Below are 114205 nucleotides of genomic sequence, written 5' to 3' on the forward strand. Positions count from 1 at the left end.
CAGGCTTTTAGGAACGGATCGCCAAACATTAAAATCCGCATCTATTGAAATTTACCTAAATGGGTGGAGCAAAAAATGTCTATGCATCTGTAAAATCATATAGTAAACGAGGTAAATTATTAAAAAAATCTGATTTTCAAACGTTAGCAGAATCAAGGGATCTTGATGAATTAATGACTAGAATCAAAAATACAATTTATGGAGATTCTATTTCAGAGGTACAAAAACCATATACATCACAAGGTATTGAATCTGCACTAAGAAGTCATTTAGCAGATACACATTATTCAATTGCAAAAACATCAGGAAATTCAGGTGTTTTAGATGCATATTATATGAAATTCATTGTTTCAAATTTAAAATCAATTTTAAAAGGAAAAGCTTTAGGGAAACCTCAAGAAGAAATTGAAACTCACGTAAATCTTCATGCTGAAGAATTAATCAAACAAAGAGATGTTGTCATTAAAGCATTAGTTTCAAAAGATTTGGAAGAGGCAGTTGCAAGCTTGAATTCAGTACAATTTGGGGAAGAAATTGCAAAGGCTGCAGCTTTATACAGTGAAAGAAAAAATGTCCAGATTTTTGATACGTATTTTGATAAAATTTTAATTCAGCATTTAGCTGGTGCTATGAAAAATTATGCAGACAAAGATGCTACAAAATTGGTTGGAATGGATGTAGATTTTTACAATATTCTAAGTGTAATTAGAGGAAAATTCTGGGGATTAAAAGAAGAACAAATTCAAGATCTTATTGTTGCTCAAACTCCTACTGCAAAAGAACTACTTGGAAGAATGATTGCAGCTGCAACAATTAAAGATGCATTTAATGAATTATCCAACACAAAATACAAAACTCTGATCCCTCAAACTGAAAAAGAACTTGATGCTATTGCTGAATTTGAAAGGGCGTTTGAAATGGCAATTTACCAAACAGCCATAAGATCTTTCACAAAAATGTTTAGTTTTGCAACAATCGTGGGAATTACTAAACTAACGGCATTTGAAGTTAGAAATTTAGCAGCTATTGCATTTGCAGTTGAACAAAAAATACCAACTGAAATTACCATGTCAAAGTTAATTTTGGAAGTAGAATAGAATTTTTAAAATGATCAGATTTCCAAAGAAAAAAACTGAAATTACTACAGAGATTGTGACTAATACTATTTGGGTCAGCACATTTTTAGCCATGATTTTATCATTGCCTCCTTTAGGACTATTTCTTGGCATTTATTTTCTAACAGGAAATATCATAGTAGGTGCAATTCTAGGCTTTGGAACCCATTTTATCATATTAGCATTCTCTACTAAAATTTCAAAGTTATTGACCAAAGTGATGAGCTAATCTATAAAGATGAATTTGTTAAGTGATTTATCATGATGGGAGATAGAGACTATAGAAGTATTATAAAAAATGCTGTCGATTCTATTGGAAGAGAATTAGAGACTGAAATAGACGCTAAAGACATTAAAACCATTCATCTAAAAGAAGTGGTCCAATGTTTAAGACGCTCATATTATGATAGAATTGAACCTAAAGAGGTAGAAAGACGGGGTTTTAATGATCTCCTTTCTGGTCTACTTCGAAAATTACAATATGGCAGTGATCCAAAAGAATTCTCTATTGAAGATATTAAGCTAAGAGGTCATGCAGATATGATTGCAGATAATTCAATTATTTTATTTCGACCGACAAATGTTAGTTTAGAATCACCTCTGGCAAATGACTTACTTTATCTCAATGCTTGCATGTGGATTTATGATAAAACAGATGGAGTGATTATTTACATTACTGGAGATAGAGAAGAGATTATGTTTTCGTTAACTCGTGATAAAAAAATGTTTGAAGAAATTATTAGAAGAGTAAGAGTTCTAAATGATCTTCTTAAAGAACAAAAGACTCCAATTTTAGAACCATCTTCAGACTGTATGGAATGCCAATACTATCAAAGATGTTTTATCACAAAGAAAAACACCAAACAGATATCATTAGCAGAAATGCTAGGTTTGGGTAAAGATTAGTTAGATAAATGAAAAATATTGTAAAGGAATAATTTCCTTTGATTAGTCCAGTGGTTCAGGATGTCCTTTACCACGAAGTGCAAAACACACTACTGCGAGTGCAATTGCTACTCCTACTGCTGAGCCAAATGCGGCCATTCCTGCTTCTGCCATTTAATGAAAAACTACTTCAGGGGCTTTTATAATTTTGCCAATATTTTTTATCTAAAAACAAATTATCATAATTTTTAGTTTTTATGATACTATATAGTGATTTTGGTTTTATTTATTTTTCAAATTCAAAATGAAGTGTATTTTCTTGTCCGCTAGTCATTGAACTAAGATTATAGAAGACAGTTCCAGTAACTCGCCATTTTGCAGTATCACTTTCTAGATCAGACCATAACTTGGGAGTGTTACCTGTATTTTTCAATTGTATTTTATCTTTTAAAATTATCGAGTTTTCAGCTAGAAGTACATAGTAATCAGATCCAAATTCCACCATTCCTTCTGGTCTACTTCCAATTTGACCCCCTGAGATTTGTTCTACGTTAGAATATCCAGTTTCAAATAACTGATAATCCATAACTTGTACAATTACAGAATTGGAATTTGGGTTGTTAATCTTAAATGATATTTCAATTGTAGCCCCCCTAGGAGTAACTTCTTTTATTGAGATATCATTTAGTTCAACATTTAGTGATTGTATTTGAGATGAGATTGGTTCTTGTGATACATCAGATTTTATTTCTTGATTGGTATTTTCTGGTGAATTTATAACAGATGATGAACCTGATAGAAGAATCATGCCCAAAGCTGCTGCTAAAGCAATAACGGCTACAAAAACAAAGATTTTAGAATTCAGTAAATTTACTTAATTTTTACATATCTTAAATGTTGAGATAGTTATTATAATATTAAAGAGTAAAATGAATCATGCAATATTTCCAAGCAGTCCAACAGGGAAAACAAAGAGCAAGTAAATCTCAAATGAAAATGTTTGATGTTGCAGGATTTGGAATGTTAACGCTGACTACAAAAAAAATTAATGGTGAGTTTTTTCCTGTCGGAGAGGAAGATTTTGTAGCAGTAATTAATTCACCTGAGGGATATGTTACAATAATTGCAGATAAGGATGGATTTACTAAGGCTCAATCAAAAGCAGTAGATAAAAATGAAGCACTGATAATTTACAATAAATTAAGAGAGTCTGGAATTCCAGAATATCCTGAAAATAAGATTCAGATTTGGTCAGAAAGTCGTCCAACCATACAAAACGAGATTTTAGAATAACTATTTTGATTGGAGGATTATTTCTGTTCCTACCTCTCCACCTTTGATTGCTTTTTCAAGTGTTTTGAGATCGGCTTTAATAATTCGTGTTTTAATTTTAGAGCGTTCGATTATTTTTAGAGCTACTATATCCATCAAATCATAGCCTCCTGCAACTGAATCTTCATGAACTAACATATTTTTTAAATTCTTAAGTTCGATTCGTTTGAATTTTTTTGCATTTTTGAATTTGTTAGGGTCCATATCATAAACACCGTCAACATCAGTAGCATTAAGAAATTGTTCTGCGTTGATTTTTTCTGCAATAAGAGCTGCGGTACCATTGGTACTTTGTCCAGGATGTAAACCGCCTGTAACTACAATTAATCCATCATCAACTGCATGTCTAACTTCTTGTAATGTTGTTGGTGGGTGCGAATATGCTTTATTTTTTAAGGCATAAATCAATAGTTTTGCATTTAATCTAGAAATTTCAATTCCAAGTTCATCTAAAGTAGATTCATCAGCTCCAGAAGATCTTGCATGAGTAATGTAATGTCTTGCAATATTTCCTCCACCTGCAACAATTATCGGTTGACATATCTTACTAATTTTGACTAGAAATGAAGCATAATCCTTGAGTACTTTTGCATTATCCATACCAAAAATTCGTCCTGAAAGTTTTATGACAATTCTTTTTTTCATTACTTTAAACCACCGAGGATTGATTTTGCGGCAATTTCAACTTTTTTTCTATTCTTTTGATGGGTGTATATTCTAAGAATATTCATGAAACCAGATATTGCCGAAACTACAGGAATTTCAGATATAGGCATCTCTTGGGCAGTAGATTTTCCATTCTCATTTGAAATCAAAATAATATGTTTTGATTCATTTTTGGACGGAGCTAATGGAATTGATGGAGTAACTGAGCTATCAACAAAAATTTCACTCTCATCAACTTTGGATTTTTTGGAAATTGATGTTCTTAATTCATCGGTTCTAGATTTTCCTAAATTAGTTCTGCTAGTTAGAATTCGTTCAAATACACATTTTAACAATTTACGATTTTGATAATTTTCAGCAAATTGTCTAGCACGTTTTAGCTTAGATGATTTTGATGAGATTAGTGTAGACAAAACATATTCATCTGTAAGTTTGACAAATTCTTTAATGTCAAATGATGTAAAACCAAATTCATCATCAGATAATCGTAATGCCTCCAAAAGCATTACTTCAGCAGATCTTACTGTTTTATGAAAATATACAGCTTTGAACATTTGATAACGAGAGTGCATCATAGATTCAAAAGAGTAGAGTGCTGATCTTTCTAGAGCAAGTTTTTTCTTGTGTACATCAAGAGATTGTGTTATTCTTTTATGATCAATTTGTGCATGTTCTGCTCCTGTAAAATATCCATCTCTTAGTAAGTAATCCATCATATCAGCACTTAAGGCTCCAGAAATTATTTCATTCATGTATTGTAATTTTGAATCTCCAAATGCAATTTTTGTAACAAGTTTTTTGTCATATCCATTTTTTGATAGTATGTCACCAATTTCAGATTTTAAAATAATTTCTTTACCAAAGTCTTCATGTGAAAATTTTTTTTGTTGAATAATCTCCTCAAAAAGATGAGAGAAAGGGCCATGACCAATGTCATGTAAAAGTCCTGCAAGTCTCAATAAATCAATATCATCAGATTTTAAAATTCCTTTTTCGTTTAATGCCTTACCAGCTTGACTTGCAATATGCATTACACCTAAAGAATGTTCAAATCTAGTATGTTGTGCTGCAGGATATGTCAAATGAGCCCCAGAAAGTTGACGTATTCGTCTTAATCTTTGAAAGATTGGATTATCAATTATTTTTAATTCATGATCATATACACGAATAAAATCATGTATTGGATCAACTATGTCTGAATAATTTTTTTTCATAAGCCTATTTTCTGAGAAATTGCTTTTAAAATATTTTCATGAACTTCTTGTTTTGATTTAGATGCATCAATAATTTTCCAATGTTCCTTCTTTGCAATAGTTTGATAAATTTTTGATATCTTTCTTAGAAATTCTTCATTTTTTTCAAATTTGTCTCTGTTAGTTTTTTTTCTACGAAATGATTCTCTTTGAGTTACATCAAGTAAAATTACAAGATCAGCCTTCGGTAGACCATTATCTAGATTTTTTAACCATTTGCTTTTCATTCCATTTGCTAAACCATAGATTAGATTTGAGTGATAATATCGATTCATTATTACAATAGAATTTTTTGATTGTGCTGCTAAAATTTCATTTAATTTTTCCCATCTGTTTGCAGCTAAAAGACAATGAATTACCTGTGGTGGAAATTTTCTTTTACCGTTAAGATATTTTGCAATTTCTTTTCCTACTGGAGTCTTATAATCAGGAAAACTAAATGTAGCTGTTTTGATTTTTCTTTGCTTTAATGCTTTTGCCAATAATGCAGTTTGAGTTTTCTTTCCTGCCTGATCTCCACCTTCAATAACAATTATCATAAGTTACAAAATCAGAGAAATTAATTGATTAAAAATCTATCAAGGTTTATAACTAAAAATTAAGCACATATCTCAAAATGGGACTAGTTGAATCAATGGCAAAAGAAATGATCAAAGAAATAGGGAATAAATCTAGAGAATTTTACGAATTTGTTCTACCTCCTGTAGATATGTATCTGGATAATGACAAATTGACATTAATAGTTGACATGCCAGGATTTACAAAAAAAGACATAAAATTATCATTAGATGGAAACATTCTCTCCATAAACGCATCAAAAGAAATTTCTGAAGAAAAAAATCACAATGTTATCTGCAATCAGAGACCAAATATCATAGATAAAAAAATCAGATTGCCGATTGAACTTAGAGAAGGAGAAAATGGGGTAAGTTCTGCAAAATATGATAATGGTGTATTAACAATAATAATTTTAGTTAAAAAACACGGTAAAGATATTCCTATAGAATAATTATCGTTTTCTAAATATTGTAAAAATACTCATTATTATCAAAGAACCAATTATTCCAGTAATTCCTAGAGATTCATTTGTAGTATACAAAACCGTAGAACCAACAAATATTGCAGATGAAAGTATACTTCCAGAAAGTAAAACATTGGATTTAGGTTTTGTATTTAGTTGGATTGATCTATTTTCATCAATGAATTTCTTAAGTTCTGGAGCAATTGAGATAGTGGCATCAATTGATTTTGCAAATCTTTGAAATGAATATTTGAGTTCTTCAATGTATGCATCTTTGATTAAATGTTCTTCTTGTAAAATTTCTCTCAATACTTTGACAAATTTAAAATCAACTTTATGTGTTTTGTAAATTCCTTCAATGATAGATGCCATTCTCATGTATAGCGCCAAATTTTTTGGAAGAACAAATGGAAATTTACTCATTGTTTTGTTTGCAAGTTCCATCAAACTTTGTACTTCCATTTCATCAGGCTTTTTTCCATGCATTGCACGAACTGCCAATTCTATTCCTTTTTCTATTACTGAACGGTTAAAATCAGGAGTTAGCATTCCGAGGTCTGCCATTGCATTAACTGTTCGAGGTGGATCTTTTTCAACTAGTGCAAGATAAAGTCGAATCAGTCTTAATCTAGTATCATTATCTAATCTCCCAACCATGCCATAATCATAAAGAATCAGTTTCCCATCGTCAGTTACTGAAATGTTTCCTGGATGAGGATCTGCATGAAATAAAGAATGACGTAAAAGCATGGTGAAAAAGACCTTATGAACATCAATGACTAGTTTGTGCCTGTCAATTCCCTTCTCATCAAGTGCTTCTATATTGGTAATTTTGATACCAGGAAGATATTCCATAGTAAGTACATTTTTTGAGGAATAATCATCATACACTGAGGGAATCGCTATGTTGCTTTTCTTCATGTCTTGCTTGATTTTTTTGAGATTTGTTGATTCTATCGTATAATCCATCTCTTCGTGAATAGTCTCAATAAATTGTGAAAGCATTGCTCTTGCAGAAAAACGTAAGTTTGGATCTACAAATCTCAATGCCATTGGAAGTATTTTTTTTAAGACTTTAAGATCCTCTTCTACAACTTTTTCAATACCAGGTCTTTTTACTTTAATTACAATCTCTTGACCAGATATTCTTCCTCGATAAACTTGACCTAGTGATGCACCAGAGAGAGGATTTTGATCTATGCTTTCAAATTTTTCATTAAGTGGTCCGATGTCATTTTCAATTATTGGTTTTACCAGATCAAATGGAGCTGCTGGAACACTATCTTGTAGCTTGGCAAGTTCTTCCAAGTATGGTTGTGGTAAAATATCCGCTCTTGATGAAAGCCATTGTCCTAATTTTATGTAAACAGGTCCTAACGAAATGAAAGTGTTTAAAACTTTACGTGCGTTCTTACGATATTTTTCTAAATCGGTGTCCTTGCCTTCTGTATTAACCCATTTTCTTCTATCTTTTCGTAATGCCAGAATTGAAGGTAGTAGTTTGTAAAGTACTTGAATTGTTCTTATGTTAGACATAATTATTCTAAATAATTTTTAGCTTTTTTTGTTGCAACATACCCAATGTATCCAGCAATAATAGAAGATGTTATAGTAGCTGCTATAGTTGAGTTTTTGGATTTATTATTCTTAAGAAATAATTTTGCAATTTTTGAACCACCTAAAATTGAACATGCAACTCCAATTAGAATTTCTGGGGCATCATATACTAAATGACCAAATGGATCTTTTCTAGGATCAATTTTATCAGTATGAACTAGAAATTTATCATCATATTCTCTTATGTGCAAATTACCATATCGATATTGTTTATTTGCGCCATTTTTTTGTCCAAGCATAGTTTCATGTGCCCCACCTATCATGAATTCTCTTAACTCCTTTGGCACTTCAATCTCATCTATTGGCATAAACGCAAGATCCATTATTCGTTTATAATCTTAGCCATAATAAAATTAAAAAATTTTCATATTTTTTATGCCTAAAAAATTTATTTTTTAGATTTTGATTCTTTTATTCTCTCTTTTCCAAATAATATAAAACTTGTAATGAATACAATCAACATAGAAATTCCAGTGATGTAAGCAAAATTGAATCCAATTCCTGGAAGATTTATTTCACGAGTAGAAATCAAATAGGTAGCAGCCAATAAGATCATACCAACGATTGTCAATTTTTGATGATTTCGCATTATTGTTGATTTTGTTTCTGTGTATATGAATTTAGAAATAAAAAGGATTCAGAGAAATGGTGTTGTTATGAATCCAACTATACTACCGACTAGAAATAGAAATATACTATTTGCCATGCCTGATTCATACCATCTCAACTTAATCATATAACAATAATGCAAATGTCCCAGAATAGGGAATTAGAATTGATCGAGTTTAAGGTGATGAATTCATAGTAGAGAGTTTTTTTATAACTTGTTCAAGTTCCAATTTATTATCATTAATTACTCGTTTTAGTACTGAAATCTCTTGGTTTAGTTGGTTTAAACTAGAATTATCCGAATGAATCAGTTTGTCTTCTAATTCTAGAAGCAGTTTTTGATTATACTGGTTAATTTTTTCTAGTTCATCTTTGTAGGTTTGTAATTTTTCGTATGGATCTGATTGTTTAATGGTTTCTGGAGAATTTTGATTTGTGATATAACCAAAAATGATCACTGAACTTCCTACAGCTAAAACTGCAATCATGACAATAATAGATAATCTCACTTTAAACAGTTCTTTTTCTATTTCTAATTTAAAATTTAATTTTAACTGGCCTGAATTTTTGATTTTTTACGCCTACGAATCACATAGAGTCCTATTGCAGCTGCTGCTATTAATGGAATAATAATCATAAAACTATTATCAGATTGAATTTTTACTGGTTCTTTTACAAATATTGTAGCATCATGTGTATACAGTGTTTCATCTCTAACACTATCTTTGTATCTTACAGTTAGTTTGATATCATGTTCTCCATATCTTGGCTCACCGTCAAATTCTAATGGAATGTTAAATGGCACAGGCGAATCAATTTCTATTTCGTCAATAAATTGAGTTTTTGTTTTAATATTTGAGTCACCCTTAGGCTCAATTGTAACAAAACCAAATACAGCATTTTCATTTCCTTCATTTATTATTTCTCCAACAACCATTTGTGTGTTAGATAATTCAATTACTCCAACATCATACATGTTAAGTTCAATCAATCCTCTAATGTAGAAATCAACAATTTTAGAAATAGTTTGCAAATCACCATGTGCATTATAGAATTGAATAGACAATGGAATTCGTAGTGTATCTTGTTGAAGATTTCCAGGTACGTATACAGTAGCAGTAAGATATCTAGATGATTTTGGATTTATGTTACCAACATCCCAATTAGATTCTAAGATCACTACATTTTCAACATTGGTAGTTGATGATGAAGTAGATGCAAGTTCTGTTTGAGTATTAGTAGCTACAATATCAACACTAGATAACGGTGCAGTTCCATCATTTGTAATTTCAATTACAACATTGTTTAATTTCAAAGATGTAAGGAATGGATCCAATGCTTTAACATTGATTATACTATCTCCTGTAACTTTAAAGGTAAATTCAGAAAATGAAGTTCTAACTCCTGATTCTCTTATTCTAGAATAATCAACCTTAACAGTACCCGGATATTGTTTAATTTGGATATTTTTATCAATATTAACATTAAATGTCATATAGAAAGTACTGCCAGCCAATGAATTGGAATCACTATTAGCAGTTATGAGTGAACCAGGACCATCTGCTGAAGAAAATCCAACTGGAAGGGATAGTTGGCCTTTGATTCCAGTAATATCTTGTGTTCCTACATTTGCAAATACTACAGTAAATGGGACATTATCATCACCAGGATCAATTTCAATTTTATTGTTAAAGGTTCCAAAGTATCCTTCTAGGAATTTTACATCTCCAAAATCTCTTTCAAATGGTGATTGGCCAAAACCACCAGATTTGATTTGAGCATATGAATCATCAGTAATTAATGGTATAAGCAATAACAAAGTCAATGAAAATAAAATTTTGTAATTTATCATGCTAAAACCTCCAATTCAGATGGTTGATTTCCTTCGGATGCTTTTCCATCTTTAATTGTAATTACTCGATCTGCTTCTCCAAAATGTTGTTGATCATGAGTAACAATGATGAATGTTTGATTCAATTCTTTTGCCATTGATTTCATCAAATCAACAATTATTTTCGAAGTAACAGAATCCAAATTACCAGTTGGTTCATCAGCTAAAACGATTGAAGGGTTATTTATCAAACCTCTAGCAATTGCTGCTCTTTGCGCTTGTCCACCTGAAATTTTATTTGCTCTTTTGTTAATTTGATTCTCTAATCCAACGGCTTTCAATAATTCTCTAGCATTTTTTTCAGCAGATTCTGTAGTTCCAGCAATTTCTCTTGGCAGTAATACATTTTCAAGAACAGTAAGATCAGTTAAAAGATTTGAAAATTGGAAAATAAATCCTAATTTTTTATTTCTAAATGTTGAGATTTGATTGTCAGATAGATTTGATGTGTCTGTTCCATCGATGAAGACTTTACCATTTGTAGGACGATCTAAAAGACCTATCATGTTAAGTAAGGTAGATTTTCCCGAACCAGAGCTGCCAACAATTAATACAAATTCTCCTTTTTCAATTGAAAATGATACATTATCTAAGGCTTTTACCGTGTTTTCGCCGACACCGTAAATTTTACTTAAATTATTAATTTCAAGTACCTTAGACAGTTCTCATCGCCTCCACTGGTAATAGTTTGGTCGCCCTATACGACGGATATAATGAAGCAATTATTGCTAACATAAAAGACAATACCGCAGTTTGAATAATTTTTTCCCAATTGTAACTTACTTCCAATGGGAGGCTATTATTGAATGACATTTTAGTCTCCTTTGCATAAAATGTGTATCCTAAGCCTGCTGCTGTTCCAACTCCAGCGCCTATTGCACCAATTATCATTCCTTGAAAAATAAAAATAACTAAAATATCTTTTCTGGTAGCACCTATTGATCTCATTACTCCTATTTCTCTAGTTTTTCCATTAACTAACATCATTTGAATTGTAACAATAGCAAATGCGGATGACATCATTCCAAAATAACCAATCATGTTTATCATAGCAATACCAGATCTAAAACCAGCTAATTGTTCTTCAGCTGATTCTTCTATTGTTTCTGCAATAAAATCATCATTAGGAAATGCAGCTAAAAAGAAATTTTTAACATCATCTGCTTTAGTTGGATCATTTAGTTTTACCATTATTGAACCTGATTCACCTTTTCTGTTCATCAAATCACGTAAAGTATCAATGTGTACAACTACACTATAATCAAAGCCTTGTCCACCGGGTGAGCTTGCTATACCAGTAACTACAAATCTTCTAATTTGATCTTGGCCAAATCTATCAACAATTTTTAATTTTAAACTATCACCTACTTCAACACCACCAAGATCTCGTGCAACATTAGAACCTAATACAATTGAATTTTTAGCAAAAACATATTGTCCATCTGTTACAGTTTCATGAACTGTAGAAGCTTGAATATCTCTAAATGGATCAACCCCAACAATAGGAATTCTTGTTTTTTCATGTAATGTACCAAATTTTGTCATGTTAATAGATGCACTAGATGACAACCGGGGAGTAGCTGCTTCTACATACGGAATTCTTTCAAACCAACTAACTAATGCTTGATCAGATTTGTCGATGTAGTCTTCTTCATCTGTGATCAGGACATCCCCGTTTCTATAATTTGAGATGTCTCTAACAATTGCATCAAATAATCCCTGAAAAATTACAAAATTTACATGAATTACCAAAATTCCAATAGTAACAGCTAAAACAGCTCCGATTAGACTTCCTTTTTTATTAAACAACATTCTTTTTGCTAATCGTAATCGATATTCCATAAGAAGACTAAAAATAGTCTGATATTTAATGTATATTATCTATAGTGCTAACAGTATAGACATTTTTATATCTTATTAGTTAATTGTAAACAATATGAAATTGATTAAGGTGACATATTGGACAATTTAGATATCAAAATTCTAAGCAGATTACTAAACAATTGTAGAGAATCAGACAGACAGATTGGAAAAGAGTTAGGAATATCAGGTGGAGCAATAAGAGCACGAATTAAAAAAATGCAGGAAGCCAAAATTATTGAAAAGTTTACAATTAAAGTTGAACCGCCAATTTTAGGACTAGGTGTTTTGTATATTGTAGTATCAGGACAAAACATCAAAGATGTTTTAGAACAAATCAGATTAGTTGGAGAGCCGTTTTTTGTTGTACCATGTGTAGGTGGAATCACAGTATGCAGTATAGTAATAAAAGAAAATTTACAACAAAAAATAGAACTTGCAAATAAACTAATGAAAGATGTAAGGGTACTATCAATTTTTGAAGCAGAAAGTCCAGGATATAGTTCTAATCTAACTAAAACAGATCTAGAAATTTTAGAGTATTTAATAAAAGAACCAAGACAAAAAATTGAAAAAATAGCAGAAGAGATGTCAATTTCTACAAAAACTGTTACAAGGTGTATTGATAAATTACAAAAAAATAATGGTATTCAATTTACATTAATTTATAATCCAAGAAAAATTGAAGGTTTTATTTCACATGCCATACTTGCATGGATTGATGGAAATCTTAAAGAAACATTAGATAAAATGAATAATGAACTTTCAGAATCATTTATGCAAATACCATTTATTGCAAAAAATCAGATTGTCTTGTTCATGTATAGTCGCAATATTTTTGAAATGGATGAATTAACTAAAATAGTTAGAAATATGAATGGAGTAAAATCTGCAGATTTGTTCATACCAAAAGAGATATCATTTCCAATGAAATGGTTAGAACAAGCAATCAGTATTGCTAAAAAATCACGAACACTACATATTTCGTATCAAACAAATTAAATATTAATCAAATTATGAATCAAACATGAAGAAGAAAATCTATGAAGGTAAAATATTAGGTCTTAGCATTTATGATTTAGTGATTGAAGGTAGAAAAGTAAAACGTGAGATGATAGAACATAGAGGGGCAGCGGCAATTTTAGCATTTGATGAAAACAATAAACTGATACTTGTAAAACAACATAGATATCCCCATGGTTATGTAATTGAAATTCCAGCAGGTACATTAGAAAAAAAAGAAGACCCAAAGAAATGTGCTTTTAGAGAATTAGAAGAAGAAACAGGATACAGTGCTAAAAAAATGACTCCATTAATCACATATTATCCTTCTATAGGATACAATACTGAGGCTATTCATTGTTTTGTAGCGTCTGGATTGAAAAAAATTACAGATTTGAAGCTGGATGAAGATGAAATATTATCTGTAGTAAAGATGGATTTTAAAAAAGTAATTACGATGATAAAAAATGGAAAAATTCAAGATTCAAAGACAATTTGTGCAGTTTTAACATATGCATTCAAAAAGAAATTAAATTAATTATTTATTGTATATTGGTTTTACAAGATCTACTACATCTGCCCATGATTTAGTAATTCGTTCAAACATATAAACAAGATCAAGAAGATCAATTGGAATTTCTTTTTTATTTCCAATTGTGTTTCTAAGTTTAGAAAGATTTTCTTGATGTTTTTTGTGTAATGCAATAGCTTCAATAGCTAAACGTCGATCAGGTTTTGTAAATGCATCAATAGACTTTTCTGCAAGATCATTAAAATTTTGAACTACATCAAAAATTTTTTTCAAGTGTTGATCAGATAAAGATGAATTATATACGAAATCAGCAAGTTCAACTATTGTATCACCTGCATTTTCTAAGAGATTTGCGGCTACTCTATAATCTAAAATATCAATATTTTCTAAATTAAATACATTAGCTAATCTTTTATCAACAAGAGTACTTCGAATTAAACGTACAAGAAGAAAATATTGTCTATTTACTTCTACATCTCTATTTGATAATGTACGTAAATTTGATTTATCATTCAAAATTAATCCATTTGATACGTCTTCATACATTCCAAGTGCAATGGAACTCATTCTTTTTAGAATTTTTTCTGGATTGAGTGTTGTTGCATCCAAAAGAAATTGCATATTAATATGCGAAGCATCTTCTTCAATAATTTCCATTCCAACTAATCGTCGCATAGAATTTCTAATTTGTTCTCTATCTACACCAGGAATAGTAGATTTAGAATTGATTAGTATAACATCATATCCTAACAGATACGCTCCAGTAATATCGGCTACAATATTTTCATCTTTAGGTAATGGATATGAAATTACAAGTTCTTTGGTTGGACGCATTTCTTTATTTGCAGAAATAGAAATGGTGTCTTGTCCAGTCTCAAGTTCAATTTGGCTGCCTTTATCTAGATTATTAGCAACTATCCATTCTTTTGGCAATGAAACTAGTATACTACTACCTATACGTTGTAGGCGTCGAATGAATTTAGTCAATTTATACTAGTATAATTAATTTAAGCCATATTCTTATATTTTGTGTAAAATTTAAACTATGATCAATGGAGTCCACTGCATTTTGTCCTGCTCATGTAACAGGTTTTTTCAAAGCGTACTTAGAAAAAGACAATCAAACTCCAGAAAAAATAGGTTCCATGGGTGCTGGATTTTCAATAAGAGAAGGAGTTACTACGCATATCAATATTTTACCAAAAATAAATCAAAAGTCTAATTTTAAAATTACAACTATAGGTTATGAATCAGACAAAACAGATGTTTCAGAATATGTTTTAAATGAATTTTTAAAGCTTGGAAATTTTGAAGATATGTTTTTTGATATTAAACATGAGATTACCATTCCTGTTGGATATGGTTTAGGTTCTAGTAGTGCTGTTGCATTATCATTATCATATGCATTAGATCATGTGCTTAAAACAAATTTAGATCATACTATGATTGGTCAGATTGCTCATAATGCAGAGATAAATTGCAATACAGGGTTAGGTGATGTTTTAGCATCATACCACGGAGGTTTCGAAATTAGAATCAAACCAGGAGCACCAGGAATAGGTAAAGTAGAAAAAATTAATCCAGGAGAAATTACAATAATCATGATTTGTTTTTCCCCAATTTCAACAAATAAATTCATCAAAGAGCGTTTATCACAAATTAACGGTCTAGGTGGAAAAATGGTAACTAAACTATTAGAATCAAAAAATTATGAACATTTTGAAGATATGTCATTAGAATTTGCAAAATATATTCAAGTAATGACATTAAGAATGGAAAATTTGATTCAAGAATTAGCTTCAAATGGAATAAAATGTGGTGTTGCATTATTTGGTGAAACTGTATTTACTATGATTCCAAAAGAAAAAGAAGAAAAGGTTTTACAAATCTTAAAAAAATATTCTGATGCAATAATTATAAAATCACAATTGGATAATCAGGGAGCTAGAGTGCTTAATAATTAATTGAACATAGATGTCTTTAATTCCAAAATCTCATCCTAGAGCTAAATCTCTTTTAATTAGAGAAAAACTTGTTTCCGGATTTGAACAGGGATTAGTAGCAAAGGAAGGTCTATTAGCACATGGTAGAGGAGAAGCATTTGATTATTTACTTGGTGAAAAAACAAATAAGAATGCAAAGTTAGCAATAAAAGCTGCTGCAGCACAAATACTTTTGGCAAAATTACCAGTCATTTCTATCAATGGAAATATTGCTGCATTATGCCCAAAAGAAGTAATCAATCTTGCCAAAATCTCAGGTGCAAAAATTGAAGTAAACTTGTTTTATACTAATGAAAAACGAAAAAAGAGTATCATAAAAACTCTAAAAAAGAATGGTGCAAACGAAATTTTAGGTACAAATCCTAACTTTTCAACTACATTATCAGGATTAGATTCTGCTAGAAGAATAGTTGATAAAAATGGAATATTTGTAGCCGATGTTGTAATTGTTCCATTAGAAGATGGAGATAGAACGATGGCACTAAGAAAAGCTGGTAAAACTGTCATAACATTTGATCTTAATCCACTTTCAAGAACTTCACAAACTGCAAATATTACAATAGTAGATAATGTGATTCGTGCCATAGATTTGTTATCTATAACTTATGAAAAATTATCAAAAAATAACAAAAACACACTTGAAAAGATCGTCAAGAATTTTAATAATAAAAAAAATCTTTCAGATAACATAATTGAAATTAAAAATAATTTAACAAGGAGAGCTCATTTTGCATAAATCAGTATATGATATTATTCGAATGAAAAAAGATGGTAAAAAAATTTCAGTCGTTACAAGTTATGATTATACACTTGCTTCACTTTGTGATAAAGCAGGAATAGACGTTCTACTTGTTGGAGATAGTGCGGGCATGGTAATGCTTGGCTATGAAAATACCATACCAGTAACAATGGATCAAATGTGTATGTTTACAGAAGCAGTTAGTAGAGCAAGGAAAAATGCTTTGTTGGTTGCAGATTTACCATTTATGTCATATCAAGTAAGTATTGAAGATGCAATAAAAAATTCTGGCAGATTAATACAAGCAGGAGCTGATGCAGTAAAACTAGAAGGTGGAATTACAATGTCAGAAACGATTAGTGCAATTACAGATATTGGTATTCCAGTAATGGGCCATATTGGATTACAACCACAAACAACAATGTTATCTGAAGGATATAAGGTACAGGGAAAAACAAAAGATACAGCAATAAAATTAATTGAAGATGCAAAGGAGCTTGAAGAAGCTGGTGCGTTCAGTATTGTTTTAGAAATGGTAAGTCATGAGGTTGCACAAATAATTTCAGAGACAGTAAGTATACCAACGATTGGAATTGGTTCAGGAGTTGGTTGCAGCGGACAGGTTCTAGTTGTGCAAGACTTGTTGGGAATGTATGAAAAAATCAAACCGAAATTTGCAAAAAGATATTTGAATCTATCAGAGGAAATTGTAAAATCTCTTGAAAACTATAAAACAGAAGTGGAATCAGGCGTATTTCCTGTCCAAGAAAACTGGTTTTCAATGGATGAAGATGAATTTAAAAAACTACGAGAGCAAATTGGCAGCTAAAAAGAAGATCATTGAGGAAAAGAATCATCCATCATTAGATATTGTGAGCTCATATGGAGTTGAACTTTCTGGGAAAAAAATCGTTCTTTGTGTAGCAGGAAGTGTAGCAGCATACAAAGCAATCGAATTAGCAAGATTGCTAATGAGACATGGTGCAGATGTCAGATGTGTTACAAGTGATGCAGTTACAAAATTAGTACAACCAGATTATTTTAAGTGGGCAACTGGAAATGCAGTAATAACAAAGCTAACAGGTGAATTAGAACACATCAAATTAGCAGACTATAACCAATCAGATCTCATCATAGTTTATCCAGCAACGGCAAACACGCTGGGAAAATTAGCTAATGGTATTGACGATACACCAGTATCTACGGTGCTTACAGTAGGATTTGGTTCAAAGATTCCAATTTTGATGTGTCTTGCCATGCATGCATCGATGTATGAAAATGCAGCAGTAAAAAAGAATGTGGAATTTTTAAAGAATAAAATTGAATTTCTATCTCCTCAACAAACTGAAGGTAAAGCAAAAGCTACTGAACCAGAAGATGTTTTAGATTATGTATTAAAAAAATTTGGATTTTCATCTATTTTAAAAAATAAAAAAGTTTTGATTACAGCTGGACCAACAATTGAATATATTGATCCTGTTAGAATAATTACAAATCAAAGCTCAGGAAAAACCGGTATGTTATTAGCCTCAGAATTAATTTCGTCAGGAGCTAAGGTCACATTAGTTTATGGTCCAGGAAGTGAAAAACCACCAAAAGGAGTAAAATTAATTAAAATTTCTACAAGCAATGAAATATTCAATGTTGTAAAAAAAGAGATGCAAAATAAATTTGATATTGTAATAATGGCAGCTGCTATATCAGACTACATTCCAGAAAATCCTAGCAAAAATAAAATAAAAAGTTCAAAAAATAAAATAAAAATCAGCCTCAAAAAGACTCAAAAAGTAATTAATTTTATTAAAAAATATCAGAAAAATGTATTCTTGGTAGGTTTCAAAGCTGAGGCAAATATTTCAAAAAATGAATTAATTACACTTGCAAAGAAAAAAATGGATGAATCAAATGCAGATATGATCATTGCAAATAATATTGGTTCAAAAAGATATAAGAAAAATCCTGAAAGTAATGAGATATTGATCATAGACTCAAACCGTGTAATTTCATCTGGTTGGATGAAAAAAGAAAAGATTGCTAAATTAATTATAAAAGAGATTGAAAATAAAATAAAAATATAAAATGAAAAAAGCAGAAATGAAAAAACTTTTAGCTGAATATAATAAGATTAGATTAAAGAAAATACAAAACGAAAAAATATTAGATAAGCTAAAAGAGATTGAACATAGATATTTTCACGAGACAGGAAGAACAATTAAATCAGATTTTAAAGAGATTACATAAAATATATCATCAAATATCAAAAACATAATGAAACTAGATCATATAGAATATAAACAAAGAAACATCAAGATATGGAATGAAATAGCACCAAGATATCATAAAAGATGGGCTGGTGTTAATCAAGGACCATTTCAAAGTACATCAAAGTTAGTTGATCTAGTAAACGTAAAGAAATGCGATAGTATTTTAGATCTTGCATGTGGTACAGGTGCAGTTACAAAAAAAATTCTTGATAAAATTGGAAATTCAGGATGTGTTATTGGAGCAGATGCTTCAGTTACTGCAATTAATATTGCAAAAAAATGGAATGGTAAAAAATCCAATTTAGATTTTATAAATATTGATGCTGAAAAATTTAATTTTAATCATAAATTTGACATTATAACATGTCAGTATGCATTATTTTTTTTCCCAAATGCACAAAAAGCATTAAAAAATATTAGAAATAGCCTCAAAAAAACAGGAACATTAGGAATATCAGTTCATGGTCATAAAGACAAAGTTCCATTTTTTAGCAGTATTTTAGATGCTATTACAAAATTTATTCCAGATTATGTACCACCTGGTACACCTAATTTAGATAGATTTGGAACAAAAAAATCATTATATGATGAAATAAAAAATGCAGGATTTTCAAAAATTTCAATAAAAGATTTTACATTTAGCTATAGTCCTGGAAATTTTGAAGAGTACTGGAAAAATTATCTGAAATACATTGCCAAACCAATTAAGGAAAAATTAGATGCATTAGATAAATCTCAGAGAAGTAAGTTGAAACAGGCAGTTAAACAAAACACTATTCCATATACAAAAAGAAATGAGGTGATAGTATTTCCTTGGCAAGTTTTAATTTTAACTGCAAAATACTAGATTGATAGTAGGGAGTAGAATGGGTAAAAATAACAAAAAGAAAGAAGATGAACCAAAAAAGTCAGATTTTAAGTCATTTCTAAAAAAAAGAGCTCCAATTTACCTAGGCATAGTAGCAATTTTTGTTGTATTTGTAATTCCTGAATTAACAAAAGGCGACTTAGAAAGTGGTTTTCCAGACAATTTAACAACTGAGGAAAAACAAATTTTAGAAATTTTAATGGCATATAATGGTCCAAATGAAAAAGGATTAACAGTATTGAATGCAATTAAAGAACAAATTGCTAAAGAATATCCTGATGAAAAAATATACGATAACAAAAAGACAAAAGTGGAACTAAACATTACTAAAGTTGATTCTACTGAAAATTATAAAGTGGTTTTGATGTTTGAATCATATAAAGGAAATATAGAATACGTCTGGAATGTAAATCAAATCACAAAAGAAATCAAGGCTGAAAGCTCAAATGCAAAACACATAATTGATATTGTAAACTATTACGACTAGAATTAGATAGTAATTAGATCTTTTGTAAATTTATGCAAAATTATTGGTTTATCTTTTACAATTAACGAGTCTTCAATTCTTACTCCAAATTTGTTTGGTATATAGATTCCAGGCTCTACAGTAATAGCCATGTTCTTTTTTAATTTTGTATCACTTCGATATGAAATAGTTGGTAATTCATGAACTTCAAGTCCAATACCATGACCTGTTGAATGAATAAAATATTTCCCATATCTTTGTTCTTCAATGTATTTTCTACAAGCAGAGTCTACATCTTTACAAGTAACATTTGGTTTAACAGATTCTAATCCAAGTTTTTGTGATTCTTTTACAATTTCATAGACTTGTTTTTCTTTAGGAGATATTTTTCCAATTGCAAATGTTCTAGTTGCATCTGAAACATATCCTTTGTATCTCAATGTAAGATCAACTACTACAAGATCTCCTTTTTTGAATTTTCTGTCAGTTACTTGTGCATGAGGTAATGCTCCATTGGATCCTCCAGCTATAATCAAAGGGTTAAGTGTTGATTTGTATCCAGTATCAAACATTTTTTGTCCCATTGCGTATGACATCAATATTGTTTGTAATTCAGACTCTTTTTGACCTACTTTCATTTTTTTATTACAAAGTTCATACATTTCATCAATTATTTTTGAAGCTTTTTTCAAAATATTGATCTCCGATTCATCTTTTATAATACGAGAATCATAAAATGGTTCAGTAGAAGATATTATCTTAGGTACAGTTTTTTTGAGAGATGTCATTACTGAATAATTTTGGCAATCAGTACAGACAGATTTTTTTTTGATTTTATTGGTTAATGAAGATATTAATCCCATACCACGTTCTGCAGTAATTACATCACAGTCTTCAGATTCTTCTTTAACACGACCTACCTCAAGTTCAGGAGCGATAATGGTGGTTTTTCCTCCTTTTTCTAACATACCAATAGCCTCACCCCAAAATCCAGTCATGTAGAATAAATTTTCAGGCTCAAATGCAATTAGTGTATCACAGTCAATCTTTTGAGCGAATTTGAGAAGATTTTTTCTTCGTTCCTTCACAAAAATATCACAGCGCTTCTCAATTTATGTATGATGTAAAGTTTGTATACAGCAATTTTGATTTTTTTAATATGACAGATGAAAAAAAGAAAGTAGTTGCTTTGTTATCTGGTGGTTTAGATAGCCAGCTTGCAGTTAGAATGATGCAGGAACAGGGATTTGAAGTTTCAGCTGTTGCAATAAAAACGCCTTTTTGTGATTTTGATTGTGGAAGAGGTTGTGGTTTTGAGATTAGAGAAAGAGCTGATGATCTTAATGTCAATTTAAAAACAGTGTATCTTGGTGATGAATACATTGAGATGTTAAAACATCCAAAACATGGAATTGGTGCTGGGTTTAATCCATGTGTTGATTGTAGGACTATGATGTTTGATGCTGCAAAAAAACACATGGAAGAGATCGGTGCTGAGTTTATTATTTCAGGAGAAGTGTTAGGACAAAGACCAATGAGTCAACATGCTCCTTCATTAAGAATAATTGAAAAAGATTCAGGTCTAGTTGGAAAAATTGTTAGACCATTATCTGCAGGGCTACTTCCAGAAACAGATCCTGAAAAAAATGGATTGATCAAAAGAGAAAATCTTGGGATGATTAAAGGAAGAACTAGAAGAACACAATTAGAGATGGCAAAAAAATATGGAATTGAAAATCCACCAAATGCAGGTGGCGGATGTCTTTTAACTGATCCAACATTTGGTTTACGTGCAAAAGATTTGTTTGCACATACTGAAACTCCTACAATAAATGATATTGATTTACTAAAAGTAGGAAGACATTTCAGATTAGATGAACAAACTAAATTTGTTGTTGGAAGAAATAAAGATGAAAATGAAATGATAAAAGCAATTGCATTGTCTGATGATATTTTATTACAGGCACGTGATCATATGGGACCAGTTGCAATTTTACGGGGAAAGAATGCAGATATGCATGTAAAATTTGCATCTTCTATTACCCTAAGATATTCAGATGCACCAAAGGGAATGCAATCAGCAATTACTATTTCCAAAAACAACATAACAAACGAAATCACAGCAGAGCATGCTGAAGAAGAATCATACATTAAATTTAGAATTTAGGCATGAATTTTTTTTGGAATTAGTTAAAACTAAGGAAGAGTTTTTGAAGGAGTAGATCGCATTTTCTTCAAGGATGCAAAAACAGGAAAATCCCACCTATTTGAAAGCCATTACTATACGAGACATCAGTGATGTACATTCGATTAAAGAAGACATCAAAAAAGAAATGATTTTAATTCTTAGAGTTACGCCGTTGGCTCAAAAAAATGTTGAACAGCTTAGAAAAGTAGTTGAGGAGTTGTATTCTATTGCAAAAACTGAAGGTGCAGATATTGCAAGATTGGGTGAAGAGAGAATTATTGTAGCACCATCAAACATTAAAATCTGGAAACCAGAATACGATCTAAAATAATTTGATCGCTTCTTGAACTTGAGGGTAGTGTGCAGGAACTCTAAACATTCTTCTGATATTCATTGCTAAATTTTCTGATTTTCGTCGTTCACCGTGATTTACAAGGACTCTACGAAGTTTTGGCCTTAATCTTTGAACAAAAGACATTAACTGATTATAATCACTGTGTCCACTAAATCCATCTAATTTTTCAACACTACAATTAATTGTAACAACTTCTACTTTTCCTTCTTTACCTAACATAGTAACTTGTTTTGAACCATCCAATACTCTTCTACCCATAGTTCCATTGACTTGATATGAAACAAACAGGACTTTATTCTTTTTATCAGGAGCAATATTTTTGAAATATTCTAAAACAGGTCCACCTTCCAACATTCCAGATGTTGCTAAAATAATACATGGTGAATTATCTCGCATCGGTTCTTCTCGTGTATCAGCGTGCTCAATGTTTGTAAAGTATTCTGAATCAAATGGGTTATCATCAGTTTCTAAGATTTTCTGTTTTAATTCTCTAGCAAGGTATTCAGGATATGCCTCATGAATTGCAGAAGCTTCTGAAATCATTCCTTCTGTAAAAACAGGAGCTTCGACCATTTCACCGGATTTCATATAGTGATCAATTACCATCATGATTTCTTGTGCACGACCGACCGCAGGAATAGGAATGAGAACTTTTCCTCCATCAGCAAGAGTGTTATTTACTGCATTAATGAAAGCAGATTCTACTTCTTGTCTGGTTGGTTGAATGTCTTCTTTTGCACCGTATGTACTTTCAATTAACAGAGTTTCAACTCTGGGGAAATTCCAACTGGCTGCTTCAAATAGGATACTTTTTCCAAATTTAATATCGCCAGAATAAACAAAATTATGATCACCGTTGCCAATATGAAAATGACATAAAGCTGAACCTAAAATATGACCAGCATTTGCAAGTACCAATTTAATGTCAGGAGAAATATCTGTAACAGTACCATATGGTAAAGTAATTGCTTGTTTCATGATTTGTTTAACATCTCTTTCAGAGTAAATTGGTGTTCTACCTTGTGCAGCAGCAACTTTGATTGCATCTAATTGAATAAGATTCATCATAGGTAGTGTTGGCTCAGTGCAATAAATTGGTCCTTTATAACCAAATTTACACAATGCAGGTAAGAACCCAGTATGATCTAAGTGTGCATGTCCAATCACAATTGCATCAAGTTCGTCTAAAGTAATATCTAGAAAATCTAATCTAGGAAAAGAATCCATTGGGTGTTTAGCACCAGGATTTATACCACAATCAACTAGGATTTTACTTTCAGGAGTAGATAAGAGCATACAAGATCTTCCTACTTGACTAAAACCACCAAGTGTTATGAGAGATACCTCAGATTTTTGTGCTAAACGGGGTCTAAATATCTCATCTCCGATTTGTTTGAATTGTTTGCTTCGTTCAACAGCTGTGAGTTTTAGATTTGCATTTATTGTTTGAATAGTACGAGATGGTATTGTGGTTGCTTTTCTTACACGGAGTTTCCAACCTATTTTTTCAGTTATTTCAGCATGATTGAATTCTTTTGCATCTCTTTGTAGTAACCAAGGTCTTTTAGCTTCAATTGAAACTTCACCTGTAGCAGTATCAAAAAATGCCCCTTGAAAATTTGCTTCTTTTGGAATACATTCAGCTAAAATTTTTCTTGCATCTTCTTCTGATTTTCTAATAGATTCGTCAGTTCGTACAACAATTCTTTTTTTAATTATATTAACAAGATTAGAAATTGTTTCGTTGTTTTCCATCAGATAACGTGGTGAATTTGTATACAACGCAATTCTTGGTCCTTCATATTCAATTTTTGTTACCTTAGCTTCTTTGGGTATACTTTGCAGTATGATCGCCATCATATTTTGGCTAGGAGGTAATTCTTTTTGTTGCTGTTTTCTTTGCATTAAATCACTAAAGTTCGATGACTGCTTTCTTTTGTTCTTCAGTCAAAAGACGGAATCCGTCTTTATCCATAACTGCGATGTTAATTCCATCGCCAGTACCTATGTTTCTAACTATTGCGGCTTTTACTGCTCTTAGAGCAATTTTTTTTGCTTCTTCTACTGTTAGATCTGATCTATATTCTTCTTCTAACAAACCATATGCTACAGGAGAGCCACTACCTGTTGTTACATAAGATTTTTGTTCAACTGAACCAAACATGTCGATATTAAATAATGCAGGACCATTTGCATCATAACCACCAACAAGAATATCTGCCATGAATGGATAACCACGATTCTGATGAAATATGAGAGAACAGAGTCTAGCAAGAGAATGAATTGAAATTGGTCCCTGTTTTTCTACTCTATGAAGATTTGAATGATAACGAAGTATATCCACAATGTTTTGAGCATCTGCTACACCTCCAGCTAAAGTCAAGCCTGCGTGTGCATCAATTTTTTGAATTTTCATAGTATTGTTATTTGCAATAAAATATCCAGCACTGGCTCTCATATCAGCGCATAAGACAACACCGTCTTTAGCCTTGATACCTACAGTGGTAGTCCCGTGCAGAATTTTTTCTTCAACATTATTTGACAAAATACACCTATTAGAGATATTAGGAAATGCATGACACCCTTTTAAATAACTTTTTGTTCCATTGAAATGATAAATAATGACAAAAAGTCATGATCGTATGCAGTCGCATACGATGGAACTGCCCAGGCTCATTGAAATTGGGGAGAGAAACATAGGTGATTTTGGAAAGTTTGTTAATTCTCTCAATAAATCAAAAAGAATTTCATTAATCAGCGGAACAAATGTAACAAAAATTATTCAGAAAAAAATTGAAAGTTCGTTAAAATCCAATAAAATAAAATTCGTTTGGCATATGTCTGGAAACAATACAATTCCAGCCATAAATACGATCCAAAAAGACGTAAAAAAAGATCAAAGTGAGTTGATTGCAGGTATTGGAGGAGGTCGTTCTGTAGATACTGCTAAAATGATTGCATTTAATCTAGATAAACCGTTTGTAAGTGTACCAACAGCTGCTTCGCATGACGGAATGGCAAGTCCATTTGTTTCTATTGTTGGCGATAAACCGCACTCAATTGTTGCATCAGCACCGTTAGGAGTATTTGTAGATATTGATATAATTCGTAAAGCGCCTCCAAAACTTTTAGCTAGTGGTTGTGGTGATCTTATTGCAAATATTATAGCTGTTAAAGATTGGCGGTTAGGACATGAAAAAACAGGTGAGTATTACGGTAGATATTCTGCAGATTTAGCATTGATGAGTGCAAAAATAGTTATGGAAAATTCAAGTCATTATGCTAAAAACGGACTAGATGTAAGAATAATTGTTGAAGCATTGATTAGTGCAGGAGTTGCGTCTTGTATTGCAGGTAGTAGTAGACCATGTTCAGGAGCAGAACATCTTTTTTCACATGCTTTAGATAAGATTGCACCTGGAAGAGGTCTTCATGGAGAGAAATGTGGTATTGGTTCTATTATGATGGCAAAGTTACAAGGACAAGATTGGAAAAAAATTGTAAAAACGTTAAAAGATGTTGGTGCACCAACATCAGCAAAACAAATTGGTTTAAAATCTGAAGAAATTGTAACTGCTCTAATGATTGCACAAGAATTAAGGCCTGAAAGATATACTATTTTAAAAGAAATTGAAATGACAGAGAAAAAGGCGTTGAATCTTGCAAAAGTAACTAATGTAATTTGATTTAAGCTGTTTTTGGTTCTGGTGATTTTTCTTCTTTAGTTTCAGCTTTCTTTGTCTGAGTTTGTTTATTTACATGTGTTTCAATAAAGTTGACTTTCTCTAATGATGGAACAAATTTGAAAATATCTAATTGTATGAAGTGTTTCATTATTTGAAGTCCATCAGCTCGTAGTATTTCTTCAGGAATTGTGATGTTTACTTCTTTATCTTTTAATTCAAATGCAATCTTTGAATCTTCTAAAGGCAGTCTATTTTTTAGAATACCATCGACTTTATCGTTTGGAGTTTCAAGTGATTTTACTACATTAACATCATAAAGAATTGTTTTACCTGCGTATCTGTGATTATAATCAATTTGGACTCTTCCTGAACCAATATATCTTATAATTCCTCTCTTATTATCAACCTCAATTGTATCGCCTACAGAAACTTTTTCAGCGTCTTCACCAAGTTTTCTAATTGGAATCATTCTAACTTTACCAGAATCACGTTCGCCAAAGCCCTTGTCAGGAGTAACTTCAATTGTGAGTTTATCACCTACTGAAGTTTTAGCTAATGCTTCATCTAATCCTTTGAGAACAGGATAGGATACTTCACCAATTGAAACAAGCTTTGGTTGATATTTTACATTTGATTCATGAATAGAATGTTTTTTTGCATCTTCTTCTATAGTAGTATCAAAAACTTCTGCATTATCTTTAACCTTAGCAGTATAATCAATTAGTATCAATGAACCTTTATTGAAAGTCAATGTGATCGGTCTCGAATTTCCTTATATTAAGTTAACATGGATTATAGAGCTTTTAGTTTTTCTTCAGCTGTTTTAAGACCTGCTTGGGCATCTGCATCATAACCCATCATTGCCAATGTTGATGAAATTGCAGATATTGTTCTCATAACATGATATTTGTTAACTTCTCCCATACATCCCACTCTGAAAACTTTACCTTTGAGATTTCCAAATCCACCTGCTACCAACACTCTGAATTTTTCAGCTAATGTATCTCTGAAAATTTTGTCTTCTAGACCATCTAAGTAATTTAATGCAATTATGGATATTGAACGATCTTCTTTTTTGGCAAATGGTGTTAAACCTATTGCACTTAAACCAGAATACAGTGCGTCAGAACAAATCTTATGTCGTTTGAATACATGTTCAAGTCCTTCTTCTAACATAATGGATAATGCTTCTCTATATGCATAAAGTAAAGGCAATGCTGGAGTAAATGGAGTATGTTTTGATTCTTCATAATATTTGAAATATCTTGCTAAATTGAAATACATTGTAGGTGGAGGATTAGCAATCATGTATTTTTTGGCTTTAGCACTAATAGATATTGGAGAAATTCCAGGAGGTGCAGCGATTGCTTTTTGTGCACCAGTCATACATACATCAATATTCCATTTATCAACTGGAAGATTAACACCACCAAGTATAGAAACAGAATCTACAACATACATTGCATCGTTACGTGAGGTTAAATCAGATATTCGATCAAGATAATTTACCATTGTTCCTGTAGATGTTTCATTGTGAACAACATAGAATGCTTTGACATCTTTGTTATTATCAAAAGCTTCTTTTATTTTATCAAAAGTTGCATTTTCTCCAGGAGGAGTTTGAAGTTTAATTACATGAGCTCCTTGAGCTTCAATTAGTTCTGCAAGTCTACCGCTAAATTCCCCATTTACAGGAATTATGATTTTGTCGCCTTTTTTTACAATATTAATTACGCTTGCTTCTACTGCTCCAGTTCCTGATGCAGATAATGCAACTATATCATTTTTAGTTTGAAAAACTTGTTGTGTTTTTTCAACTACATCTGTGTATAATTCAACAAAGTCATCACTTCTATGATTAATTATTGGAGCAAGCATTGCTCTCATAACTCTATCAGGTACATTTGTAGGACCAGGAAGCATTGACAAATATTCCAATTTTATATCTCCATCGTAGCTTTCTAATGAGGTTTATTTATAATTAGAGATTTTTCAATCGTTGTTTACCACTAATTTTATTCAAAAAATGTTTAGTTCCTTCAGGAACAAGATCCTCCCATTTTTGATCGGATATTATCATATTTCGAATATTTGTTCCGGAGAGAATATCTCTTTTGACAAATGGAATTGACAGTACTGTAACATTACGTTTTGAATAAAGATGTTCAGTTAATTCATCATTAGTAAAAATAATATCAAATTTTGGAACTATTGTATTGATAAATTCAATCCATTTAATGTGATTATCCAGATCTGGAATGAAATAGATTTGAATTCTTTGTTTCATAGAATCATCAATTGAAGATAGAATCATTTCTTTTCGTTCTTCAGCAGAAAATGGATTGTTTTTGTCTAAGGATTTATTGGAGCTGCCTAATCCTACCCATAATTTATCAACTTTGGATAATGCAAAACGTAAAGCATCTAAATGACCTAAGTGAAATGGTTGAAATCTCCCTATTAGTAATCCATTCATACAAAATAATTAGATAATTTCTTTTTAAAAAACTATCATAAAGTGCTGTATATCAAGAAAATACATGGAATTTCTAAAAATTAATGGTGAATTTGGAGAAGGCGGAGGACAAATAATTCGCACTGCAATTACATTATCATGTATTACAAAAAGATCTGTAATAATTGAAAATATAAGAAAAAATAGAAATGTTGCAGGATTAAGACCGCAGCATCTTACTGCAATTAAAATTCTACAAAAAATTTGTGATGCAGATGTGGAAGGAGCAAAAGTAGGATCAACAAGTTTGAAATTCATTCCAGGAAATGTCAAAAGTTGTAATCTAATTGAAGATGTTGGAACTGCAGGAAGTATATCTCTCATACTACAAGTATTGATTCCAGTAGCTGCAATATGTCAAAGAAAAATAAATTTAACAATCAAAGGAGGTACAGATACTCTTTGGAGTCCTACAATTGATTATACTCAATATGTTTTGAGGGAAGCATATTCTAGAATGGGAATTAAATTTTCAATGAAAGTAATCAAACGTGGTTATTATCCTAAAGGGGGTGGAGAAATAAATTTGGAAGTTTTACCATCCAAAGTAAAATCAATTACACTAAATCAAAGAAAAACAAAAAATGTAAAATTATTTTGTTCATTTTCTAATTTACCAAATGAATTAATAAAAAGAAATGTAGAAAGTTTTGAAAAAAAATTAATTGAAAAAAAATTCAATGTTCAATCTCAAATTAATGAAGAAATTGCTATTGATTCAGGAGCATCTTTGTTGATTTGTAGTATTGATGATGAATCAATAAATGGGATTGATTCAATTTTTGATAAAAAAACTGAACAATTTAATTTAGATCTAGAAAGTTTTATTAAAAATAATCTTGGCGTTGATGAACGACTAGCAGACATGCTTGTTTTACCAGCATGTCTTACTAATGAAATGACAGTTTTTAGAGTTAAAAATATTTCAAAACATTTGGAGACGAATTTGTTTGTGGCTTCAAAAATAACTGGTTGTAAATATGGAGTAGGTAAACTAAATGACGGTTTTGAGATTAGAATTGAAGGTATTTCACACACCAGCATCTAGTAACGATGCAAAAAATAGAATTGCCACGGATAGGATCACAGTAATTTCGCCAAGTATGATAATTTTTTTTCTTAGTTTTTGAATTTGTTGAGTTGACATTTGTTTTGACATTATTTTTTCTTCTACATCTTTTCTAATTACTCTAACATGGATGATGTATGTAATGATCAATGCTATGACTAAAATTATTTTTATAATAAGAAAATTACCATAGCTTGTTGCCATTAACAGATCAGGTTTGCTCAATAGTACATGTGAATTGTACAAACCAGTTCCCATTAGAATAATTAATGATGGAACAGCAATTTTGTTGAATCTCTTACCAACTTTAATCATAATTTGTAATCTTTCTTCAATAGTCCCATACATTGTTTTTAGAAGAGGTGAAAAAACAATTCCAATAAAAAGAGAACCACCCACCCAGATTGCAGCTGCAAGAAGATGAATCCACATAATTATTGCTTGTTCTAATGGAGTCATACTGTTTCATATTTCAAATCAAATATTATGTATTTGGATCTTGACAACGTTTTTTAGTTGTTCATAATCTGATATCATTGAATTGGGATTACAAAGTAAAATGGTAGTGTATGCATCTATAGCAGGATTATTTGGATTGATGGGTATAATCATCTGGTATGCCAGTCTTGATAATTCACAGTTAGAACAAGTTGAAATTCAATTATCTAGTGTAGAAGTAAAAGATGTTAATTCAATTGAAAATTCTGCAAAATTAGAAATTGTTTTTCTTGTAAAAAATCCAAGTGAAAAAACTTTCACAGTTCCTGTTATTGGATACCAGCTTTATGCAGATGATCAATTATTGGGTTCTGGTCAATATTCCACTGAAGATATTGCAATGCCTGGCAGGGCAGTGTTTTATCCGGATTCAGAAATTCCTTTGAAAAATACTTTCGTTTTAATAAAATCTGAACTTAATTCAGAAATATATCAAGCGGTTTTAGATGGCAGGATCAACAGTTTTAGTGCTGAAGGAATCATAACTACAGAAACATCTTGGAGCTTGATAGAAAAAGAATTCAAATCTTCAACTTAAGTTAAAGAGTGGGCCGAGTGAGATTCGAACTCACGATCACTGCCATGTCGGGGCAGTATCCTAACCGGCTAGACTACCGGCCCATTGAAGTAAAAGATTAGGTGCAGGCATTATTAACGTTTAACAAAAGAAAGGATTGAATAAAAAGAAGGGAGACGGTTAAGAGTTGACAGAAGATTTTACAGAAGAGGAAAAAAAAGGCCTCTATAAGGCAATTTATTCTAGAAGAGATGTCAGATCACACTTTACATCAAGATCTATTGATGATGATGTTTTAGCTAGAATTCTAAATGCGGCACATCATGCACCGTCTGTTGGTTTTTCTCAGCCATGGAATTTTATTTTGATAAAAGAAATGATTACAAAAAAGAAGATCAAAGATTCATTTGAACAAGAAAAAAATCGTTCATCAAAATTAATTGAAGAACCAAAAAGATCAAAATATCTTTCGTTTAAACTTGAAGGAATTTTAGAATCTCCTATTAATCTATGTGTAACATATGATCCAACTAAATTTGGTCCATTTGTGATAGGTAGAACAAGTATTCCTGAAGCAGGATTATACAGTGTATGCTGTGCAGTGCAAAACTTATGGCTTGCTGCAAGAACTGAAGGAATTGGACTTGGATGGGTAAGCATTCTTTCAAATGATACACTTAAGGAAGTTTTAGAATTACCAGAATATGTTGTTCCGATAGCATATCTATGTTTGGGATATGTGGATGAATTTGCACAAAAACCAGATCTTGAAACTGCAGGATGGCTTCCAAGACTTGATCTGAAGGATGTAGTATACTTTGAAAAATGGCAAGATACTGAGAATACAGAATGGAATCGAATTCAAGAGATGATCAAAACTAATCTTGATTACGCTTAAATAATTACAAATGTTTTTTTTGCTGGGCTTGTGGCGCAGAGTCATTTAAGACGCGAAACTTGGATAGCGCAGTAGCCTCCTAAGTTACAGGTCGAGGGATCGAAGCCCTCCAAGCCCGTTTTTTAAAAAATTATTATTGCAACTTAAATACAGTTGTAAATGGTCAGAATTATGAAAGTTGTAGTAATTTCAGGTAGTCCAAGAAAAAATGCAAATACTCAAGTGATAATGAAATATGTTTACGAATATACTAAATCAAAAAATGCAGATACAGAATTTATCAATCTTTCAGATGGACAAATTGAATGTTATAGAGGACCAGAAGAAGAATATAATGAACAAACAAAAAATGCAGCTAAAGACATTATGGATGCAGATGTTTGGTTAATTGGATCTCCAATTTACAATTCATTTTTTAGTTCTGCATTGAAAAATTTGTTTGAATATATCAATTATAAAAAAACTGAAGGTAAAGTTGCAGGCATAGTAATTTTAGCCGCAAGTAATATTGGATTTATTGATGTCCAAACACTCATCACTCAATTATTATCATATTTTAGAGTAATTACCAATCCTAAGGCGGTGTTTCTTACAACAGAAGCAATATCAGAAAACGCTATATCAAAAGAAGAAGATAAGAAAAGATTAAGAGATATGGTAGATGAGACTTTGAAAATAGCCTCTAAATTACATCAAGATTAGATTGTAAGTATACAACTTTGAAAATTTTAACAGTATAATTTCCATCAAAGATTTTAGTTATTTTTCCGTTATTGGAATCTAATACCCTAAATTTGTATTCATATGAGCCATCTTCATTTACTACAGTTTGTGCAAAGTGTACTGCACCAACACTGTTTCCTGGAATAATTTCATCGTTATCAAATATTTGAATAATTACAGGATGACCAGCAACATGGTTTGCAATTTTTCCTTCAACGAATCCCCAAGGGAGTTTATTATTTTCAGAAATTTGCATTTGTAAAGTTGTTTTTTCAAGTCCAATGGAATTATTGATTGGAGTAATTTCTGTTTGTGAATTTGATTCAGCAAACGAAATATTAGTTGATAAAACAGTAGTAAATATTATTGATGCAATAACGCTTGCAAAGATAATATTTTTGGACATATCTGTAATTACATTATTTAGTTTAAAAGATTTATTCCAATTCATCAAAGGTAAAAATTAAAGAGTCAAATATTAACATGACGTAGAAATGATACTATATATGGAAAAAGATCCAACAGAGTTGTGTTCATGTAAATGCCATTATGGTGGTGCTGTTAGTTGCCCAGGTTGTAAGAGTAATCATGGTATAGTATGTAGTCATTGTAACAAGTAGAGCTATTTGCTTTTTGATTTACTTTTAGATGCTAACATCTTAAGATTTGCAAGTTCTGTTTTTAACGATTCAATCTGAACTAAAGTTTGCAAATTTGAAATTTCTTGGTTTAGTCTTTCAATTTCACTGTCTTTTAGCTTTACACTTTCCTTGAGTTTGTTTAATTCACCAGATAATTCATTTTGTGCTACTTTAATTTCAGTAGGACTGACTTGTTTTCCATCTGATGTGTAAATTTGAGCTGTCTGTGAACTACTCAAGCTTTTTTTTTCGCTATGACTTAGGTGAGATTCATGTTTATGTATATAGTCAGCACTCTTTTGAGAAATCCAGCAAGTAAATGTAAGGAACCAAGTAATAGGTACCGCAAAAAGGAAAATTGAGTTTATTATATTTTGACCATAATTTTCTAAGAAATAAGGCCACAATCCAGTAAGTACAGCTGCAAAGACTCCAGTAACCACTGTTGCTAAATGGTTTCCAAGGTATCCCATAATTTATTTGAAAAATTCATTGTTTATAACAGTAATGCTAATGTCAAAATTTGATATTAAGTAAAAAGAAAAAAAGAGTCTAGTTTATTCGTCTTCGTTAGATGTTTTAGGCATATCTGATTGTAAGATCTGGATTTTTTGTAGTAATTCAGTTCTCAAATCTCTTGCGACCCTTCTTACAGTAGGTCTTGGGACACCAAGTTCATCTACAACTTTGGTATAGATATCTTGCTTGTCTGTTACACCTTTGTCAAGATAAGAATTAATTGCTTCTTTAATGATCGTGCTTTGGTTTGTACGATTCAACGAATTCTAAATTTTAGTTGTTCTATATAAGACTATAACTTTTTGACATGATTTAATTTTTAATTCAAGTATTAATAGTTAGAAAAATTTTTCAATTAGGGATTCGTTAATTATTAAATAATTATCGTATTAACGAAAAACGTACAGATTATTATGAATTTTTCAAAAAAAAATAACAGACTATAAAAATATTAATTTACTTTGCACAAAAAGACTCTTATGATAATGCTGTTGATAGTTCTCATTGAGTACAGCAATTATTGAAACAAATTTGGGAACAATTGTATTTAAATTACTTCCTGATTTGGCTCCAGAAACTGTAAGAAATTTTGAGAAATTAGCAAAAGACGGATTCTATGATGGTACACTTTTTCATAGAGTTATTCCCGGATTTATGATTCAGGGCGGAGATCCTAACACAAAAAGTGGAAATAAAAGTACTTGGGGAACAGGTGGACCAGGCTATACAATTAAAGCTGAATTTAGTTCCAGATCACATCATCGTGGAATTGTTTCTATGGCCAGAGCACAAGATCCAAACAGTGCAGGCTCACAATTCTTCATTGTTACTACTGACAGTACTTTCCTCGATAGACAATATACGGTTTTTGGGGAAGTGACAGAAGGGATGGATGTTGCAGATAAAATTGTAAAGTTACAAAGAGATGGAAATGATTGTCCTCTTCAAGAAGCAAAAATGATTCACGTTAAAGTGGAATAAATGAAAATAAAGCAGATTGGTTTTTTCATAATACTGTTATTCATTATAGCAATCCCTACAGTTTATGCCCAAGTATCTATTGGTGAAGAAGCAAAGCAAAAAACAGTTAATGTAATAATTAATGAATTGAATCAAATTCACGTTGTACATGAAGTCATTGCGGCAAATTCGCCTAAACAATTACAATTGATCGATGGATTAGTAAGTAATCTTAGTGTTACTGATGTTGAAGGAGATGAGAAACAGTTTGGCTCTATTGGAGATAACGATGGTATTATTATTTTTCCATCACAAAAAAACATAGTTGTACAATATGATCTTGAAGATGTTTTAGTTCTAAAAAATAATGTATGGACTTTAGATTTTAGATATCTTCAAACAACTAATTTCATATTTCCAAATGAAGTAGATCTAGTTTTTGTAAATGATAAACCGGTGTATTTGGGTGAGAAAAAAGGAATTGCATGTCATGGTTGTCAAATGGTTCTAGAGTATTCTATCAATGAACCAAAAGTATTAAAAAATATAAAATACGATAATAAAGATTTTTTAATTGAAATTAGATCGTTTGCAGAAATAGATGAATTTAATTTTGAACAATTAACCAAAAGAATTAATTTTCATGTTAATGGAGAAAATCAATTTCTAACATTGGTAGTTCCTCTTCAACTATTACCAGAATCATATGATGTATTAGTAGATAATGAAAGAATATACTTTCATGGATACATCAATAATGGAACACATGTATGGATTAACGTAAGATCCGATACTACAGGCATGGTATCAATCGTAGATTCAAAAAATACTGATCAAGTAAATCCCAATATGCGAGATTTACCACTAGTATCAGACATTAATCAGAACATTATAGTTTTACTTGGCGTAATAATCATAGTTGGAGTTATTATTACCATATTTATCATGAAGAAAAAATCATCAGTAACTTCAAAAGATATTAAAAATGAGCACACTCAAAATGCAGATGAAATTTAATATCTCAATAGACTATGAATATATTTTTTAAATAATGTAAAACTATTCTCCACCTGAACCACAAGAACAAAAACCATATTCATCAATCCGAACATTACAGATTACACATTTTTCGCCATAATCTACTTCCCAGGGTTCTTTTCCATATAACTTAAAATGATCATCAATCTCAAGTGGGATTTCCCGTTTCTTTCCCAATGATTTGTATATGTAAAACAACTATACATAGATTATCGGAGAATAAATAAATGAAAATTGAATGTGGATGTCACTGTATCAAATGTAAAAGTACTAATCTCGAATCAAACAGAATCGGACAAATTGAGAAAGACGGATATTTCGATATGCATCATACATGTAATCAGTGTAACACACATTTTGATCATTTAGATGGAGAGATTTTTGAGAGTTGTGAAAAGTGTGAGTATAAAATTAGTTAGATACTAATGCGTTTTCAACAAAATAATGGGCTCTATTCTCTTTTGAATTTTTTAGAATTTCTCTATTAGATGCCATTTTTGCTAAAGCTTTTGATACATCTAAGGGACTAGCACTCCAACCATATTCTCGAAGTTGTTGGACGGTTTCTGTTACGGTTCTAGGAGAATCAAAGAATTTACTAGTTTCTAATATTCTTAATTTTGCTTTGATTTCATGAGGTGTAATTGGTTTTGGTTCATTAAACTCTGGCTCAAATGCTTCTGCATCATCTAAATATTCAAGACCAAATCGGTTAGACTGTATTGATTCATTTGGTTTTGTAGAAACTTCATTTGAATTTTCATAGATGATTTTTGCCTGATTTGCATGTATGTGACTTGATATGTTTTCAATAATTTCACCTAAAGTTTGATTATCAACATAGAAATCTCTAGATTCAACCTCAATTTCACTCTCACCAAGTTTGAGTTTTATTCTAGCCATCACCCATAAATCGTAAGGTTTTGATTTATTCTGCTAGCTCTAATCAGCTTCAAGATTAGATCAAAACTTTTACACATAGAAATGGGATTTTTTTCCTATTGAGTTAAAAAGCGATCTTGAGATAATGTGATGTATGGTTTCCAAAGCCAAAAAAGTAATCATAATTATTGTTATAGCGTTAGGTCTATTTGCATATTCACAATATGTATTAGCCTCACAAATAGGCGTGAAAATTACTCAAAGTGATCTTCTTGCAGAGAATGAAAGTGGAGTGATTCATGACGTTGTACTAGAGTTTAGTAATCCATCATTATTGTATTTGACTGCTGGTAAAACAGAGTTTTTTGTAGTAGCAAATGAGGAAATGATAGGAAGAGGAGATTTGGAATCATTTGTACTGCCAGCATTAGGAAGTAGTTCTGTAAGCGGTACGTATATGAGAGATTCTAATGTAAATACACAAGAAGATTCAACAGTAAAAATAAGTGGTGTCATAAAATATGATGTGATTTTTACTTCGATTGATGTACCTTTTGTATATTACCCTACACCTGACCAAGCAAGAGAATTTATACGTGAAAATTAGTTTTTTAAAGAATGTTAACTGTTTTTGGTTCTACTGCCTTAGATACAATTAGAACACCAAAAAAAATTTTAAAAGATGTTTTAGGTGGTGCTGCTACATTTGCAGCAATATCAGCAAGTAATTTTGTCGATACCGGACTAATAGCAGTAGTTGGAAAAGATTTTCCTGAAAGATATCATCAAATTTTAGCAAAATATCTTGATTTACGAGGCTTGACCATAAAAGATGGTAAGACATTTCGTTATGATGGAAGTTATGATAAAACACTTAGTACAAGAGAAACTTTAAAGACTGAGTTAAATGTATTAGCAGATTTTAAACCAACTGTTCCACAAGAATATAAAAAATCTCAATTTGTGTATCTAGCCAATAATGATCCTGATCAAAATTTAATGTTAATTAAAGAATTTGATAAAGTAAAGTTTTCAATGTGTGATACTATAGAATTTTGGATTTCTACAAAACGTGAATCTGTAATTAAGATGATTAAAGCTGTAGATGCAGTGGTCATAAATGACGAAGAAGCTAAATTGCTAACAAAAGAATTCAACCTAATAAAATGTGCAAAAAAAATGATGGAATGGGGTGCAAAATATGTAATTATTAAAAAAGGAGAGCATGGCTCAATGATGTTTTTTGATGATGTGGTATTTCCATCAGCAGGATTTTCATTAGAAGATGTAGTGGATCCAACAGGTGCAGGAGATTCGTTTGCTGGAGCCATGATAGGGTATTTAGCTAGTAAAAATTCAGTCAAGTTATCAGAGATCAAAAAAGCTGTTGTTTATGGAAATGTTTTGGGTTCATTTGCTGTTGAAAGATATGGATTAGATGGATTACTTCAAATTAAAAAAACAGATATCATGAAACGAGTCAAATTATATGAAAAAATGATTCGTTTCTAAAGATTTAAGTTTGATTATTTCCGCAATTGGGTTGTATATTCTAAGATATGTCTGAAAAAAATGAAGATCGTTTAGATACTATATTCAAATTACAAAAGGGGTTATCAGAAATGATGAAGTTAGATCGATATCCAAAAGATTCTGAAGGAAGAATTTCTGCATTATCTACAGCAATAATACATGAAGCAGTAGAACTACAAAGAACTACAAATTGGAAATGGTGGAAAACTCCAGTTCCATTTAATGTATTAGAAGCAAGAGAAGAATTAATCGATATTTGGCATTTTGTGGTACAAGCATCCTTAGAACTAAATTTAACTCCAGATGATATTCTTGAAGAATATAAAAAGAAAAATGAAATTAATCGAGAAAGACAAAGAAACGGATACTAGTTTATATATTTTTTAATTGTTTCAAGATTAGTTTCATTGATTATATTTACTAGATTGATTTCATTCTGAAAATAATTTATCTCAGATTTTGTTGAAGTAAGAAAAGGATCAGGACTTGAAGAGTTAATTATTCTCCCATGTTCATTGATTCCATTTTCATGTAATTTGATCAATGAATGACCAGCTTTATGACCCCAAACTTCTTTGCCACAAACTATAAGCGTCTTTACTTTTTTATTTTGGTTAAGATATTTAATTATAGAATCAATTCCTTTGTTTTCAGAAAGTAATCTTCCAGCAATAGAAATATGATTCAAAAGTTCAGAATTTGAGATTTTTTTAAGTAAATTCATGCTTGAAAGTGTACAAATTGCTATAGAAGAATGAGGATTTCCTAGGTATGATTCTTCTGGGATTGGTAGTATAATCTTGCATAATTCTCCAATTGCATTTTCAATACTATTCATTGACTATATCACGAAGAGATTGTGCGATAAATTCAATATTTTTACTAGTAACTTTAGGATGTATTGGAAGAGATAAAGTATGAGATGAGGCCCATTCAGTTATAGGAAGTTTGATTTTTTGTTGGTAAAATGGTGTTTTGTGAACTGGAATAGGATAGTAAGAAGCTGCGCCTATTCCTTTTTCATTAAGTTTTTTCAAAATTTTATCTCGTTTTGAAGTTGCTATTGTGTAAAGATACCAGTTCACATTTTCATTTTTTCTTTGATGTGGTAAAATAATATTCAAATTAGAAATAAGTTTTGATAATAGATTTGCGTTTTTTTGTCTGGTTTTTAGAAATCCAGGAAGTTTTTTCATTTGTATTGTTGCAATGGCAGCACTTATTTCTGGTAATCTAAGATTTAATCCAAATATTCTGGTATCATATCCATGAACCATTCCATGGTTTCTGATCATCAATAATTTATCATGTAATTTTTTATTGTTAGTTCCAATAAATCCTCCTTCACCAGATGTCATTACTTTAGCAGGATACATACTCCAACAACCTAAATCAGAAAAAGTTCCAGCATGTTTTCCTTTGTAAGTAGAACCTAAAGATTGAGCAGAGTCCTCTATTACAGGCAAATTATGTTTTTTTGCGATTTCTAAGATCCTATCAATATATGCTACATTGCCATAAAGATGTACAGGTATAATTGCTCTAGTCTTTTTTGTAATCTTTTTTTGTAGATCATCAGGATCCATAGTATAATTTTCTTTCAATATATCAACAAAGACTGGTTTTGCTCCAGTAGAGACAACAGAATTGGCAGTTGCAACAAATGTAAATGAAGGAACAAGTACTTCATCACCTTTTTTGATATCTAAAGCATAAAGTGCAGCCTGTAAAGCAGCAGTACCAGAATTTACAGCAACTACATATTTTGATTTTATGAATAAAGATGCTGATTTTTCAAATGCTTGTACATGCTTTCCTCCATGACTTGCTGCTGATGTAAGTGAACCATTTTTAAGAATTGAAGTAACTGCAGAAATTTCATCTTTACCTACAAATGGAACATTAATTGCAATTTTCAACAAAGAATCTCATTAAAACTAGTCTATAAATCTCATGAAATAGGCATGAATTTTTATATTTCAAAATTAGGAAATTCGCATAATGAGTCAACATCATCTTGAAAAATCAGATGCAGGGTACAAAGTTTTTCTATACATTTTCTATGTTTGCGGTTTTATCATGGTCTCAAGTCTTGTTTTTGGAATATACATCACTATGATAGAATGGATGGAAAACGGAAAATATGTTATGGGAGAAGCAATTCAGAATACTTTCATACCATTTGAAAATTTTGCCAGGGTTTCTACTTGGATATTCTTTTCTACAATTATTGGATGGTATTGCGTTTCAAGAATAGGATGGAGAAGAACTGCTGGAAATAAAATTATTGGATGGAGAATGGCATTACTTCAGCTTATGTTGTTAGGATTTGCAATTATTACATTGTATGAAGTATTATACAATTTTACAGTTTTAAATGCAGAGATCACAGCAGGTATGATTAAAGGTAATGCTCCCAATATTGATATGTTATCAATTGCATATCCAGATCAAAATAGACCATGGAATTTGGTTTTTGCAACAAAGGTTTTCCTTGCTGCATTCATAATTAGTGCTCATGCATTTTATCTTAGTACTAAACCAAGAAAAGTCTTAGAATAATGAATTATAATTTTTATTTAGATGTAAATAGTTTTCCTAGTTTTTCTTGATCAGCTTTAACTTTACCAAATGCTTTTCTGTGGGTTTGATTACAAAATTTTACAGTTTCTGAACGTGGATCATTTTTTCTTGTTTCCTCAATAATTCTACCACACCAAAAACAATATTCTTTCTTAATGACTCCCAATTCCCATCCTAAAAATTTGGAATCATAGTATCCTTTTTCTTTTGGACGTATAGAATTTAGAAAATCACCCTTCTCAGATTTAATCCAAATATTTTTAATTTTAGGATGAAATGGTTTATTCCATCGTCTCTTTTTTTCATCCCATTTGATATTGTTCTCAGTACAAAATTGATAAAATTGTTCTTCAAAGTGTTTAGATACCACAATTCTATTCACAATTTCGCCTATGAAAGCATTCCCAAAAGATAATCTTGTAAATTGACAATTGTTACCTTTGTAAGAATTTTTAAGAATTAAATGGCTTGGGAAGAGGAAATTAGTTTTTCTACTAGATGATACTACACTAAACATGGGATTGTTTGGTAGTTCTAATGAAACAAAATGTAAAAAATGTGGAACAGTACTAACAGATCCTGAAAGGCTAAAAAAACATCAAGAAGTTGCACACAACAAAAAAAAGGAAAAATGCAGAGCATGTGATTCAGAATTTGATTCTTCAGAAGATCTAAGAAAACATAAAAAAAATTGTAAGTGAAATGTTATTTTTAAAAATTTAATTAATGATTAAAATTTGTGGTAAAGATTATCAGTTCCTAATTTGTATAGTTTAGAAAGTTTTTCATTTGCTTCTTCTTTAGTTAGTAGATCTCTTTGAGTAAAATCTCGAAATTGTTCATTATATTCTATATCATCACTATGTCCAGAAATACAAAATAATCTTGATTTATTTTTCCCCCTATATTCTGTTATTGTACCTCTTTTAATTAACAAATCAATGTGATTCGTTAACGTTTGATGATCAATTTTTGCTTCTATCGATAAATGCATAAAAGAAATCCAATTTTTATAAGTTGTAAATTTTTCTATAATTGAAATAATTCTTTGTTCACTTCTACTCCATTTATATTCAGTCATAATTATAATTCAATTCCTATGTTTTTCATACTTCTAAATAATAAAAAACTTAATCATTTAGTCATTCTGATTTAGATGTACGTTTTAATGCTTTTTCTATCGCTTCCAAATTCGCAATTTCATTTTTTGAATTTATTGTTAGTGTTTTAATCATTTCAGAGCCTAACTGAACTGCTTGCTCAGGTAGTACATCTAAAAATTTTTGTAATCCTTTTTTGTAGTTTTCAATTAGTTCTAATCCTTCTTCGAGTGTCATATTATTGATAATTCATTTAATAATTCAAATATTGCAAATATGAACTAAATCATATTTCAAATAACTTTATAGACCTACATCTCAGAAGTTGTTTTGATTTGGATATCACTGAAAAAATTCAATTAATTGAAAGACCCCCAACTGAAGAGATTGTTACGCATGAAGAATTATTAGAATTGTTCAAAACAAATTCATCTCCAAAGCATTACATTGGTTTAGAGATTTCTGGATTTTTACATCTTGGTAGCTTAATTAGTACCGGTTTCAAAATTAATGATTTTATTAAAGCGGGTGTTAAATGTACAGTTTTTCTTGCAGATTGGCACACTATAATTAATGATAAGTTGGGTGGAAATTGGGAAACCATTGAAGAAGTTTCAAAATATTACCAAGATGCTTTCAAATTAGTTTGTCCAAATGTAGAAATTGTTTTAGGATCAAAATTGTATGAAGAAAAAACAGAGTATTGGGCTAATCTTGTTAAATTTACAAAACACATGTCAATAGCTAGAACTATGAGAACCCTTACAATAATGGGACGCTCAGAAGATGATACAAAGATAGATGTAGCTAAGTTACTTTATCCGGCAATGCAAGCTGTTGATATTCATTCTTTAGGTGTAGATATTGCTCATGCTGGAATGGATCAAAGAAAAATACACATGCTTGTAAGAGAGATTTTTCCTAAAATGGGATGGAAAGTTCCAGTAGCTGTTCATCATAAACTATTACCAGGTTTAACAAAACCAGCAAATGCAAATGGGGAATCAACAAAAATGAGTAAGTCAGATCCAAATTCAGGAGTTTTTATTCATAATTCTGATGATGAAATTCGAACAAAGATCAAAAAAGCATGGTGTGAAGAAGCAAATATTCAGAATAATCCATTATTAGAAATTTCAAAAAATGTTATTTTCCATGAATTTAATGAAATTAATGTAGAAAGACCAGAAAAATTTGGTGGAAACATGACATATACCAATTATAATCAATTAGAGTCGGATTTTGCAGAAAAAAAATTACATCCAACTGATCTAAAACAAACAGTAGGAGAATATCTAGTTAAAGTGATTTCGCCAATACGAGAAAAATTAAACCTTAGTGAAGAGTTGTTTAACGCAATTAAGAAAAATTATTGAATTTTAAGATTGGGGTTTGTTTGTTCTTCTAGATTATATTTTGATTTGTATCCTCTTGGATTAATCATTAAATCCTTGTAGGTGTAAGTAGATGAGTTTCCGATGATTACTGTACTTATCATTCCCAATTGATCAGAATGATTTGGAAGATTTTCCAAGTCTGTCATTACAATAGTTTGTGATTCTCTAAATGCACCTTTAATTATTGCGACAGGTGTAGTTGGTTTTCTATATTTTAATAGAATTTTCCTTGTATCTACCAGTTGATGTATTCTTTTTTTACTTGCTGGATTATAAATTACAATTACAAAATCACCTTGTGCAGCAGCTTCAACTCTTTTTGTTATTATTTCCCATGGTACCAATAAATCACTCATACTTACAACTGCAAAATCAGTCATAAGTGGTGAACCAATAATTGATGCACATGAGTTCAACGCAGAAACACCCGGAACTATTTCAACTTGCAGACCATCTTTAGGATTCCAATTTGTTGCTGCAAGTGTTTCATAAATTAATCCAGCCATTCCATAAATTCCTGGGTCACCACTAGAAACAAGTGAAACTATTTTTCCAGATTTTGCCAGATCAATACATTGATGAGCACGTTCAACTTCTTGAGTCATGGCATAACGATGAACTGTTTTTCCTTCAATAAGATCTTGTACTAGGTTAACATATGTTTCATATCCAACAATTGTATCACTTTCTTCAATCACTTCTTTTGCACGAAATGTCATATGATCATGATGTCCAGGACCAACACCGACAATGTAGAGTTTACCAGTCAATTTAACATAAATTTTCTTTCAAGTAATTTATCCGTTTAGTGATTTTATTTTTATTGGAATGGATCTATGAGAGGACCATTTATGATATGATGGCTATTCATAGGACGAGCTAAACTTACTGAAATGAGGTCTTTTGCTTTGAAAGAATCAATATCAGATATGGTTTGGAGTATTTTTGCATCTTCGGGATTGTGCCATTCAACGTTATAGATACGCCATATAGGACTATAATTTTTTTGATCAGAATTTACACTTGATATTCCTGGTTGATATCCTAGAGAACCTGAGCCTTTAATGCCGTTTTGAAATTGGAAAAGATCAGCTGCAGAAGAATTTGCAATTAGATTGTCATATACAGGAGTAAATGGAATTCCCATTATTTCTGATGGACTAGAAGGAGTTGCATCAGTTACAATAGAATAGATTGTTTTACCATCTGGGCCCCACATACGATGAGCAACAAAAGTTACGGTCATCTCATCTTTGTTAATTTTAGTAATTTGACCTCCACTAAATGTTAAATCATCAGTAATTTTGGTATCATTTCTTACTAACATTTGTCCATTAGGCCAAATTATTTGAGGAGAATTAATTACTACTCCAGTTTTAGTAAATTCAATTCTTCCATCTTTTTCAGCATCAATTACATCTTCAAAAGATTCTAGAACTTTTGCATTTTGACCTTTTTTCCATGAAACCTCAATAACGGAATTTAATGCACTATACTTTGATTCCTGAACTGGAGTACTTGAAAAAATTTCTTTTTGATGTCCATAAATTCCGTTTCCTCTAACACCGTTATTAAAAATGAATATTTTTTGTAGAACTTCTTCAGGCATTTTTTCAATTAAGTGAGAAGTTTGTACTATCCATTCTTGTTTTTCACTAATTTTTTTAGAATAATCTTCTCTACTAGTATCTGTTATAATATAAAAAATAGAATTTCCTTTGTAAAGTCCTTCATGCATTGGGATAATTGCTTCTACATTTGATCTGGATAACATTAATGATGGATCTTTGTCAACTTGTATTTTTTGCATAATTACTTCGGTTGGTTGACCTCTAATCCAACCATCAACACTTACAGTTGCAGTAAATTCTTTTGAATTAGAAGAGTGTAATGCCAAAGCAGCTCCAGTAAATTCAAATGAATCTGATTTTGATTTAAGATCGATTAATGACATTGCGTAGATAGTTTTTCCATCAATAGTCCAAGTCGGTTGGCCTTTGACATCATTACCAGTAATTTCGTGTAAAACAACAACATCTACAGGCTCATTTGATGTAAATGTCATAGAACCATCATAAAGAGTACCCTCATTTGGTGATAAAATTAATGATAGTTGATGAGTTTCGTGCCCTTGACCTGGATCTTGTGATGAAATAATAGTTTTGGTAAAATGAATTTTTTTTGTAGAATTTGCATCAACATAACTGTTAGAGATAAAGGAAATTGTAAGAATCCCTGAAACAAAAATTCCTACAATTAAGATAATTACAAATCTATTCAATGAAATCATTTGAAGTTGTTCCCCTTAAATGATTTTATCTCTAGTTAATTTTATCCAGTTCAAATGCATCATGTAAAGCCTGAACTGCCACATTAGTATCAGAATTTTTGACAACAAATGCAAGGTTTAGTTCTGACGAACCTTGAGTAATCATTGCTACGTTTACATTATTTTTTTGGATTGCTCCAAAGACTTTAGATGCAACACCTACAGTTCCTCGCATACCTAAACCAATCAGGGCAATAATTGCAACATCGGTAGTTACTTCTAGTTTTTTAATTATTTTTCCTAAAAGTTCCATTTCTAATGCATTAACTGCTTTATCTAAATCAGTATTCTTGACTACTATAGTAATACTAGATTCTGAGGGATTTTGAGATATCATCATTACATTGATACCAGCTTTAGCTAGTGTTACAAAGATTTTTGCAGCAGTTCCAGGATTACCAACCATACTACCTCCACGTATATCGATTAATCCATTATGACGAATACTGCTAACACATTTTACAGTATTTTTTGTGGAAGTTGAAGGTGAATCAGTTACAAGTGTTCCTTCATTTTTTACATTAAAGGAATTTCGAATCTTCATTGGAATTTTTTTGGTCAATAATGGCTCAAATGTGCGTGGATGAATTTGTTTAGCTCCAAACAAAGCCATCTCAATTGCTTCTACATAAGAAACCTCTTTGAGTAATTTTGCATTTTTTACTATTTTTGGATCTGCAGTCATTAATCCATCTATATCACTCATTAACCATATTTCATCAGCTTTGATGCATGTACCTATAATTGTAGCAGTATAATCTGAACCACCTCTACCAAATGTAGTTATGTGTCCATGTTGATCGGCTCCTGTAAAACCTCCTATTACTGGGATTGTTTTCTTGGTAAATTGTTGATCGATTGTTTTAGAAACTCTTAATCTTGTAGTATCCATTAACGGGATAGATTCACCAAAATTAGAATCTGTGACAATTCCAACTTCTTTACCTGTTAAGGATATTGATTTTTTATTCAAATCGTTAATTGCAAAAGAGATTAATTTTATTGAAAGACGTTCTCCAAATGAGATCAAATAATCCATAGATCTAGCAGTTACTTCTCCCAACAATACCATTCCTTCAATTAATGCAACAAGTTCTTTAAAATCTACATCTAATTTTTCTAATAATTTTTTTCTAATTGCAGATTTTTTTATTGTCTGCTTTGCAAGTTGTTTATGTCTATTGATAATTTTTGACGCTAGTTGTATAGCTTTGTTTTTATTCTCATTTTTTATAGATTGAGATATTTCAATTAAATCATCAGTGGTACCACTAGTAGCCGAGCATACTATTACTATTTCATTATGTTTAGATAATGTATTAACATAATTTGCTACAGTTTGAATATCTTTTGCCGATGAAATTGATGTTCCACCATATTTTATTACAAGTCTCAATTCAAAGTACCTGAATCAGTTAATCTTTAAATGCTTTAACTTTCTACTCGTGGAGCCAAATAAAAGTGAATTCTGCCTATGTTTGCTACTTTGAATTCAATTCGTAGAGGTTTTGCACTAGAAAATTCACATGTAATTTGACCTGCGGTAGTACCTACTGCTTTAACTACAGGATTGAGATATTCGAGGCTATAGGTACCAACACTATCCTCTTTTGAAGAGATTTCACCAATTTCATCTGTATCTTTTTCTAGATCAATTACAACTTCACCTGAATCACCTTTTCCAGAAAAATCTGCTTTTGAATCAGATGTATGAATAGTCAAATAATCAGATACAACTTGGACATCCCCTAAAATCTTATCAAATCTAGAAGATGATAAAGTAATTTTAGAATCGTATGGAATTTTTGGTAAAGGAGTATCAGTTGCAGAGCTTTCAATTAAACGCATTTTGTATTTTTTATTTTTACCAACTGTTACAAGTAACATGTTTTGTTCAGAAATACTAATTTCAATACTATCTTTTTTATCAGCTCTTTTAATTAATTTAGAAAATTCATCTATTCTAACTCCAAATTTTATATCACTATCACATTCATATTTTTCAAATGCAGAATTAGGCCAAGAAATATCTATTAAAGCTACATGAGATGGATCCATTCCCCTAAAAGTAATTCCTTCAGCTGTTGCAACAAAAGTAGCTTCTTCTACAAGTGTAGATATTGCTGAGATGATTGCTTTAAGATCATCTGAACCACTTGTTTTTGCTTCGAAAGTCAAACTAAATCTTTTGGGTTTAATGTTCCAGTTAAACGTTATGCGTAATTACGCCAAGTGTATCTACATTTAGAACATCTGTAGAATTGAGTTGTAGGTTCATCTGCACTTCTAGTTTGTAACATCCACCAAACTGCTTCATCGTTACCACATTTTTCACATTCAATTTTTATCGTAGGTAATGTTTCAGTTCCTTCATTTTCTGATAATACGTTAAATTGTGATTCCTCTTCTTCAACTACAGTTTTTGTTTGCATAGTTTCATTTCCTTCAACATAATTACATTTTGGACATTGGAGACCAGAATCACCTTTTTTTAATTTGACCTCACATTTGGGGCAAAATTTCATCTAATTTACCTTAATTTTAGAATTAAATAATTGTTTAAATTCATTAGCCATTTTTATTGCTGAATCTGTTGCTTTTTTGATTTCTTGCAAAGGTTTTGTGTTTGAGTTTATTCTCATCCAACACTCATTAGTGAGAGGATGTTTCACAATAACGCCTGCAAAATCAATATTTGATTCCTTTAAAAGCTCATGTTGAATTATGTATAAAATTCCTATATCAGTTTCTGTAATAGAAAGGCTAATTTCCTTAGGTTCTGAACTGATTACTTGAGCATTCATGTATTCGGAAAAAGCACTTATTGTGGATATAAATCATTATGAGCGGACAGAATGACAGAAAGTAAGATTTCAGATATTGGCATAGTGAAAGCCAAGGATGAATACACATTAAACGACAGTATTGAAGTAAATGTCAGTTTTAAAGTAGATGGGGGTATAAGAGATGCCTTCAATGAGGCAAATTGGACTAAAGCGTATAACAACAATGATGTGTCATTTAAGATGAAATATGGCATAAAACTGACTTCTGGAGGATTTAGGAAAAAGGAAGTTGGTAAAACTATTGACACTTATAGAAAGGCAGCAATATTTTGGACACGAAATCCAAAATTGGTTAATCCCCATAAAGATAGAAGAATATGGGTTCAAGTAGCCAAAAATTTTGAGCCGTTTATTCGATTATCGGAAGAGGAGGTTAGACAAGAGTTGTTTGATTTTAATGAAAAAATTGTCATTAAAGCTTCTGAATTAGGAAAAGGCAAGCATAAGATTGGTGCTGAGGTATTTGCCTCATGGCAAAAACATGACTATACAGAACCAGGAAATGTTAAAAGTAATTCTAAGGAAATTGAGATCACAATCAATTAGGGATATAAGGAACTTTTTGAGTTAATTATTATGGCAAAATACGATGGTCTGTTAGGACAACCAATACTTGAAGTCGAAGAACCAGACAAAGAAGGAGGCATCACATTTATCTTTAAAGATAACAGATTTTTGTTCATTAAAGTCGTGGACGGAAAAATAGATGCTGTATCAATTCCAGAATAGGTGAAAATGAATGGATAAATTCGAACAAATTAAAATGATTGAGTTAGTAAAGGTTGAAGATCCTGATTCAGATGGTGGGATTACTCTTGTATTTCAAGAAAATAAAATATTAAAGATAAAGATCGTAGATGGAAAATTAGTATCACAGTTTATGTGATCTATTTACTTCCTACATGTTTTTCATAAAAGGAAATAGCTAATTCCTGTACTTCAGATTGGATAGATCCTGGTCTTTCAGTTCTAATTTTTTTAATTGCATCTTTTGCAGAATAATTTTGATACTTTACCAGATAACAAGCAAGAATTGTTCCAGCTCTTCCCATTCCAGCTGCACAATGAACCATTACAGCTTGATCCTTTGAAATTTTTTTATGGATAAAATCTACTGCTGTATCAATTCTATCCATATCAGGAGCTGTAAGGTCTGGGGTGGGGACATGTAAATAACCAATATTACTTATCCATTCTTCAGGTAAAGCATTTTCAGTCATAGTTACAATTGATGTAACACCTTGTTTTAGAATCCAATCAAACTCATCAAAACTTGTTGGTATTCCTGAACCTGCAAGTTTATTTTCAATTAACCATGAGAAATTGGTTGGTTTTTTAGTAATTTTACCGTGAACTTTTCTCCAAATGTTTCCTGGTTTACTCATAAGTAATGTGTTATTTTCTATATTTTTAGGATTGCGAAAAGTGATGCACCTTATATGGGAAAATTATCTATAATTAACTAAAATGAACAAAGAGGCAATTCTTTATGAAAAATTATCTAACAAGAAAGTTCGATGTACTGCTTGTGCAAGATATTGTGAGATGAGTGAAGGTCAGATAGGATTATGTGGGATTCGTGGTAATGAAAATGGAAAATTAGATTTATTCGTATATGGTAAAGTGATAGCAGGACATGTTGATCCAATAGAAAAAAAACCGGTTATACATTATAATCCTGGATCTAAAGTGTTTTCAATTGCCACCACTGGATGCAATTGGCTTTGTAGATATTGTCAGAATTTTGATATTAGTCAGAGAAGAAAAGTGGAGGGTGTAGATATGACTCCTGAACAAGTAGTACAAACAGCATTAGATAATGGTGCAGATGGAATTGCATATACATACAATGAACCATCTATATTCATTGAATTTGCTAGAGATTGCGGAGTAATAGCGCATCAAAAAAATCTTTACAATGTATTTGTTTCAAATGGATATGATACTCCAGAATCAGTAAATATGATGGGAGAGTTTTTAGATTCTATAACAATTGATTTCAAAGGTAATGCAGAACCTAATTTTACAAAAAAAATTATTGGAGTTCCTGATCCTCAACCTATTTTTGATACATTATTAGAAATACGTGATAAGACAAATATTCATGTAGAGATTACAGATCTTATTATTCCAAAAATAGGAGATAGTTTAGAATACGCAGAAAAATTATGTAAATTTATTTATGATCAATTTGGTCCAGAGATGCCAATTCATTTTTTACGTTTTCATCCAGATTATAAAATGATGGAATTTGATTCTACTCCTGTTAAAACTTTAGAAAAACATTATGAAATTGCAAAAAAAGTTGGATTGGAGTATGTGTATATCGGAAATGTACCAGGTCATCCTTTTGAGCATACTTATTGTTCAAAATGTAACAACATTGTGGTTAAGAGATATGGTTTTGATATTGAAGGTTGGAATCTAGATGAGAAAAATAAATGCCAATTTTGTGGAAATCAAGTTCCAATTATTGGTAATTTGTCTAAAAATTATAAAAAAAATAGATTTCATTTTGTTCATTGAATAGCTATCGCTCTAACTGGAGAACCAGTTGCATCCTTTAGCTTTAATGGTAAAATTACAAAGTCAAATTGTTTTGAAGAAATTTTATTCAAATTGGATAGATTCTCAACAATTAAAATATTATTTTTTGCAAGTATTTTATGAACTTTAAAAATTTTATCTTGACCCAAGTCTATACTAGGTGAGTCAATTCCAACCAAATTGATCTTTTTTGAAACAAGATATGTAGCAGCTGATTCAGATAGACCGGGATTATTAATAAAATAATAATTGCTATTCAAGTTTTTTTGCCAATCAGTATAAAAAAATATGGATGAATTTTTTGGAATATTACCGTGTTTTCTTTCAAATAAAATTAAATCGTTTTTAGTAATGGATTGATTTTTTCCTTTTTGTATTTTAATCAAGATACCATTTCCTACTAATCTATCAAGTGGAATTTGATGTATTTTTATTCCATTTTTTACAAAATGGTATGGTGCATCAAGATGAGTTCCAGTATGAGAACTGAGAAATAATAATTCAAGATTATATTTATCATCCTTTAGTGTCGACCAAAGAATGAATTGTGGTTTTGGCGAATCTGGAAAAGTAGGAATGGATGTAGATATTGTCAATGTAAGATCTAGTGGTTTCACATCAGTAAATTACGATGGGGATTAATCAGTTTTTTAGATCTATGAAAGGTTAAATAGTGTTTTATGAAAAACTGCAATGTGCCTACTGCGTATGTTTTATTGAATTCTGACCTAGGATCTGATGAATCAATTATAGAAGATATCAAACGTATTCTTGCTACTGAAGACATCGAGTATGAAGTTCAAGGAGTTTATGGAGTATATGATATAGTCTTAAAATTATCATCTAAAGATGCCGAAAAATTACGAGGAATTATTACAAATAAAGTTAGAAAAATTGGAAAAATACAATCAACACTAACAATGATGGTAATAGAAGAGCAAGAAAAATCATAGATTTTTTATAGCATCAACAACCTCAAGTATTTCAGATTCAGTATTAAAAAAATGAGGTGATGCTCGTACGATCTTTTGTTCTAAAATTTCTCTAACAGCCAATACAATATTTTGTTTTTCTAGTTTTTCTACAATTGTTTGTGGATTTTGTCCATCAATATTAAAAGAAACAATACTTGTTCTTTCTTCAGGATTTTCTGGCCCATATAGAACAATATTTTTTACTTTAGATAGTTCTTCTCTTAAAAGATTTGAAAGGTAAAGATTCTTTTTACGAATGTTTTCCATTCCAAATTTAAGAAGATAGTTTGCAGATGACTCTAAACCAACAATTCCAACATAATTACGAAATCCTGTTTGAAATTTATCTGGCATGTCTTTGAATGCAAGATTTATTTTATCATAAATCATTGCTGATTCTCCTCCAATAGTCATTGGTTCTAGTAATTCATGTGATTTTTTGTTACAATAAAATAATCCAGTTCCCATAGGCCCACATAACCACTTTGAACCATTAAATGACATAAAATCACATTTAGTTTTTTTTACATCAAAATTACCTATACAACCAATAGTTTGTGCACTATCAATGAAAAACGAGGTATTACTTTGAAGCATATTTCCAATTTTTTCTACAGGCAATATTGATCCTGTATTGTATAATGCATGACTAATAGCTACTAAGGTTGTATCTCTATCAAGAAAGGTTTGAAATTCATCAAAATTAAAAAAACCATTTTTATCTATTGATAAATTTTTAATTTTAGTTTTTTTCTGTAATCTAAGCCAGGGATAGAAATTTGCATGATGTTCATGTGAAAATCCACGAATTATAATATTTGAATTTTTTTCAAATGAGAGTCCATTGGCAACTATGTTTATTCCATCTGTGGTACTTTGAGTCAAGATAACTTCTTCTGGTTGACTATTGATAATTTTGGCAATAATTTTTCTAACATTTTGTAATTTTTCAGCAATAAATGATTGAGAGTCTATTGAATCAGGCCCCATAGAATTGTATGAAATTTGAAAATCTTTCATGGCTTCTATGCTTTGTAAAGGCATTAAAGAAACAGAAGCATTATTTAGATAAATTTTGTCAGAATTATGAAAATCTTCTGATACATCTTTTGAAGCCAAATTCATTATTATATCTGTAATATACTAAATCGGTGTTGGATAAAAATCCTCAAGAGATTTTAGATAATGATTTAACATATGTAAAAAAGGAATTTTCAATTAAAAATCCAAACATGATTTTATGCTCTGAGCCTTTTCTGAAAGCAGAAATTTTAAATGAATTAATAGATTCTATCATTTATCCTGTAATTTTCTTAGATTTTGATTTGCTCTATAGTGGTTATGTAGTTTCAGAATTAATTAAAAAAAATGAGAGAGTAGAAATTTATCGTCCAAATAAGATTGATTTGAAAAAAATCATATCTGAAATAGCGAACAAAATATCAAGTGAAAAATTTTTGGTCATAATTGATTCACTTAATGGATTCTATAACGTATTTGATGAAAAAGAATCTGGGAGATTCATTAATGCATCATTAATGCTACTTTCATCAATTTCAAGGGAAAATGGCTCCTCTGTAATAATTACAGCAATAACACGAAAAAATGATGGTGGAGAGTGGATTCTTTCTCCAGGAGGTAGACATATTATTGATTCAAAAAAATCTGGAATGTTTCATCTCAAAAGAATTGATAAGAGTATGATAATTAGATCGTTAAATCAAATTGGAAATGCTGAAAAAATATTCAGAATTGAATTATCCAATGTTTAATACACATTGAGAGCGATCAGAATTTTAAACGGTGTTATAAAATTTGAAACGCCGTTATAGAACAGATTTTTTGGGCAAATTATATTAAGAGCAAAATCGAAAGAAATTTTGTTATGCCAGTAGGAATTATTCCAGACATCAGCGAACAAATGTGTATCGGATGCGCACTATGTGTAGAAATCTGTACAACATTAGGACCAGATGTACTTAGAGTAAAACCAGTCGAAGGCTGGAAGAGAGGAAAAGCATTTGTCTTTTACCCAGAAAGATGCATCTCCGATGGAGCATGTATCGGTGTTTGCCCAACAAAGGCAATCTTTTGGATGAGACCAATGGACTTTACCGTTGGACAACCAGTTCCACTCTACAAGAACTCAGTCTTCGTTAAAGGTTGGACCGAATTAATCGATTAGATTAGGTCATCATTTTTAATTTCTTTTTATTATTTTAGAGGTTAACAGCACCAGCTTTTTTTGTTGTAGATTCTGGCTTTTTCTTCAGCCAGAATAAAACACCTATGAATAGAATAGCAGGAATTAAAATAATAATTATCATTAATTCATAGTAAGTGTTTAGTCTTTGAGCTGGTTTTAAATGATAAATTTCATGACTAGTTTTTTCTGGATTGTCATAAACTACAGTTGTAAAGTCTACTGCCCTTATTGCTTTATTTTCAATATTTCCAGATACAGTTACACTTTCTTCAGATAATATTGAAGAAGATTGAATTCCTTCAATACGAATTATTATTGAACCTGAATCATTAAAAACAAAATTTCTGTAATCACCACCAATTTGGTTTATACCTTCATCACGAAGAATTTCTTTTCCATTTTGAAATATTATGATTGTGTATTTCATTTTTGCAAGATTAGAATTTGTTTGAGGATCATAGAACTGATATACAAATTGGATTTTTTCATGAGTTTTAATAATCGGTGGATCCCAAGTAAGATTTACTTCTATATTTTTATCTGGAGTGTATTGTAAAAGTGGAAATTTTAATTCTTTTCCAGTTGCATCGTGTGGATAATTTGGAATTGATTTTTCAACAATTACAACTCCTTCCATCCAAGGGTGAATAGTACAATAATATGAAAAAGTCCCTGATTCTTTAAAATTATACGACCATGATTCGCCTGGCATAAATCTATCGCTATTAAAATATCCATTTGGTGTTCCAAAATCATCACTCATCCAACCAAATCTTCCTGATCCTTTACCACTAGTAACTGTATGACCTTCTCGATCGTCATTATACCAGGTAATAGTGTCATCAATTTTTACAAATATTTGAGGAGGATCATATCACACTTCTGCAGGAGTGTTTAATTCTGGATTATACGCACCAAAAGGGATGTTGATTTCATATTCTTCTGCAAAGATCAGAGATGAAGAGCCCAATACCGAAATAATAGCAGCAAGTATTAGAAAATACATAATAAGAATTTAAAATTTAAATTGCATAAAAGATTATCTTGATTTTCAATAATGATATTCAGTTTTGATATTAGTAAAAAATAGTGATAATCTAAAGTGTGTTTTTAAAGTATCATAGAAATTATTCGATAATGAAACGAATAGAAGCAATTGTACAAAGTGATGTTTCTAAACAAGTAATCAAAGAAATAAGAAAAGCTGGTGTTGGTGGCGTTACACTAATTCAATCGTTAGGACAAGGAATGGGAGAGCGACCAGAAATAGGAGGACGTCAAATAGAATTTAACTCAGTAGATGTAATACTTACAATTGTTCATGATTCAGAAGTAAAATCAGTAGTTTCAGCGATTATGGATGTAGCTCACACAGGACAAAAAGGTGATGGAAAAATTTTTGTTTCAAATGTAGAAGAATCATATGATATTAGTACAAAAGAAAAATCAACTAAATTAATTTAATTTAAAAATTTTTATCTATTTTTTAGAAACACGGTATACTGGATAATCAGGTTCAGTAGAGGAAAACGTATTTTCTATTTTTTTAAATATGTAACCATCAAAATTTTTAGCGCTTTTATAGAATTCTTCACCAATTACCAAACCATTTGCGGGAGCAAGCCTATTTATTTTTGCACATCGATTTACAGTATTTCCAAAGATATCATTGATAGAAGATGTAGATGTTTTTGCAATTCTAACAATTCCATAGGTTGAACTAGTTCTATAATCAAAAATAGGTAGTTTTTGATTTTCAAGTTTTTTTACAATATCATCATGTAACTCTCCTAATGCAAGACAACAATCTAGACATTTTTTTAATGTAGATTCTTCTTCTGAATGTATAACCGGAAAATAGAATAATAATGCATCCCCAATATTTTTTATTACAATTCCACCAAAATTTCTTACAGTAGAAGCAATAGAGTTAAGAAAAATTTTATAAAATTCACTAGTTTGTGATTCAGATAAATTAAGAGTGATTTTTGTTGAATTCATAATATCAACCATACATACACAATATTGCTCACTATGATCAGAAAATTGCAATAAGATATCTTCTTGTTGTTTTATAACATCTTCTTTTTCTTTAATTTCAATTAATGATTTCTGAAGCTTTTCAGTCATTAAATCAAATGCCTGAGATAGCTCACCGATTTCATCTTTAGTTGTGATATTTGTTCGAACATTAAAGTCACCACTTGCAACTTTGTTTGCAGCATTTTTTAATTTAATTAGAGGTCGTGACATAGATTTTGAAATTAGAAATGCTACAATTGTCATTATTATAGTGATCACTAAACCAGTTTGAAAAATTCTATTTTGGAGTATTATAACAGGCTGAATTGTTTCTGATTCGTCAATTTCTGCAAGTAAAACAAATCCTAAATCATTAGCACAGTATGATGATCCATAAATATTGATTTTTCTATAATCCAAATAAATTCCTGAAAAATCTTCTGATTCCCTAAAACATTTTTGGACAGGAATAGTATCAACTTTTTGTTTAAAGATAGCGTTTTCTATGAATCTAGATTCAGATAACATCAAGAATCCGTCACTTACGATATAAACTTCGCCTGTTTTTCCTAAACCACTTGAATCAGTCAAAATATTATCTAATGATTCAGTTCTCATTCTAGAGATAACTACTCCAATTGGTTCATCATTTTTTTTATCATCTAGAGCAAAAATTGGAGAAACTATAATCATCTTTTTACCAGTTGCAGTTGGCTCAAAATCCACTATTGGTTTTTTTAATCCTTTTTGAAATAGTGGATCTTGAAGAAAATTATTATCAGTTAGTTTACCTAGTGAAAAGTAAACATTACCATTTGCACCAATAATTTTTACATCCTCAAAACCTATTGAAAACCCAACTAATGTTTGAAATGCTTGGATTTGAGTAAGGAAGTCTCTACGTTTGATTTCTCTTTCTTTCTGCAAATCATCTTCTGAGACTTGGTTTAAATCATTAACAAGAATTTTTATCATTGGGTCATTTGCTAAAATTTGATTTTGGTCAATTCGTGATTCAAAAAGAAGTCTAATAGCATTACCACGTGTAACTGATTCGCCTAATAATAGATCACTAGCTCTTTCTATTAGAATTTGTTCAGCATAGTTAAAGCTCAAATAAGCTGTAACCAAAAGTGTAATTACAGACACTATAATTACTAAAAATATCAATTTTTTATCTATACTAAAGGAAATTTGCAATCAATTTTTGTTATTTTTATACAATATCAATTCTTCGTGTATTTTCTATGATAAGAATAGCTTTACTAGGACATAACTAGTTTTCATAAAGGAATTATTCATGATTTAAGTTGGTTTCTTAATATAGATAATTTAGAAATTTATTTAATTTTTAGAAATTTTAAATTTAGAACCCCATTTACCGTTTTGATTTTTTGTTGGTTTTTTTGATAAATTATCTAACATTTCATATGTAATTGTAAATCCATTACCTACCATCGTGGCATCCTTATCATACTCATTTTTGTTAGGCACAAATTCATTCGGTAAATCCTTAATTTTTTTAGTTTTAATATCAAATAACCTAATTTCCTTACCATTTTCAAGTTTGATAAGTGCATCATTACTAAGACTTTGAATTGAAAAATTTTCAAAAAATCTTATCATTCCACCTTTTTTTAATTTAATTTTAGAATCATAAGTGATTTTACTTCCATAAAATAAAATTTCTCGTGCACTAATTTCAACATCATCTTCCAAATTAAGAACCATAATAATATCAGCTTCGAGAGAAACTGTATTAATTATATTTTCTGCAATAATTTTTCCATTTGGTGCAGATACAAAAGTCCGTTGTTCTTGAGTTTTAAAAATTCCAACTCTCCCATCTGAATCTTGAATTTTATATTTCCTACCAAAAATATTTCCAACCACGATATCACCATTATCTGCGATCACTGTAGAGCCATTTTCAATTTTGTATTTATTTTCAAGTGGGTTAATAAATTTAAAATCTCCTTTTGTCAAATGAATATTTGTTCTAAATTCTTCAGTCCAAGATGGACTTGTTATATTTCCCTGCATAATAATAGGTCCATCATAAGTTAGATTGCCTGCCATAAAATTTCCTTTGATTGACAGTATACCGTTAGCTTTTCGTTCAAGTTCAATTTCTCCAAGGGTTTTTGAACCAAATAATTTAATGCCAGTTGAATTTGTTCTATTAAGTTCTGCTGCCCACTCTTCTGCTAATTTCATTTCTTTGAATAATTCTTGGCCTAAAATTTGATTTTTTCTTCGTATATCCTCTTCTGAATCGCCAGAATAAACTCTAGAATTTCTAATTTTTTCAAGATCAGTTTCAGGATATTTTTTACCGATTTTAAGATCTTCATATGCTTGTTTGATTTTTATGAATTGATCATTTTCTCCTCCTTTATCAGAATGATAAAGCAATGCTAATCGTCGGAATGCATTACGAATTTCATGTTCGGTTGAGCCTTCAATAATTCCCAATATGTCATAGTTACTCTCCACCATTTTCTCTCAGTTTTTGGTTATTCTTTTCATATTTCCTATACTTTTAGTTTATTACGATATAAAATATTGAGAATTTTCATTAAATGAAATCTATATCATGTCTTTTAAAAACCCAGTAAAACTATCTGATGGATTAGAAACTATTAGAATTATTGCTGACGGACAATATTTTTTGATTTTCTTTGCGATATCTTTAATCATTTTAACTTGTGCATCCATCATTTCAGTTCGAGATTTTAGATAAGTTCCGTACTAGCTGTAATTATAACAACATCAGAACCAACTATTTTAGAAAAATCATCAGTTCCATGAATTGAAACACTAGAATTTTCAGGTACAGTATTTGATATATCTAGTGCCTCGCCTATGGCTTTATTCTTTGTACGATTTACTAATAATACATCATCTAATGAGGTAGATATACAAAGAAAAGCAATTACTGTTCCAACTTTACCGCTTCCTATTATAGTAATCATTGCAGATTAATCTTCTCCATTTTATAATTAGGATAAAACAAATTGTTTAAATTAATTAAAACATATAATTCAAGTTGCATATTATAATTCCAAAGCAAATTTGTACTAAAAATGATTGCATTGCAGTGCAATGCAGTCCTACTTGTTATATTAAATTGATATAATAAATAATCATGCAACAATTAATTTCAGGAAAAAAAATAGACGATGATTCAAGGAAAGATGCAATTCTTGATGTCATATCAGACAAATATTGTCGATCTATTTTAGAAAACACCATGGAAAAACCAAAATCAGCAATAGAGATAAGTGGTGAAACCAAAATCCCAATAAGTACTGTTTATAGAAGACTACAAACATTACATGATAACAAATTGCTGGGAATTTCTGGTTCAATTAGTGATGATGGTAAAAAATACTTTCTATACAAAAGTAAAGTTAAGGCCATATCTACATCATATATTGGAAATAACATCGAAGTTGAAATTGTACCTAATACTTGTTAGGTACTAGATATTTTTATTTTTATTGAAATCAAATTTGATAATCTAAGTTTAGTTTTAAATGAAAATTATAAACATAATTAATATGAAAAAAATTTATTCATCTCCTGTAATTTCTGTTAATCCAGAGTCATCAATTTTTGATGCATTATTACAAATGCAAACTAATTTTGTAAAACATATAGTAATTTCTATTAAAAATATGCCTGTTGGAATTGTAACTGAACGAGATATCAATAAATTTTTAGAAGAAAATAAAACTGCACATGCAATAAATGAAATTCCGATTAAACATGTTATGACAAAAAATGTGATTACCATATCTGAAGGAATAGAAGATTATTTTGAACAATGTGCAGCAAGAATGGAAACTTTCAAAATTGGTTCTATAGTTATTGTAAATGATAAAGGAGAATTAACTGGAATTATTTCAAGAACAGATTTAGTGAAATCATTTGCTGTTGTATTTGGTGGAAAGTATTTAGTGAAAAATTTTATGAGTAGAAATATTGTTACGTGTAGAAAAACTGATTCAATTAAATTTGCAATAAGTATAATGAATAAAAATCAAGTTTCAAGATTGATTGTAACTAATGATGATGGTTGCCCTATTGGTCTTATTAGTACTAATACATTATTAACACATAGTGATTATTTTACTAAAGGCAATACACGGTCTAGAGATTATTTGATTCCAATAAATGCAAAAAAATTAACTGTTGCGGATTTACTAACTGATGAACTTTTAACAATAAACGAAGAAGAAGATTTAGTAGTAGCGGCTAACAAAATGATAAAAAACAAAATTAGCGGGATTCCTGTTGTAGATTTTAATAATAATTTAGTAGGGATAGTTAGTAAAACTGATGTTGTAAGGGCTCTTTCTATTGTAAAACCGCATGAGAAATTAAGATTACAGTACAAGGAATTGTATTGACTTGATTTAGAAACTATACTTGCATTAAAATGTCTGAACTAAAGCGGTACATGGAATTTTTTCATCTTACCATGTACGGTGTAGGGATAATTATTTTCTAATTTTAAAAAGAGCAATTGAAGCCATGATAATTCCCAATACACTGATACTAATAGCAAGATAACTAACATTCAACTGTTGATTAGATTGTTCTAATTCAATGAATGATTTTTTTAAATTATTTACTTCTCCAAGAAGTGCTGTATGTCCATCAATTAGTTGAGTTAATGTAAGATCAGATGGTTTTGGAAATTCAATGTAAGAACGTTCATCAACTTTTGGAGGATGCATAGATAAGCTTATTGGAGTTTCTTCAATATTACCTAAAACATTTACTTGATAAAACCCAGATACTGTCGGATTAACAAATGCATAATATTTTCCAGGAATGTTATGATCAGGCGATAGAGAAAGTATTATTTTTTCTTCCTTGAATAATAATTCTAGTTTTAAAGATTTTTCCAGCCCAGATACACCATCATCAAATTTTTGTTGCTTTAATTCTAGACCAGGCTCAAGATGACTAACTAGCAATTCAATACCATTTGTTTCTCCTGAGACTACAGGCTCATTCATCCATCCAATTTCCAATCTGTATTCACCTACAGAATCAATTGTATGAGCAAAAGCAGTACTAAAAGTACCAGAAATTAGTAATATCAAAAATAGTAAATTTTTAAAATTCAATGACAAAAAAATTCATTTCTGTTTTAAAAAGGTTCTATAAATTACTGATAAGGAAATGTTATACAAAACCCTCAAAATTTAAGAACCCCTTCTTTCTCGTTGAACTATTGGCAAAATTTACTGTTATATCTGGAAGTTCATCTGAAGAATTAGCAAAAAAACTTGCAAAAAAACTAGATGCAAATTTTATAAAATCACAATTAAAGATTTTTCCCGATGGTGAAAGTAAAATTACTTTTCAAAAAAAACCTCAAAAAAATAAAATTATTGTCATACAATCAACATATCCACCTGTCGATGAGAATTTAATTCAGACACTTTCAATAATTTCAAAAGCAAAAGAATTTGCAACAGAAGTAATTGCAGTCATACCTTACATGGGTTATGCTCGTCAAGATAGAGAATTCTTACCCGGAGAAGTGATAACAATGAAAGTAATTGCAAAGTTATTCAAAAGTGTAGGAACCTCTAGAATAATTGTTGTAGATATTCATAGTATAATGGGTTTAAAATATTTTAATATAAAAACAAAAAATGTGACTGCAATTCCAGATCTAGCAAAATATTTTACAAAATTAAAATTAAAAAATCCATTAGTAGTATCTCCAGACCATGGGGGAAAAGAAAGAGCAAAAGAATTTGCAAAGTTATTGAAAACAGAATACATAATTCTTGAGAAACAAAGAGATCGTAAAACCGGAAAAGTAGAAATTAAATCTACAAATTTTAATGAGATTTTAGGTAGAGATTTGATTTTAGTTGATGATATGATTAGTACCGGAGGGAGCATTATCAAAGCTACGGAATTTCTTAAAAAGCAAAAATGTGCACGAATATTTGTAGCATGTACGCATGCATTACTTAGAAATGGTGCTGAAAAGAAAATTAAAAATGCAGGAGTAACTAAAATAATTAGTACGAATACAATTCCTGGAAAAACATCGTCAGTTGATGTTTCAGATACAATTGCAAAGGCAATAATATAATGCCTGAGAGTTTTTTTATTTTATCTAAAGATTATCTAGAAATTGCAATTGACGAAATAATTTCAATAGCAAAAACATATGATAGATTTGCCAAAGTACAAATTATATCAAATTTAGTAATAATTCAATCAAAGACAAATTGGAAGGAAATTGCAAATCGTGCAACTTTTGTAAAAATTTCGGGTCAAATACTTCGTAAAATGTCTGGTTTATTTTTAGATGAAGAAAATTTTGAAGTGTTAAAAAATGCCAAAACTTTTGTATGTAGAATTATTAATTTATCATCAAATAATTTCAACATTCCAGAATTAGAAAAGGCGATGGGAGACATGATAACTAAATTTTCAAAAGCTCAAGTTTCTCTTGAAAATCCAGATATCAGCATATATCTGATTTTTACCGATCAGGAAAATTTTTTTGGGTTTTCAAAAAGATATGAAATTAAAAGCAGACCAAAGAAAATTAAAAAACACCCACATGAATTAGACTGGAAGCTTACGAGAGCTATGATAAATTTAGCTGGATTAAAAGAGGGAGAGACTGTTTGTGATCCATTTTGTGGTACTGGAACTACATTGTTAGAAGCTGAATCGATGGGAATTCATGCAATTGGATTAGATTTTGATGAAAAAATGTGTAAAATTTCCAAAGAAAATTTAGATGCAAATCAATACAATTCAAAAATAATCAAGTCTGATTTCAGTCAATTAACTAAAATGATAAATGAATTTGATGGAATTGTTACAGATTTGCCTTATGGAACCGCTTCAAAATCATCAGAAAATCCTGAGGAATTATTGAAGAAATTTGTATCAATTTTGCCCAAGCGTAAGAAAATTGGTATTATGTGCAAGAAGGGATTTGAAAAAAAATTGAAGATAAACCCAATTAAAAAATATGAGATCTATAGGCATAAAAGCTTGACAAGAATAATTTTAATAAAATGAAACTAGTGTTTTTAGGAACTTCAGCCGCTCAGCCTACTGAAAATAGAGGGTTGTCATGTATTTGCTTAGAAAGAGAAGGTGAAATTATAATGTTTGATGCAGGAGAAGCTGCACAAATTTCTTATTTAAAATCAGGTTTAGGTTGGAATAAAAAAATGAAAATTTTTGTTACACATCTTCACGGAGATCATTGTATAGGATTGTTAGGATTACTTCAGACAATGACTATGCAACATAGAACAGAGGCCTTAGAAATTTACGGACCTAGTGGAATTGAGGAATTTATATCTGCAAATATCAAAGTTCTAAATTTCGGATTATCATTTTCTGTTATTATTACAATAGTAGAAGATGGAATAGTATTTGATTCAAAAATTTATTCAATATATGCTTGTAAAGCTAATCATTCAGTTACTACTTACTCATATCTTTTTGTAGAAAAAGATAAGCCCGGTAGATTCGATATAGAAAAAGCTAAGGCATTAGCAATTCCGGAAGGAAAGTTGTGGAATCAATTACAAAACGGAATGGAAATTAAAATTGAAGGAAGAATTATTCTTCCAGAACAGGTATTAGGAGAAAAAAGACCAGGTAAAAAAATTGGAATTTCAGGAGATACAATACCAACAAAAGAATTAGAAAAATTCTTTGAGAATTGTGATTATCTTGTATTTGATTCTACATTTTTAGATGAAACTGCAGATAAAGCTGAAGAAACATGTCATTCAACGGCAAAACAAGCAGCGATGTTAGGAAAAAATGCTAAAGTAAAAAATCTGATCTTAACACATTTTTCTGCAAGATATAAAGATGAAACTAGACATCTAGAAGAAGCAAAACAAATTCATCAGTCAGTTATTGCAGCAAAAGATTTCTTAGAAATTGAGATAAAATAATTAAATGTTTGAACTAGCCATAAAAAAGCTAAAAGAGGCTCAAAAAATCGTATTTGTTACAGGAGCAGGGATTTCTCAAGAGAGTGGAATTCCTACATTTAGAGGAAAAGATGGATTATGGAGAAATTATGATGCAATGAAATTAGCTACAATTGATGCATTTTATGAAAATCCAAAATTAGTTTGGGAATGGTATAATGAAAGAAGGAAAAATATTTTTTCTGCAAAACCAAATTTAGGACATAAAGCAATAGCAGAATTAGAGAAGTTTGTAAAAGTTATCATATTAACTCAAAATATTGATGGGTTGCATCAAAGAGCAGGAAGTACTAAAGTGTTAGAATTACATGGAAGTATTATCGAAATAAAATGTACTGTTTGTAAATTTAAAAATAAAATTTTAACCGAGTTTACAAATATTCCACCTTTATGCAAATGTGGAAATATTTTAAGACCAAATGTAGTATGGTTTGGGGAACCGCTTCCACAAGATACATGGCAAGAAGCTATGATTCATTCAAGTAATTGTGATATTATGATAATTGCAGGTACATCATTAGTGGTATCACCTGCAAATACATTACCACTTTATGCCAAACAAAATAATGCATTTCTCATAGAATTAAATCCTGAAGAAACAATGATGTCATCTGATATGGATTTATCAGTAAGAAGTACTAGTGTTATTGCACTACCCCAATTACTATCAATTTTTAAATAAATAAAATTTTTAGTAATAATTAAATTAGTTTTAAAGAATTAACCAATCCAAAATACTATCAATATTAGATGAAGTCAATATTACTTTGATTGGGCCTAATGGTGATTCATCTGGTTCTTCACAAAGAGCAACTATTCCCACTAATGCAGCCTGTTTATTGAGATAAAACCATGTTATATCACCTTCTAAATTTTTTTCAAGTTGTCGTTGATAGATTTTTTGTGATTGATTTGAATGGATAACATCATAGATCTTTTCAAGTAAATTAAGATCCTTTGAGTTTGATACAATAGAAAACTTTTCAATTTTTAGTTTTGCATTAGGAAAAACATTTAAAATTGCAGTTTCAATTTTTTTTGGATCTTCAGATGGATTTATTGAAGAAGTAATTTCAATTTTACAACTAAGACTAGGAGCTCTCATTTTATCCAACTTTCAATAATTTTGAAGGAATAGTCAATCAATTCATCTTTTGTTAAATTATTATTAGAAATTGTTTCATCAGATAATGCAATTGAATTACTAATACCAACCCCAATTTCTCGATTATCTCTTTCTTCAAAATTTTCTTTTGTTTGTGGATCATCAGATCTTCCTCGATTTTTTAAAAATCCAAATCTTGTATTAGTTGATGCATGTATAGCAAGAAGTTTAACGGTTCCATGTTTACGTAAAACTTCTATTTCAGCATTAGATCTTATACCATCAATTATTACAACTTTGGATTTTGTATTTTCAATTTGAGGTACAACTAATTCTGCAATTGCTCCTTGACCATTTTTTTCTCGAAGTTCAATCATTAATTTGCCGAGATTTGGTCCTGTTGGTTCAAGATTTCTGTTTTTAGCTTCAGTTCTTACTACATTACCCATGTTTATAACATCATAACCTTTTGATTTGAGACCATCAGCTATGGTTGATTTACCTGCTCCAGGCATACCTGTTAAACAAACAATTAGTTTTTCCAATATCAGAATGAAAAAACAGTCTGGTCTATGAAGTTACCGGAAATTATTATAAAACATCATTAAAGAAAATTATCATGCGGGTTTTTGTAGCAATTGAAATTACTTCTGATAAAATAATTAACTCCATTTCTAAATTTCAGTCTGAAATTAACATTAATGCTAAACCTGTAGAATTACATAATCTTCATTTTACATTACAATTTTTAGGGGAGATATCACAAGATGTTGTAGAGAAAATAATAGTTGCTTTAAAATCAGTTAAATTTTCTAAATTTATGGTAGATTTCAAAGGTATCGGTGTGTTTCCTAAATTAAAATTTCCAAGAATTGTATGGATTGGAACTGATGAAAACGGAGGTAAATTATTGACAGAACTAGCAAAAAATGTTGAAAATGTACTCCTTCCATTGGGTTTTACTGCAGATAAACCGTTTAAACCTCATATCACAGTATTTAGAATTAAAAATAAGATTGGAGATATTGAAAAAGAGTTGAATAAATTCAAATTAATTGACTTTGGAAGTCAAGAAATTACAGGATTTAAGCTTAAACAAAGTGTTCTTAGTTCAAAGGGTCCCGTTTATTCTGATTTAATAGAGGTTAAAGCGAAATAATGAAACAAGTATTATCTAAAATTAGAAAATCTGTAACAATATTAGAAAATGTAAGAAAATTAAAAAAACAAATCGCCGATGAAGCATATCAATTAGTTGAAAATCAAATAAAAAATCATCCTGAAATTACAGGATTAGAGTTTGGAGGATCTTATGCAAAAGATACCTGGCTCTCAGAAGAAGCAGATATTGATATTTTTATTAAATTTAAAAAAACTATTTCTGAAGAAAAATTTACAGAGATTTCAAAAAATGTTGGATTTCAATCAATGAAAAAATATAATCCATATGTAAGATATTCTGAACATCCATATGTTGAGGCTAAAATTAAAAAAACAAAGATAAATGTTGTTCCATGTTATGAGGTAAATTCGGGAGAATGGAAAAGTTCTGCAGATAGATCACCTTTTCATACAAAATACATGGAAAAGTCACTTACTCCTGAAATGAGAAACGAAGTAAGAATGCTCAAAATATTTCTGAAGGCAAATAAAATTTATGGTTCGGAAATTGCAAAACAAGGATTTAGTGGATATGTATCAGAGGTTTTAATTTTAAATTTTGGTAATTTTGAAAATACAATTAGATCAATTGGAAAAATTCAACAAGGTCAGATTATTGGAAAGACTTCAAAAGTATTTGATACATTAATTGTAATTATAGATCCTATTGACAATAATAGAAATTTGGCTGCAGCAATTTCAAATGAAAATATAGGAAAATTCATTCTTTTGTGTAGAGCATTTGAAAACAAACCTAAATTAGAATTTTTTACTCAAAAAAAATTGAAAATATCAAAAAATAGTTTGGAAAACGTACTTGTGATAAAATTCAATTTTAAAAATCGAAGTCCAGATATAATTTGGGGGCAAATTAAGAGAGCAACTTCCTCGCTTACAACTCAATTAGAATTAGGAGGTTTCAATGTTTTACGAAGTAAAGCCCATTCAGATAATATGGGTGAAGCTTGTCTTTTTTTCCTTTTAGAATCAACTAAAATTCCAATAAATTATTCTAAAAATGGTCCTGATTTCTTTAGAGTAAGTGATTGTACTAGTTTTATTTCAAAAAACATTACAAAAACTGAATTAATGTGGATTAATGATGATGGAAAAATTGTTACACTTGAAAAAAGAAGACATAATGAAGCAGTGAAATTTATGACAGAATTTTTGAAAAACAATCTCCAAACAGGCATACCAAAGGGATTACAAAGTGATTTTAGGAAAGGAGTTGAAATTACTATTGGAAATAAAAATTTAAGCAAATCAATTAAAGAGGCAATTTTAGATCTTATTTCAACTGATGACTCTATCTTTCATACCAATTAAAAAATTAGTAAAAGAACCGTATTCAAAAATTCTTGGCTATCCAAAAGCTAGTTCACGTCAACTTCAATCAAGAATTATCGAATTAGAAAAATTAAAAATAAAATCAATATCATTTACTGGACAGACGACTATAGGCAGTTTACAAATTTTGGGTAAGGGATATGTTGGAGTAGTAGTATTAGCAAAAAAAGGAAACGACATTGTTGCATTAAAGATTAGAAGATTAGATTCTCAACGAAATGAAATGAAAAGTGAAGCAAAACTAATGAAATTGGTAAATACGGTAAATGTTGGGCCCAAGTTGTACGATGTAAGTAAGAATTTTTTGGTAATGGAATATCTTGAAGGTGATAAAATTGGTGATTGGATACAATCTCTAAAAGGAAATGGAAGTTCTAAGAAATTAAAGTCAATAATCAAAATAATTTTAGAGGATTGTTATAGATTAGATAAAATTGGTTTTGATCATGGTGAATTAAGCAGTATTTCAAAGCATGTCATTGTTGGAAAATTAAGAACAACCTTAATTGATTTTGAAAGTTCAAGTGTCAACAGACGAGCGTCAAATGTAACTTCTATTACTCAAGCAATTTTTATTGGATCAGGAATTGCTAAAAAAGTTCAAAGAATCTATAAAATTCCCGAAAAGGGAAAAATTATTGATGCTTTAAGAAAATACAAGCAAGAACCAACACAAAAAAGTTTTGACGATATCTTAAAGATATTAAAATTATGATGGGGCCGGCAGGAATTGAACCTGCGACCACTAGTCCCCCAGACTAGTATCATACCAAGCTAGACTACGACCCCTCATGAGTGAGGCACAAAATGAAATTATTAAATCGTCGGGTTATTACTGATTATTAATGAAAATTTGCAGCATTTGTAATAGAATTTCTGGAAATGATCAGGATCATCTTGATTGTATTCAAAAAATAAGAATAGAAAATGAAGATGAAAATTTTAAACAGAGTATTCCTGAAAAATTAGATTTAGCAAAGGATACTCTGGGTTTGGGTGTTGAGGTAAAAGCTATTTTAGAACACCTTACAAAAGAAAACAAAAAAACTGATTAATCATAACCATTTTGAAAGTCGTTCTTTCTCAAATTGTAACTTTTCATCAAGATGTTTAGTTGTAGATTCTGTTAATTTTGTTGTTGGTTTAGATTCTGTAAACATATCAACTTCAATTATAGATGCAGTATCTCTTCCAGATTCAAGGAAGCATCCTCCCTTTCCATCAAACAATAATAATTCATTTTTATTTTGTATACTAGATATGATGTTTTGTGCAACTGTAATTGCTTCTCTTTCTGCAAACACGCCTGCTTTAGGAACAGTCATGGTATCAATTACTGTTAAAGTTGTTACATCACCTACTGCATACACATTTTCAAACGGAGTTTTACAGTCTCTGTTAATTGGTATAAATCCACCTTCTTTGGCTAATCCAGATTCATAAATTACTTTAGGTGCAACATGTGGAGGTACAGCAAGAAGTAAATCAAAATTAGCTTCATCTCCATTTTGAAAAATCAGTTTATTTTTTTCAACGGATTTTATTTTGCATGAATCATGAAAAACAATGTTCTCCGAATTTATTAAACTAAGAATTTTTTTGCTGATTTCTGGACCAGCTGCGGGTAATGTTATTGGAGCCGGACTATAGAAATGAATTTGTATTGATTTTCTAACTCCTGCATCTCTTAGCATTGAATCGATCAATAAACTAGCCTCAAATGGTGCTGGAGGACATTTGTATGGCATCCCCATAATAGAAATAGCAATATTGCCAGATCTCATGTTTTTTATTTTTTTATGAATCTCAGTTAATTGATTATGATCATAAAGATTCATTCCATTTTCTGAAAGTCCTGAAATTTTTTCAGGTGCTAAAACTGCGCCCATTGCAATAATTAAAAAATCATATGATAAAGTTTTGGTAGTTGTTTTAATTTGTTTATTTTGAAGATCAATTTCTATAATTTCTTCTTTTAAAAAATTTATTTCTTTTTTAATTAATTGATTTAGTGATCCTATTGAATTTTCAAATGTTCGTGTACCTTTGATAATCCAAAGTTTGGCAAAGCCTACCATGAACCAATCTTTTTTGTCAATAACTGTTATCTTAACTTGAGATGATGGAAGATTATTTCTTATTTCATTTGCCGCAGCTAATCCTCCAAATCCTCCGCCAAGAATTAAGATATGGGGGATAGAAGTCAAGTTAACGATCTTGTGTGGTAGGTCTGATTAGAATTTCATTAACATTTACATGATTTGGTGTCTCTACAGCATAAACAATTGCATTTGCAATATCTTCAGCTTGTAATGCTTCCATTTTTTTAGCATTTTCAACAAATGCTTGTAACGATTCATCGGTAATTGTGTTTGTTAGTTCGGTTGCAACAACTCCTGGTTCAATACATGTGACACGGATATTCTTTCTTACGCTAAGTTCTTGTCTTAGTCCTTCACTAAAAGCAGTGATCGCATGCTTTGTGGCACAATAAACACTACCAGCAGGGAAAACTATTCTTCCAGCAACTGAAGAGATGTTAATAATATGACCTGATTTCTTTTCAAGCATGTGTGTAACAACAGCTCCCGTACAATATAATACGCCTTTGATATTGACATCAATCATTTGTTCCCATTCATCAATCTTCAAATTTTTAAAAAAGCTTAGAGGCATAAGTCCTGCGTTATTTACTAGAATATCTACAGTTCCCCACTTTTTCAAAACGTTTTCAACAAAAGAATTACATTCATTTCTCTTAGTAACATCTAGTTTTTGAGAATAAACTTCTCCGCCATTTACTTTGATCTTTTTTTCTAATTCCAAAAGCATGTTTGTTCGTCGTGCACCTATTGCAACCTTTACTCCTGCTTTTGAAAGTGCTAAAGCAGTAGCAAATCCAATTCCACTACTTGCACCAGTAACTATTGCTACTTTATTTTCAATCATCAATATTCACGTAATTATTTTTAATTTCAACATTGTAAAAACGTTTACCTAATTTTTTAAAAATAATTAATTTTCTAATAAATCATAACAAGTTTATTAGAAGAAAAACTATATGATGTTTATGAAGCCTGAAAAATGCGCTTATTGTGGTGACATGGTAGATATGCCATTTCAGTGTAATTATTGTAAAGATCCATTTTGTGCTGAACATAGACTTCCAGAAGAACATAGATGTGTAAAATTAACTCAGATTAGAGCTCGTAGATTTGGTGAGAAAAAAGTGATCAGAGATGGAGGTTCAAACAAACAAAATGTTTTCAAAAGAATGTTTAGAAAATTCAAAGATTAGATAGAGAACTAATAAGGACTTTTGTCAGGAGATATTTTTGCACGTCGTCCTTGATAAATTAATGCTAAAGCAAGAGCAAACATTACTAATGCTGTTAATGGAAAATTTTGGGGTGCCGGTAACACAAACAGATAGTATATTCCAAATCCTATCGATACAGTGGCTTGTGTCCATAGTTTAATCCATTTTGGAGTTTTAGTTATTCTACAAATTGCTTCAACAATAAAAATACCAATTACTGGATAAATAGTATAAAGAAGAAAATCAATTACATCGACTCCAGTGTGTGTCATAAATGAAAATAAGTGAGGTATAATTTCTATCTAATCTTCCCAACGAACTTTGGTGGCAATATTTTTAGTAATTAATGCCTGAGCATTTTCATATGGTATTGTTGCAATATCTTCTATTTTGAAGGGCCCATATTTTTCCAGATCAGCACCTATGATTTCATCTACCTCCTGAAGAAATCTTACAACAACAGTCTTAGTCTTATGATTTTGAGAGATAGATTCTAGAAATTTTGATTTTCCATTAATTGTTGCTGAAAGAATCATTTCAGCTCTTTCTCTACGTTCTTCTTCTGCATCAAGGATGAATTTTTCTTCATCTAAAAGATTCTGAAAATAAATATTACCTGATTTAGAAATTTTTTCTAATCTAATATTGATAAAAAGCGATGTTAGTTCTGTAGCAGTATCAATTATTACTTTTTTAATGTTATTTTCTACTCCATCAAATTCTTGTTTTTTCAAGTCACCAATAAAATCTGAAAGTTTCCTATAGAAATCAGGGTTGATTTCTTGTATAGAATCATTTTCAGTTTCTCGTAAAACTATATGGTGTAATTTGTTTAGATCTATTTCGTTTGTTTCTGACATTTCTTACCTAATCCTTAAATCTCGGATGTATTTGTGTTTGATTGAAGCACAAAATTGCCCTATAAAGTTAGCCATGGAAAAGCACTTCAAGTAACATATTCACCAGATGAAGTTTTTGCCAGAATTCAGCACGAAGGAATTCAGTTCATAGATCTTCAATTTACTGGTCTTACTGGACGTTTTCATCATACTACTATTTCAGCCATAACATTTACACCTGAACAAATGAGGGATGGATTACCAAAATTAGATGGATCATCTATTATTGGTTTTACTAATGTTGATGATTCAGATCTTATTTTAAAACCAGATCCTAATACTTTTGCCATAATTCCATGGATGACTGAAAATAAAACGGCAAGACTACTATGTGATATCTATTGGGGTGGTAATAGAGGAAGATTATCTAGAGATCCTCGAGGGATATCACAAAAAGCAGAAGAATATGTAAAAACTCAGGGTTTTGATTATAGTGCTTGGGGTCCAGAAGTAGAATTTTTTGTATTTGATAGGGTGCATTGGGATGTTTTGACTCCATACAAAGGTCAATCCTATTCAATTGAATCAAAAGAGGCACCATGGAATAATGAAGGAAGTGGATATCCAATGGGTCTTCAAGAAGGATACTATCCAAGTACTCCTTCAGATACTTTGACTCCATATAGAAATGAATGTGTAAATATTTTGAATAATGATTTTGGCATATTATGTGATAATCATCATCATGAGGTAGCTACTGCTGGACAATGTGAAATCGATATCAAATATGACTACATGACAAATGCTGCTGATGCAGCTCAGTCTTACAAATATGTAATAAAAAATGTAGCACAGAAATATGGTAAAGTTGCAACAATGATGCCAAAACCTATCGCAATGGATGCGGGTTCTGGAATGCACGTTAATGTTAGTTTATGGAAAGGAAAAGAGAATGTGTTTTATGATCCTGATGATTCTGATGAATTAAGTCAAACTGCAAAATATTTTTGTGGTGGAATTATTAATCATGCAAAAGCTCTGTCTGCAATTTGTAATCCTACTACTAATTCTTATCATAGACTTGTTCCAGGCTATGAAGCACCAGCTTATATCGCATGGAGTGCAGGTAATAGATCTGCTATAGTTAGGGTACCACAACATCTTAAAGGTAAAAATTATGCTAGCCTTAAGAGACTTGAATTTAGAGCTCCTGATCCTTCATCAAACCCATATCTGGTGTTTGCTGCAGTAACTGCAGCTGGAATGGATGGAGTAAAAAAGAAAATGGATCCGGGTGATCAAGTTCGTGATGATATTTTTAAAATGACAAAATCAGATAGAGCCAAAAGAGGAATAGGAGTTCTACCAAAAAGTTTAGGCGAAGCAATAGATGAATTAGAAAGTGACAGAAAGTTCCTTCTTCCAATTTATACAAATGATGTCATTGATAAAATAATTGAGTTAGGAAAAAGAGATCAACGGGAAATTGCAATAAGGCCACATCCTCATGAATTTTATCTGTATTTTGATATCTAAGTTCTTCCAGTAATTTGAAAAATATAGAATAATGAAATAAAGATCAAAGTAAAACCTATACCAAGAAATATTATTCTCTTTTTCTCTGAAACGGCTGCTTTGTAAAGCAAAATACTACCTGCTAAGCCAACAAATAACACAATAACTCCTATTACTACACTATCAAAACTTGTATGAGTAACTAATGGATGGAAAAATCCTGACAGTAATGCAAAAAATGCTATCAAATAAACATACTTGAATCCTGTTAGCATTTTTGATGTGGTCTTATTCAATATGGTTTGTAAATATGATAATCAAATAAACTTTTGAAAAATAATTTTTATTAAAAAATTTACATCATTCCGCCCATATCAGGCATGCCACCCATTCCACCCATACCGCCCATTCCAGGCATTCCACCCATACCGCCCATTCCAGGCATTCCACCTTCTGCTCCTGGTGGAGGTCCTGCAGATTTTTGTGTGGCAATGACATCATCAATTCTAAGAATCATACAGGCTGCTTCTGCAGCTGCTGAAACAATCTGAAGTTTAACTGCTAAAGGTTCAATTATATCACTTGATTTCATATTTCCGATTTTACCTTTCATAACATCAATTCCAGTCCATTTTTCTCCTTTCATTTGTCTAGAACGAAGAACTGTTAGTGTATCAATTGGATCCATTCCAGCATTTTCTGAAAGTGTTAATGGAATTGATTCTAAAGAATCAGCAAATTTTTCAGCAGCAAGTTGTTCTCTACCTTCTAGTGATTTTGCCCAACTTCTTATCTTAGTTGCAGCATAAGTTTCAGGGGCACCGCCTCCTGCAACAATTTCTGGTTTTTCAATTACATCTTTTACTACCATTAGAGAATCGTGTACTGAGCGTTCAACTTCATCAACAACTCTTTGAGAACCGCCACGAAGAAGCAGAGTAACAGATTTTGGATGTTTGCAACCTTCAATGAATACCCATTTGTCTTCTTCAATTTTTCTTTCCTCTACAAGTTGAGCATCTCCTAGATCTTTTTCAAATATATCATCAAGATTGTTTACAATTCTAGCACCAGTTGCTTTTGCAAGTTTTGTAAGATCACTTTCTTTGATTCTTCTAACTGCAATGATTCCTGCTTTTGCTAGATAGTGTTGAGCCATATCATCAATTCCTTTTTGACATAATACTACATTTGCTCCAGAACCAATTACTTTATCGACCATATTCTTTAGCATTCTATTTTCCTCATCAAGAAATGATTTCAATTGTTGTGGATTTGAAATGTTAATTTTAGCATCAGTTTCAGTTTTGCTAATTTCTAATGCTTTGTTAATTAAGGCTATTTTTGCATCAGAAATTTTTCTTGGCATTCCCCCATGAACAATTTCTTTATCAAGTACGATACCTTGGATAATAACAGAATCTTTAATCGAGCCACCGGCTTTCTTTTCTACTTTAATATCATCAATATCAACATTAAATTTTTCACCTTCTTTTTCAACAACTGCAAGAACTGCTTTTACAATAATATCGGCTAATTGATCAGAGTCTTTTCTTACCAATTTTGTTTGCATAGATGTTTTTGCAATTTTAATTAGAATTGATTTATCATTTGCAGATACTGTCTCAGATATTTCTTGAAGGAATTGTTTTGCCTTTTTTGCAGCTTTTCTATATCCATCTACAATAATTGTTGGGTGAACATTCTGATCTAAAAGTGATTCAGCGTTTTCCAAAAGTGCGCCTGCTAAAATGACAGCAGATGTTGTACCATCACCAACTTCATTATCTGTTGTTTTTGAAATTTCAACGAGCATTTTTGCTGCTGGATGTTGTACATCAATTTCTTTGAGAATTGTTGCACCATCATTTGTAATTGTAACGTCTCCAAGTGAGTCAACAAGCATCTTATCCATACCTCTTGGACCAAGACTGGAATGTACAATTTCAGCAATAATCTTGGCTGCTGCTATATTGTTTTTTTGTGCGTCTCGTCCTTTGGTTTCAGAACCTCCTTCTTTTAGTAATACAACTGGCATAGTGCCTTTAGAAGTTGCTTGCATACCCATAGAAAGAAAAACGCTCAATTCCCCTTTTATACGTTGCAGATCAAAAACTCGTAAATAAAATAGTCAAAAATCGGTGTTTTTAAATTGGGAAATTTAATTTGCAAAACATGGCAAAATCGTCAAATAAAGAATCTTACAATAAAATTTTCTCAAATTTGAAAGAACATCACAAATGGTTTGAAAATTCTATTCCATTAATTGCAAGTGAAAACATACCAAGTCCTGCTGTTAGAGAGGCAATAACATCAGATTTTGGAAATAGATATGCCGAGGGTTGGCCTGGTGAGAGGGTCTATGCAGGATGTGTGTACATTGATGAGGTTGAGTTTGAATGTATGAAGCTTGCAAAGAAGTTGTATAAGGCAAAATTTGCAGATGTTAGACCCATCTCTGGTGTGGTTGCAAATCTTGCAGTATATTCTGCTTTTACAAACCCAGGCGATGTAATGTTAGCACCTTCAATTCCTGCGGGAGGTCATATTTCTCATGGTAAGAAGGAACATTCAGGAACCGCCGGATTAGTTCATGGCTTAGAAATTGAATTTTATCCATTTGATGCTGAAGAGATGACAATTGATGTTGAAAAGACAAAACAGAAAGTTGAGGAATTAAAGAAAGCAGGTACTCTGCCAAAGATGGCAATGTTTGGTGGATCGTTGTTTTTGTTTCCACATCCTGTTAAAGAATTGGCAGATTTCCTAAAGAGTTTTGATATGCATATCAATTATGATGCTGCACATGTTGCTGGATTGATTGCTGGTGGAAGATTTCAGGATCCATTACGAGAAGGTGCAGACACTATGACAATGAGTACTCATAAAACTTTGTTTGGTCCACAAGGTGGACTTGTTTTAGGTTCTGAGAAACACGAAGAACCAATCAAGAAAGCAACATTTCCTGGATTAACTAGTAGTCACCATATTCATCATATGGCAGGTAAGGCAGTAGCTTTTGCAGAAGCATTAGAATTTGGAAAAGATTATGCTAACCAAGTTATTAAAAATGCCAAAGTGTTTGCAGAATCACTTAATGATGTAGGTTTTAAAGTTCTAGGTGAAAAGAGAGGATTTACTGAATCACATCAAATTGCTGTTAATGTTTTAGATTATTCTGATGGAGGTAAAGTTGAAGCAGATTTAGAAAAAGCTAACATCATTGTAAATAGACAACTTATTCCAGGCGACATCAAAGCTGGTCGTAATTATTTTCATCCAGGAGGAATTAGATTGGGAGTTTCTGAAATTACTAGACTAGGCATGAAACAAAACGAGATGAAAGAGATTGCATCATATATCAAAGAGGTCATAATTGATAAAAAAGATCCCAAGAAAATTCTTACAAAAGTAAAATCTTTTAGAAAGAATTATCAAAAAGTTCATTATTGTTTTGATAAAAAACTTGGGGCTTATGAATACGTAAAATTAAGATAAGATCCTAAGTATAATCACTTAGGAGTGATTGATCTCCTTTGTTCTTACCAAAAACTAGATCAATTTCATCAGATAATGCATGAATTCGTCCTCTTTGATAAGCCCCAACATCGTATTTATCCACTAATCTCTTTGCAAGTTTAAGATATTTTTCTACGGAGCCCCTTGTAATTGTGGGAATTAAATCATGGCCACAAATACAAGTTTGAATCAAAGGGATTCTACGGTATGATTTTCCACATCCCGTACATCTAAAATTTTGTCTGGCATAAGCACGTAAGTTTCCCATAATATCAGGAACCAGATGAGTGGAAATTACATTTGAAACAATTTCGGATGTATTTACAGCATCTATAAGTTCAGCATTTTTAATTTGCATATCAAATTTATCAAGCATTGAACCGAGTGTAGAATAAGCGCTACGTGATTTTGATGTTGTAAGTGAAGTTGTAGAATGTGTGAAATAATATCCAAAAAATTGTCTTTCTGTTTCAAGACGTGATTTGATTATTTCTACACAAGCAACATCTGGGGCTTTATTTTGTTGGATTGTAGATTTAAAGAATTCAAGTGGTAAAAATTTAACAACTTCAAGGTTGTGTGCTTGTGGTTGGGATTCATGAGGCAATACAAGTGGTTGAATCAATAATGGTGCATCCATTAAACCACCAATTCTATCAGAAAGAAATTGTCTTGAAAAATTTAGAAGACTATCCATCAATAACATAATAGAATCAGCATCTCCATCTGCGTCTCTTCTTTTTGCAGAGTGCCAATTAGGAGTTGCAAAACAGACATGTGTTTCAGTATAACCAATTATTCTTCCAACAATACCGACAGATGTGTGTGGTGCTAATCCGATTATTAGATGGCCAATTAAATCGTCTGTGTTTTTGACATTGTAGAAGGTGGACTTTTCATAAAATTTTTCTAAAATAGTATCAATGTATTTGCATATAGATACTAGATATTTTCCACTTTCGTTTGGAATAATTACATCCTGCATTAGAAGTTCAACTGTTTGATTTGGATCAGTTAGTGGTTTTCCATCAATATCATGAGTATATCCTAATTCGTTTAGTTTTTCAATAGATGTGCCTATCCATGATGGTTGAAATTGAGTAAGAGGTGAATTTGTGGCATCAAAACGAACAGTTCCATCTTTGAATACAGTAAGACCAAAATTTTGACGGACTAATCCTTTTTCTAATGGTTCAGCTATTCTATCTTGATTGATTAATTCTTTAACTCCTTTGAATGGCTCCTGAGCACGTAAGCCCATTTTTTCTTGTGCTAACAATAATTTTGATTTTAATGGAAATGCTTGATGAGAGTGAGATGATGCCTTTCGTTTACATTTTTCACAAAAAGGATTATCAAGTATGTCTCGACAATTCCCACATCGATAAACTATTGTTGTTTTGATGCCACATTTAGAGCATTTAATACCAATTGATGGTTCATTACATTCTTGACAAGATCGATTGAAAATATTTGTAAAAAAATTGTCTTGTCTTGAAGCCTTTAAGAGATCTCTAGTTGGACCTCCTTTATCATTAATGGGGAATAAAACATGAGTTGGTGGTTTCATTTGTCTTGGTGCTGCTTTTTCAGGCCTTCCTATTCTAACTCCAATTGAAGTAGAAAATTTATTTTTAATAATAATTCCAGATGATTTTGATATAATTTGTGGGATTGATAAATCGTTTATTTTTGGCTCATTTCTAAAAAGAAGATTATAAAAAATTCTAGCTTCTTCTTTTTCAAGAATTATTTGGGTATTATTCATTTTATGAGGAACTCCAAGTTTTTCAAGAATAATTTTTGTTTCTATAGAATATTCAATAGAGTTTTCATTAATCTTTATTGGATGTAATATTTGTAAAAATTCTTCTGATGATATTTGATCCCAATAATACAAGTATTGTGGGTGTAATGGTATTTGAAAATCAATTGATAGTTTTAATGCTTCATCCAAAGTAGGAGTTTTAGTTAGAAACTGAATTAAAAATTCATCATCGGGTGCATATTTTATTAATTTTTCTTTTAACTCCTCAATCCAAAATTCTTCAACATATCCTGAAGGTATGAGTTGGGCATTGTTTTCTAGAAAATCACCAAATGAAATTAAAATATCACCTAAATGGAGAATTTTTTCGATCTCTCCTTTAATTTCAATTCCATGCTTAACATCTTTAATTTTTATAACATTACCATTTTTGAGTCGGACTATTGGAGTGTCAATAGAATCAACAAAAGCTATTGTTGCTCCCTTGCCTGGAATATCAGTTTTGATTTGAGTACCAACTGCAATTGCATGATCTAAAATTTCTGCAATTACAGGATTAATTCCCACTGCGGCAAATCCTGTATTACATGCTCTACCATATCTTAATCGAAAACCACCAAGTTTGTTAGGCATGGATAATACAGATCTTCCTGTAATAACTTCCCGCATTCTCTTGGCTGCAGCGTCTTCTTGATTATCTCCTGTTTGAACAGCCCCTTTTAGGTCTCCTAACCACTCCCAACCATCTAGTTGATACATTTCGATTCTTTTGAGTAGTTTTTTAGATCTTCCAATTAACCCATCATTTAAAACTCGTAATGCTCCTCCCCTAACTCTATTTGTTGTAATACGAGTCATTCCTTTGTGATTTACAACTTCGAAAGGATCTGTATCTACACCGTTTAATTCTACAGGTAGATGTGAAATTACATGTTCTATATCTTCATCTAGTATATGAAATTGAAAACTACTAGCTTCTCTTTCATAAATTCGAAGTTCTTCAATAAATCTCCCAGTTTCATCATCAAAACAATTTGCTTGATATTTTGATAAGCCGACCGCTTTTCTCACATGATCAGCAATTAAGATTGTTACTGCAGACTCGGTTCCGCCTGCAGAACGCATTGGTCCAGCAATAGATACAGAGAGATATTCGCTTCCATCTTTATTTTTCTTGATTTTTACTTCACTAATTCCTTGTAGTGGAGCAATTGTAACCCCCTCTGTAACAATAGCTAATCCCACTCTAACTGCTAAATCTAATTTTTCTTCTAAACTGGCATCACTTAGTGAATATTTTCCTAATGCAATTTCTTTTGATAAAATTAATGCAGATAGTTCTTTTCCATGGATTTGTAGGAGTTCTCGTAAAGGTTCCGCAATATCAATATCGTGCATTTTTGAAACTCGATCTGCTAAATCAAATGCAATTTTAGGCTCAATTATCCCTGATGAATCAACCAGTGTTGATTTTGCCATAGCTGCATGTTCAAAAATAGCATAGGTATTTTTTGAGAGGTTAGAATAATAGTCAAGATAATAATTTGGCATCTTAATACCACTTATACGAGAAATGGCATCATTTTCAGACATATTACGGTCTAATTACTTACTTGTTTGAATTGCTTTTGTTATTTCAGCTAGTTTCTTAATACTTCCACCTTTCTCTAGAAAGGTTCCAATAACAAGGGCATCGGCACCAGCTTTTACCAAATCTGAAGCAGTTTTAGTGTCTCTAATTCCACCACCAACTATCAAAAATCCATTAAATGCTTTTCTTACCGTCTTAACCATCTCTGGAGTAACACTAGATTTTGCTCCAGAACCTGCTTCTAAATAGACAAATCTCATTCCAAGAAATTGTGCAGCAAGGGCATATGCTGCTGCAATTTTTGGTTTTTCAAAAGGTATGCCTCTTGCTGAACCTACAAACCATGCTGACGTTCCATCTCCAATAACCAAATATGCAGTAGGAAGTGGTTCCAATCCAAATTTAAGAACGCTTGGCGCTCCTAATGCTTGTGCTTGAGTAATAAAATATGGATTTTCAGAATTCATAAGTGAACTAAAAAGGATAGCGTCCGCATCAGGTACAACTCCTGTGATGTTTCCAGGGAAGAGTATGATTGGAATTTTAATATATTTTTTAATGCCTTTTACAACTTTAGCCATTTCAATTTGATCTGTTGCAGATGAACCACCTACTAGAATAGCAGATGCGCCTATTTTTTCAACATTTTGAGCAAGTTTTTGTGAAGATTCTAACTTAGACTCTTCAGAATCAATTAATACAAACAACAATGCTTTTTTCTTTTCAAGTTCAGATTTTAGGAAGGATTCAACTTTATTTCTAGTCATAAAGGGGATTTGTAGATGACTCTTTAAAGTTTAATTGTAGTGTGGTATACAGAATTGTATAGCTATGGCAGAGTTTAAAAAATCTAATTTTAATAATATTATTAAACAAATTATAAAAAAATCATTGTTTACTGAACGACAAATTGAAATTATTTTAAATCAGAAAGATCTTCTAAACTCTAAATTCAACATAAGTAAAGGTGCGTATTATAGGCAAGTTGGTCAATCTAGAGACAAACTAGTAGCATTATTCTATTCAATCATGCTTTTACGAGGTTTAGGCATACTTTTACCAGATGATATTGATGTGATATCAAAACTTTCTGAGCAGATTCGTGTGATAAATGAGAGTGATATATTCCCAGAAAGAGAAGATGAGGTCATTAATGTGATTGATAGATTAGTACGTCAGGCATGTAATGTGTGACATTATAGTTAAGTAGTGATAATTGAAGTGGTTTTTTATGATGTGATATGTGTTAATGTTAATCTAAAGTGTGAAATAATGTTGCTCAATCATGATAAATCACAACATATGATTAATTTTTGTGATGTTGATTGAAATTCCTGAACCAAATGTGATTTTAGTCGTGATTGTTGCATTTGTTGTAGGTTTGGTTGGTTTGTATAGTTATTACAAAATACGCCCATTCATCAAAACTAAGAGTGAAATGATGGACTCCTCACAGTTAGAGCGATTAGAATATTATGAAAGACAATTAATCGATATGAAAATACGCCTAGATTCAATGGAAATGCAAGGTGTTGAACAGAAAAAGGAGGATCCTACTCTAGAGATTAAACAATATTTAGAAAAATTAACTAAAAATCAACAAGTAATAGAAAATCCAGTAGTTTCGCCTAAAAAAACAGAGGATATTAGTAAAGAGCCTAAAACGATCCAACGTATGCCTAATTTGGATCATAATAATGCCACAGACTATGTGTTGCATCTAATCACAAACAAAGCTATGACATCACGTGATATACAAATCACATTAAAACGAAGTAGAGAACACACTTCAAGGTTAATGAAGAAGCTTTATGATGATGGATTTGTTCAAAGGAATACAAGTACAAAACCATATACTTATTCAATTACTGAAAAAGGAAAAGAAAAGATTAATGTTTTTGAATCTAATTCATTAATTGCATAACCAATTTTGGTTTACTATTTGTATTAAATTTCATCAGTTTAGTTAAAAATCAAATCAAATTCAGTATTTTTATTATTTTTTATAATTATTATAATACATTAAATTATATATATTATTAAATTATAATGAGGATATGTCTGTCCAAGAAAATGAGGTTTTAGTTAAAATCACATCAGCCGGAACTATTTCTATTCCTAAACAATTTAGAAAATATATGGATATTCAAAAAGGAGAATATGTTAAAGTAATATTGGGAAAAGACCGACTTATAGTTAGAAAAATTACTATATCTTAGTCTATTGTTGTTTTTGGGTTAGTTTAATGGCTTGATAGGTCCATTCACGGCCAGTTCTTGTTCTATCAATTTTACCTTTTGTAGAAAATCTAGATAAATATGTGGAAATTATACTTAATTTCACCGGTTCGTTGTACTCATCTTCATATTTCTCAAGTATGTTTGTAGATGTAAATTTTCCCATAGGGAAGAATTTATCAACAATATGCCATATTTTTGAGCCTGTAGAGTCCATATTCGTGGTTTTTTGTTCATCCTCTTCAATATTCATCAAGTCCATCATTTCAAAGATTTTTAGAACTTTTTCTCTAGTAACATTTCCTTCTAATTTTATATCATACCGTGCTCCATCAGCATCTTCCATATCAATTCGAATCCGTTTTTTGGCCATCTTTTAGATCTATGAGGATCTAACATTAACAGTTCAATTGATCCCAGAATAATTGTTAACTAAGAGGTTTGTTAACATTGACTGCCTAGCCCACGCCTAGGTTAATTTTTGTTATTAACATCAATGATTAAATTTCCTTATTCTAAATCATCCTTATCATGCCTGGAGTGGAAATAAAGGGGTAAGTTTTAGGATATTCACAATGTTAACATCGAACTTAACGCCTGGAATGGAAATTAAGGGGTAAAACAGACCTTTTTTTCATTTATCCTAACACCAACTTAACAATTTGTTAACAATTAAGATTAACCCCCACACCTATTTTTCCACTCTATTCTTTTCTTTATTTTTTTTTATTGAAAATCTAAAAACTAACTAAAAATAATTAATTACAAACTAAATTAGAATAACTATTCCTATCTTTACTCTCTAATACTAGATATCATTATGTTACTAAAGAGTAGAAACATAGGTGTGTGAGTATGTCCGATCCAATTGATAGATTACTTGATGCAGCTGAATCTGGAAAATCAATTATAAAAAACAGGGATATTCTTCATTTTACATATATTCCAAATACAATTCAACATAGAAATTCTGAACAAGAACAAGTTACTCAATCACTACTACCAATTCTTAAACATTCAAGGCCATCTAACTTACTAGTTTATGGTAAACCAGGTACTGGAAAGACACTTGTAGTTAAAAAAGTATTAAATAAAATTCAAGAGAGAGTAGAAAAATCAAAATTTCCAATAAAACTCATTTATGCTAACTCCAAAGAAGAGACCACGCTTTATGGTTTGTTAGTAAGTTTTGGAAGGCAGTTGGGTATGAGTGATAAAGAACTACCTGGAACTGGCCTAGCAATTAGTGAAGTTTTCAAAAGAATTCTAAATAATATTGATGAATTTAAAATAAATGTTATTTTTGTTATAGATGAAATTGACTATCTAGCCCAACTTGTCTCAAAAACAGGCAAAGATATCTTATATCAACTTACTAGAGCAAACGAACGTCTAAAACAAGGCTCTTTAACTTTGGTAGGAATTTCAAATGACCTTACATTTAAGGAAAAACTTGATCCTAGAGTAATCAGCAGTTTAGGTGAAGAAGAGGTAGTTTTTACAAACTACAATGTAGAACAAATTAAAAAAATATTAGAAGAACGTATTAACGAGGCGTTTATCTCTAATTCAGTAGAAGATCCAGCACTAAATCTTTGTGCAGCCTTGGCAGGTGGTGAACATGGAGATGCTAGAAGGGCAATTGATCTTATTCGTGTTGCAGGTGAAATCGCTGAAAGGCAACAATCAGAAAAGGTTTCCCAAGATCATGTTAGGGAGGCATCACTAAAAATTGAAGAAAATAAAGAAGAAACATCTCTAAAATCATACCCACTCCATGAAAAACTTGTAATCCTAGCAATTATGAAGGCCGGAGGTTCATCAACTGGTGAGATTTATTCATCTTACAAAGGACTTTGTAAAATAGTAGGAAGAGACGAACTAACACAAAGGCGAATTACTCAAATGCTTAGTGAAATTGAATTGTCTGGAATTATCTCAGGTAGATTAATTCATCAAGGAATACATGGAAGAACAAAAAAATACAAACTTACAATCTCATCGGAAATGATTAAAAAAACCTTCAAAGATGATTTAACTTTGCAAGATATTGTTTAGAATATTTGAATTATAATTTTCATGATAGACTTTGAAAGTCTTCAAATTTACCATAAGTGCAATTCCTGGATTGGGGGTCATTCCAACACTTGCTTGAAACGGTGTTTGTTTTTGCCAAGAACCAGAATTTAATAAAAGAATTCCTTTGTACATATCCAATTCGGCCCTATGTACATGTCCTACATGGAAGATATCTGGAATATCATCAATTACCATCAAATCTTCTCTTTCTGGGGCTATTGGGGTTTGACTACCATAAATTGGACTTAGATGTCTTGCTCTTAGAAGATGCTTCATTACTTTAGTAGGTTTATCATAACTTAGACCAGGCGTAGTTTTTACAATATCATCTATACTTTGACCATGAAACATCATTACCTTTACTCCATTTAGAGAAACCACAGCAGGATTTCCAACCATGAAAACATTCTCTCTTTCCCATAATCCTGAATTGTATTTTTTAGGAATTGCTGGTTGTGGTAATGCCCTACGACCAGGATCATGATTTCCTGGCATAATGAATATTTTTATATAATTAGGAATTTTACTTATGAGTTCTTCAACTTTTTTTAACTGCTCTTCAATAGTCTGACAAACCAATTCTTTATCTTGATTTGGATAAATCCCAACACCATCTACTAAATCTCCACCAATTAACACAAAACGAATTTTTCTTGCTACTGAATCTGGACTGGATAACCAAGATACAAACTCTGTAAATTCTTCTTCCATGAAGTACTTACTACCAATATGTAGATCTGAAAGAAAAACAGCATATGTTTCAGTTTCAGACCTGTTTGAGGCTTGGTCAGGAACATCAGGCGAAATCAAATCTTTTATGATAAAACCAGCATTTTTACCAAAACCTATTCGAGCCATGATAAATTGGTCATTAAGTAATGAGCCTGCTGTTTTTTGTAATTCATTATCAAAAACTATTCCTTCAAACAAACCCGAAGGATCTTCTAAAACCAATTTTGTTATGTTTCTCTCTACACTTCTACTAGTGACAAGACCACAAATATACATGTCATCATCAGTTTTTGCAGTCTTTACTGAAGCAATTGATTTTAACATCCTTGATTCAGGCCTATCTGAGATTATTCGTTTTAACTTGTTAAAACGGCTAGAAAACAACGTATTATACCCTTTTACTCCTTCCCCTGTAGTAATTCTTAATGTTGGATCAAAGAGTATCTTATGATCATTTTGTAAAGTTTGATCGTCTTTAATTCCCAAATAAACTTCTAAATCATCTTGATTAATTTGATATGATTTTTGTTTCGTTTTTTCACGAACAATCTCTTTAATTATTTTCTCTAATTTTTTTACATCTACATTTTCAAGAAACTTGAATGCATTTGGATGAATTTGGAACCCTTTATTCAAAGCATAATTCAAGGCAACTGATAGTTCTTTTTTCAATATCAAAGAATGTTTTCTGGTTTAATTAAATCTGCGCCCATACCTAACCCTCAAATATCGATTACAATAAAAAATCATATGTCTAAGATTAGAATAATCATATTTTTTATATTTATGGGATTGTTCACAACTGCATATCAAATCGGTTCAATGTCTACAGTCAGCGACGAAGAGGCTACTGCATTTATGTCCGAATTTGAAAAATTAGTTAAAGATATCGATGCAATGGGAATCTTCCTTCATAACTCGACAATTTCATTACCAATGTTTATTCCTGGATTTGGAGTGATATGGGGATTATTTTCAGCTTGGTCAACTGGATTTGCTTTTTCAGCAATAGTTTCAATCTCTCCAGAACTAGCAAAAGTTCCACCACTGGCAATTCTCTTTTTATCACCATTTGGCATAATGGAACTTACTGCCTATTCTTTAGCTACATCTAGAAGTTTCATATTGATTAAAGAAGTATATAGAAAATCTAACCTAATTCCATTTCTAAAACCTACTGTGATAGAAATAGGCATAGTGTTAGGACTACTATTGGCAGGTGGATATCTAGAGTATTATATGATTAAATTAGTTCAAGACGAATCCATCACACTTCCTGGATTTTAATTTGAAAAAACCTATTGATTTATCTAATCAGCTTAAAATAATTTAGTAGCAAATTATAAACCGAATTAGAAGAGAAATATAACATGAATACTATAATTCTTGGATTTTTAGTGTTATTGGCTTTTTCTGGATTTGCTTTTACTAACTCATTTGCAATTTCACCAAATAGTGCTTTTACTTTGGAAGGATCAGGATATGCAGTTACAGAAAATACAATTAAAACCTCTGAAATAGATTTAGCAATTTCTACCCAGAAACAAACTGGAAGTAGTATTGCATCATCAGTTGAAGATGGATTCATTACTTTGGATGATGAAGACTTTCTAACTACAGAATTAAAGGCAACAATGCTACGTGAAGGTAAATACATTAGAATTAACGGAGTTATTGATAGTGATGTTGGCAGCCAAGCATCTGTTAGTTTTTTTGGGAAACTAATTGAAGAAAGTAAAAATGCTTCAATCTATGGTTTTACTGGAAGAATAACAATTAATGATGATAATTATAAAATAATCTACACTGCAAAACTATCAGAACTTTCAAAAATTAAATCAACACCCACAGAATCAAAAACAGATAAAAAACTTATAATCCATATCCTTAAAGATTCAAGTAAACAAGGGGCAGGTTCAACCATTGGTTCTGTAGATGCATCAAAATTTAGACATTTTTCACAAGATAAAATTTCAGTTGCCCCAAAGACAACAATCACTTTTGTAAATGATGATAATGTATCACACAGTATTCTTAGTGGAAAATTAACTGGTGATCGTTATGAACAATTTATTGCTGATGGGCGAATCTCAACTGGTGTGATTTTACCTAATCAATCAATTGACATTACACTTAATGATATAGGATTTTACAGATTATATGATCCAAATTATCCATGGATGGATATTACAGCATATGTATTTCCAAATGTGCAAAGTAATGTAATTTTAAAATAATTTAAATTATAAAAATTAATTTTTCCACTGCCATTTGTAATTCATATAGGAATCCAAAACAAACTGATTGAAAACCATTACAGATAAATCTGAAAACTCTTTCTCTTCCAAATCCTTCACAGTTCCAACAAAACTAGTCTCATTTTCAGTGGTAAGCGCTTCAAAAACATGAACTTTCATGTTTTCGGTATTAAATCCATTATTTTTTAGATATTTTGCAATCTCTGATGGCATAAAATGTTTGTCGGGTTGTTTAGGCCATGGTCTAGGAACTAAAACCACATTATATCCATCAATTAATGCTTTTTGCAATTCAAGTTTCTTTTCTTCAATTGAAGTTGTTACGTGCATTGTAATTACTTTGGATTTATCCAACGGAACTTTTGCTTTTGATGCTGCAACTTGAATTGAACTAATACCTGGAATTATTTCTACATCTCCAAAAATCTCAATTAGTCTATCTACGACCTCAGACTCTGAAAAATTAACATCACCTGTAAATGGAATTACTAATGAACGATTTCCTAACACTGAATGAATTTTTTGATATGATTCTTCTTGATTGTTCATAGTAATTTCATAAATCTCTTTATCTACAATCAAATCTTCAATTGTTTTCAATGTGTATTTGTATCCAATAATTATGTCACAATTCTGTATGATTTCTTTTACAATTCCAGTTACATATTTTGGCGAACCTGGACCTACACCTACAGCATAAATTTTTCCCAATTTACTTTGTAAATTTCTGCCTGTCTTTAATATATTGCACAAAAGGTTCCCAATCTACTTTCATGTATTTTGTAGGCTCTTTCACTGGATATTTTACCCAATCCTGCGCAATTGAATATTGATATTTTTGTTGTTTTCCATCTTTTTTATATTCTAAAAGTAAGATACTTCCCCACTCCTTTTCTTCATGTGAGATATTCAAAATATCATCAAAAGATATTTGGATATTTTTTTTATTTTTTATATCTTCTATTAAATTACTTTCGTTATATCCATCATGACGAATCATTGTATTTTTTGATTTTAAAAAACTAATTACCTGTCTTTGTCTAATTGCTTGCCACCATCTCATTTTTGCCTCTGTTTTGTGAACAAACATCAGATGCTTATCCGTTAATACTAGCATTCCTTCTTTTCCACCAATTGAAAAGAAATTCTTTGACTCTCTCCATACCGAAACTAAATGTGCTTGAATTTTTTCATCTGATTGCATAATGCTTAATTTATTTGACTTTGTTAAAAACTAATACAATTAGCTTTTATGTAAGATATTCTGAAATGGCTTATTGAAAAATTTTTTAATTATAATTTTATTATCATTGTTTTTAATTAATTTTGGAAATCAATCATTTGCACAATCTGATGATAAATTAGTAATTTTACATACGAACCTTGGTAATATTGTAATTGAATTATTCCCAAATGATGCTCCTAACCATGTTCAGAATTTTATTAAATTAGCAGAAGATGGATTTTATGATGGAATTATTTTTCATAGAATAATTCCAGGATTTATGATTCAGGGTGGTGATCCAAACACAAAAGGTGGAGATCAAAGCACTTGGGGAACTGGAGGACCAGGATATTCTGTAAATGCCGAATTTAATACAATTAAACATAATCGTGGAATTGTTTCTATGGCCAGAGCACAAGATCCAAACAGTGCAGGCTCACAATTTTTTATAGTTCATAAAGATTCAAATCATTTAGATCAACAATATACCATCTTTGGTAGAATTGTAACTGAGGAGAGCTTTGCAACACTTGACAAGATTGCATCAGTAAAAACTTCAGGTACACTTCCTGTAGACGTTGAACTGGTAAAAATTACAAAAGCTGAAGTTGTCAATCGTTCCGATGTAAGTAATTTACTTAAATTATCAGAACCTGAAAGAGTTACCACCACAATTACATCGTCATCGGGTTTTCAACGATATGAAGATAAGGCATTAGATATTGAATTTGATGCACCTGAAGGTTGGATATTACAACAACCAGAAAAAACTAATGAAAATTCTCCAGACGTAGTTGCTATAGGGCCCACAATCGGACCTATTACACCATACATTTCTTTAACTATTTCTGATGCCAGAGGAAAAAACCTTGATGAAATAATGCAAGAAAAAAATATTTCAATAAAAAACATAATTGACTCAGGAATTAATTTGGAAATTATATCTCAAAACAAATTAACAATTAATGAAAAACAAGCATATGTTATTGACGCAATACAATCATTTGAAAATAATGGAACATCCTTTAGTGCACAATTTAGAGAGATCACTATTTCAACTCCACAAAAATTTTATATTTTCACATATGCTAATGTAGCAGAAAATTTTAATGATCATGTTTCTAAATTTGAAAAATCGATCAATTCTTTTAAAATAATATCAGAACCAATTAAAGAAATAAAATCTGCATCAGCTTCTGTAGAGACAGACGAAAAGGGTGGTGGGTGTTTAATTGCTACAGCAGCATATGGCTCAGAATTAGCTCCTCAAATTCAACAACTAAGAGAAATAAGAGATAATACTATTCTTTCAACTCAATCTGGAACTACATTTATGACTGGATTTAACCAATTTTATTATTCTTTCAGTCCTATTGTAGCAGATCTGGAAAGAGAAAATCCTGTATTCAAAGAGGCAGTTAAATTGGCTATTACTCCAATGTTATCAACTCTTTCAATTATGACATTAGCTGAAGATGGTTCTGAAATCGAAGTGTTAGGATTAGGACTTTCTGTACTTGCATTAAATTTTGGAATGTATTTTGTAATACCCACAATCGCAATTATTAAAATTAAAAATAAATTCTGATTATAAAATTTAATTTCTATAAAAAATTATAATTTTTTCTACTAAACATCATCAAAAATTGGGGCATTCTCTTTTTACCAAACATCATCTACTTCATCAAGAACCTTGTATTCTTTTTCTGTTTCACGTTTCAAAAGTTTTAATCTTGAAATATCCCTATCATAAAATAAGTCTATTATCCAATCTAAAAAAATTCTAACTTTTTTATCAGGCGATGGAATTTTTGATAGATAGACATTTCTCCAAATAAGCCAAGCTAAAAATCCCGAAATATTCATGCCTAGAAACGTTGCAATACCAGTTCTTTTTCCAATTATTGCCATTTGTCCTTTTGAATGATAAACAAATTTTTCTTTCTCTGAATTTTTGATTAATGCATTTAGATTATGAGCGGCAATCTTAGCTTGTGCTTCGGCAATCTGTGCAGTAGGAGCAAATGGTCTATTTGTTTGTGGATCCATAAATAATGCACAATCTCCAATTGCAAAAACTCCTGGAAATTCTGAAACTTCAAGAAAATCATTTACAATAATTTTCCCCTTATCTGTTTTGAACATTGATCTTTTTATTGTATTGACAGGTGTAACACCTGCAGTCCAAATCAATGTTTTAGTTCTAATTCCACTAATCTTTGATTCATTTACCGAGTCTTTTGGGTTTTCATCTAATGATTTTATAGAGACCTCTGTTCCATCAAAACTTGTTACTGCTGTACGAAGTCGAATATCGATTCCCCTTTGAATCATTTTTTCTTTTGCAAAATCTGCTAATTTTTCATTAAAGCCGGGAAGAATCATTGGAAGAGCTTCTAAAACTATAACACGAATATCGTCTTTGTGAATTGTAGGGTAATGCTTTCGTGCATCTAATAATAAATCTAATAATTCTCCAGCAGTTTCAATTCCAGCAAATCCTCCTCCTACAATCACAAATGTTAAAAGACTATCACGAAGAATAGTATCAGTTTCATTATCAGCTTGTTCAAGCATATCTACTACTCTGTTTCTTAAAACAACTGCATCATTAAGCGTCTTCATTGTATAGGCATTTTTCTCAACATCTGCCATTCCAAAAAAATTGGTTTCACTACCTAATGCAACTACTAGATAATCATAATAAATTGAAACACCACGTTTTTCACCCGTGCCCCATAATGTTACAAGTTTTCCAAATGGATCTACATTTTTTATTCTGCCTTCATAAAATTTAGTTTTTTTACAAATTGCTCTAATAGGCATTACAATATGTCTTGTTTCAATAATGCCTGATGCTACCTGAGGCAACATTGGAGTAAATAATAAGAAATTATCCTCACTCACCATTACTAATTCAACTTCGGAATTGTTTTTGAAAAAAGACTCTAACTGTCTAGCACATTCTACTCCAGCAAATCCCCCTCCCAAAATTACTACTTTCTTCTTATTTTTAGCCAATTACCCTATACCATAAAATTACTGAATATATCCTATGAGATCAAATATTCTGATATTTTATTACTATTTTTTGAATTTATGAAATTTTGACTATGTCTGAGTGAAGTATCTCATATGCCCTTGAGGCATCTTTTTCATTTAGGATTATTATTATGCTATCTTGACTGAAAAATGCATTTACAAGTTCTATTCCGTTATCATGTAAAATCTCTGCAACATAAGATACTACATCTGATTGATTTTGATTATTTGGAATTGAAATTCTAATCTTTGCAAGACCCGTACTAAACATACTTTCATTATTTGGTACGTTTTCAAAAATTTGCCTTATGCTTTCTATGTCCTCTGTAAGGAATCTAAATGAATCAGACATCCTAAAAAATTCATAATTATTAGTAATTTTTGAGAATTTATCCAAGATTGACATTGTATCCATTTCAGCAAAATCTTTCATAGAAAATTTAATATCCATTATTCCATCTGTTAAAGAAAGCCTTGCATTCTTCAAAACACTCTCATCCCTGATATTTTCTTTAATTTCAAATGAATCAGCATATCGTTTTATGGCAACAACAATAGTATTGAGATTTACAGTACTGCCCAAAATTCTTTCAATTTCAGGTTGAATCTTTACAGCTAATGCTGTATAGTTAATCAAATCCATTTTCATGCAATCATAAATTGAACGATTTCTAGTAATAATCTCCCTAACTAATTCAGGTATAGACATACTTGAATTTCTCATTAGGCATAATTATACTATGTCAGATATAATAATATTATGTAATATATTACATAATAATACATAATATTTATATAATGTAATATATATTACATATAGTAGATAAATATGACAATGTTTGATGATGAATTTGATAGAATCTTCAAGAGAATGTCTGGCTCATTTTTTGATATAGATGACATATTTGAAGAATTCAAGAAAAATGATTCCAATACTGGTCCAATTTATTATGGTTATACAATGACCGTTGGTCCTAATGGAAAACCAGTTCTAAAAGAATATGGAAACGTAAAACCAAGATTACTCCCTACATCTGATAATAGAGAACCAATTGTAGATGTAATTGTAGATGAAAAAGAAAAGCAAGTGAAACTTGTAGCAGAAATGCCTGGAGTTGAAAAGACAGACGTTAAAATTCTTGTCCAAGACAAATTTGTAGATATTTCTGCAGAACATGGTGAAAAGAAATACCATACAAAAGTTCCAATCAACTATAAAGTTGATGAAAACTCTGCCAAAGCTTCCTACAAAAATGGAATTCTAGAACTCGTCTTCAAATTAATTGAAGATACAAAACCAAAAGGCAAAAAAGTGGAGGTTGAATAAACCTCCCTAATTTTTGGAGAAAAACATGGATGAAATTATTTTAAAAATTGTTGAAATTCCACAACAACATATCGGTAGAGGAAGAGCTATAATTGATCCTAAAATAATTGAAGAAACTAAATGGAAACCAGGACAAATCTTAGAATTAACATATAATAAAAAAACACATGTAAAACTTTGGCCTGGTTCAACCGAAGAATATGGTACTGGTGTTATCAAAATTGATGGAATGACTAGACAAAATATTGGAGCTGGAATTGGTGATAAAATTTCTATAAAATCAGTAGAAGCTGCTGAGGCCGAACAAATTACTTTATCCCCAACTGAAAAATTAGCTATTGATGAAGAACAACTACATGATGTTATGATTACAAATTTTCAAAATCATGTATTTACAGTTCATGATTCAATTCAACTTCCAACTCAAATGGGAGGAAAAATTCAATTTATTGTAACTAGTACAAAACCATCAAAACCAGTAATTGTAACAGAACGTACAATATTCAAACTTGGTTCTATGACAAAAGCAGTAGATACTAATGTTCCAAGAATAACTTATGATGAATTAGGTGGTTTAAAAAACGAAGTTAGAAAAATTCGTGAAATGGTAGAACTACCAATGAGACATCCTGAACTATTTGAAAAAATAGGTGTGGAAGCACCAAAAGGTGTGTTGCTATACGGTCCACCTGGAACCGGAAAGACTTTACTTGCAAAAGCAGTAGCTGGAGAAACAAACGCTCATTTCATCTCACTTAGTGGTCCTGAGATTATGGGAAAATATTATGGAGAAAGTGAAGAAAAAATTAGAGAAATTTTCTCACAAGCTGAGGAAAATGCACCTAGTATTATTTTCATAGATGAAATTGATTCAATTGCCCCAAAAAGAGATGAAGTATCTGGCGAAGTAGAGAAAAGAATAGTGTCACAACTATTAACATTAATGGATGGAATGAAATCTAGAGGGAAAGTAGTAGTTATTGCTGCAACTAATAGACCCGATTCAATAGATCCAGCACTTAGAAGACCAGGTAGATTTGATAGGGAGATAGAAATTGGAATTCCAGATACTGAAGGTAGATTTGACATTCTTTCAATTCACACACGTGGAATGCCAATCGATGAAAAAGTAGACCTTAAACAAATTTCAAAAATTACACATGGATTTGTAGGAGCTGATTTAGAAGTATTATCAAAAGAAGCTGCAATGAGATCTCTTCGAAGACTTCTTCCTGATATTGATCTTGATGAGGAAAAAATTTCATCTGAAATTCTTCAAAAAATAAAAATCACAAGTGAAGATTTCAGAGATGCATTAAAAGAAGTTAGGCCAAGTGCACTTAGAGAAGTACAAGTCCAAATTCCCGATGTAAGTTGGGATGATGTTGGTGGTTTAGATAAACTCAAAGAAGAACTTTTAGAAGCAGTTGAATGGCCTATGAAATACAAAGAAGCATTTGATTATGTTAATGTGGAAAGTCCAAAAGGAATTCTACTTCATGGTCCACCAGGAACAGGTAAAACTTTGATTGCAAAGGCACTTGCTAAAATGACAGAATCAAACTTTATCAGCATTAAAGGTCCTGAACTTCTTTCAAAATGGGTTGGCGAATCTGAAAAAGGAGTTAGAGAAATTTTCAGGAAAGCACGACAAGCAGCTCCATGTATTATTTTCTTAGATGAAGTTGATGCCCTTGTACCACGCAGAGGAAGTGGAGATTCAAGTTCACATGTTACAGAAAATGTAGTCTCACAAATTTTAACTGAAATTGATGGACTTGAAGAATTACATAATGTACTGATTATTGGTGCAACAAACCGATTAGATATCGTAGATGAAGCACTTCTAAGACCTGGAAGATTTGATAGAATCATAGAAGTTCCAACTCCTGACTCAAAAGGAAGACAACACATCTTTGAGATTCACACCAAAAAGAAACCACTTGCTAGTGATGTAAGTATTGCAAAACTAGTAGAATTAACAGATGGCTTTAGTGGTGCAGAAATTGCAGCTGTTGCAAATAGAGCAGCAATTACTGCTTTAAAGAGGTATGTGAGTGGAAAATCAAAGAACATAAAAGAAATCAAAATATCACAAGAAGATCTACTTGATTCAATCAATAAGGTAAAGCCTAGAAGAGATGTACCTATTCCACAATCCATAAAATAGTCTAAATACTAAGGGAGATCATACAAATCAATGAAGCTATATCTCGACTTTAATCCATGCCAAGAATGTAATACAATGATGGCTGAATTGAGTAGTCCTGAAATGCTATTTGCTGATGCGAAGAAAAGAGCAGATGAATCTGCAAAATTTTTACGACATCTCACGTATAATCATAATGAGGTAGTTCAAGCAGTCATGGAAGATCTACCCAAACAAAAAAGAGATCAAGAATTTGATTTCTTTAAATAAATTAATTTTTTAATTATTAATTGTCATTGTTCATTCTACTATTTTTAATGTTTTTTTAATTAAGACCACTCTATTTCTTATGGTGACGTCACTTACTCCAGATGCCTCTGCAAATTTCTTTTGACTGATTTTCTCATTATTAATTATACATGAAATATACAAAGATGCAGCTGCTTGCGCTACAGGATGTTTTCCTGCAGTAATTTCCTTCATTTCACAATGTTTTAAAATATCAAATGCATCACGTTTTGTTTTTTCTTTCAAATTCATATTATTTGAAATTTTAGAAATAAATGATGATGTATCATATTGATTTAGATTTAATCCTAGTTTTTTGATAATTGTTCTTAAATCTCTAGATAAAATTCTTCTTTCAATATTTCCTGCCGCTGCAATATCGTCTAATGTTCTAGGTATGTTATTTTCTCTACATGCTGCATACAAAGATGCAGAAACTAATGAAGCCATAGTTCTACCCCTAGTTAGTTTAGCACTTGAAATTTTTCGATAAATATAAGCTGCATTTTCAACTACATTGTCTGGAATTCCTAATTTTGTCTTCATACCATTTAATAAAGTAAAAGCTTTGCTTAATGTAGCAGTTGATCTAGACTTACTTCTTTGATCCCATGTACGAAGTCTTTTAAATTCATATTTTGTTTTATTTGATAACGCATTACCTGCAGAATCTTTGTTAGTTCCAATTACACTTGATAATCCTCTATCATACATGGTTAATGATGTTGCAGGACCAGTTCTTGATAACTTTAAAAAATCTTCTTGACCATATCCATTTCCTTCATTTGAAGTATCAGATATGTTTTGCACTAGGACAATACCGCATCCCCCACAAAACATTTCACCTCTTTCTGAATCAGTAATTATGGGATAGGTTTTGCAAGTGTCTAGTTTACACTTGACATCATAATTATTTGAATAATCTTCTAACACTATTACATGTTATAGTCATTCATAAAATAAAAATAAATTGAAACAGGTAATTTTAATACAAAAAGATTAATTTAACTTCAAAAAATTCCTCTAATTTTGTTTAGAATAAATTCTGTTTGTTATAGAAATTACTTTTTAATAAATGTTAAAAATAAATTTTTTAAAAATTAGAGACTATTCTCTTCGTATAGATTCTAAAGAGTGACCACGATTAACAATCATTTGAATGATTGCTTCAGTAGTATACTCAATACCATGTTCCTCTTCAAAATGTTGTCGTAGTTTTTCAAGGAGTGTGATGTTTTTCTCTCCATCCAAAACAAACTCACATTCAAATCCATAATCTTGACATCTTAGTTTTAGCGTCATTCATTGTGCAAAAATTACCAATACTATAAAAATCCTCAGTTTGACATTCAGAATAATAAATTACTGCCACAACTAATGAAAAATCAACTTTTACACTAATAATACCTAATAATCCAAAAATTGGAGGTGCACCATGAAAGGTTTAGAATTTGTGTTTTTAGCAGTCGGGTCTGTGCTTGGAGCTTTTTTAAGATATAAAATAACAGAATCGCCATTACTGTTTAATACATTACCTCTTAATGTTTTGATTGTTAATGTTATTGGAGCATTTGTCTTAGGCATGTTTATCATTATATCAGAACAGTGGAATCTTGATGGGAGATATTCTCTCTTAGCTGCAGTGGGTTTCTGTGGCTCACTTACTACAATGTCTTCTTTTGCGTTAGATTCTAGTAATCTGTTTGACAATCATCATTATGGCACTTTAGCTATTAATCTTGTTGCAAATGTTGGTTTGTCTATTGGTGCATTAGTTGGTGGAAGATCATTAATGTCTACTATAGTAAACGGTTAATTTGTTATCTTTGAAATTATAATCCATTATGTAAGATAATTTTTAGACTAGTTCTCCTAGAAAATGTACTACTTTGTTTACAACAATTACTGTTCTATCTTTAGGAATATGAAATAATTTTTCTGAATTATCTGAGAATTGAATTATTAATTTAGAATAAGGATCGTTTAGAGATTTGTATAAAATTCCTTTATCGCCAATTGATTGAGACCAAGTCGAACCTTGTAAAAATGAAATTGCTTCAAATTTAATGACATGATAAGAAAAAACCATTCTTTTAATGTTTTATTTATTTGAAGAATTTGTCTATTTGTTCTCTATACTTGAAAGTTAACCTTCCAAATTCCGCAAAATCTTCTGCCGATGGATACTTCATCCTCATTGCATATTGATTTACAAAAACAGATAATGCGCTACCAATAATTAGATTGTAAACACCATCTGCCAAATTTTGTGAATAGGGAAATGCTATTTTAATAAAAGGAAGATAAGTTTCTGTCTGTGAGATCATTAATTTAACATTCTTTTCTACATACTCTTGAACATCATCTGGAATTGCCATATTGTTTACTCATTGTAATTTCTTATAATGTTTTATTAACACATCTCTAAATTAAGCATCTTTTATGTTATTTTTGTCAGATTTTATTCATCTGTTCTAGTTATTTTCTATATCATTTTTAAAATTAAGACGAATAATCAAATAGACACATAAATAACCTAATTCCATTTTTTTTATGAAAAAAATTGAAGCAATAATCAAGCGTTCAACATACCCTATAATTATCAGTGAATTAAGTAGTATGGGATATTCAATTATTGATAAACGAAATCTAGAAGATAGTAAAATTTTTGATAAACAATCAGGTGCAAAAGCTGGTTCAACTAATGTTAAAGCAATTCCACTTTCCAAAATCGAATTGGTTGTTTTAGAAAAAGATGCAAGACAAGTTATTAATTTAATTTCTAAGAAATCTGGTTTTTCTGAAAATCAAGGAGGCAAAATCTTCATTTCAGAAATGGAAGAAGTTGTAGATATGAATACACTTAGTGCACAACATGATCTTGAATCTGATAAAGTCTTTTTCTCTTCCAAACCAAAAACTAAGAGAAGCAGACTAGTTCCACTCCATAAGTTTACATTAATAAAACTTGAAAAAATATATGAAGATAATAAAGAAAAATTACAGTCAGATTACAGAATTAAATCATTTAGTAGTTTTGTTAATTATTGTATTATGGGATATCTTCCAACTATTGAAAAACAACTAAAACATTCTACAATTGTTTATGAAAACAATTTTCATGATTTTTAGTTAAATTGTTTCTTCTCCTTCCTTTCCTGTTCCAATATCTATAGCACGTAATATTGGTGAAACAAAGATCTTTCCAACACTTCCTTTTGTTTTAATAATATTGATAACTTCCTCTTCTTTACTTTCTGGAATGATTACTACTATGACATATTTTTCACTGAATTGAGGTTGAAATATGGCACTTCCTTTAGATGCATGAATTTCTGCTGGGGGGTTTTTTCCTCTTCCCCTGACTTTACCTACTGTCAAACCACCAATCTCAATTTTTCTTAAAGCCTCACTTATTGCCATTACGTCATTATTTCCTAATAGTGCTTCAATTCTTAGCATTTGATATTTCTAAAAGGTTTTTCACAAATAATAGTTTCAGATTTTGATAATCAAGTGATAATCAAATGGTTAGCTAATTTCGTTATTATTATTTAGTTTTAGAACTTGAAAACTAACATGCCAATAGATACAGGTGATACCGCATGGATGCTTGTAGCTGGAAGTTTAGTTCTTTTAATGATACCTGCCCTTGGACTTTTTGAGTCGGGATTATTGAGAAAGAAAAATGCCGTATCTGTTTTTATGCAAATCTTTTTTGGATTAGCTTTACTTAGTGTAATGTGGTTTGTTTTTGGATTTAGTTTATCATTTGGCCCTGATGAATCAGGTGGATTTATTGGAAATATGGATTGGGTGTTTCTAAAGGGAGTTCCATGGGATGAAGCGCTTGATTATGCACCAACTATTCCAGGTGTATTGTTTGTAAAATTTCAATTGATGTTTGCTGCAATTACACCATTGCTGCTAACTGGTACTATTGCAGAAAGAATGAAATTTAGTTCATTTATCATATTCATAGCTTCTTGGTCTATTCTAATCTACTATCCACTTGTTCATTGGGTATGGGGAGGTGGTTGGTTAGCAGAACTTGGTGTTGTTGATTTTGCAGGTGGAATAGTTATTCATACAAGTGTTGGAATGGGTGCACTAGCTGCAGCCATAGTACTTGGTCGTAGAAGATTTTTTGGTCCAGCAATTGAAATTCCTCACAGTATTCCTTTAGCAGTAGTAGGTTCATCACTCCTTTGGTTAGGTTGGTTTGGATTCAATGCAGGTAGTGCATTAGCTTCTGGTTCTTTAGCAGGCAATACAGTCATTGTAACTCACATGGCATCTTCAGTATCTGCACTTATTTGGGTTGGATTATCATGGATGAGAACCGGTAAACCTTCTGTCGTTGCAGCAGTTAATGGTGCTATTGCAGGTCTTGCAGGAATCACGCCAGCATCAGGATTTGTTAGTGTAGAACATTCTTTCGTTATTGGTATAGCAATTGGTATAGCATCCTATTCTGGAATTATAATCTTCAAAGAAAAACTAAAGATAGATGATGCACTAGATGTTAGCTCAGTTCACGGTGTTGCCGGAATTATTGGTTCTCTTTCAATTGGACTCTTTGCTAGTAAATTAGTTAATCCAGCTGGACCAAATGGATTACTATTTGGCAATCCTGATCAATTAGGAATTCAAGCAATAGGAGTTGGTGTAGCAGCAGTTCTTGGTTTTTGTGGAACATGGATAATTATGAAAATTTTAGATTTCTTAATTGGAGTTAGAGTATCGCCCGAAGTTGAAGATGCGGGATTAGATATTAGTGAACATGCAGAACGAGCATATGCTGATGAGGAAGAATTCAAGTTAGATATGGATACATATGTAGATGATTTAGAAGACAAAAAAGAATTTTTCTTTAATAAAAAAAAATCTAAATAATTTATAAAATTTCTGATATATTTTATATACTCAAAATCGATCACAATTTTGTGAGATCTACTCCTTCAAAAAACCAATCTAATACTCAAAAAGAAAAAACACGTAGTATAACTTATCGTCTGCCGTCTAAAATTATTGATGAATTAGAAACAATAGCAATGAATAACAAAACTTCACAAAACGTTTTGGTAAAACAAATTCTTGAAAAATATGTAAATTGGGATCGATTTGGTGATAAAATTGGAATGATTCCAATTCCAAGAGGAATCTTGGATTCATTAGGTGCTGAAATGAATGGAGATGATATTAATGAAATCATTAAATCCGTTTTACCAATTATCAAAGATACAGTTCTTTTTATGAAAGGAAAATATGATTTGAAACGTTGTATTGAAACATTAGAAGATTATATGCGTGCATCAGGAATGAAATCAGATCATCGAATTGAAGGAGATTTACATCATTTTATTATTCAACATGAATTGGGAATGAATTGGTCATTTTTTACAGAACAACTACTAAAAGAGATTTTTATTCAGTTTATGCCAAACAAAAATATTAGATTTCAAACTACAAAAAACACAGTAATTGCAACAATAGCACTTGGTTCAGATTTTAATGAACATGATTATTGATTTTTGTTTATACAATAGAAATACATTTTACATAATTTTTTAAATTTAACATGATTTTTCAAATTTAGAATATACTTTTTCTTTTGTATTTTTTACGCAATAATTATAATTCATATTTTCAATTGATCTTTAAAAAAACATTAATTCTACATAATTTCAAATTAATGTTATGATATTAACTGGAGTTTTTACTTTTGACTGATTTAAATTTGAAAGTATTTGGAAAAATCACTACAAAAGAAATCATAGGAGCCTTTCCTCCTGCTATTGATACAAAAAAATTATTAGAAAATGAATATGAAAACTTGATTAATCAACTTGAATTTAAAACTAAAAATGATTTAAAAAAATTATTAGAACAACAACAAAGCGCAAATAAACAAATCAATAGTAGACCTGGCGCTATGGCCTTGGCACACGATAAAATTCGATTATATACAGAATATAATCAAAAATACATGCAAATCATTACTGACAAATTATACTCTTAATTCTGTTTTTTTCTCTTTTTCAATCTTTTTGTAGATTTTTGACTTTTTCGAATTAATAATGAAATAATTGCTCCTGCTGGAATTCCAATTATTGTTCCAATGCTTACATACGGAGCTATGAAGAAATCTCCAACCCATATTCCACCATCTGTTGTTAATTCCATAAATGTTCTAGGACGTAATATGACAGAAATAGCCTGAGATTCTATTTTTTCTTCTCCTACATCATCAGTATATCTAACTATGATGTTAAATGGTATTTTGTATTCTGTATTTACTTCTTCAATTGGAGAAATAATTCTTGAATTAATAATTATTGGAGAATTTTTTTGGATATTTGAAAATGAATGTAATGTTTCTCCTCTAAATTGAATATCTTTTGGAGGAATTATCTCAACATTGACATTTGAAATTTCTATATCTTTAGAAACTATTTCGACAACAAATGGAAATTCAGCATTTGTAAAAATTGCTTCTGGTGTAATTGTATGAATTATTACACTTGGTTCATTCTTCACAATTATTGGTATTGCAATATCATAAGTACTTGGCTCTTGTGGTTCTTTGTTATTACTTACTAAAACCTGTGAATATTTTACGTTAAGAAAATGTATTCCTGGATTAACATCTGATGAAATCTTAAAATCTATACTTCCTCCAAATGAACTACCTTGAGATAATTTCTTTATTGTTATAATATTATCTAAAACTGGAATCATTGAATTATCTTGACTAGTAAAGATAAATGAAATATCTTGTTTGTCTTCCCAACCATTATTTTTTATTAATACTGAAATCGAGGCTATTCTTCCAACTATTGCTTCATCTGGATGTGTTATTTGAATATCTGTGCTTCCTTCCATACTCTGATTTATGGTCTCTCCATATGCGCTTGATACTAGACCAAAAAATCCTAAAAGAAGCAGAGACATAACCTTGATGAATTTCATATTTTCACCTGAAATTATTATTGTAACATCACTATTCTATGTTATTATGGGCTTTATAGTAAAAATACAAAAAGTTTGCAAATACATATGAAACTAAACATCTTGAATAATACAATTAATTTCTAACGTAAACTCTTTAAGACCTATTTGAGAAAATTCTAATTATGAAGCCGTTTGTATTATGGATGACTGGTTTACCATGTTCTGGAAAGACTACAATTGTAAAAGAACTCCAAAAAGACATCCCAAATCTAGCTATGCTTGATGGAGATGAACTAAGAGAGTGGTTTTCACCTAAAGATTTTTCCAAAGCAGGTAGAGATGAGCATAACAAAAAAGTTGCACATTTAGCAAAATTGTTGTTAAAACATGGGGTTCCGTCTGCAGTATCTTTGGTTTCTCCATACAAAGAAAATAGAGATAATGCGCGAGAGATCATTAATTCAGGTGATCAATTTGCTGAGTGTTACATTAAATGTTCAGTTGAAAAATGTGAACAAAGAGATGTCAAAGGAATGTATGCTAAAGCCAGAAAAGGTGAGATTAAAGGATTTACAGGAATTGATGATCCCTATGATGCTCCACAAAATCCGGATTTACTAATAGATACAGAACATGAACAATTGACTGATAGTACTAACAAAATAAAGGATTTTCTTAAAAAAAGAAATCTAATTTAGTTTTTTAAATTCTTCAACTATTTGATCATGAATTATACCATTAGTTACTAAAATTCCATTTTTATGATTTACAATTTTGTTATTGTATGTGATATCATTTCCTGCCATGTCAGTCATTTTTCCACCTGCTTCAGAAATTAAACAATAAGATGCAGCTGAATCCCATTCTTTCATTTTATCTGTCATAGTTATGTATGCTTCAGCTTCTCCAGAACTAATCTTTCCTACTTTTAATGAGCTTCCAATACTAGTGAAGTCTTTAATTCCTAATTTTTTAATAAACATTTTTTCTTTTTCTGAAAGATGATGTCTTGAACCAACTGCCTTGCATTTTGAGAGATCTGATATTTTTGTAACTGATATCTCCTTCCATTTGCCTTCTGAAAATTTAAAAGCACCACATCCTTTTTGTGCTGCAAAAATTGTTTTTTCTGTTGGCCATCCTATAACACCAATAATTGGTTTTTTATTTTTAATTAATGCAATCATGACTGTAAATTCTCCAGTTTTATCTATGAAATCAGAAGTACCATCAAGAGGATCAACTATCCAAATAATTTCTTCTGATAATCGTTTTTGATCATCTTTATCTTCTTCTGATAAAATTTTATGATTAGTTTTTGATAAAATAGTCTTAATGATCTCATTACTTTTTAAATCAGCTTCAGTAATAGGCGAGTCATCACTTTTTGTGAATGTTTCGTACTTGTTTTTGTATATCTCTAAAATTGAATTTCCAGCCTCATTTACAGCTTCAATAGCTACATCTAGTTCTGGCATTTTATCTAAAATTGGAATATTTTTCAATGAAAATTACCTAGGTTGTTAATTCCGGTTTTAATGTCCAAACAACTCCTAGGACAATAAATGGAATAGACATTATTCCGATAATTCCAAGTATGATGTTAAATTGAGATTCTGATACTTGTGGATTATTTACAATCCAAGGTAATGGGAGTGTAATTACTACCCAAATTATTCCTAATAAAATAATTAATTTTACTTTTTTCTTTCTATCCGTCATCATTTTCATTACTCATTAAACAGTATTAAAGCCATGTGAATTTTATTTAATCGATTCTCCACCGTCAACTGCAAGAATTGCGCCTGTAGTCCATGTAGCATCATCAGATGCAAAATATAAAATTGCTTTAGCTACTTCTTCTGGTTTACCTATTCTACCTATAGGGTGTTCGTTATCCATAAACTCTCTGTCTTTTTGAGTTTTTAAAAATGGTTTTGTCATATCAGTATCTACAACACCAGGACAAATACAATTAACTCGAATTTTGTCTTTTGCATATTCCAATGCCCAACATTTTGTAAGAATAATTATTCCAGCTTTTGATGCAGAATATGCATCAGCATTAAATCCTTGATAGGCTTTTAATCCTGCATCTGATGAAATATTAATTACTGATCCTGCTGTTTTCCGTAGATGAGGAATAGCTTCTTTTGTAAATCTAAATTGTCCTGTGAGATTCACATCTAATACTTCATTCCACTCTGATTCATCAATTTCATGTAACTGTTTTATTTTTGGGAATATTCCTGCATTATTTATCAAAATATCTAACTTACCGAATTTTTTAATCGTTTGTTCTACTACTTTTTTGACATCATTTTCATTTCTAATGTCTGCTGTTATTCCTATTGTATTTGCAAGTTGACTAGTAGCTTTTTCTAATCGTTTTGAATCTTTTGCTGTTATTACTACATTTGCACCATTTTCTACAAAAATTTTTGCAGTAGCAAAACCAATACCTCTACTCCCGCCAGTTATGATAGCAACTTTTCCAGTTAATTTCAATATTTTATTCAATGAATTTCGTAATTTATAGCAGTATAAACATAGAAAAAATTATTCATAAATTTTAAAACTTGTTAATCATTAGTAAAACCAAATTTTATTTTACGAGTTAATTTGTCTTGTATTTTTTAAAATCAATATTAAAATTATTTTTTGTATCTGAATTTCTAAAACATGTTCTATGACTAGATAAAAATCTTATAAAGAGATATAAATTATTATAATTTTTTGTATTAAATCTTAAATAGTTAAAGTAACTATAAGAATTAATGCCGAAGGATATAATTCCTATCGACTAAAACTGCGTTGCCCCGCAGAACAGAAAAGGCATTCAGGCGTTTTAACGACCTGTCCACGAGGGGAAATCTCTCAGAGTTCTGCAGTAAAGGGGTAAACGCCTTTACTTTTCAATAATATACACTGATACCGAACCTAATTCATTTCCATTTGGGTTAATTTCAATTTGTATTTTTTGAGATGTAGGAATTGTAATTTCTTTTTGGCCATCATAATCCCACGTATAATATTCAGATATTCCTGTTTGATGTAATGTTCCATTTAATTTGAAATTTTCCGAAAAGTCATAATTTTCTCCTTTTAATAAAATATTTAGAGATTGAGGACTATCACCATTTGGAATAAATTTTAAAATATAATTTCCTTCATTGATTGTGAATGTATTAGAATAAATTCCATTCTTGTATAAATTAGGATCTGCTAAGGTTATATGAAAAACCGTATTATTACTAATCTTCTCAGAGGAATTAAAAGACAATCCTATAACAACTATGATCAATATTATTGGAATTATAATTATTATTTTATTCATTTAATTTCAATAATCAAATCCATTATAAAAATAAATTATAACTCCAATGCTTCTTTCAAACCTTTGTATCTATTTCTGATAGTTACCTCTGTTACACCCGCAGAAACTGCAATATCTTTTTGAGTTTTATTTTCACCATTTATGACACAGGATAAATACAATGCAGCAGCAGCTAGTCCCATGGGATCTTTTCCTGCAGAAAGTTCAATTTTTGCCGCTTGATCTAAAATTTCTACTGCTTTTCTTTTTGTTTTTTCAGACAAACCTGCAATACTAGATATTCTTGATACACATTTAACAGGATTAACAACTGGCATCTTTAAATCTAATTCTCTTAATAATAATCTATAACATCTTGCAATATCTTTTCTTTTGATATTAATTCCGTTTGAAACATCTGTTAGTGTTCTTGGGGTTTCTGTATTTCTACATGCTGCATAAAGAGATGCTGCAATTAGACCAGGAATTGAACGTCCTCTAACAAGACCCTTATCTAGAGCTTTTCTGTAAATGTATGCAGTTTTTTCAATAACAGCATCAGATAATGCAAGTTTTGTTTTTAGTCTATCTAATTCGCTAAAGGCTTGTCTGAAATTTCTATCAGCTGGTTCATGAACCTGACTTCTATTGTCCCATGTCCTAAGTCTTTCAATTGTACTCTTCATAGAGGCAGAAAGTGGTTTTCCTGTAGCATCTTTGTTTAAAGGATTGATGATAGTTGCAAGACCCATATCATGCATTGCCAAAGAAGTAGGCGTACCTGTTCTAGTTCTATTGTCTCCTTCATCTTTTGAAAATGCTCTCCATTCAGGTCCTTCTTGCTCAATTCTATCTGTAGTAACAAAGCCACATTTGGAGCAAAACATCTCACCGGTATTAGAATCTGTTAAAAAAACTCCCTTGTTACAACGTTGACATCTGACTCCAGAACCAACACTTTTAGTCATAAATTCAGAAATTCATCTTCATTCTATGCTTAAAAAGATTTGAAAAATTGGGTATTTTTTGTTAATTTATCCCAAAAAAAATATTTAAATACAATTTTTTTATCCACACAAGCATATAATGGTAAAATGTCCTCTATGCGGAGAATCGCTAAACAGCAATTCTGTGATTCAAAATCACATACAAAAAATCCATCCACAGAGAGTATCTGTCCTAAATCTTTAGGTATAGCATACTCTTGTTAGTTATATTTTATTTACTGTTAAGCAATATTTACACCTGAAATTAAGTACAAACTATATAATCAAACCTATTGTCAAACTTACAAAATAAATGGAATAGGCAACAAAAACCTGGAATTACAGATAAAATTAGTGATGCCATTAATCCTAAAGGAGCTTTAAAACCAAAAATTCAAAATGGAATTAAAAAATTGCAAGCACAAATTGCTAAACTTGATTCAATGCTTGTAAAATTAAATGAAAGAGATAGTAAGCTTTTCAAAAGAATTGTTGAAGCAACTCAATCACACGATGTGAATACTAGTAGGGTTTTATCAAAAGAACTAGTTGAGGTAAGAAAAACCACTAAAATTCTAAGCAATGCAAGAATAGCATTAGAACAAATCGAATTAAGATTAACAACTTATCATGATCTTGGTGACACAGTAGTTACTATCATGCCTACAATAGGTTTGATGAAAAATCTAAAATCTTCTCTTGTAAAGTTTATGCCAAGTGCAGATAAAGAAATCACTCAGATGGCTCAAATGCTGGGTGGATTTATGACAGATAGTTTTTCAAGCGATGCTACATTTGGAATGGATGAAACAACTAATTCTGAATCTGAAAAGATTTTGCAAGAAGCTGCAGCAGTAGCTGAAAGTTCTGTTGGAACTAGATTGCCTTCAACACCTACAAATACCATGGCTTCAAAAAGTAACTTCTATTAACTTTCTATAGATTCTCTAGATTCTTTAATTTTCTTAACTCTATTACCTTCATTATCGATTATCCTATCAATCCCTGCCAATCTATCTCTTAAATTATTGATAATTGAGCCTACTTCATCTGCTTCGTTTTCAACTTGTTGTCTTTTATGAGCTAATTCTTTAATTCCTTTATTTTCCTCTTCGATGTATTGACTTACTTTCTGTAATTTTTCCTTCAAATTTTTAATATCAACTGATTCTTCTTCAATATCTTTCTCTAAGACAGTTCGTTTATCCTTCAAATTTTTAATCATTAGACCTACATAATCAATAGCTTCTTCCAATTTGACCCGTTTATCCATCAGTTCTACAATACCAATCTCTCCTACTGTTTCATTAGATGAACTTTCATTAGATTTCATATTTGCATGTTCTACAATTCTCTCTTCAATAGCTTCCCCACCCTCATCTTTTTTGAATTTATCAAACATTTTACCATCTATTTTCAAAATGGGAATAAAAAGTTACTATGAATCTCAAAGCTGACCTAGTGACTGATTTTTTGTTCATTTAAAAAATCTACGTCAATTCTCATAAAATCAAATTTCTGTATTTCCTTATGTAATTTTTTAATAGAATAAGATCCATGGTTTGAGAACTATGATACAAAGTATTTGATGAATCGTCTTATCTAGACATATCAATGAAATGTAAATATTGTTTTATTGGGTTACTCTAATCCTATCGATGATTTAGCATGTTTTTATTTAAAATGATATTCATTTTTTAATTACAGATGATTTTTAATGATAATTTATCCCAAAAAAGTCAATAATTCTCATTTTTATGATTAATCTTTGCCAAAAACCTGTTTCAGTATCGTTCTTTATATATCAAAATTAACCAAAAATCACCAAAAACCATTAGAATAATTGAAAACTTTGGTAAGAAGAATTTTTTCTGGAATTTTTAAAAAAATTAAATTTTTACATTAAATTATTAGGCATGAGAAAAATTGAAATTTTCTCTGATTTTAGTGATTTTGCCAAAAATTACTTGTTTTATGGGATGAAATACCTGTTCCGCTTTGTGTTCCGCTTTAAAGTTTCAAAATGTTCCTCATTAACCAAGTAACTCTATACTAATCCATGTCAAAACAACAATACAGGTCCGAAATGGGCATAATGGGTGATATCCTTGATGTTACTGCCGATGGTGGTCGTTCTGGAGTCATTGTATCTGCAATATCTCGCAAAGCCAACCTATCTCACTACGCAGTACTAGACAAATGTGAGAAACTGGTAGAAGCAGGCTTAGTCGAGTCAGTCAAAAACGACAGGAATAGAGTCTTCCTAATTACCGAGAAGGGACTTCAATTTTTCCAGGAATTCAAGAGATTCCAGGGACTTGTCGAAAGTATGAATTTGAGGTACTAGCCATGAACCCAGAATTGGTTCTGACTCCCGTAGAAGAGTCTCTTCGAGAAGATGGAATGCTTTTTGTAAGGACTGATAGTATCCTCGAAACAATGGTTAAGACGCCTTTGATAATTGCTGGCTTAATTATTGCTATAATCGTGATGCCTATTCAGACCTCATTCAGCTCTACTCGAACTCTTGAACTTATCATTTATTCAGATGGCTCTACACATGTATCAAGACAGATAGACGTAGATCCATTAGAGCCTGACTTTGAGCTTGATCTATTTGGCCAATCAATAGATAATTTTGTTGCGATTGGTGATACTGGATTTTTACTATCTGAAGAAATAATTGGAAATAAAGCAATCATAGACAAATTTGGGTCTGCAAGTATAACAATTGATTATGATGTTCATGATTTAATTTCTAAAGAGGGTCGAGTTTGGACATTCTCATTTAATTCTCCATCTGATTACACTTTACTAATGCCAAAAAATTCTGTTATAGTTGGAATGAGTGGTTTACCAACTAATATGGAAATAGTAGATGACCAACCAAAACTTGAACTTTCTGCAGGATTATCTGAAATAAACTATATCTTTTCATCCATAAATCCTACTCCTAATCCAACAATTCCAAATGAATCATTATTTAGTTATTCTACCGCTGCAATTATTGCCGGTCCAATCATAGCAGCAATTACTGGTGCTGTAATTATACTAAAAAGAAAACAAGCAAAATCTTCTACATTCATAACACAATCAGAATCTACTTCGGAAAAACAATCCGAAGCTACATCAGTTGATACCGAAACTATATTCAATTTTAGACCTGAAATGCGAGAAGATGATAAAGAAATTATAAAATTTATTTCTGATAATGGAGGTCAAGCATTAGAAAGTGAATTAAGAAAGAAATTTCTTCAACCAAGAACTACTATGTGGAGAGCTGTAAAAAGATTAGAGCGACTAGGTGTAATTGAAATTGATAAAAAAGATCTACAAAATTTAGTAAAACTGAAAAAAGATCTGGAGGAAGAAAAATGAATAAAATAACCTCATTTGCATTATTGATTTTAGTATCTAGTTTAGTTTTAGGTGGCGTAACCCATACTGCTCAAGCAGAAACTGATCCATCAATTCTACTAAAAATTGCAAAGCAAGCACAAAGACAACTTGAAAATCAAATGAATAAAGATGTATCAGATAAAACAAAACAACTTTTCAAAGAAGGTACACAAGAAATTAGGAATTTAGAAGAATCTATTAAAAACAACGATACAGATTCCGCCAAAAACCAATTTCTTTCTGTAATGAGAATTTTCAAAGAAATCTCTCAACAACTATCAAACGTTAAATCTACACAACCCGAAATGGTTACTCTTAAAGCTCCAACCAAAGATCCTTCGGTTGATCTTAAAAGAATGCAAGATTATACTAATAATCTCAAAATAATTGCTAAAAAATATAGTACATCAATTGACTTTTCTGAATTAGATAATCTATTTGTCTCTGCAAGAAAACAAATTTCTGATAAACATTTTGATGATGCAATAGAAACAATTGGTAAAATTAAACAAATTACTGTAGATTTGAATAATAAAATCCGTGAATATGCTTCCCAACAAGAACAATCACGTGCAAGAGCATACGCCCAAACATATTTAGAACAACTTGATAGATTGATTGAAAATGCAAAAAGTCAAGGATTATCTGAAAACATCATAGAAAAACTTGAAACTGCTAAAGAAAATCTTTCATCAACAACCGATCCACAAGAAATAATCAAACAAATAAGAGAAATTATATCAATTAAAGAACAATTTGAATTAACAAAAAATGATCGATTAGAATCTCGAGTCATGCAAATTGAAAAAACACTACTTAATCTATCTAACTCCGACAAAATAAGTAAATCTAAAATTGATGAAGCAAAAAAAACAATTCAAATAATTAAACGTAATTTAGCTACAGGTGAATTTGAAAAAGCAAATGAATTACTTCGTTCATTAGCAGCTTTATTGAATATGACTCAAAACTAATCATTCTTATCATAAACTTCATATACATTTTGCAAACAGAAATTATCATGGCTTCTAAAGCAATTACTGTTGGAGTAGGGATTCCAATGATCATAGTAGGAGCTTTGATGGCATGGTTATGGGCTCCATTTCAAAATGGCATGCAAAACACAATAGAATTCGTTGGAAGTCTGATAGGAATTTTAGGTGTAGTTTTCTTTATTTCTGGTTTATTTTATACAAAAGAACCTGTAATGCACTAATCAAAACTCATTGAATAAATAATGAAAAAATACACCAATATTACTTGAAAGTTAGATTATTTGAAATATTTACATCAGTTGAAGGAGAAGGAATTCTTTATGGTACAAAAACACTTTTTGTTAGATTAGCTGGTTGTCCATTTACTTGTTTTTATTGTGATACAAAAGAATCTCTTCCACTAGATTCAGGTAATGAATATTCAATTGAAGAAGCATGCAAATTAATTGATTCTAATCTTAAAAATCAAACATATAAAGTAAATTTTACAGGAGGTGATCCATTAATTCAACATAATGCAGTAGCTGAACTTGCAAAATATATTCAAACTAAAAAAATCCCAACATATCTAGAATCATCATGCTTTGATTCTGATAGATTTAATCATGTATTGCCATTTTTTGACATTATTAAAATAGAATTTAAAACAAAAGATTCGGATTTTGTAGATTCTAAACACTATGAAAGATTAATTGAAAATGCAATGAAATGTCTTAAATCATCAGTAGCATCTAAAAAAACTACATATGTCAAAATAGTTGTAAGCTCTAAAACCAAATTAGAAGATTTTAAAGATTTAGTTAATAAAATATTTCAAAATATTTCAAAACATGATGTTGATGGATTTATCATACAACCTACATATGGCATTGCAGAGCCCTCTTTAGAATTATTACTAAATTTGTATGATATAGTTTATCCATATTATATTGATGTAAAAGTAGTACCACAGCTTCACAAATTTATTGGAGCCCCATAATCTTGGTACCTACCTAAAAACTAGATTAGGTTCAAATACTAGAAAAAATCATTCAAAATATCAGATGGATAAAGAACGCGTAAAAAAACTTGTTCGGGAATTAATTATTGAAATTGGAGAGGATCCTACTCGTGAAGGTCTTAAAGATACTCCAGAAAGGATTGCAAATATGTATGAAGAAATTTTTGATGGTTATGAATCTGATTCGGAACTATCAGTACAATTCTCTGAAGATTCTGATGTAGTAGTTGCACGGAATATTCAGTTTTATTCAATGTGTGAGCACCATATGTTGCCATTTTTTGGAAAAATTCACATAGCATATTCTCCCAATGGTAGAGTCTTTGGAATCTCAAAACTGGTACGTTTAGTTGAAAAATACTCAAAAAGATTACAAATTCAAGAACGATTAACCAAGAATATAGCTGATGAGCTATTCGCTCAAGGTGTAAAAGGAGTAGTAGTTTTAGCTGATGCAGAGCACTTTTGTATGAAAATGCGTGGTGTTAGAAATAATGCAACTCTTACATCATCTGCGTATAGAGGAATTTATGAAAATAAAGAAGAAAAAGAGAGTATTATGACTATGATTAGACGACGTACTCCTGAGACATCTCTATAGATTCTGAAAAATTAAATAATCAATCTTTTAGATAAAACTCATGGGAGCACATCCTAATGTTCACGTTCCAAAAGAATCATGGCCTAATTGGACGTGGTATGCAATTGAGTTTGGAATTGTAATTGCAATTTCAATGTTAGTTTCAAGAGAAATTACCAATTCTATAGAAGGATTAACTCCAGAAATCCAAAATTATGTATTTATGGGAATTGTTGGTGGAATATTCTTTATTTGGTATCTAATTATTAGAAACTTTGTCTTCAAAAAGAAAATTCTTGATAACAAATACTAGACTATTTTAGATATTTTGTTTTATCTGTAATTCCTGCTTTTTGAAATGCTATTTTTCTATTATTACAAGATTCACAAATACCACAGTGATTATTTTTATTAGAATAACAACTCCATGTTTTAAAGATTGAATCTCCTAAAGTTTTCATGCCATTTTGTATTAAATCACTTTTTGAAAGGCCTTCTTTGTATGGTGACCATATTTTGATACTTTTTCGTAATCCCAAGTTTATTCCATCAATTTCTCCCTGATTAAATGCAGACTCTAATTTTTTGGCAAATATTGGCCTGCAATCAGGATAGTGATTATCGCCAGTATGTGCACCATATGCTACAAATGATGCATTTAGAGTAAATGCCCATGCAGAAGCTATTGAGAGAAAGACTGCATTTCTAATTGGAACAACAATAGAATAATCAAACTTGCTTGGAATTTTCCTTTTCGAACTAGTTAAAACATTAGAGTCACCATACAATTCTTTCATAAAACCAATATCAATAATTTTATGTTGTTTCAATCCAAATTTTTTAGCAAAAGTCTTTGCAGCATTAATCTCTCTATTAGCTTTTTGACCATATGAAAATGTAATTCCATAAAGTTCATACTTTGATTTTAGATAACTGGCAACACAAACTGAATCTATTCCGCCACTAAACACAATAACAGCTTTTTTCATAATTTTTCAGATTATTTTTTTATTATTATTGCACCATTACTTGGTTTACAAATTATCGTTTGACATTTTGTATTTGCAGATGCAAATCCTTTTGACATAGATAGAGCAATTTTTTTTAAATTGGTATTACTTTTTGAAAATGCAATCACTGAAGGACCTGCTCCACTTATTGTTACACCAAGTGCTCCTGCTTTGAGTGCATTTTCTTTTACCTTGCTAAATCCTGGGATCATATGTTGTCTCGCAGGCTCTACAATTACATCTTTAATGGAATTACCTATTAAATCAGGATCTTTTTTCATAAATCCTGCAACAATTGCTGCA

147 protein-coding genes, 3 tRNA genes and 1 pseudogene (1 of these 151 running past the window's edge) are annotated in these 114205 nt (G+C 30.8%); 75 read left to right on the forward strand and 76 right to left on the reverse strand.

All coding sequences use genetic code 11. The annotated features are described in order from the left end of the window. The first annotated feature begins 59 nt into the window (after positions 1–59). From K5782_RS05650 to K5782_RS05660, 3 genes are read left to right on the forward strand one after another with little or no spacing between them, the layout of a single operon-like run. Entirely contained in the window at positions 60–1097 is a 1038-nt protein-coding gene (locus K5782_RS05650) for a V-type ATPase subunit (protein WP_297464766.1), read from the forward strand. A gap of 10 nt (positions 1098–1107) precedes the next feature. Next, entirely contained in the window at positions 1108–1344 is a 237-nt protein-coding gene (locus tag K5782_RS05655) for a hypothetical protein (RefSeq protein ID WP_297464768.1), read from the forward strand. A gap of 32 nt (positions 1345–1376) precedes the next feature. Beyond that, positions 1377–2021 carry a hypothetical protein gene (locus tag K5782_RS05660; protein ID WP_297464770.1) on the forward strand — a complete coding sequence of 215 codons (645 nt, stop codon included), beginning with the start codon at positions 1377–1379 and terminating at the stop codon, positions 2019–2021. 265 nt (positions 2022–2286) lie between these two features. Here K5782_RS05660 and K5782_RS05665 read toward each other — a convergent pair whose 3' ends face one another. Then, positions 2287–2808, reverse strand: a complete 522-nt coding sequence (locus K5782_RS05665; RefSeq protein ID WP_297464773.1) for a hypothetical protein — start codon at positions 2806–2808, stop codon at positions 2287–2289. Between the two features lie 128 nt (positions 2809–2936). Here K5782_RS05665 and K5782_RS05670 point away from each other — a divergent pair, with 128 nt between their 5' ends. Beyond that, positions 2937–3293, forward strand: coding sequence for a hypothetical protein (locus tag K5782_RS05670; protein ID WP_297464775.1), 357 nt, complete (start codon positions 2937–2939; stop codon positions 3291–3293). On the opposite strand, the gene pyrH is transcribed toward K5782_RS05670, so the two are convergent. Genes pyrH through tmk form a run of 3 tightly spaced genes read right to left on the reverse strand, consistent with a single transcriptional unit; the run spans position 3294 to position 5790 of the window. Next, the gene (pyrH, locus tag K5782_RS05675; protein WP_179365485.1) at positions 3294–3977 is read right to left on the reverse strand and encodes a UMP kinase; all 684 of its coding nucleotides are present in this window, start codon (positions 3975–3977) and stop codon (positions 3294–3296) included. Next, complete coding sequence (locus K5782_RS05680) at positions 3977–5212, reverse strand: HD domain-containing protein (protein WP_297464777.1); 1236 nt, start codon at positions 5210–5212, stop codon at positions 3977–3979. Before K5782_RS05680 ends, pyrH begins: the two co-directional genes overlap by 1 nt. Next, on the reverse strand, positions 5209–5790 hold the full coding sequence (tmk, locus tag K5782_RS05685; RefSeq protein ID WP_297464778.1) for a dTMP kinase: 582 nt from the start codon (positions 5788–5790) through the stop codon (positions 5209–5211). Before tmk ends, K5782_RS05680 begins: the two co-directional genes overlap by 4 nt. 77 nt (positions 5791–5867) lie before the next feature. Here tmk and hsp14 point away from each other — a divergent pair, with 77 nt between their 5' ends. Then, entirely contained in the window at positions 5868–6260 is a 393-nt protein-coding gene (hsp14, locus tag K5782_RS05690) for an archaeal heat shock protein Hsp14 (protein ID WP_297464780.1), read from the forward strand. On the opposite strand, the gene K5782_RS05695 is transcribed toward hsp14, so the two are convergent. The 7 genes from K5782_RS05695 to K5782_RS05725 form a co-directional block, all read right to left on the reverse strand. Continuing rightward, positions 6261–7808, reverse strand: coding sequence for an AarF/ABC1/UbiB kinase family protein (locus tag K5782_RS05695; RefSeq protein ID WP_297464782.1), 1548 nt, complete (start codon positions 7806–7808; stop codon positions 6261–6263). A 2-nt stretch (positions 7809–7810) separates the two neighbouring features. Beyond that, on the reverse strand, positions 7811–8197 hold the full coding sequence (locus K5782_RS05700) for a hypothetical protein (RefSeq protein ID WP_297464784.1): 387 nt from the start codon (positions 8195–8197) through the stop codon (positions 7811–7813). 80 nt (positions 8198–8277) lie between these two features. After that, positions 8278–8478 carry a hypothetical protein gene (locus K5782_RS05705; RefSeq protein WP_297464786.1) on the reverse strand — a complete coding sequence of 67 codons (201 nt, stop codon included), beginning with the start codon at positions 8476–8478 and terminating at the stop codon, positions 8278–8280. 196 nt (positions 8479–8674) lie between these two features. Continuing rightward, positions 8675–9007, reverse strand: coding sequence for a hypothetical protein (locus K5782_RS05710; protein ID WP_297464788.1), 333 nt, complete (start codon positions 9005–9007; stop codon positions 8675–8677). A gap of 41 nt (positions 9008–9048) precedes the next feature. Further along, complete coding sequence (locus K5782_RS05715; RefSeq protein WP_297464790.1) at positions 9049–10350, reverse strand: hypothetical protein; 1302 nt, start codon at positions 10348–10350, stop codon at positions 9049–9051. Further along, a complete protein-coding gene (locus K5782_RS05720) occupies positions 10347–11015 on the reverse strand; it encodes an ABC transporter ATP-binding protein (protein WP_297465054.1) in 669 nt (222 codons plus the stop codon). Before K5782_RS05720 ends, K5782_RS05715 begins: the two co-directional genes overlap by 4 nt. A 28-nt stretch (positions 11016–11043) precedes the next feature. Beyond that, positions 11044–12231, reverse strand: a complete 1188-nt coding sequence (locus tag K5782_RS05725; RefSeq protein ID WP_297464792.1) for an ABC transporter permease — start codon at positions 12229–12231, stop codon at positions 11044–11046. A gap of 117 nt (positions 12232–12348) precedes the next feature. On the opposite strand from K5782_RS05725, the gene K5782_RS05730 reads away from it, so the two are divergent. Together K5782_RS05730 and K5782_RS05735 are read left to right on the forward strand one after the other, a co-directional pair. Next, complete coding sequence (locus K5782_RS05730) at positions 12349–13251, forward strand: AsnC family transcriptional regulator (RefSeq protein WP_297464794.1); 903 nt, start codon at positions 12349–12351, stop codon at positions 13249–13251. A gap of 25 nt (positions 13252–13276) precedes the next feature. Next, on the forward strand, positions 13277–13789 hold the full coding sequence (locus K5782_RS05735) for an NUDIX hydrolase (protein ID WP_297464795.1): 513 nt from the start codon (positions 13277–13279) through the stop codon (positions 13787–13789). Here the strand turns inward: K5782_RS05735 and K5782_RS05740 are convergent, their stop codons facing one another. Beyond that, a complete protein-coding gene (locus K5782_RS05740; RefSeq protein ID WP_297464799.1) occupies positions 13790–14770 on the reverse strand; it encodes a phosphate uptake regulator PhoU in 981 nt (326 codons plus the stop codon). Between the two features lie 65 nt (positions 14771–14835). Here K5782_RS05740 and K5782_RS05745 point away from each other — a divergent pair, with 65 nt between their 5' ends. From K5782_RS05745 to K5782_RS05775, 7 genes are read left to right on the forward strand one after another with little or no spacing between them, the layout of a single operon-like run. Next, positions 14836–15747, forward strand: coding sequence for a GHMP kinase (locus K5782_RS05745; protein ID WP_297464801.1), 912 nt, complete (start codon positions 14836–14838; stop codon positions 15745–15747). A 10-nt stretch (positions 15748–15757) separates the two neighbouring features. Further along, the gene (locus K5782_RS05750; protein WP_297464802.1) at positions 15758–16522 is read left to right on the forward strand and encodes a 4-phosphopantoate--beta-alanine ligase; all 765 of its coding nucleotides are present in this window, start codon (positions 15758–15760) and stop codon (positions 16520–16522) included. Then, positions 16515–17354, forward strand: a complete 840-nt coding sequence (gene panB / locus K5782_RS05755; RefSeq protein ID WP_297464804.1) for a 3-methyl-2-oxobutanoate hydroxymethyltransferase — start codon at positions 16515–16517, stop codon at positions 17352–17354. The genes K5782_RS05750 and panB overlap by 8 nt, the downstream gene beginning before the upstream one ends. Next, complete coding sequence (coaBC, locus tag K5782_RS05760; protein WP_297464807.1) at positions 17344–18603, forward strand: bifunctional phosphopantothenoylcysteine decarboxylase/phosphopantothenate--cysteine ligase CoaBC; 1260 nt, start codon at positions 17344–17346, stop codon at positions 18601–18603. The genes panB and coaBC overlap by 11 nt, the downstream gene beginning before the upstream one ends. Position 18604: 1 nt before the next feature. Further along, a complete protein-coding gene (locus K5782_RS05765; RefSeq protein WP_297464810.1) occupies positions 18605–18766 on the forward strand; it encodes a hypothetical protein in 162 nt (53 codons plus the stop codon). Positions 18767–18793: 27 nt separating this feature from the next. Then, entirely contained in the window at positions 18794–19636 is an 843-nt protein-coding gene (locus tag K5782_RS05770) for a methyltransferase domain-containing protein (protein ID WP_297464812.1), read from the forward strand. A gap of 19 nt (positions 19637–19655) precedes the next feature. Then, entirely contained in the window at positions 19656–20144 is a 489-nt protein-coding gene (locus tag K5782_RS05775; protein ID WP_297464814.1) for a DUF3888 domain-containing protein, read from the forward strand. A 2-nt stretch (positions 20145–20146) separates the two neighbouring features. Here the strand turns inward: K5782_RS05775 and K5782_RS05780 are convergent, their stop codons facing one another. After that, a complete protein-coding gene (locus tag K5782_RS05780; RefSeq protein ID WP_297464816.1) occupies positions 20147–21211 on the reverse strand; it encodes an aminopeptidase P family protein in 1065 nt (354 codons plus the stop codon). Positions 21212–21282: 71 nt separating this feature from the next. Here K5782_RS05780 and K5782_RS05785 point away from each other — a divergent pair, with 71 nt between their 5' ends. Both K5782_RS05785 and sepF read left to right on the forward strand, forming a co-directional pair. Then, entirely contained in the window at positions 21283–22290 is a 1008-nt protein-coding gene (locus K5782_RS05785) for a tRNA (5-methylaminomethyl-2-thiouridylate)-methyltransferase (RefSeq protein WP_297464818.1), read from the forward strand. Positions 22291–22363: 73 nt separating this feature from the next. After that, the gene (sepF, locus tag K5782_RS05790) at positions 22364–22642 is read left to right on the forward strand and encodes a cell division protein SepF (RefSeq protein WP_007551580.1); all 279 of its coding nucleotides are present in this window, start codon (positions 22364–22366) and stop codon (positions 22640–22642) included. Here the strand turns inward: sepF and K5782_RS05795 are convergent. Together K5782_RS05795 and psmB are read right to left on the reverse strand one after the other, a co-directional pair. Continuing rightward, a complete protein-coding gene (locus K5782_RS05795) occupies positions 22634–24571 on the reverse strand; it encodes a beta-CASP ribonuclease aCPSF1 (RefSeq protein ID WP_297464821.1) in 1938 nt (645 codons plus the stop codon). The two genes, sepF and K5782_RS05795, sit on opposite strands and share 9 nt — an antisense overlap. 7 nt (positions 24572–24578) lie before the next feature. Then, positions 24579–25211: an archaeal proteasome endopeptidase complex subunit beta gene (psmB, locus tag K5782_RS05800; RefSeq protein WP_007551584.1), complete on the reverse strand. Its 633-nt coding sequence runs from the start codon at positions 25209–25211 to the stop codon at positions 24579–24581. A 76-nt stretch (positions 25212–25287) separates the two neighbouring features. On the opposite strand from psmB, the gene K5782_RS05805 reads away from it, so the two are divergent. Continuing rightward, positions 25288–26352 (forward strand): sn-glycerol-1-phosphate dehydrogenase, encoded by a 1065-nt coding sequence (locus tag K5782_RS05805; RefSeq protein ID WP_297464825.1) that lies wholly within the window; start codon positions 25288–25290, stop codon positions 26350–26352. Between the two features lies 1 nt (position 26353). Here K5782_RS05805 and K5782_RS05810 read toward each other — a convergent pair whose 3' ends face one another. Genes K5782_RS05810 through K5782_RS05820 form a run of 3 tightly spaced genes read right to left on the reverse strand, consistent with a single transcriptional unit; the run spans position 26354 to position 28828 of the window. After that, a complete protein-coding gene (locus K5782_RS05810) occupies positions 26354–27103 on the reverse strand; it encodes a peptidylprolyl isomerase (RefSeq protein WP_297464827.1) in 750 nt (249 codons plus the stop codon). A gap of 41 nt (positions 27104–27144) precedes the next feature. Continuing rightward, complete coding sequence (locus tag K5782_RS05815) at positions 27145–28290, reverse strand: alanine--glyoxylate aminotransferase family protein (protein WP_007551589.1); 1146 nt, start codon at positions 28288–28290, stop codon at positions 27145–27147. A gap of 43 nt (positions 28291–28333) precedes the next feature. Further along, positions 28334–28828 (reverse strand): nicotinamide-nucleotide adenylyltransferase, encoded by a 495-nt coding sequence (locus K5782_RS05820; protein ID WP_297464829.1) that lies wholly within the window; start codon positions 28826–28828, stop codon positions 28334–28336. A gap of 64 nt (positions 28829–28892) precedes the next feature. On the opposite strand from K5782_RS05820, the gene rtcA reads away from it, so the two are divergent. Further along, on the forward strand, positions 28893–29915 hold the full coding sequence (gene rtcA, locus K5782_RS05825; RefSeq protein ID WP_297464830.1) for an RNA 3'-terminal phosphate cyclase: 1023 nt from the start codon (positions 28893–28895) through the stop codon (positions 29913–29915). Here rtcA and K5782_RS05830 read toward each other — a convergent pair. Beyond that, positions 29898–30395: a CopD family protein gene (locus tag K5782_RS05830; protein WP_297464832.1), complete on the reverse strand. Its 498-nt coding sequence runs from the start codon at positions 30393–30395 to the stop codon at positions 29898–29900. The genes rtcA and K5782_RS05830 overlap by 18 nt on opposite strands. Positions 30396–30495: 100 nt before the next feature. Between K5782_RS05830 and K5782_RS05835 the strand changes: the two genes are divergently transcribed. Beyond that, entirely contained in the window at positions 30496–30972 is a 477-nt protein-coding gene (locus K5782_RS05835) for a hypothetical protein (RefSeq protein ID WP_297465056.1), read from the forward strand. Positions 30973–30981: 9 nt separating this feature from the next. Here K5782_RS05835 and K5782_RS05840 read toward each other — a convergent pair. Further along, positions 30982–31055: transfer RNA gene (locus tag K5782_RS05840), tRNA-Val, on the reverse strand. An 83-nt stretch (positions 31056–31138) separates the two neighbouring features. Here K5782_RS05840 and bluB point away from each other — a divergent pair. From bluB to K5782_RS05855, 3 genes are all read left to right on the forward strand, one after another. Further along, on the forward strand, positions 31139–31849 hold the full coding sequence (gene bluB / locus K5782_RS05845; protein WP_297464835.1) for a 5,6-dimethylbenzimidazole synthase: 711 nt from the start codon (positions 31139–31141) through the stop codon (positions 31847–31849). A 24-nt stretch (positions 31850–31873) separates the two neighbouring features. Beyond that, positions 31874–31967: transfer RNA gene (locus tag K5782_RS05850), tRNA-Arg, on the forward strand. Positions 31968–32008: 41 nt separating this feature from the next. Further along, entirely contained in the window at positions 32009–32551 is a 543-nt protein-coding gene (locus K5782_RS05855) for an NAD(P)H-dependent oxidoreductase (RefSeq protein WP_297464837.1), read from the forward strand. On the opposite strand, the gene K5782_RS05860 is transcribed toward K5782_RS05855, so the two are convergent. The 3 genes from K5782_RS05860 to K5782_RS05870 form a co-directional block, all read right to left on the reverse strand. Next, positions 32532–32978: a hypothetical protein gene (locus K5782_RS05860; protein WP_297464839.1), complete on the reverse strand. Its 447-nt coding sequence runs from the start codon at positions 32976–32978 to the stop codon at positions 32532–32534. The two genes, K5782_RS05855 and K5782_RS05860, sit on opposite strands and share 20 nt — an antisense overlap. Positions 32979–33194: 216 nt before the next feature. Continuing rightward, positions 33195–33686 (reverse strand): hypothetical protein, encoded by a 492-nt coding sequence (locus K5782_RS05865; RefSeq protein ID WP_297464841.1) that lies wholly within the window; start codon positions 33684–33686, stop codon positions 33195–33197. 84 nt (positions 33687–33770) lie between these two features. Beyond that, complete coding sequence (locus K5782_RS05870; protein WP_179365510.1) at positions 33771–33992, reverse strand: hypothetical protein; 222 nt, start codon at positions 33990–33992, stop codon at positions 33771–33773. Between the two features lie 244 nt (positions 33993–34236). Between K5782_RS05870 and K5782_RS05875 the strand changes: the two genes are divergently transcribed. Beyond that, positions 34237–34713: a peptidylprolyl isomerase gene (locus K5782_RS05875; RefSeq protein ID WP_007551601.1), complete on the forward strand. Its 477-nt coding sequence runs from the start codon at positions 34237–34239 to the stop codon at positions 34711–34713. Beyond that, positions 34714–35709: a hypothetical protein gene (locus tag K5782_RS05880; protein WP_297464845.1), complete on the forward strand. Its 996-nt coding sequence runs from the start codon at positions 34714–34716 to the stop codon at positions 35707–35709. A 42-nt stretch (positions 35710–35751) separates the two neighbouring features. On the opposite strand, the gene K5782_RS05885 is transcribed toward K5782_RS05880, so the two are convergent. Both K5782_RS05885 and K5782_RS05890 read right to left on the reverse strand, forming a co-directional pair. Next, positions 35752–35907, reverse strand: a complete 156-nt coding sequence (locus K5782_RS05885; RefSeq protein WP_007551603.1) for a hypothetical protein — start codon at positions 35905–35907, stop codon at positions 35752–35754. A gap of 234 nt (positions 35908–36141) precedes the next feature. Further along, positions 36142–36633 (reverse strand): hypothetical protein, encoded by a 492-nt coding sequence (locus tag K5782_RS05890; RefSeq protein WP_007551604.1) that lies wholly within the window; start codon positions 36631–36633, stop codon positions 36142–36144. A 133-nt stretch (positions 36634–36766) separates the two neighbouring features. On the opposite strand from K5782_RS05890, the gene K5782_RS05895 reads away from it, so the two are divergent. The 3 genes from K5782_RS05895 to K5782_RS05905 are packed head-to-tail and all read left to right on the forward strand — an operon-like array spanning position 36767 to position 38516. Continuing rightward, positions 36767–37219: a hypothetical protein gene (locus K5782_RS05895; protein ID WP_297464849.1), complete on the forward strand. Its 453-nt coding sequence runs from the start codon at positions 36767–36769 to the stop codon at positions 37217–37219. Between the two features lie 11 nt (positions 37220–37230). Then, on the forward strand, positions 37231–38124 hold the full coding sequence (locus tag K5782_RS05900; protein ID WP_297464851.1) for a PfkB family carbohydrate kinase: 894 nt from the start codon (positions 37231–37233) through the stop codon (positions 38122–38124). Positions 38125–38171: 47 nt separating this feature from the next. Further along, the gene (locus tag K5782_RS05905) at positions 38172–38516 is read left to right on the forward strand and encodes a dUTPase (protein WP_007551608.1); all 345 of its coding nucleotides are present in this window, start codon (positions 38172–38174) and stop codon (positions 38514–38516) included. Here the strand turns inward: K5782_RS05905 and K5782_RS05910 are convergent. Then, positions 38513–38983: a tetrahydromethanopterin S-methyltransferase subunit A gene (locus K5782_RS05910; RefSeq protein ID WP_297464853.1), complete on the reverse strand. Its 471-nt coding sequence runs from the start codon at positions 38981–38983 to the stop codon at positions 38513–38515. The two genes, K5782_RS05905 and K5782_RS05910, sit on opposite strands and share 4 nt — an antisense overlap. Further along, entirely contained in the window at positions 38976–40064 is a 1089-nt protein-coding gene (locus tag K5782_RS05915) for a DegT/DnrJ/EryC1/StrS family aminotransferase (RefSeq protein WP_297464855.1), read from the reverse strand. The genes K5782_RS05910 and K5782_RS05915 overlap by 8 nt, the downstream gene beginning before the upstream one ends. A gap of 82 nt (positions 40065–40146) precedes the next feature. Here K5782_RS05915 and K5782_RS05920 point away from each other — a divergent pair, with 82 nt between their 5' ends. Continuing rightward, entirely contained in the window at positions 40147–40707 is a 561-nt protein-coding gene (locus K5782_RS05920) for a hypothetical protein (RefSeq protein WP_297464856.1), read from the forward strand. 13 nt (positions 40708–40720) lie between these two features. Here the strand turns inward: K5782_RS05920 and K5782_RS05925 are convergent, their stop codons facing one another. Then, positions 40721–41110 (reverse strand): hypothetical protein, encoded by a 390-nt coding sequence (locus tag K5782_RS05925; protein WP_297464858.1) that lies wholly within the window; start codon positions 41108–41110, stop codon positions 40721–40723. Between the two features lie 133 nt (positions 41111–41243). Between K5782_RS05925 and K5782_RS05930 the strand changes: the two genes are divergently transcribed. Next, positions 41244–41429 carry a C2H2-type zinc finger protein gene (locus K5782_RS05930; RefSeq protein ID WP_297464860.1) on the forward strand — a complete coding sequence of 62 codons (186 nt, stop codon included), beginning with the start codon at positions 41244–41246 and terminating at the stop codon, positions 41427–41429. 29 nt (positions 41430–41458) lie between these two features. Here the strand turns inward: K5782_RS05930 and K5782_RS05935 are convergent, their stop codons facing one another. Together K5782_RS05935 and K5782_RS05940 are read right to left on the reverse strand one after the other, a co-directional pair. Next, the gene (locus K5782_RS05935; RefSeq protein ID WP_297464863.1) at positions 41459–41809 is read right to left on the reverse strand and encodes a hypothetical protein; all 351 of its coding nucleotides are present in this window, start codon (positions 41807–41809) and stop codon (positions 41459–41461) included. A 61-nt stretch (positions 41810–41870) separates the two neighbouring features. Beyond that, the gene (locus K5782_RS05940; RefSeq protein WP_297464864.1) at positions 41871–42065 is read right to left on the reverse strand and encodes a hypothetical protein; all 195 of its coding nucleotides are present in this window, start codon (positions 42063–42065) and stop codon (positions 41871–41873) included. A gap of 98 nt (positions 42066–42163) precedes the next feature. On the opposite strand from K5782_RS05940, the gene K5782_RS05945 reads away from it, so the two are divergent. After that, a complete protein-coding gene (locus tag K5782_RS05945; RefSeq protein WP_297464866.1) occupies positions 42164–43204 on the forward strand; it encodes a tyrosine--tRNA ligase in 1041 nt (346 codons plus the stop codon). Here K5782_RS05945 and cobJ read toward each other — a convergent pair. The 6 genes from cobJ to K5782_RS05975 are packed head-to-tail and all read right to left on the reverse strand — an operon-like array spanning position 43198 to position 48358. Next, positions 43198–43995 carry a precorrin-3B C(17)-methyltransferase gene (gene cobJ, locus K5782_RS05950; protein ID WP_007551619.1) on the reverse strand — a complete coding sequence of 266 codons (798 nt, stop codon included), beginning with the start codon at positions 43993–43995 and terminating at the stop codon, positions 43198–43200. The two genes, K5782_RS05945 and cobJ, sit on opposite strands and share 7 nt — an antisense overlap. A 50-nt stretch (positions 43996–44045) precedes the next feature. Then, positions 44046–45515, reverse strand: coding sequence for a hypothetical protein (locus K5782_RS05955; protein ID WP_297464869.1), 1470 nt, complete (start codon positions 45513–45515; stop codon positions 44046–44048). 31 nt (positions 45516–45546) lie between these two features. Next, positions 45547–46950 carry an aspartate kinase gene (locus K5782_RS05960; protein WP_297464871.1) on the reverse strand — a complete coding sequence of 468 codons (1404 nt, stop codon included), beginning with the start codon at positions 46948–46950 and terminating at the stop codon, positions 45547–45549. A gap of 35 nt (positions 46951–46985) precedes the next feature. Further along, positions 46986–47732 (reverse strand): proliferating cell nuclear antigen (pcna), encoded by a 747-nt coding sequence (gene pcn, locus K5782_RS05965; RefSeq protein ID WP_179365524.1) that lies wholly within the window; start codon positions 47730–47732, stop codon positions 46986–46988. Positions 47733–47767: 35 nt separating this feature from the next. Continuing rightward, on the reverse strand, positions 47768–48079 hold the full coding sequence (locus K5782_RS05970; protein WP_297464874.1) for a transcription factor S: 312 nt from the start codon (positions 48077–48079) through the stop codon (positions 47768–47770). Beyond that, positions 48080–48358, reverse strand: a complete 279-nt coding sequence (locus K5782_RS05975) for an RpoL/Rpb11 RNA polymerase subunit family protein (RefSeq protein ID WP_048110146.1) — start codon at positions 48356–48358, stop codon at positions 48080–48082. It lies immediately after the preceding gene. Between the two features lie 51 nt (positions 48359–48409). On the opposite strand from K5782_RS05975, the gene K5782_RS05980 reads away from it, so the two are divergent. The 3 genes from K5782_RS05980 to K5782_RS05990 are packed head-to-tail and all read left to right on the forward strand — an operon-like array spanning position 48410 to position 49286. Then, positions 48410–48946 carry a hypothetical protein gene (locus K5782_RS05980; RefSeq protein ID WP_297464877.1) on the forward strand — a complete coding sequence of 179 codons (537 nt, stop codon included), beginning with the start codon at positions 48410–48412 and terminating at the stop codon, positions 48944–48946. Between the two features lie 30 nt (positions 48947–48976). Next, on the forward strand, positions 48977–49129 hold the full coding sequence (locus K5782_RS05985) for a hypothetical protein (protein WP_007551627.1): 153 nt from the start codon (positions 48977–48979) through the stop codon (positions 49127–49129). A 10-nt stretch (positions 49130–49139) separates the two neighbouring features. Next, positions 49140–49286 carry a hypothetical protein gene (locus tag K5782_RS05990; protein WP_007551628.1) on the forward strand — a complete coding sequence of 49 codons (147 nt, stop codon included), beginning with the start codon at positions 49140–49142 and terminating at the stop codon, positions 49284–49286. Between the two features lies 1 nt (position 49287). Here K5782_RS05990 and K5782_RS05995 read toward each other — a convergent pair whose 3' ends face one another. After that, positions 49288–49785 carry a dual specificity protein phosphatase 23 gene (locus tag K5782_RS05995; RefSeq protein ID WP_297464880.1) on the reverse strand — a complete coding sequence of 166 codons (498 nt, stop codon included), beginning with the start codon at positions 49783–49785 and terminating at the stop codon, positions 49288–49290. 82 nt (positions 49786–49867) lie between these two features. On the opposite strand from K5782_RS05995, the gene amrS reads away from it, so the two are divergent. Continuing rightward, a complete protein-coding gene (gene amrS, locus K5782_RS06000) occupies positions 49868–50926 on the forward strand; it encodes an AmmeMemoRadiSam system radical SAM enzyme (protein WP_297464882.1) in 1059 nt (352 codons plus the stop codon). Here amrS and K5782_RS06005 read toward each other — a convergent pair. Next, positions 50920–51564, reverse strand: a complete 645-nt coding sequence (locus K5782_RS06005; RefSeq protein WP_297464884.1) for a cyclase family protein — start codon at positions 51562–51564, stop codon at positions 50920–50922. The genes amrS and K5782_RS06005 overlap by 7 nt on opposite strands. Positions 51565–51642: 78 nt before the next feature. On the opposite strand from K5782_RS06005, the gene K5782_RS06010 reads away from it, so the two are divergent. After that, positions 51643–51900: an Lrp/AsnC ligand binding domain-containing protein gene (locus K5782_RS06010; protein WP_007551635.1), complete on the forward strand. Its 258-nt coding sequence runs from the start codon at positions 51643–51645 to the stop codon at positions 51898–51900. Here K5782_RS06010 and K5782_RS06015 read toward each other — a convergent pair. Beyond that, complete coding sequence (locus K5782_RS06015; protein ID WP_297464887.1) at positions 51895–53046, reverse strand: aminotransferase class V-fold PLP-dependent enzyme; 1152 nt, start codon at positions 53044–53046, stop codon at positions 51895–51897. The two genes, K5782_RS06010 and K5782_RS06015, sit on opposite strands and share 6 nt — an antisense overlap. Positions 53047–53072: 26 nt before the next feature. On the opposite strand from K5782_RS06015, the gene K5782_RS06020 reads away from it, so the two are divergent. Together K5782_RS06020 and K5782_RS06025 are read left to right on the forward strand one after the other, a co-directional pair. Further along, positions 53073–53693: a hypothetical protein gene (locus tag K5782_RS06020; protein WP_297464888.1), complete on the forward strand. Its 621-nt coding sequence runs from the start codon at positions 53073–53075 to the stop codon at positions 53691–53693. 113 nt (positions 53694–53806) lie between these two features. After that, positions 53807–54106: a 4Fe-4S binding protein gene (locus K5782_RS06025; RefSeq protein ID WP_007402606.1), complete on the forward strand. Its 300-nt coding sequence runs from the start codon at positions 53807–53809 to the stop codon at positions 54104–54106. A 34-nt stretch (positions 54107–54140) separates the two neighbouring features. On the opposite strand, the pseudogene K5782_RS06030 reads toward K5782_RS06025, so the two are convergent. Next, positions 54141–55133 (reverse strand): annotated as a pseudogene (locus K5782_RS06030) (plastocyanin/azurin family copper-binding protein). A 131-nt stretch (positions 55134–55264) separates the two neighbouring features. Between K5782_RS06030 and K5782_RS06035 the strand changes: the two are divergent. Continuing rightward, positions 55265–55591 (forward strand): P-II family nitrogen regulator, encoded by a 327-nt coding sequence (locus K5782_RS06035; protein WP_297464890.1) that lies wholly within the window; start codon positions 55265–55267, stop codon positions 55589–55591. A gap of 15 nt (positions 55592–55606) precedes the next feature. Here the strand turns inward: K5782_RS06035 and K5782_RS06040 are convergent, their stop codons facing one another. The 4 genes from K5782_RS06040 to K5782_RS06055 form a co-directional block, all read right to left on the reverse strand. After that, the gene (locus K5782_RS06040) at positions 55607–57298 is read right to left on the reverse strand and encodes a HAMP domain-containing protein (protein WP_297464892.1); all 1692 of its coding nucleotides are present in this window, start codon (positions 57296–57298) and stop codon (positions 55607–55609) included. A gap of 195 nt (positions 57299–57493) precedes the next feature. Next, entirely contained in the window at positions 57494–58648 is a 1155-nt protein-coding gene (locus K5782_RS06045) for a J domain-containing protein (protein ID WP_297464894.1), read from the reverse strand. A gap of 90 nt (positions 58649–58738) precedes the next feature. Continuing rightward, the gene (locus K5782_RS06050; RefSeq protein WP_297464896.1) at positions 58739–58870 is read right to left on the reverse strand and encodes a hypothetical protein; all 132 of its coding nucleotides are present in this window, start codon (positions 58868–58870) and stop codon (positions 58739–58741) included. Positions 58871–58884: 14 nt separating this feature from the next. Then, entirely contained in the window at positions 58885–59124 is a 240-nt protein-coding gene (locus K5782_RS06055; RefSeq protein ID WP_297464898.1) for a hypothetical protein, read from the reverse strand. 173 nt (positions 59125–59297) lie between these two features. Here K5782_RS06055 and K5782_RS06060 point away from each other — a divergent pair, with 173 nt between their 5' ends. Beyond that, entirely contained in the window at positions 59298–59630 is a 333-nt protein-coding gene (locus K5782_RS06060) for an ArsR family transcriptional regulator (RefSeq protein WP_297464900.1), read from the forward strand. Between the two features lie 82 nt (positions 59631–59712). Continuing rightward, positions 59713–60564, forward strand: coding sequence for a CBS domain-containing protein (locus K5782_RS06065; RefSeq protein ID WP_297464903.1), 852 nt, complete (start codon positions 59713–59715; stop codon positions 60562–60564). Between the two features lie 90 nt (positions 60565–60654). Here the strand turns inward: K5782_RS06065 and K5782_RS06070 are convergent, their stop codons facing one another. Then, positions 60655–61290, reverse strand: a complete 636-nt coding sequence (locus K5782_RS06070; RefSeq protein ID WP_297464905.1) for a hypothetical protein — start codon at positions 61288–61290, stop codon at positions 60655–60657. Between the two features lie 107 nt (positions 61291–61397). Here K5782_RS06070 and K5782_RS06075 point away from each other — a divergent pair, with 107 nt between their 5' ends. Genes K5782_RS06075 through K5782_RS06090 form a run of 4 tightly spaced genes read left to right on the forward strand, consistent with a single transcriptional unit; the run spans position 61398 to position 64840 of the window. Next, the gene (locus tag K5782_RS06075; protein ID WP_297464907.1) at positions 61398–62276 is read left to right on the forward strand and encodes a ribose-phosphate pyrophosphokinase; all 879 of its coding nucleotides are present in this window, start codon (positions 61398–61400) and stop codon (positions 62274–62276) included. Further along, on the forward strand, positions 62276–63223 hold the full coding sequence (locus K5782_RS06080) for a DNA methyltransferase (RefSeq protein ID WP_297464910.1): 948 nt from the start codon (positions 62276–62278) through the stop codon (positions 63221–63223). The genes K5782_RS06075 and K5782_RS06080 overlap by 1 nt, the downstream gene beginning before the upstream one ends. Next, positions 63220–64119 (forward strand): ribonuclease Z, encoded by a 900-nt coding sequence (gene rnz / locus K5782_RS06085; protein WP_297464912.1) that lies wholly within the window; start codon positions 63220–63222, stop codon positions 64117–64119. The genes K5782_RS06080 and rnz overlap by 4 nt, the downstream gene beginning before the upstream one ends. A 4-nt stretch (positions 64120–64123) precedes the next feature. Further along, entirely contained in the window at positions 64124–64840 is a 717-nt protein-coding gene (locus tag K5782_RS06090; RefSeq protein ID WP_297464914.1) for an NAD-dependent deacylase, read from the forward strand. 30 nt (positions 64841–64870) lie between these two features. Here K5782_RS06090 and K5782_RS06095 read toward each other — a convergent pair whose 3' ends face one another. Further along, the gene (locus K5782_RS06095; RefSeq protein WP_297464916.1) at positions 64871–65263 is read right to left on the reverse strand and encodes an RNA-binding domain-containing protein; all 393 of its coding nucleotides are present in this window, start codon (positions 65261–65263) and stop codon (positions 64871–64873) included. After that, complete coding sequence (locus K5782_RS06100; protein ID WP_007551659.1) at positions 65260–65808, reverse strand: AAA family ATPase; 549 nt, start codon at positions 65806–65808, stop codon at positions 65260–65262. Before K5782_RS06100 ends, K5782_RS06095 begins: the two co-directional genes overlap by 4 nt. A gap of 74 nt (positions 65809–65882) precedes the next feature. Here K5782_RS06100 and thpR point away from each other — a divergent pair, with 74 nt between their 5' ends. From thpR to K5782_RS06115, 3 genes are read left to right on the forward strand one after another with little or no spacing between them, the layout of a single operon-like run. Beyond that, the gene (gene thpR, locus K5782_RS06105) at positions 65883–66422 is read left to right on the forward strand and encodes an RNA 2',3'-cyclic phosphodiesterase (RefSeq protein WP_297464919.1); all 540 of its coding nucleotides are present in this window, start codon (positions 65883–65885) and stop codon (positions 66420–66422) included. Further along, positions 66422–67753 (forward strand): CCA tRNA nucleotidyltransferase, encoded by a 1332-nt coding sequence (gene cca, locus K5782_RS06110; protein ID WP_297464921.1) that lies wholly within the window; start codon positions 66422–66424, stop codon positions 67751–67753. The genes thpR and cca overlap by 1 nt, the downstream gene beginning before the upstream one ends. After that, positions 67728–68489: a serine/threonine protein kinase gene (locus K5782_RS06115; RefSeq protein ID WP_297464923.1), complete on the forward strand. Its 762-nt coding sequence runs from the start codon at positions 67728–67730 to the stop codon at positions 68487–68489. The genes cca and K5782_RS06115 overlap by 26 nt, the downstream gene beginning before the upstream one ends. Here K5782_RS06115 and K5782_RS06120 read toward each other — a convergent pair. Continuing rightward, a tRNA-Pro gene (locus K5782_RS06120) sits at positions 68490–68563 on the reverse strand. It lies immediately after the preceding gene. A gap of 56 nt (positions 68564–68619) precedes the next feature. Between K5782_RS06120 and K5782_RS06125 the strand changes: the two genes are divergently transcribed. Beyond that, on the forward strand, positions 68620–68829 hold the full coding sequence (locus K5782_RS06125; protein WP_007551663.1) for a hypothetical protein: 210 nt from the start codon (positions 68620–68622) through the stop codon (positions 68827–68829). On the opposite strand, the gene K5782_RS06130 is transcribed toward K5782_RS06125, so the two are convergent. After that, positions 68830–69981, reverse strand: coding sequence for an FAD/NAD(P)-binding oxidoreductase (locus K5782_RS06130; RefSeq protein ID WP_297464927.1), 1152 nt, complete (start codon positions 69979–69981; stop codon positions 68830–68832). Between the two features lies 1 nt (position 69982). Continuing rightward, positions 69983–70723: an SDR family oxidoreductase gene (locus tag K5782_RS06135; RefSeq protein WP_297464929.1), complete on the reverse strand. Its 741-nt coding sequence runs from the start codon at positions 70721–70723 to the stop codon at positions 69983–69985. Between the two features lie 121 nt (positions 70724–70844). Between K5782_RS06135 and K5782_RS06140 the strand changes: the two genes are divergently transcribed. Then, a complete protein-coding gene (locus K5782_RS06140) occupies positions 70845–71072 on the forward strand; it encodes an AN1-type zinc finger domain-containing protein (RefSeq protein ID WP_297464931.1) in 228 nt (75 codons plus the stop codon). An 8-nt stretch (positions 71073–71080) separates the two neighbouring features. Here the strand turns inward: K5782_RS06140 and K5782_RS06145 are convergent, their stop codons facing one another. Next, positions 71081–71365, reverse strand: coding sequence for a hypothetical protein (locus K5782_RS06145; RefSeq protein ID WP_297464933.1), 285 nt, complete (start codon positions 71363–71365; stop codon positions 71081–71083). A 30-nt stretch (positions 71366–71395) separates the two neighbouring features. Continuing rightward, positions 71396–71953: a hypothetical protein gene (locus K5782_RS06150; protein ID WP_297464935.1), complete on the reverse strand. Its 558-nt coding sequence runs from the start codon at positions 71951–71953 to the stop codon at positions 71396–71398. Between the two features lie 54 nt (positions 71954–72007). Here K5782_RS06150 and glnA point away from each other — a divergent pair, with 54 nt between their 5' ends. After that, positions 72008–73468, forward strand: a complete 1461-nt coding sequence (gene glnA, locus K5782_RS06155; protein ID WP_297464937.1) for a type I glutamate--ammonia ligase — start codon at positions 72008–72010, stop codon at positions 73466–73468. On the opposite strand, the gene K5782_RS06160 is transcribed toward glnA, so the two are convergent. Then, positions 73465–73743 carry a hypothetical protein gene (locus K5782_RS06160; protein ID WP_297464939.1) on the reverse strand — a complete coding sequence of 93 codons (279 nt, stop codon included), beginning with the start codon at positions 73741–73743 and terminating at the stop codon, positions 73465–73467. The genes glnA and K5782_RS06160 overlap by 4 nt on opposite strands. Positions 73744–73802: 59 nt before the next feature. Then, positions 73803–75515 (reverse strand): thermosome subunit beta, encoded by a 1713-nt coding sequence (gene thsB, locus K5782_RS06165; RefSeq protein ID WP_297464941.1) that lies wholly within the window; start codon positions 75513–75515, stop codon positions 73803–73805. A 107-nt stretch (positions 75516–75622) separates the two neighbouring features. Between thsB and glyA the strand changes: the two genes are divergently transcribed. After that, a complete protein-coding gene (glyA, locus tag K5782_RS06170) occupies positions 75623–76945 on the forward strand; it encodes a serine hydroxymethyltransferase (RefSeq protein WP_297464944.1) in 1323 nt (440 codons plus the stop codon). 4 nt (positions 76946–76949) lie between these two features. Here the strand turns inward: glyA and K5782_RS06175 are convergent, their stop codons facing one another. Beyond that, positions 76950–80285 (reverse strand): DNA polymerase II large subunit, encoded by a 3336-nt coding sequence (locus K5782_RS06175; RefSeq protein WP_297464946.1) that lies wholly within the window; start codon positions 80283–80285, stop codon positions 76950–76952. 54 nt (positions 80286–80339) lie between these two features. Next, entirely contained in the window at positions 80340–81092 is a 753-nt protein-coding gene (locus K5782_RS06180; protein ID WP_297464947.1) for a geranylgeranylglyceryl/heptaprenylglyceryl phosphate synthase, read from the reverse strand. 64 nt (positions 81093–81156) lie between these two features. Here K5782_RS06180 and K5782_RS06185 point away from each other — a divergent pair, with 64 nt between their 5' ends. The 3 genes from K5782_RS06185 (at position 81157) to K5782_RS06195 (ending at position 82544) form a co-directional block, all read left to right on the forward strand. Then, complete coding sequence (locus tag K5782_RS06185) at positions 81157–81519, forward strand: hypothetical protein (RefSeq protein ID WP_297464949.1); 363 nt, start codon at positions 81157–81159, stop codon at positions 81517–81519. A 124-nt stretch (positions 81520–81643) separates the two neighbouring features. Beyond that, the gene (locus tag K5782_RS06190) at positions 81644–82249 is read left to right on the forward strand and encodes a winged helix DNA-binding protein (RefSeq protein ID WP_297465058.1); all 606 of its coding nucleotides are present in this window, start codon (positions 81644–81646) and stop codon (positions 82247–82249) included. A 133-nt stretch (positions 82250–82382) separates the two neighbouring features. Beyond that, positions 82383–82544, forward strand: a complete 162-nt coding sequence (locus K5782_RS06195; RefSeq protein WP_007551680.1) for an AbrB/MazE/SpoVT family DNA-binding domain-containing protein — start codon at positions 82383–82385, stop codon at positions 82542–82544. A gap of 1 nt (position 82545) precedes the next feature. Here K5782_RS06195 and K5782_RS06200 read toward each other — a convergent pair whose 3' ends face one another. Beyond that, a complete protein-coding gene (locus K5782_RS06200) occupies positions 82546–82935 on the reverse strand; it encodes a hypothetical protein (protein ID WP_179365556.1) in 390 nt (129 codons plus the stop codon). Between the two features lie 482 nt (positions 82936–83417). Here K5782_RS06200 and K5782_RS06205 point away from each other — a divergent pair, with 482 nt between their 5' ends. Beyond that, positions 83418–84620, forward strand: coding sequence for an AAA family ATPase (locus K5782_RS06205; protein WP_297464953.1), 1203 nt, complete (start codon positions 83418–83420; stop codon positions 84618–84620). Here the strand turns inward: K5782_RS06205 and K5782_RS06210 are convergent. After that, the gene (locus K5782_RS06210) at positions 84597–86045 is read right to left on the reverse strand and encodes a DNA-directed DNA polymerase II small subunit (RefSeq protein ID WP_297464955.1); all 1449 of its coding nucleotides are present in this window, start codon (positions 86043–86045) and stop codon (positions 84597–84599) included. The two genes, K5782_RS06205 and K5782_RS06210, sit on opposite strands and share 24 nt — an antisense overlap. Before the next feature lie 78 nt (positions 86046–86123). Here K5782_RS06210 and K5782_RS06215 point away from each other — a divergent pair, with 78 nt between their 5' ends. Together K5782_RS06215 and K5782_RS06220 are read left to right on the forward strand one after the other, a co-directional pair. Beyond that, positions 86124–86660 (forward strand): stage II sporulation protein M, encoded by a 537-nt coding sequence (locus K5782_RS06215; protein WP_297464957.1) that lies wholly within the window; start codon positions 86124–86126, stop codon positions 86658–86660. A gap of 83 nt (positions 86661–86743) precedes the next feature. Beyond that, a complete protein-coding gene (locus tag K5782_RS06220) occupies positions 86744–87610 on the forward strand; it encodes a hypothetical protein (RefSeq protein WP_297464960.1) in 867 nt (288 codons plus the stop codon). A 15-nt stretch (positions 87611–87625) separates the two neighbouring features. Here K5782_RS06220 and cbiE read toward each other — a convergent pair whose 3' ends face one another. Together cbiE and K5782_RS06230 are read right to left on the reverse strand one after the other, a co-directional pair. Then, a complete protein-coding gene (gene cbiE / locus K5782_RS06225; RefSeq protein ID WP_297464962.1) occupies positions 87626–88342 on the reverse strand; it encodes a precorrin-6y C5,15-methyltransferase (decarboxylating) subunit CbiE in 717 nt (238 codons plus the stop codon). A gap of 1 nt (position 88343) precedes the next feature. Continuing rightward, positions 88344–88835 carry a hypothetical protein gene (locus tag K5782_RS06230; RefSeq protein ID WP_297464964.1) on the reverse strand — a complete coding sequence of 164 codons (492 nt, stop codon included), beginning with the start codon at positions 88833–88835 and terminating at the stop codon, positions 88344–88346. 73 nt (positions 88836–88908) lie between these two features. On the opposite strand from K5782_RS06230, the gene K5782_RS06235 reads away from it, so the two are divergent. After that, positions 88909–90444, forward strand: coding sequence for a peptidylprolyl isomerase (locus K5782_RS06235; protein ID WP_297464966.1), 1536 nt, complete (start codon positions 88909–88911; stop codon positions 90442–90444). Between the two features lie 74 nt (positions 90445–90518). Here the strand turns inward: K5782_RS06235 and K5782_RS06240 are convergent, their stop codons facing one another. Both K5782_RS06240 and K5782_RS06245 read right to left on the reverse strand, forming a co-directional pair. After that, positions 90519–91877 carry an NAD(P)/FAD-dependent oxidoreductase gene (locus K5782_RS06240; RefSeq protein ID WP_297464968.1) on the reverse strand — a complete coding sequence of 453 codons (1359 nt, stop codon included), beginning with the start codon at positions 91875–91877 and terminating at the stop codon, positions 90519–90521. A gap of 76 nt (positions 91878–91953) precedes the next feature. After that, complete coding sequence (locus tag K5782_RS06245) at positions 91954–92607, reverse strand: ACT domain-containing protein (RefSeq protein WP_297464970.1); 654 nt, start codon at positions 92605–92607, stop codon at positions 91954–91956. A gap of 120 nt (positions 92608–92727) precedes the next feature. Here K5782_RS06245 and hsp20 point away from each other — a divergent pair, with 120 nt between their 5' ends. From hsp20 to K5782_RS06260, 3 genes are read left to right on the forward strand one after another with little or no spacing between them, the layout of a single operon-like run. Next, complete coding sequence (gene hsp20, locus K5782_RS06250) at positions 92728–93225, forward strand: archaeal heat shock protein Hsp20 (protein ID WP_297464972.1); 498 nt, start codon at positions 92728–92730, stop codon at positions 93223–93225. A gap of 25 nt (positions 93226–93250) precedes the next feature. Beyond that, positions 93251–95395, forward strand: a complete 2145-nt coding sequence (locus K5782_RS06255; RefSeq protein ID WP_297464973.1) for a CDC48 family AAA ATPase — start codon at positions 93251–93253, stop codon at positions 95393–95395. 30 nt (positions 95396–95425) lie between these two features. Further along, positions 95426–95644: a hypothetical protein gene (locus K5782_RS06260; protein ID WP_048110178.1), complete on the forward strand. Its 219-nt coding sequence runs from the start codon at positions 95426–95428 to the stop codon at positions 95642–95644. Between the two features lie 30 nt (positions 95645–95674). Here K5782_RS06260 and K5782_RS06265 read toward each other — a convergent pair whose 3' ends face one another. Both K5782_RS06265 and K5782_RS06270 read right to left on the reverse strand, forming a co-directional pair. Next, positions 95675–96595: a transcription initiation factor TFIIIB gene (locus K5782_RS06265; protein ID WP_297464976.1), complete on the reverse strand. Its 921-nt coding sequence runs from the start codon at positions 96593–96595 to the stop codon at positions 95675–95677. Between the two features lie 174 nt (positions 96596–96769). Further along, positions 96770–96964 (reverse strand): DUF1059 domain-containing protein, encoded by a 195-nt coding sequence (locus tag K5782_RS06270; protein WP_297464978.1) that lies wholly within the window; start codon positions 96962–96964, stop codon positions 96770–96772. Positions 96965–97097: 133 nt separating this feature from the next. Here K5782_RS06270 and K5782_RS06275 point away from each other — a divergent pair, with 133 nt between their 5' ends. Next, positions 97098–97478 (forward strand): CrcB family protein, encoded by a 381-nt coding sequence (locus tag K5782_RS06275; protein WP_297464980.1) that lies wholly within the window; start codon positions 97098–97100, stop codon positions 97476–97478. 42 nt (positions 97479–97520) lie between these two features. Here K5782_RS06275 and K5782_RS06280 read toward each other — a convergent pair whose 3' ends face one another. Beyond that, positions 97521–97751: a hypothetical protein gene (locus K5782_RS06280; RefSeq protein WP_297464982.1), complete on the reverse strand. Its 231-nt coding sequence runs from the start codon at positions 97749–97751 to the stop codon at positions 97521–97523. Positions 97752–97767: 16 nt separating this feature from the next. Next, complete coding sequence (locus K5782_RS06285) at positions 97768–98040, reverse strand: hypothetical protein (protein ID WP_297464984.1); 273 nt, start codon at positions 98038–98040, stop codon at positions 97768–97770. A gap of 175 nt (positions 98041–98215) precedes the next feature. Between K5782_RS06285 and K5782_RS06290 the strand changes: the two genes are divergently transcribed. Continuing rightward, positions 98216–98794 carry a P-II family nitrogen regulator gene (locus K5782_RS06290; RefSeq protein ID WP_297464986.1) on the forward strand — a complete coding sequence of 193 codons (579 nt, stop codon included), beginning with the start codon at positions 98216–98218 and terminating at the stop codon, positions 98792–98794. Here K5782_RS06290 and K5782_RS06295 read toward each other — a convergent pair whose 3' ends face one another. Then, a complete protein-coding gene (locus tag K5782_RS06295; protein WP_007551714.1) occupies positions 98795–99124 on the reverse strand; it encodes a P-II family nitrogen regulator in 330 nt (109 codons plus the stop codon). It abuts the gene before it with no gap. A gap of 117 nt (positions 99125–99241) precedes the next feature. Between K5782_RS06295 and K5782_RS06300 the strand changes: the two genes are divergently transcribed. The 3 genes from K5782_RS06300 (at position 99242) to K5782_RS06310 (ending at position 101684) form a co-directional block, all read left to right on the forward strand. Continuing rightward, positions 99242–100558 (forward strand): ammonium transporter, encoded by a 1317-nt coding sequence (locus K5782_RS06300; protein ID WP_297464989.1) that lies wholly within the window; start codon positions 99242–99244, stop codon positions 100556–100558. 50 nt (positions 100559–100608) lie between these two features. Continuing rightward, complete coding sequence (locus K5782_RS06305) at positions 100609–101193, forward strand: hypothetical protein (protein WP_297464991.1); 585 nt, start codon at positions 100609–100611, stop codon at positions 101191–101193. 194 nt (positions 101194–101387) lie between these two features. Then, positions 101388–101684 carry a hypothetical protein gene (locus K5782_RS06310; RefSeq protein WP_297464993.1) on the forward strand — a complete coding sequence of 99 codons (297 nt, stop codon included), beginning with the start codon at positions 101388–101390 and terminating at the stop codon, positions 101682–101684. Here the strand turns inward: K5782_RS06310 and K5782_RS06315 are convergent. Then, a complete protein-coding gene (locus K5782_RS06315) occupies positions 101681–102634 on the reverse strand; it encodes a hypothetical protein (protein ID WP_297464995.1) in 954 nt (317 codons plus the stop codon). The two genes, K5782_RS06310 and K5782_RS06315, sit on opposite strands and share 4 nt — an antisense overlap. 164 nt (positions 102635–102798) lie before the next feature. Between K5782_RS06315 and cysC the strand changes: the two genes are divergently transcribed. Next, the gene (gene cysC, locus K5782_RS06320; protein ID WP_297464997.1) at positions 102799–103314 is read left to right on the forward strand and encodes an adenylyl-sulfate kinase; all 516 of its coding nucleotides are present in this window, start codon (positions 102799–102801) and stop codon (positions 103312–103314) included. Here the strand turns inward: cysC and K5782_RS06325 are convergent. The 5 genes from K5782_RS06325 to K5782_RS06345 all read right to left on the reverse strand — a co-directional run bounded on the left by K5782_RS06325 (position 103306) and on the right by K5782_RS06345 (position 106900). Then, positions 103306–104121, reverse strand: a complete 816-nt coding sequence (locus tag K5782_RS06325) for a 3'(2'),5'-bisphosphate nucleotidase CysQ (protein WP_297464999.1) — start codon at positions 104119–104121, stop codon at positions 103306–103308. The genes cysC and K5782_RS06325 overlap by 9 nt on opposite strands. Positions 104122–104131: 10 nt before the next feature. Then, entirely contained in the window at positions 104132–104338 is a 207-nt protein-coding gene (locus K5782_RS06330) for a hypothetical protein (RefSeq protein WP_297465001.1), read from the reverse strand. Between the two features lie 42 nt (positions 104339–104380). Next, entirely contained in the window at positions 104381–105124 is a 744-nt protein-coding gene (locus K5782_RS06335; RefSeq protein WP_297465003.1) for an SDR family NAD(P)-dependent oxidoreductase, read from the reverse strand. A 400-nt stretch (positions 105125–105524) separates the two neighbouring features. Continuing rightward, the gene (locus K5782_RS06340; RefSeq protein WP_297465005.1) at positions 105525–105953 is read right to left on the reverse strand and encodes a hypothetical protein; all 429 of its coding nucleotides are present in this window, start codon (positions 105951–105953) and stop codon (positions 105525–105527) included. A 35-nt stretch (positions 105954–105988) separates the two neighbouring features. Then, positions 105989–106900, reverse strand: a complete 912-nt coding sequence (locus K5782_RS06345; RefSeq protein WP_297465007.1) for a TFIIB-type zinc ribbon-containing protein — start codon at positions 106898–106900, stop codon at positions 105989–105991. Between the two features lie 311 nt (positions 106901–107211). Between K5782_RS06345 and K5782_RS06350 the strand changes: the two genes are divergently transcribed. Next, the gene (locus tag K5782_RS06350; protein ID WP_179365581.1) at positions 107212–107850 is read left to right on the forward strand and encodes a hypothetical protein; all 639 of its coding nucleotides are present in this window, start codon (positions 107212–107214) and stop codon (positions 107848–107850) included. On the opposite strand, the gene K5782_RS06355 is transcribed toward K5782_RS06350, so the two are convergent. Continuing rightward, positions 107847–108320, reverse strand: a complete 474-nt coding sequence (locus K5782_RS06355) for a transcriptional regulator (protein WP_297465010.1) — start codon at positions 108318–108320, stop codon at positions 107847–107849. The genes K5782_RS06350 and K5782_RS06355 overlap by 4 nt on opposite strands. 657 nt (positions 108321–108977) lie before the next feature. Here K5782_RS06355 and K5782_RS06360 point away from each other — a divergent pair. From K5782_RS06360 to K5782_RS06390, 7 genes are all read left to right on the forward strand, one after another. Further along, positions 108978–109265: a winged helix-turn-helix domain-containing protein gene (locus K5782_RS06360; protein WP_179365582.1), complete on the forward strand. Its 288-nt coding sequence runs from the start codon at positions 108978–108980 to the stop codon at positions 109263–109265. 2 nt (positions 109266–109267) lie between these two features. Beyond that, complete coding sequence (locus tag K5782_RS06365; protein ID WP_297465012.1) at positions 109268–110296, forward strand: MarR family transcriptional regulator; 1029 nt, start codon at positions 109268–109270, stop codon at positions 110294–110296. Continuing rightward, the gene (locus tag K5782_RS06370) at positions 110293–111291 is read left to right on the forward strand and encodes a hypothetical protein (protein ID WP_297465015.1); all 999 of its coding nucleotides are present in this window, start codon (positions 110293–110295) and stop codon (positions 111289–111291) included. The genes K5782_RS06365 and K5782_RS06370 overlap by 4 nt, the downstream gene beginning before the upstream one ends. Before the next feature lie 47 nt (positions 111292–111338). Next, complete coding sequence (locus tag K5782_RS06375; protein ID WP_297465017.1) at positions 111339–111533, forward strand: hypothetical protein; 195 nt, start codon at positions 111339–111341, stop codon at positions 111531–111533. 44 nt (positions 111534–111577) lie between these two features. Then, the gene (locus K5782_RS06380) at positions 111578–112291 is read left to right on the forward strand and encodes a 7-carboxy-7-deazaguanine synthase QueE (RefSeq protein WP_297465019.1); all 714 of its coding nucleotides are present in this window, start codon (positions 111578–111580) and stop codon (positions 112289–112291) included. A gap of 64 nt (positions 112292–112355) precedes the next feature. Continuing rightward, entirely contained in the window at positions 112356–112913 is a 558-nt protein-coding gene (gene folE / locus K5782_RS06385) for a GTP cyclohydrolase I FolE (RefSeq protein ID WP_297465021.1), read from the forward strand. Between the two features lie 40 nt (positions 112914–112953). Further along, positions 112954–113205 (forward strand): hypothetical protein, encoded by a 252-nt coding sequence (locus K5782_RS06390; protein WP_179365587.1) that lies wholly within the window; start codon positions 112954–112956, stop codon positions 113203–113205. A gap of 1 nt (position 113206) precedes the next feature. On the opposite strand, the gene K5782_RS06395 is transcribed toward K5782_RS06390, so the two are convergent. Both K5782_RS06395 and K5782_RS06400 read right to left on the reverse strand, forming a co-directional pair. Continuing rightward, a complete protein-coding gene (locus tag K5782_RS06395) occupies positions 113207–113881 on the reverse strand; it encodes a 7-cyano-7-deazaguanine synthase (protein ID WP_297465023.1) in 675 nt (224 codons plus the stop codon). A gap of 11 nt (positions 113882–113892) precedes the next feature. After that, positions 113893–114205 carry the 3' portion of a homoserine kinase gene (locus K5782_RS06400; RefSeq protein ID WP_297465025.1) on the reverse strand. 611 nt of this gene lie beyond the right edge of the window, so 313 of the gene's 924 nt are visible here — the last part of the coding sequence; the start codon falls outside the window, past its right edge; it ends in the stop codon at positions 113893–113895.

It is taken from the genome of Nitrosarchaeum sp. (assembly GCF_025699065.1).
Lineage (GTDB): Archaea > Thermoproteota > Nitrososphaeria > Nitrososphaerales > Nitrosopumilaceae > Nitrosarchaeum.

Coding starts and splice junctions, on each gene's coding strand:
- K5782_RS05650 (WP_297464766.1), top strand. CDS start 60: ATGGGTGGAGCAAAAAATGTCTATGCATCTGTAAAATCATATAGTAAA.
- K5782_RS05655 (WP_297464768.1), top strand. CDS start 1,108: ATGATCAGATTTCCAAAGAAAAAAACTGAAATTACTACAGAGATTGTG.
- K5782_RS05660 (WP_297464770.1), top strand. CDS start 1,377: ATGATGGGAGATAGAGACTATAGAAGTATTATAAAAAATGCTGTCGAT.
- K5782_RS05665 (WP_297464773.1), bottom strand. CDS start 2,808: ATGATTCTTCTATCAGGTTCATCATCTGTTATAAATTCACCAGAAAAT.
- K5782_RS05670 (WP_297464775.1), top strand. CDS start 2,937: ATGCAATATTTCCAAGCAGTCCAACAGGGAAAACAAAGAGCAAGTAAA.
- pyrH (WP_179365485.1), bottom strand. CDS start 3,977: ATGAAAAAAAGAATTGTCATAAAACTTTCAGGACGAATTTTTGGTATG.
- K5782_RS05680 (WP_297464777.1), bottom strand. CDS start 5,212: ATGAAAAAAAATTATTCAGACATAGTTGATCCAATACATGATTTTATT.
- tmk (WP_297464778.1), bottom strand. CDS start 5,790: ATGATAATTGTTATTGAAGGTGGAGATCAGGCAGGAAAGAAAACTCAA.
- hsp14 (WP_297464780.1), top strand. CDS start 5,868: ATGGGACTAGTTGAATCAATGGCAAAAGAAATGATCAAAGAAATAGGG.
- K5782_RS05695 (WP_297464782.1), bottom strand. CDS start 7,808: ATGTCTAACATAAGAACAATTCAAGTACTTTACAAACTACTACCTTCA.
- K5782_RS05700 (WP_297464784.1), bottom strand. CDS start 8,197: ATGCCAATAGATGAGATTGAAGTGCCAAAGGAGTTAAGAGAATTCATG.
- K5782_RS05705 (WP_297464786.1), bottom strand. CDS start 8,478: ATGCGAAATCATCAAAAATTGACAATCGTTGGTATGATCTTATTGGCT.
- K5782_RS05715 (WP_297464790.1), bottom strand. CDS start 10,350: ATGATAAATTACAAAATTTTATTTTCATTGACTTTGTTATTGCTTATA.
- K5782_RS05725 (WP_297464792.1), bottom strand. CDS start 12,231: ATGGAATATCGATTACGATTAGCAAAAAGAATGTTGTTTAATAAAAAA.
- K5782_RS05735 (WP_297464795.1), top strand. CDS start 13,277: ATGAAGAAGAAAATCTATGAAGGTAAAATATTAGGTCTTAGCATTTAT.
- K5782_RS05745 (WP_297464801.1), top strand. CDS start 14,836: ATGGAGTCCACTGCATTTTGTCCTGCTCATGTAACAGGTTTTTTCAAA.
- K5782_RS05750 (WP_297464802.1), top strand. CDS start 15,758: ATGTCTTTAATTCCAAAATCTCATCCTAGAGCTAAATCTCTTTTAATT.
- K5782_RS05765 (WP_297464810.1), top strand. CDS start 18,605: ATGAAAAAAGCAGAAATGAAAAAACTTTTAGCTGAATATAATAAGATT.
- K5782_RS05770 (WP_297464812.1), top strand. CDS start 18,794: ATGAAACTAGATCATATAGAATATAAACAAAGAAACATCAAGATATGG.
- K5782_RS05775 (WP_297464814.1), top strand. CDS start 19,656: ATGGGTAAAAATAACAAAAAGAAAGAAGATGAACCAAAAAAGTCAGAT.
- K5782_RS05785 (WP_297464818.1), top strand. CDS start 21,283: ATGACAGATGAAAAAAAGAAAGTAGTTGCTTTGTTATCTGGTGGTTTA.
- sepF (WP_007551580.1), top strand. CDS start 22,364: ATGCAAAAACAGGAAAATCCCACCTATTTGAAAGCCATTACTATACGA.
- K5782_RS05795 (WP_297464821.1), bottom strand. CDS start 24,571: ATGCAAAGAAAACAGCAACAAAAAGAATTACCTCCTAGCCAAAATATG.
- K5782_RS05805 (WP_297464825.1), top strand. CDS start 25,288: ATGACAAAAAGTCATGATCGTATGCAGTCGCATACGATGGAACTGCCC.
- K5782_RS05820 (WP_297464829.1), bottom strand. CDS start 28,828: ATGAATGGATTACTAATAGGGAGATTTCAACCATTTCACTTAGGTCAT.
- rtcA (WP_297464830.1), top strand. CDS start 28,893: ATGGAATTTCTAAAAATTAATGGTGAATTTGGAGAAGGCGGAGGACAA.
- K5782_RS05830 (WP_297464832.1), bottom strand. CDS start 30,395: ATGACTCCATTAGAACAAGCAATAATTATGTGGATTCATCTTCTTGCA.
- K5782_RS05835 (WP_297465056.1), top strand. CDS start 30,496: ATGGTAGTGTATGCATCTATAGCAGGATTATTTGGATTGATGGGTATA.
- K5782_RS05855 (WP_297464837.1), top strand. CDS start 32,009: ATGGTCAGAATTATGAAAGTTGTAGTAATTTCAGGTAGTCCAAGAAAA.
- K5782_RS05860 (WP_297464839.1), bottom strand. CDS start 32,978: ATGTCCAAAAATATTATCTTTGCAAGCGTTATTGCATCAATAATATTT.
- K5782_RS05865 (WP_297464841.1), bottom strand. CDS start 33,686: ATGGGATACCTTGGAAACCATTTAGCAACAGTGGTTACTGGAGTCTTT.
- K5782_RS05880 (WP_297464845.1), top strand. CDS start 34,714: ATGAAAATAAAGCAGATTGGTTTTTTCATAATACTGTTATTCATTATA.
- K5782_RS05890 (WP_007551604.1), bottom strand. CDS start 36,633: ATGGCTAGAATAAAACTCAAACTTGGTGAGAGTGAAATTGAGGTTGAA.
- K5782_RS05895 (WP_297464849.1), top strand. CDS start 36,767: ATGGTTTCCAAAGCCAAAAAAGTAATCATAATTATTGTTATAGCGTTA.
- K5782_RS05900 (WP_297464851.1), top strand. CDS start 37,231: ATGTTAACTGTTTTTGGTTCTACTGCCTTAGATACAATTAGAACACCA.
- K5782_RS05905 (WP_007551608.1), top strand. CDS start 38,172: ATGTCTGAAAAAAATGAAGATCGTTTAGATACTATATTCAAATTACAA.
- K5782_RS05910 (WP_297464853.1), bottom strand. CDS start 38,983: ATGAATAGTATTGAAAATGCAATTGGAGAATTATGCAAGATTATACTA.
- K5782_RS05920 (WP_297464856.1), top strand. CDS start 40,147: ATGAGTCAACATCATCTTGAAAAATCAGATGCAGGGTACAAAGTTTTT.
- K5782_RS05930 (WP_297464860.1), top strand. CDS start 41,244: ATGGGATTGTTTGGTAGTTCTAATGAAACAAAATGTAAAAAATGTGGA.
- K5782_RS05935 (WP_297464863.1), bottom strand. CDS start 41,809: ATGACTGAATATAAATGGAGTAGAAGTGAACAAAGAATTATTTCAATT.
- K5782_RS05940 (WP_297464864.1), bottom strand. CDS start 42,065: ATGACACTCGAAGAAGGATTAGAACTAATTGAAAACTACAAAAAAGGA.
- K5782_RS05955 (WP_297464869.1), bottom strand. CDS start 45,515: ATGATTTCATTGAATAGATTTGTAATTATCTTAATTGTAGGAATTTTT.
- K5782_RS05970 (WP_297464874.1), bottom strand. CDS start 48,079: ATGAAATTTTGCCCCAAATGTGAGGTCAAATTAAAAAAAGGTGATTCT.
- K5782_RS05975 (WP_048110146.1), bottom strand. CDS start 48,358: ATGAATGCTCAAGTAATCAGTTCAGAACCTAAGGAAATTAGCCTTTCT.
- K5782_RS05980 (WP_297464877.1), top strand. CDS start 48,410: ATGACAGAAAGTAAGATTTCAGATATTGGCATAGTGAAAGCCAAGGAT.
- K5782_RS05985 (WP_007551627.1), top strand. CDS start 48,977: ATGGCAAAATACGATGGTCTGTTAGGACAACCAATACTTGAAGTCGAA.
- K5782_RS05990 (WP_007551628.1), top strand. CDS start 49,140: ATGGATAAATTCGAACAAATTAAAATGATTGAGTTAGTAAAGGTTGAA.
- K5782_RS05995 (WP_297464880.1), bottom strand. CDS start 49,785: ATGAGTAAACCAGGAAACATTTGGAGAAAAGTTCACGGTAAAATTACT.
- amrS (WP_297464882.1), top strand. CDS start 49,868: ATGAACAAAGAGGCAATTCTTTATGAAAAATTATCTAACAAGAAAGTT.
- K5782_RS06015 (WP_297464887.1), bottom strand. CDS start 53,046: ATGAATTTGGCTTCAAAAGATGTATCAGAAGATTTTCATAATTCTGAC.
- K5782_RS06025 (WP_007402606.1), top strand. CDS start 53,807: ATGCCAGTAGGAATTATTCCAGACATCAGCGAACAAATGTGTATCGGA.
- K5782_RS06035 (WP_297464890.1), top strand. CDS start 55,265: ATGAAACGAATAGAAGCAATTGTACAAAGTGATGTTTCTAAACAAGTA.
- K5782_RS06045 (WP_297464894.1), bottom strand. CDS start 58,648: ATGGTGGAGAGTAACTATGACATATTGGGAATTATTGAAGGCTCAACC.
- K5782_RS06050 (WP_297464896.1), bottom strand. CDS start 58,870: ATGATGGATGCACAAGTTAAAATGATTAAAGATATCGCAAAGAAAATC.
- K5782_RS06055 (WP_297464898.1), bottom strand. CDS start 59,124: ATGATTACTATAATAGGAAGCGGTAAAGTTGGAACAGTAATTGCTTTT.
- K5782_RS06060 (WP_297464900.1), top strand. CDS start 59,298: ATGCAACAATTAATTTCAGGAAAAAAAATAGACGATGATTCAAGGAAA.
- K5782_RS06065 (WP_297464903.1), top strand. CDS start 59,713: ATGAAAAAAATTTATTCATCTCCTGTAATTTCTGTTAATCCAGAGTCA.
- K5782_RS06080 (WP_297464910.1), top strand. CDS start 62,276: ATGCCTGAGAGTTTTTTTATTTTATCTAAAGATTATCTAGAAATTGCA.
- rnz (WP_297464912.1), top strand. CDS start 63,220: ATGAAACTAGTGTTTTTAGGAACTTCAGCCGCTCAGCCTACTGAAAAT.
- K5782_RS06090 (WP_297464914.1), top strand. CDS start 64,124: ATGTTTGAACTAGCCATAAAAAAGCTAAAAGAGGCTCAAAAAATCGTA.
- K5782_RS06095 (WP_297464916.1), bottom strand. CDS start 65,263: ATGAGAGCTCCTAGTCTTAGTTGTAAAATTGAAATTACTTCTTCAATA.
- thpR (WP_297464919.1), top strand. CDS start 65,883: ATGCGGGTTTTTGTAGCAATTGAAATTACTTCTGATAAAATAATTAAC.
- cca (WP_297464921.1), top strand. CDS start 66,422: ATGAAACAAGTATTATCTAAAATTAGAAAATCTGTAACAATATTAGAA.
- K5782_RS06115 (WP_297464923.1), top strand. CDS start 67,728: ATGACTCTATCTTTCATACCAATTAAAAAATTAGTAAAAGAACCGTAT.
- K5782_RS06125 (WP_007551663.1), top strand. CDS start 68,620: ATGAAAATTTGCAGCATTTGTAATAGAATTTCTGGAAATGATCAGGAT.
- K5782_RS06135 (WP_297464929.1), bottom strand. CDS start 70,723: ATGATTGAAAATAAAGTAGCAATAGTTACTGGTGCAAGTAGTGGAATT.
- K5782_RS06140 (WP_297464931.1), top strand. CDS start 70,845: ATGAAGCCTGAAAAATGCGCTTATTGTGGTGACATGGTAGATATGCCA.
- K5782_RS06145 (WP_297464933.1), bottom strand. CDS start 71,365: ATGACACACACTGGAGTCGATGTAATTGATTTTCTTCTTTATACTATT.
- K5782_RS06150 (WP_297464935.1), bottom strand. CDS start 71,953: ATGTCAGAAACAAACGAAATAGATCTAAACAAATTACACCATATAGTT.
- thsB (WP_297464941.1), bottom strand. CDS start 75,515: ATGGGTATGCAAGCAACTTCTAAAGGCACTATGCCAGTTGTATTACTA.
- glyA (WP_297464944.1), top strand. CDS start 75,623: ATGGCAAAATCGTCAAATAAAGAATCTTACAATAAAATTTTCTCAAAT.
- K5782_RS06175 (WP_297464946.1), bottom strand. CDS start 80,285: ATGCCAAATTATTATCTTGACTATTATTCTAACCTCTCAAAAAATACC.
- K5782_RS06180 (WP_297464947.1), bottom strand. CDS start 81,092: ATGACTAGAAATAAAGTTGAATCCTTCCTAAAATCTGAACTTGAAAAG.
- K5782_RS06185 (WP_297464949.1), top strand. CDS start 81,157: ATGGCAGAGTTTAAAAAATCTAATTTTAATAATATTATTAAACAAATT.
- K5782_RS06190 (WP_297465058.1), top strand. CDS start 81,644: ATGTTGATTGAAATTCCTGAACCAAATGTGATTTTAGTCGTGATTGTT.
- K5782_RS06195 (WP_007551680.1), top strand. CDS start 82,383: ATGTCTGTCCAAGAAAATGAGGTTTTAGTTAAAATCACATCAGCCGGA.
- K5782_RS06200 (WP_179365556.1), bottom strand. CDS start 82,935: ATGGCCAAAAAACGGATTCGAATTGATATGGAAGATGCTGATGGAGCA.
- K5782_RS06205 (WP_297464953.1), top strand. CDS start 83,418: ATGTCCGATCCAATTGATAGATTACTTGATGCAGCTGAATCTGGAAAA.
- K5782_RS06215 (WP_297464957.1), top strand. CDS start 86,124: ATGTCTAAGATTAGAATAATCATATTTTTTATATTTATGGGATTGTTC.
- K5782_RS06220 (WP_297464960.1), top strand. CDS start 86,744: ATGAATACTATAATTCTTGGATTTTTAGTGTTATTGGCTTTTTCTGGA.
- K5782_RS06230 (WP_297464964.1), bottom strand. CDS start 88,835: ATGCAATCAGATGAAAAAATTCAAGCACATTTAGTTTCGGTATGGAGA.
- K5782_RS06245 (WP_297464970.1), bottom strand. CDS start 92,607: ATGTCTATACCTGAATTAGTTAGGGAGATTATTACTAGAAATCGTTCA.
- hsp20 (WP_297464972.1), top strand. CDS start 92,728: ATGACAATGTTTGATGATGAATTTGATAGAATCTTCAAGAGAATGTCT.
- K5782_RS06255 (WP_297464973.1), top strand. CDS start 93,251: ATGGATGAAATTATTTTAAAAATTGTTGAAATTCCACAACAACATATC.
- K5782_RS06260 (WP_048110178.1), top strand. CDS start 95,426: ATGAAGCTATATCTCGACTTTAATCCATGCCAAGAATGTAATACAATG.
- K5782_RS06270 (WP_297464978.1), bottom strand. CDS start 96,964: ATGACGCTAAAACTAAGATGTCAAGATTATGGATTTGAATGTGAGTTT.
- K5782_RS06275 (WP_297464980.1), top strand. CDS start 97,098: ATGAAAGGTTTAGAATTTGTGTTTTTAGCAGTCGGGTCTGTGCTTGGA.
- K5782_RS06280 (WP_297464982.1), bottom strand. CDS start 97,751: ATGGTTTTTTCTTATCATGTCATTAAATTTGAAGCAATTTCATTTTTA.
- K5782_RS06285 (WP_297464984.1), bottom strand. CDS start 98,040: ATGGCAATTCCAGATGATGTTCAAGAGTATGTAGAAAAGAATGTTAAA.
- K5782_RS06290 (WP_297464986.1), top strand. CDS start 98,216: ATGAAAAAAATTGAAGCAATAATCAAGCGTTCAACATACCCTATAATT.
- K5782_RS06295 (WP_007551714.1), bottom strand. CDS start 99,124: ATGCTAAGAATTGAAGCACTATTAGGAAATAATGACGTAATGGCAATA.
- K5782_RS06300 (WP_297464989.1), top strand. CDS start 99,242: ATGCCAATAGATACAGGTGATACCGCATGGATGCTTGTAGCTGGAAGT.
- K5782_RS06315 (WP_297464995.1), bottom strand. CDS start 102,634: ATGAAATTCATCAAGGTTATGTCTCTGCTTCTTTTAGGATTTTTTGGT.
- cysC (WP_297464997.1), top strand. CDS start 102,799: ATGAAGCCGTTTGTATTATGGATGACTGGTTTACCATGTTCTGGAAAG.
- K5782_RS06330 (WP_297465001.1), bottom strand. CDS start 104,338: ATGACGGATAGAAAGAAAAAAGTAAAATTAATTATTTTATTAGGAATA.
- K5782_RS06340 (WP_297465005.1), bottom strand. CDS start 105,953: ATGAATAAAATAATAATTATAATTCCAATAATATTGATCATAGTTGTT.
- K5782_RS06345 (WP_297465007.1), bottom strand. CDS start 106,900: ATGACTAAAAGTGTTGGTTCTGGAGTCAGATGTCAACGTTGTAACAAG.
- K5782_RS06355 (WP_297465010.1), bottom strand. CDS start 108,320: ATGTTTGATAAATTCAAAAAAGATGAGGGTGGGGAAGCTATTGAAGAG.
- K5782_RS06360 (WP_179365582.1), top strand. CDS start 108,978: ATGTCAAAACAACAATACAGGTCCGAAATGGGCATAATGGGTGATATC.
- K5782_RS06365 (WP_297465012.1), top strand. CDS start 109,268: ATGAACCCAGAATTGGTTCTGACTCCCGTAGAAGAGTCTCTTCGAGAA.
- K5782_RS06370 (WP_297465015.1), top strand. CDS start 110,293: ATGAATAAAATAACCTCATTTGCATTATTGATTTTAGTATCTAGTTTA.
- K5782_RS06375 (WP_297465017.1), top strand. CDS start 111,339: ATGGCTTCTAAAGCAATTACTGTTGGAGTAGGGATTCCAATGATCATA.
- folE (WP_297465021.1), top strand. CDS start 112,356: ATGGATAAAGAACGCGTAAAAAAACTTGTTCGGGAATTAATTATTGAA.
- K5782_RS06390 (WP_179365587.1), top strand. CDS start 112,954: ATGGGAGCACATCCTAATGTTCACGTTCCAAAAGAATCATGGCCTAAT.
- K5782_RS06395 (WP_297465023.1), bottom strand. CDS start 113,881: ATGAAAAAAGCTGTTATTGTGTTTAGTGGCGGAATAGATTCAGTTTGT.